Annotated in this window: 110 protein-coding genes, 2 tRNA genes and 1 riboswitch (2 of these 113 cut by a window edge); of the genes, 44 read left to right on the forward strand and 68 right to left on the reverse strand. The window is 39.6% G+C overall.

Features of this window, described 5'->3' with window-relative positions; all coding sequences use genetic code 11:
• Together aqpZ and AC1PJ9_RS04915 are read left to right on the forward strand one after the other, a co-directional pair.
• Positions 1–597: the 3' portion of an aquaporin Z gene (aqpZ, locus tag AC1PJ9_RS04910; RefSeq protein ID WP_263614767.1), read on the forward strand. Its footprint begins 93 nt before the window's first position; 597 of the gene's 690 nt are visible here — the last part of the coding sequence; the start codon falls outside the window, past its left edge; the stop codon is at positions 595–597.
• A 41-nt stretch (positions 598–638) separates the two neighbouring features.
• Positions 639–773 carry a hypothetical protein gene (locus AC1PJ9_RS04915; protein WP_206216715.1) on the forward strand — a complete coding sequence of 45 codons (135 nt, stop codon included), beginning with the start codon at positions 639–641 and terminating at the stop codon, positions 771–773.
• Between the two features lie 40 nt (positions 774–813).
• On the opposite strand, the gene AC1PJ9_RS04920 is transcribed toward AC1PJ9_RS04915, so the two are convergent.
• From AC1PJ9_RS04920 to AC1PJ9_RS04930, 3 genes are all read right to left on the reverse strand, one after another.
• The gene (locus AC1PJ9_RS04920) at positions 814–1,056 is read right to left on the reverse strand and encodes a hypothetical protein (protein ID WP_263614768.1); all 243 of its coding nucleotides are present in this window, start codon (positions 1,054–1,056) and stop codon (positions 814–816) included.
• Between the two features lie 44 nt (positions 1,057–1,100).
• Complete coding sequence (locus AC1PJ9_RS04925; RefSeq protein ID WP_263614769.1) at positions 1,101–1,700, reverse strand: LysE family translocator; 600 nt, start codon at positions 1,698–1,700, stop codon at positions 1,101–1,103.
• A gap of 94 nt (positions 1,701–1,794) precedes the next feature.
• Positions 1,795–2,877: a DNA/RNA non-specific endonuclease gene (locus tag AC1PJ9_RS04930; RefSeq protein ID WP_016803782.1), complete on the reverse strand. Its 1,083-nt coding sequence runs from the start codon at positions 2,875–2,877 to the stop codon at positions 1,795–1,797.
• A 255-nt stretch (positions 2,878–3,132) separates the two neighbouring features.
• On the opposite strand from AC1PJ9_RS04930, the gene AC1PJ9_RS04935 reads away from it, so the two are divergent.
• Positions 3,133–3,552, forward strand: coding sequence for a hypothetical protein (locus AC1PJ9_RS04935; RefSeq protein WP_311087206.1), 420 nt, complete (start codon positions 3,133–3,135; stop codon positions 3,550–3,552).
• 57 nt (positions 3,553–3,609) lie between these two features.
• On the opposite strand, the gene AC1PJ9_RS04940 is transcribed toward AC1PJ9_RS04935, so the two are convergent.
• Complete coding sequence (locus AC1PJ9_RS04940) at positions 3,610–5,487, reverse strand: potassium transporter Kup (RefSeq protein WP_311087207.1); 1,878 nt, start codon at positions 5,485–5,487, stop codon at positions 3,610–3,612.
• A 117-nt stretch (positions 5,488–5,604) separates the two neighbouring features.
• Between AC1PJ9_RS04940 and AC1PJ9_RS04945 the strand changes: the two genes are divergently transcribed.
• The 3 genes from AC1PJ9_RS04945 to elbB all read left to right on the forward strand — a co-directional run bounded on the left by AC1PJ9_RS04945 (position 5,605) and on the right by elbB (position 7,397).
• Positions 5,605–5,694, forward strand: a tRNA-Ser gene (locus AC1PJ9_RS04945).
• 137 nt (positions 5,695–5,831) lie between these two features.
• A complete protein-coding gene (locus AC1PJ9_RS04950; RefSeq protein WP_311087208.1) occupies positions 5,832–6,644 on the forward strand; it encodes a helix-turn-helix transcriptional regulator in 813 nt (270 codons plus the stop codon).
• A 90-nt stretch (positions 6,645–6,734) separates the two neighbouring features.
• Entirely contained in the window at positions 6,735–7,397 is a 663-nt protein-coding gene (gene elbB / locus AC1PJ9_RS04955; protein ID WP_311087209.1) for an isoprenoid biosynthesis glyoxalase ElbB, read from the forward strand.
• Between the two features lie 55 nt (positions 7,398–7,452).
• Here elbB and AC1PJ9_RS04960 read toward each other — a convergent pair whose 3' ends face one another.
• The 4 genes from AC1PJ9_RS04960 to AC1PJ9_RS04975 all read right to left on the reverse strand — a co-directional run bounded on the left by AC1PJ9_RS04960 (position 7,453) and on the right by AC1PJ9_RS04975 (position 10,009).
• A complete protein-coding gene (locus AC1PJ9_RS04960) occupies positions 7,453–7,794 on the reverse strand; it encodes a DHCW motif cupin fold protein (protein ID WP_311087210.1) in 342 nt (113 codons plus the stop codon).
• Between the two features lie 79 nt (positions 7,795–7,873).
• On the reverse strand, positions 7,874–8,332 hold the full coding sequence (locus tag AC1PJ9_RS04965; protein WP_311087211.1) for a hypothetical protein: 459 nt from the start codon (positions 8,330–8,332) through the stop codon (positions 7,874–7,876).
• Positions 8,326–9,282: an AbaSI family restriction endonuclease gene (locus tag AC1PJ9_RS04970; protein WP_311087212.1), complete on the reverse strand. Its 957-nt coding sequence runs from the start codon at positions 9,280–9,282 to the stop codon at positions 8,326–8,328. Before AC1PJ9_RS04970 ends, AC1PJ9_RS04965 begins: the two co-directional genes overlap by 7 nt.
• Positions 9,283–9,451: 169 nt before the next feature.
• Positions 9,452–10,009: an NAD(P)H-dependent oxidoreductase gene (locus tag AC1PJ9_RS04975; RefSeq protein WP_004705070.1), complete on the reverse strand. Its 558-nt coding sequence runs from the start codon at positions 10,007–10,009 to the stop codon at positions 9,452–9,454.
• A 116-nt stretch (positions 10,010–10,125) separates the two neighbouring features.
• On the opposite strand from AC1PJ9_RS04975, the gene AC1PJ9_RS04980 reads away from it, so the two are divergent.
• From AC1PJ9_RS04980 to AC1PJ9_RS04990, 3 genes are read left to right on the forward strand one after another with little or no spacing between them, the layout of a single operon-like run.
• Positions 10,126–10,461: a winged helix-turn-helix transcriptional regulator gene (locus AC1PJ9_RS04980; RefSeq protein WP_005300806.1), complete on the forward strand. Its 336-nt coding sequence runs from the start codon at positions 10,126–10,128 to the stop codon at positions 10,459–10,461.
• A gap of 27 nt (positions 10,462–10,488) precedes the next feature.
• Positions 10,489–10,707, forward strand: a complete 219-nt coding sequence (locus AC1PJ9_RS04985; RefSeq protein ID WP_086261306.1) for a DUF6500 family protein — start codon at positions 10,489–10,491, stop codon at positions 10,705–10,707.
• Complete coding sequence (locus AC1PJ9_RS04990; protein WP_311087213.1) at positions 10,697–11,479, forward strand: SH3 domain-containing protein; 783 nt, start codon at positions 10,697–10,699, stop codon at positions 11,477–11,479. Before AC1PJ9_RS04985 ends, AC1PJ9_RS04990 begins: the two co-directional genes overlap by 11 nt.
• 85 nt (positions 11,480–11,564) lie before the next feature.
• Here AC1PJ9_RS04990 and AC1PJ9_RS04995 read toward each other — a convergent pair whose 3' ends face one another.
• Positions 11,565–11,879, reverse strand: a complete 315-nt coding sequence (locus AC1PJ9_RS04995) for a winged helix-turn-helix transcriptional regulator (RefSeq protein WP_000654309.1) — start codon at positions 11,877–11,879, stop codon at positions 11,565–11,567.
• A 111-nt stretch (positions 11,880–11,990) separates the two neighbouring features.
• On the opposite strand from AC1PJ9_RS04995, the gene AC1PJ9_RS05000 reads away from it, so the two are divergent.
• Positions 11,991–12,407 carry a carboxymuconolactone decarboxylase family protein gene (locus AC1PJ9_RS05000; RefSeq protein ID WP_311087214.1) on the forward strand — a complete coding sequence of 139 codons (417 nt, stop codon included), beginning with the start codon at positions 11,991–11,993 and terminating at the stop codon, positions 12,405–12,407.
• 54 nt (positions 12,408–12,461) lie between these two features.
• Here AC1PJ9_RS05000 and AC1PJ9_RS05005 read toward each other — a convergent pair whose 3' ends face one another.
• Positions 12,462–13,013, reverse strand: a complete 552-nt coding sequence (locus AC1PJ9_RS05005) for a TetR/AcrR family transcriptional regulator (protein WP_311087215.1) — start codon at positions 13,011–13,013, stop codon at positions 12,462–12,464.
• Between the two features lie 774 nt (positions 13,014–13,787).
• Here AC1PJ9_RS05005 and AC1PJ9_RS05010 point away from each other — a divergent pair.
• Both AC1PJ9_RS05010 and AC1PJ9_RS05015 read left to right on the forward strand, forming a co-directional pair.
• Complete coding sequence (locus tag AC1PJ9_RS05010; protein ID WP_311087216.1) at positions 13,788–14,690, forward strand: helix-turn-helix domain-containing protein; 903 nt, start codon at positions 13,788–13,790, stop codon at positions 14,688–14,690.
• Positions 14,691–14,802: 112 nt separating this feature from the next.
• A complete protein-coding gene (locus AC1PJ9_RS05015; RefSeq protein WP_311087217.1) occupies positions 14,803–15,804 on the forward strand; it encodes an aldo/keto reductase in 1,002 nt (333 codons plus the stop codon).
• 45 nt (positions 15,805–15,849) lie between these two features.
• Here the strand turns inward: AC1PJ9_RS05015 and AC1PJ9_RS05020 are convergent, their stop codons facing one another.
• Both AC1PJ9_RS05020 and AC1PJ9_RS05025 read right to left on the reverse strand, forming a co-directional pair.
• Positions 15,850–16,245 (reverse strand): hypothetical protein, encoded by a 396-nt coding sequence (locus AC1PJ9_RS05020; protein ID WP_311087218.1) that lies wholly within the window; start codon positions 16,243–16,245, stop codon positions 15,850–15,852.
• 24 nt (positions 16,246–16,269) lie between these two features.
• The gene (locus AC1PJ9_RS05025) at positions 16,270–17,013 is read right to left on the reverse strand and encodes a hypothetical protein (protein ID WP_311087219.1); all 744 of its coding nucleotides are present in this window, start codon (positions 17,011–17,013) and stop codon (positions 16,270–16,272) included.
• Between the two features lie 230 nt (positions 17,014–17,243).
• Here AC1PJ9_RS05025 and AC1PJ9_RS05030 point away from each other — a divergent pair, with 230 nt between their 5' ends.
• Positions 17,244–18,131 carry a DMT family transporter gene (locus tag AC1PJ9_RS05030; protein WP_311087220.1) on the forward strand — a complete coding sequence of 296 codons (888 nt, stop codon included), beginning with the start codon at positions 17,244–17,246 and terminating at the stop codon, positions 18,129–18,131.
• On the opposite strand, the gene sxtR is transcribed toward AC1PJ9_RS05030, so the two are convergent.
• Positions 18,128–19,048 (reverse strand): multidrug efflux pump transcriptional activator SxtR, encoded by a 921-nt coding sequence (gene sxtR, locus AC1PJ9_RS05035; protein WP_004705049.1) that lies wholly within the window; start codon positions 19,046–19,048, stop codon positions 18,128–18,130. The two genes, AC1PJ9_RS05030 and sxtR, sit on opposite strands and share 4 nt — an antisense overlap.
• A gap of 139 nt (positions 19,049–19,187) precedes the next feature.
• Here sxtR and sxtP point away from each other — a divergent pair, with 139 nt between their 5' ends.
• From sxtP to AC1PJ9_RS05050, 3 genes are all read left to right on the forward strand, one after another.
• Positions 19,188–20,432 carry a multidrug efflux MFS transporter SxtP gene (gene sxtP / locus AC1PJ9_RS05040; protein ID WP_311087221.1) on the forward strand — a complete coding sequence of 415 codons (1,245 nt, stop codon included), beginning with the start codon at positions 19,188–19,190 and terminating at the stop codon, positions 20,430–20,432.
• A 23-nt stretch (positions 20,433–20,455) separates the two neighbouring features.
• On the forward strand, positions 20,456–20,782 hold the full coding sequence (locus AC1PJ9_RS05045) for a gamma-glutamylcyclotransferase family protein (RefSeq protein ID WP_311087222.1): 327 nt from the start codon (positions 20,456–20,458) through the stop codon (positions 20,780–20,782).
• A 111-nt stretch (positions 20,783–20,893) separates the two neighbouring features.
• Positions 20,894–20,969, forward strand: a tRNA-Thr gene (locus tag AC1PJ9_RS05050).
• Positions 20,970–21,137: 168 nt separating this feature from the next.
• Here AC1PJ9_RS05050 and AC1PJ9_RS05055 read toward each other — a convergent pair.
• The 4 genes from AC1PJ9_RS05055 to AC1PJ9_RS05070 form a co-directional block, all read right to left on the reverse strand.
• A complete protein-coding gene (locus tag AC1PJ9_RS05055; protein ID WP_311087223.1) occupies positions 21,138–22,013 on the reverse strand; it encodes a hypothetical protein in 876 nt (291 codons plus the stop codon).
• Between the two features lie 51 nt (positions 22,014–22,064).
• A complete protein-coding gene (locus AC1PJ9_RS05060) occupies positions 22,065–22,868 on the reverse strand; it encodes a hypothetical protein (protein WP_311087224.1) in 804 nt (267 codons plus the stop codon).
• Between the two features lie 67 nt (positions 22,869–22,935).
• Positions 22,936–24,141, reverse strand: coding sequence for a DUF2515 family protein (locus tag AC1PJ9_RS05065; RefSeq protein WP_311087225.1), 1,206 nt, complete (start codon positions 24,139–24,141; stop codon positions 22,936–22,938).
• Between the two features lie 38 nt (positions 24,142–24,179).
• Complete coding sequence (locus tag AC1PJ9_RS05070) at positions 24,180–24,533, reverse strand: hypothetical protein (RefSeq protein WP_311087226.1); 354 nt, start codon at positions 24,531–24,533, stop codon at positions 24,180–24,182.
• A gap of 72 nt (positions 24,534–24,605) precedes the next feature.
• Here AC1PJ9_RS05070 and AC1PJ9_RS05075 point away from each other — a divergent pair, with 72 nt between their 5' ends.
• Positions 24,606–25,253, forward strand: a complete 648-nt coding sequence (locus AC1PJ9_RS05075; protein ID WP_311087227.1) for a hypothetical protein — start codon at positions 24,606–24,608, stop codon at positions 25,251–25,253.
• A gap of 259 nt (positions 25,254–25,512) precedes the next feature.
• Positions 25,513–25,896 (forward strand): hypothetical protein, encoded by a 384-nt coding sequence (locus AC1PJ9_RS05080; RefSeq protein ID WP_311087228.1) that lies wholly within the window; start codon positions 25,513–25,515, stop codon positions 25,894–25,896.
• Between the two features lie 228 nt (positions 25,897–26,124).
• Here the strand turns inward: AC1PJ9_RS05080 and AC1PJ9_RS05085 are convergent, their stop codons facing one another.
• The 4 genes from AC1PJ9_RS05085 to AC1PJ9_RS05100 form a co-directional block, all read right to left on the reverse strand.
• A complete protein-coding gene (locus tag AC1PJ9_RS05085) occupies positions 26,125–26,550 on the reverse strand; it encodes a GFA family protein (protein WP_311087229.1) in 426 nt (141 codons plus the stop codon).
• Positions 26,551–26,558: 8 nt separating this feature from the next.
• The gene (locus tag AC1PJ9_RS05090) at positions 26,559–27,386 is read right to left on the reverse strand and encodes an SAM-dependent methyltransferase (protein WP_311087230.1); all 828 of its coding nucleotides are present in this window, start codon (positions 27,384–27,386) and stop codon (positions 26,559–26,561) included.
• A gap of 4 nt (positions 27,387–27,390) precedes the next feature.
• Entirely contained in the window at positions 27,391–28,689 is a 1,299-nt protein-coding gene (locus AC1PJ9_RS05095; RefSeq protein WP_060465166.1) for an FAD-dependent oxidoreductase, read from the reverse strand.
• Between the two features lie 440 nt (positions 28,690–29,129).
• Positions 29,130–30,002, reverse strand: coding sequence for a pirin family protein (locus AC1PJ9_RS05100; RefSeq protein WP_227062560.1), 873 nt, complete (start codon positions 30,000–30,002; stop codon positions 29,130–29,132).
• A 276-nt stretch (positions 30,003–30,278) separates the two neighbouring features.
• Between AC1PJ9_RS05100 and ycaC the strand changes: the two genes are divergently transcribed.
• Both ycaC and AC1PJ9_RS05110 read left to right on the forward strand, forming a co-directional pair.
• On the forward strand, positions 30,279–30,905 hold the full coding sequence (gene ycaC, locus AC1PJ9_RS05105; protein WP_002052204.1) for an isochorismate family cysteine hydrolase YcaC: 627 nt from the start codon (positions 30,279–30,281) through the stop codon (positions 30,903–30,905).
• A gap of 20 nt (positions 30,906–30,925) precedes the next feature.
• Positions 30,926–31,900, forward strand: a complete 975-nt coding sequence (locus AC1PJ9_RS05110) for a LysR substrate-binding domain-containing protein (RefSeq protein ID WP_025467944.1) — start codon at positions 30,926–30,928, stop codon at positions 31,898–31,900.
• 103 nt (positions 31,901–32,003) lie between these two features.
• Here the strand turns inward: AC1PJ9_RS05110 and AC1PJ9_RS05115 are convergent, their stop codons facing one another.
• A complete protein-coding gene (locus tag AC1PJ9_RS05115; protein ID WP_311087231.1) occupies positions 32,004–33,452 on the reverse strand; it encodes an NAD-dependent succinate-semialdehyde dehydrogenase in 1,449 nt (482 codons plus the stop codon).
• Positions 33,449–34,741, reverse strand: a complete 1,293-nt coding sequence (gene gabT / locus AC1PJ9_RS05120; protein ID WP_004705036.1) for a 4-aminobutyrate--2-oxoglutarate transaminase — start codon at positions 34,739–34,741, stop codon at positions 33,449–33,451. The genes AC1PJ9_RS05115 and gabT overlap by 4 nt, the downstream gene beginning before the upstream one ends.
• 156 nt (positions 34,742–34,897) lie before the next feature.
• On the opposite strand from gabT, the gene pdxR reads away from it, so the two are divergent.
• Positions 34,898–36,397 carry a MocR-like pyridoxine biosynthesis transcription factor PdxR gene (gene pdxR / locus AC1PJ9_RS05125; protein WP_311087232.1) on the forward strand — a complete coding sequence of 500 codons (1,500 nt, stop codon included), beginning with the start codon at positions 34,898–34,900 and terminating at the stop codon, positions 36,395–36,397.
• 62 nt (positions 36,398–36,459) lie between these two features.
• Here pdxR and AC1PJ9_RS05130 read toward each other — a convergent pair whose 3' ends face one another.
• A complete protein-coding gene (locus tag AC1PJ9_RS05130; RefSeq protein WP_068935232.1) occupies positions 36,460–37,902 on the reverse strand; it encodes an amino acid permease in 1,443 nt (480 codons plus the stop codon).
• A 305-nt stretch (positions 37,903–38,207) separates the two neighbouring features.
• Positions 38,208–38,756, reverse strand: coding sequence for a helix-turn-helix domain-containing protein (locus AC1PJ9_RS05135; RefSeq protein ID WP_002117406.1), 549 nt, complete (start codon positions 38,754–38,756; stop codon positions 38,208–38,210).
• 68 nt (positions 38,757–38,824) lie between these two features.
• Between AC1PJ9_RS05135 and AC1PJ9_RS05140 the strand changes: the two genes are divergently transcribed.
• Both AC1PJ9_RS05140 and AC1PJ9_RS05145 read left to right on the forward strand, forming a co-directional pair.
• Complete coding sequence (locus tag AC1PJ9_RS05140; protein ID WP_031982243.1) at positions 38,825–39,520, forward strand: AzlC family ABC transporter permease; 696 nt, start codon at positions 38,825–38,827, stop codon at positions 39,518–39,520.
• Positions 39,517–39,840: an AzlD domain-containing protein gene (locus tag AC1PJ9_RS05145; RefSeq protein ID WP_151762610.1), complete on the forward strand. Its 324-nt coding sequence runs from the start codon at positions 39,517–39,519 to the stop codon at positions 39,838–39,840. The genes AC1PJ9_RS05140 and AC1PJ9_RS05145 overlap by 4 nt, the downstream gene beginning before the upstream one ends.
• 41 nt (positions 39,841–39,881) lie before the next feature.
• On the opposite strand, the gene ssb is transcribed toward AC1PJ9_RS05145, so the two are convergent.
• The 3 genes from ssb to AC1PJ9_RS05160 all read right to left on the reverse strand — a co-directional run bounded on the left by ssb (position 39,882) and on the right by AC1PJ9_RS05160 (position 43,111).
• A complete protein-coding gene (ssb, locus tag AC1PJ9_RS05150; protein WP_002053972.1) occupies positions 39,882–40,466 on the reverse strand; it encodes a single-stranded DNA-binding protein in 585 nt (194 codons plus the stop codon).
• Positions 40,467–40,517: 51 nt separating this feature from the next.
• Positions 40,518–41,882: an MFS transporter gene (locus AC1PJ9_RS05155; protein WP_311087233.1), complete on the reverse strand. Its 1,365-nt coding sequence runs from the start codon at positions 41,880–41,882 to the stop codon at positions 40,518–40,520.
• Between the two features lie 146 nt (positions 41,883–42,028).
• Positions 42,029–43,111, reverse strand: a complete 1,083-nt coding sequence (locus tag AC1PJ9_RS05160) for a DUF475 domain-containing protein (protein WP_304391371.1) — start codon at positions 43,109–43,111, stop codon at positions 42,029–42,031.
• A gap of 263 nt (positions 43,112–43,374) precedes the next feature.
• On the opposite strand from AC1PJ9_RS05160, the gene tenA reads away from it, so the two are divergent.
• The 3 genes from tenA to AC1PJ9_RS05175 all read left to right on the forward strand — a co-directional run bounded on the left by tenA (position 43,375) and on the right by AC1PJ9_RS05175 (position 45,395).
• A complete protein-coding gene (gene tenA / locus AC1PJ9_RS05165) occupies positions 43,375–44,049 on the forward strand; it encodes a thiaminase II (protein ID WP_005066884.1) in 675 nt (224 codons plus the stop codon).
• Positions 44,050–44,113: 64 nt separating this feature from the next.
• The gene (locus AC1PJ9_RS05170; RefSeq protein WP_311087234.1) at positions 44,114–44,485 is read left to right on the forward strand and encodes a MerR family transcriptional regulator; all 372 of its coding nucleotides are present in this window, start codon (positions 44,114–44,116) and stop codon (positions 44,483–44,485) included.
• A gap of 103 nt (positions 44,486–44,588) precedes the next feature.
• Complete coding sequence (locus AC1PJ9_RS05175) at positions 44,589–45,395, forward strand: SDR family NAD(P)-dependent oxidoreductase (RefSeq protein ID WP_311087235.1); 807 nt, start codon at positions 44,589–44,591, stop codon at positions 45,393–45,395.
• A 43-nt stretch (positions 45,396–45,438) separates the two neighbouring features.
• Here the strand turns inward: AC1PJ9_RS05175 and AC1PJ9_RS05180 are convergent, their stop codons facing one another.
• The 4 genes from AC1PJ9_RS05180 to AC1PJ9_RS05195 all read right to left on the reverse strand — a co-directional run bounded on the left by AC1PJ9_RS05180 (position 45,439) and on the right by AC1PJ9_RS05195 (position 47,835).
• Complete coding sequence (locus tag AC1PJ9_RS05180; RefSeq protein ID WP_004704995.1) at positions 45,439–45,780, reverse strand: GlpM family protein; 342 nt, start codon at positions 45,778–45,780, stop codon at positions 45,439–45,441.
• A gap of 52 nt (positions 45,781–45,832) precedes the next feature.
• The gene (locus tag AC1PJ9_RS05185; protein WP_311087236.1) at positions 45,833–46,186 is read right to left on the reverse strand and encodes a DUF1304 domain-containing protein; all 354 of its coding nucleotides are present in this window, start codon (positions 46,184–46,186) and stop codon (positions 45,833–45,835) included.
• Between the two features lie 65 nt (positions 46,187–46,251).
• Entirely contained in the window at positions 46,252–47,229 is a 978-nt protein-coding gene (locus AC1PJ9_RS05190) for a zinc-binding dehydrogenase (RefSeq protein ID WP_311087237.1), read from the reverse strand.
• A gap of 3 nt (positions 47,230–47,232) precedes the next feature.
• A complete protein-coding gene (locus tag AC1PJ9_RS05195; protein WP_311087238.1) occupies positions 47,233–47,835 on the reverse strand; it encodes a TetR/AcrR family transcriptional regulator in 603 nt (200 codons plus the stop codon).
• A 293-nt stretch (positions 47,836–48,128) separates the two neighbouring features.
• On the opposite strand from AC1PJ9_RS05195, the gene uvrA reads away from it, so the two are divergent.
• Positions 48,129–50,963 carry an excinuclease ABC subunit UvrA gene (uvrA, locus tag AC1PJ9_RS05200; RefSeq protein WP_311087239.1) on the forward strand — a complete coding sequence of 945 codons (2,835 nt, stop codon included), beginning with the start codon at positions 48,129–48,131 and terminating at the stop codon, positions 50,961–50,963.
• 30 nt (positions 50,964–50,993) lie between these two features.
• Here uvrA and AC1PJ9_RS05205 read toward each other — a convergent pair whose 3' ends face one another.
• Positions 50,994–52,700: a GGDEF domain-containing protein gene (locus AC1PJ9_RS05205; protein ID WP_311087311.1), complete on the reverse strand. Its 1,707-nt coding sequence runs from the start codon at positions 52,698–52,700 to the stop codon at positions 50,994–50,996.
• A gap of 991 nt (positions 52,701–53,691) precedes the next feature.
• Here AC1PJ9_RS05205 and omp33-36 point away from each other — a divergent pair.
• Entirely contained in the window at positions 53,692–54,573 is an 882-nt protein-coding gene (gene omp33-36 / locus AC1PJ9_RS05210; protein WP_311087240.1) for a porin Omp33-36, read from the forward strand.
• A gap of 57 nt (positions 54,574–54,630) precedes the next feature.
• On the opposite strand, the gene AC1PJ9_RS05215 is transcribed toward omp33-36, so the two are convergent.
• The 4 genes from AC1PJ9_RS05215 to AC1PJ9_RS05230 form a co-directional block, all read right to left on the reverse strand.
• Positions 54,631–56,598, reverse strand: a complete 1,968-nt coding sequence (locus AC1PJ9_RS05215; protein ID WP_311087241.1) for a BCCT family transporter — start codon at positions 56,596–56,598, stop codon at positions 54,631–54,633.
• Between the two features lie 164 nt (positions 56,599–56,762).
• Positions 56,763–57,455: an ion channel gene (locus tag AC1PJ9_RS05220; RefSeq protein ID WP_263614800.1), complete on the reverse strand. Its 693-nt coding sequence runs from the start codon at positions 57,453–57,455 to the stop codon at positions 56,763–56,765.
• A gap of 168 nt (positions 57,456–57,623) precedes the next feature.
• Positions 57,624–59,339, reverse strand: a complete 1,716-nt coding sequence (locus AC1PJ9_RS05225) for a cation acetate symporter (RefSeq protein ID WP_311087242.1) — start codon at positions 59,337–59,339, stop codon at positions 57,624–57,626.
• Position 59,340: 1 nt separating this feature from the next.
• Positions 59,341–59,673, reverse strand: a complete 333-nt coding sequence (locus tag AC1PJ9_RS05230; RefSeq protein ID WP_000372818.1) for a DUF485 domain-containing protein — start codon at positions 59,671–59,673, stop codon at positions 59,341–59,343.
• Between the two features lie 183 nt (positions 59,674–59,856).
• Between AC1PJ9_RS05230 and AC1PJ9_RS05235 the strand changes: the two genes are divergently transcribed.
• On the forward strand, positions 59,857–63,354 hold the full coding sequence (locus tag AC1PJ9_RS05235) for a hybrid sensor histidine kinase/response regulator (protein WP_311087243.1): 3,498 nt from the start codon (positions 59,857–59,859) through the stop codon (positions 63,352–63,354).
• Positions 63,355–63,732: 378 nt separating this feature from the next.
• Complete coding sequence (locus AC1PJ9_RS05240) at positions 63,733–64,500, forward strand: hypothetical protein (protein WP_311087244.1); 768 nt, start codon at positions 63,733–63,735, stop codon at positions 64,498–64,500.
• A gap of 44 nt (positions 64,501–64,544) precedes the next feature.
• Here the strand turns inward: AC1PJ9_RS05240 and AC1PJ9_RS05245 are convergent, their stop codons facing one another.
• Entirely contained in the window at positions 64,545–65,195 is a 651-nt protein-coding gene (locus AC1PJ9_RS05245; protein ID WP_031955588.1) for a response regulator, read from the reverse strand.
• A gap of 375 nt (positions 65,196–65,570) precedes the next feature.
• Between AC1PJ9_RS05245 and msuE the strand changes: the two genes are divergently transcribed.
• Both msuE and sfnG read left to right on the forward strand, forming a co-directional pair.
• The gene (gene msuE, locus AC1PJ9_RS05250; RefSeq protein WP_311087245.1) at positions 65,571–66,308 is read left to right on the forward strand and encodes an FMN reductase; all 738 of its coding nucleotides are present in this window, start codon (positions 65,571–65,573) and stop codon (positions 66,306–66,308) included.
• A gap of 44 nt (positions 66,309–66,352) precedes the next feature.
• The gene (gene sfnG / locus AC1PJ9_RS05255) at positions 66,353–67,465 is read left to right on the forward strand and encodes a dimethylsulfone monooxygenase SfnG (protein WP_311087246.1); all 1,113 of its coding nucleotides are present in this window, start codon (positions 66,353–66,355) and stop codon (positions 67,463–67,465) included.
• 92 nt (positions 67,466–67,557) lie between these two features.
• On the opposite strand, the gene AC1PJ9_RS05260 is transcribed toward sfnG, so the two are convergent.
• Positions 67,558–67,971 (reverse strand): Lrp/AsnC family transcriptional regulator, encoded by a 414-nt coding sequence (locus tag AC1PJ9_RS05260; RefSeq protein ID WP_263614804.1) that lies wholly within the window; start codon positions 67,969–67,971, stop codon positions 67,558–67,560.
• A 105-nt stretch (positions 67,972–68,076) separates the two neighbouring features.
• Between AC1PJ9_RS05260 and AC1PJ9_RS05265 the strand changes: the two genes are divergently transcribed.
• Positions 68,077–68,619, forward strand: a complete 543-nt coding sequence (locus AC1PJ9_RS05265) for a cysteine hydrolase family protein (RefSeq protein ID WP_311087247.1) — start codon at positions 68,077–68,079, stop codon at positions 68,617–68,619.
• 41 nt (positions 68,620–68,660) lie between these two features.
• On the opposite strand, the gene acs is transcribed toward AC1PJ9_RS05265, so the two are convergent.
• The gene (gene acs, locus AC1PJ9_RS05270; RefSeq protein WP_311087248.1) at positions 68,661–70,610 is read right to left on the reverse strand and encodes an acetate--CoA ligase; all 1,950 of its coding nucleotides are present in this window, start codon (positions 70,608–70,610) and stop codon (positions 68,661–68,663) included.
• A 294-nt stretch (positions 70,611–70,904) separates the two neighbouring features.
• Here acs and AC1PJ9_RS05275 point away from each other — a divergent pair, with 294 nt between their 5' ends.
• Both AC1PJ9_RS05275 and AC1PJ9_RS05280 read left to right on the forward strand, forming a co-directional pair.
• Positions 70,905–71,480: a DUF805 domain-containing protein gene (locus AC1PJ9_RS05275; RefSeq protein ID WP_311069938.1), complete on the forward strand. Its 576-nt coding sequence runs from the start codon at positions 70,905–70,907 to the stop codon at positions 71,478–71,480.
• A gap of 114 nt (positions 71,481–71,594) precedes the next feature.
• Positions 71,595–72,566 (forward strand): mechanosensitive ion channel family protein, encoded by a 972-nt coding sequence (locus tag AC1PJ9_RS05280; RefSeq protein WP_311069939.1) that lies wholly within the window; start codon positions 71,595–71,597, stop codon positions 72,564–72,566.
• Here AC1PJ9_RS05280 and AC1PJ9_RS05285 read toward each other — a convergent pair.
• The 5 genes from AC1PJ9_RS05285 to prfB all read right to left on the reverse strand — a co-directional run bounded on the left by AC1PJ9_RS05285 (position 72,555) and on the right by prfB (position 77,404).
• The gene (locus tag AC1PJ9_RS05285) at positions 72,555–73,262 is read right to left on the reverse strand and encodes a 16S rRNA (uracil(1498)-N(3))-methyltransferase (protein ID WP_311087249.1); all 708 of its coding nucleotides are present in this window, start codon (positions 73,260–73,262) and stop codon (positions 72,555–72,557) included. The genes AC1PJ9_RS05280 and AC1PJ9_RS05285 overlap by 12 nt on opposite strands.
• Positions 73,259–74,551: a 3-deoxy-D-manno-octulosonic acid transferase gene (locus AC1PJ9_RS05290; RefSeq protein ID WP_311069941.1), complete on the reverse strand. Its 1,293-nt coding sequence runs from the start codon at positions 74,549–74,551 to the stop codon at positions 73,259–73,261. Before AC1PJ9_RS05290 ends, AC1PJ9_RS05285 begins: the two co-directional genes overlap by 4 nt.
• Before the next feature lie 168 nt (positions 74,552–74,719).
• On the reverse strand, positions 74,720–75,778 hold the full coding sequence (locus AC1PJ9_RS05295) for an alkene reductase (RefSeq protein ID WP_311069942.1): 1,059 nt from the start codon (positions 75,776–75,778) through the stop codon (positions 74,720–74,722).
• A 28-nt stretch (positions 75,779–75,806) separates the two neighbouring features.
• Positions 75,807–76,109 (reverse strand): ArsR/SmtB family transcription factor, encoded by a 303-nt coding sequence (locus AC1PJ9_RS05300; protein ID WP_002053977.1) that lies wholly within the window; start codon positions 76,107–76,109, stop codon positions 75,807–75,809.
• 199 nt (positions 76,110–76,308) lie between these two features.
• Positions 76,309–77,404, reverse strand: a protein-coding gene (prfB, locus tag AC1PJ9_RS05305; RefSeq protein WP_099143691.1) for a peptide chain release factor 2 whose coding sequence is annotated in 2 segments (ribosomal slippage) — positions 76,309–77,331 and positions 77,333–77,404 — 1,095 coding nt in all. Because the reading frame shifts where the segments join, the coding sequence is not laid out codon by codon here.
• 204 nt (positions 77,405–77,608) lie between these two features.
• Between prfB and AC1PJ9_RS05310 the strand changes: the two genes are divergently transcribed.
• Positions 77,609–78,466: a putative porin gene (locus tag AC1PJ9_RS05310; RefSeq protein ID WP_311069943.1), complete on the forward strand. Its 858-nt coding sequence runs from the start codon at positions 77,609–77,611 to the stop codon at positions 78,464–78,466.
• A gap of 336 nt (positions 78,467–78,802) precedes the next feature.
• Entirely contained in the window at positions 78,803–79,570 is a 768-nt protein-coding gene (locus AC1PJ9_RS05315) for a putative porin (protein WP_311087250.1), read from the forward strand.
• Positions 79,571–79,613: 43 nt separating this feature from the next.
• Here the strand turns inward: AC1PJ9_RS05315 and recJ are convergent, their stop codons facing one another.
• The 11 genes from recJ to AC1PJ9_RS05370 form a co-directional block, all read right to left on the reverse strand.
• On the reverse strand, positions 79,614–81,314 hold the full coding sequence (recJ, locus tag AC1PJ9_RS05320; RefSeq protein WP_311087251.1) for a single-stranded-DNA-specific exonuclease RecJ: 1,701 nt from the start codon (positions 81,312–81,314) through the stop codon (positions 79,614–79,616).
• Positions 81,315–81,971 carry a pyridoxamine 5'-phosphate oxidase gene (gene pdxH / locus AC1PJ9_RS05325; RefSeq protein ID WP_311087252.1) on the reverse strand — a complete coding sequence of 219 codons (657 nt, stop codon included), beginning with the start codon at positions 81,969–81,971 and terminating at the stop codon, positions 81,315–81,317.
• Positions 81,972–81,981: 10 nt separating this feature from the next.
• Positions 81,982–83,319, reverse strand: coding sequence for a phosphoglucosamine mutase (gene glmM, locus AC1PJ9_RS05330; RefSeq protein ID WP_311087253.1), 1,338 nt, complete (start codon positions 83,317–83,319; stop codon positions 81,982–81,984).
• A gap of 148 nt (positions 83,320–83,467) precedes the next feature.
• Complete coding sequence (gene guaB, locus AC1PJ9_RS05335; protein ID WP_311069946.1) at positions 83,468–84,934, reverse strand: IMP dehydrogenase; 1,467 nt, start codon at positions 84,932–84,934, stop codon at positions 83,468–83,470.
• Between the two features lie 135 nt (positions 84,935–85,069).
• Positions 85,070–85,435, reverse strand: coding sequence for a YkgJ family cysteine cluster protein (locus AC1PJ9_RS05340; RefSeq protein WP_263614815.1), 366 nt, complete (start codon positions 85,433–85,435; stop codon positions 85,070–85,072).
• 92 nt (positions 85,436–85,527) lie between these two features.
• Positions 85,528–86,325, reverse strand: a complete 798-nt coding sequence (locus AC1PJ9_RS05345; RefSeq protein ID WP_263614816.1) for an oxygen-binding di-iron domain-containing protein — start codon at positions 86,323–86,325, stop codon at positions 85,528–85,530.
• A gap of 268 nt (positions 86,326–86,593) precedes the next feature.
• A complete protein-coding gene (locus tag AC1PJ9_RS05350) occupies positions 86,594–87,169 on the reverse strand; it encodes a TMEM165/GDT1 family protein (protein ID WP_004711493.1) in 576 nt (191 codons plus the stop codon).
• 15 nt (positions 87,170–87,184) lie between these two features.
• Positions 87,185–87,381, reverse strand: a riboswitch (yybP-ykoY riboswitch).
• Between the two features lie 36 nt (positions 87,382–87,417).
• A complete protein-coding gene (locus AC1PJ9_RS05355) occupies positions 87,418–87,690 on the reverse strand; it encodes a hypothetical protein (RefSeq protein ID WP_311069948.1) in 273 nt (90 codons plus the stop codon).
• A gap of 149 nt (positions 87,691–87,839) precedes the next feature.
• Positions 87,840–89,825: a 2-oxo acid dehydrogenase subunit E2 gene (locus AC1PJ9_RS05360; protein WP_311087254.1), complete on the reverse strand. Its 1,986-nt coding sequence runs from the start codon at positions 89,823–89,825 to the stop codon at positions 87,840–87,842.
• A 2-nt stretch (positions 89,826–89,827) separates the two neighbouring features.
• Complete coding sequence (gene aceE / locus AC1PJ9_RS05365) at positions 89,828–92,545, reverse strand: pyruvate dehydrogenase (acetyl-transferring), homodimeric type (protein WP_311087255.1); 2,718 nt, start codon at positions 92,543–92,545, stop codon at positions 89,828–89,830.
• Between the two features lie 251 nt (positions 92,546–92,796).
• A complete protein-coding gene (locus AC1PJ9_RS05370; RefSeq protein ID WP_263614820.1) occupies positions 92,797–93,489 on the reverse strand; it encodes a M23 family metallopeptidase in 693 nt (230 codons plus the stop codon).
• Between the two features lie 107 nt (positions 93,490–93,596).
• Here AC1PJ9_RS05370 and AC1PJ9_RS05375 point away from each other — a divergent pair, with 107 nt between their 5' ends.
• Positions 93,597–94,037, forward strand: coding sequence for a DUF721 domain-containing protein (locus AC1PJ9_RS05375; RefSeq protein WP_263614821.1), 441 nt, complete (start codon positions 93,597–93,599; stop codon positions 94,035–94,037).
• A gap of 97 nt (positions 94,038–94,134) precedes the next feature.
• Here AC1PJ9_RS05375 and lpxC read toward each other — a convergent pair whose 3' ends face one another.
• From lpxC to gshB, 8 genes are all read right to left on the reverse strand, one after another.
• Entirely contained in the window at positions 94,135–95,037 is a 903-nt protein-coding gene (gene lpxC / locus AC1PJ9_RS05380) for a UDP-3-O-acyl-N-acetylglucosamine deacetylase (RefSeq protein WP_031982274.1), read from the reverse strand.
• Between the two features lie 110 nt (positions 95,038–95,147).
• The gene (gene ftsZ / locus AC1PJ9_RS05385; RefSeq protein ID WP_002053783.1) at positions 95,148–96,323 is read right to left on the reverse strand and encodes a cell division protein FtsZ; all 1,176 of its coding nucleotides are present in this window, start codon (positions 96,321–96,323) and stop codon (positions 95,148–95,150) included.
• 164 nt (positions 96,324–96,487) lie between these two features.
• Entirely contained in the window at positions 96,488–97,750 is a 1,263-nt protein-coding gene (gene ftsA, locus AC1PJ9_RS05390; RefSeq protein ID WP_002053865.1) for a cell division protein FtsA, read from the reverse strand.
• A 60-nt stretch (positions 97,751–97,810) separates the two neighbouring features.
• Positions 97,811–98,665 carry a cell division protein FtsQ/DivIB gene (locus tag AC1PJ9_RS05395; RefSeq protein WP_002053744.1) on the reverse strand — a complete coding sequence of 285 codons (855 nt, stop codon included), beginning with the start codon at positions 98,663–98,665 and terminating at the stop codon, positions 97,811–97,813.
• 2 nt (positions 98,666–98,667) lie between these two features.
• Complete coding sequence (locus AC1PJ9_RS05400) at positions 98,668–99,594, reverse strand: D-alanine--D-alanine ligase (protein WP_311087256.1); 927 nt, start codon at positions 99,592–99,594, stop codon at positions 98,668–98,670.
• 37 nt (positions 99,595–99,631) lie between these two features.
• Positions 99,632–101,080: a UDP-N-acetylmuramate--L-alanine ligase gene (gene murC, locus AC1PJ9_RS05405; protein WP_033855553.1), complete on the reverse strand. Its 1,449-nt coding sequence runs from the start codon at positions 101,078–101,080 to the stop codon at positions 99,632–99,634.
• 11 nt (positions 101,081–101,091) lie between these two features.
• Positions 101,092–102,189, reverse strand: a complete 1,098-nt coding sequence (gene murG, locus AC1PJ9_RS05410) for an undecaprenyldiphospho-muramoylpentapeptide beta-N-acetylglucosaminyltransferase (protein ID WP_311087257.1) — start codon at positions 102,187–102,189, stop codon at positions 101,092–101,094.
• 237 nt (positions 102,190–102,426) lie between these two features.
• Entirely contained in the window at positions 102,427–103,371 is a 945-nt protein-coding gene (gene gshB / locus AC1PJ9_RS05415) for a glutathione synthase (RefSeq protein WP_311087258.1), read from the reverse strand.
• A gap of 160 nt (positions 103,372–103,531) precedes the next feature.
• Here gshB and AC1PJ9_RS05420 point away from each other — a divergent pair, with 160 nt between their 5' ends.
• On the forward strand, positions 103,532–103,744 hold the full coding sequence (locus tag AC1PJ9_RS05420) for a DUF1737 domain-containing protein (RefSeq protein ID WP_311087259.1): 213 nt from the start codon (positions 103,532–103,534) through the stop codon (positions 103,742–103,744).
• Positions 103,745–103,969: 225 nt separating this feature from the next.
• Positions 103,970–106,159 carry a TonB-dependent receptor gene (locus AC1PJ9_RS05425; RefSeq protein WP_311087260.1) on the forward strand — a complete coding sequence of 730 codons (2,190 nt, stop codon included), beginning with the start codon at positions 103,970–103,972 and terminating at the stop codon, positions 106,157–106,159.
• Between the two features lie 71 nt (positions 106,160–106,230).
• On the opposite strand, the gene AC1PJ9_RS05430 is transcribed toward AC1PJ9_RS05425, so the two are convergent.
• Both AC1PJ9_RS05430 and pyrE read right to left on the reverse strand, forming a co-directional pair.
• Positions 106,231–108,084 (reverse strand): N,N-dimethylformamidase beta subunit family domain-containing protein, encoded by a 1,854-nt coding sequence (locus AC1PJ9_RS05430; protein WP_311087261.1) that lies wholly within the window; start codon positions 108,082–108,084, stop codon positions 106,231–106,233.
• 443 nt (positions 108,085–108,527) lie between these two features.
• On the reverse strand, positions 108,528–109,178 hold the full coding sequence (gene pyrE / locus AC1PJ9_RS05435) for an orotate phosphoribosyltransferase (protein ID WP_159137701.1): 651 nt from the start codon (positions 109,176–109,178) through the stop codon (positions 108,528–108,530).
• Positions 109,179–109,216: 38 nt separating this feature from the next.
• Here pyrE and AC1PJ9_RS05440 point away from each other — a divergent pair, with 38 nt between their 5' ends.
• Complete coding sequence (locus AC1PJ9_RS05440; RefSeq protein WP_049066069.1) at positions 109,217–110,041, forward strand: exodeoxyribonuclease III; 825 nt, start codon at positions 109,217–109,219, stop codon at positions 110,039–110,041.
• 456 nt (positions 110,042–110,497) lie between these two features.
• Positions 110,498–110,848: an arsenate reductase gene (locus AC1PJ9_RS05445; RefSeq protein WP_039245949.1), complete on the forward strand. Its 351-nt coding sequence runs from the start codon at positions 110,498–110,500 to the stop codon at positions 110,846–110,848.
• Between the two features lie 38 nt (positions 110,849–110,886).
• On the opposite strand, the gene AC1PJ9_RS05450 is transcribed toward AC1PJ9_RS05445, so the two are convergent.
• Positions 110,887–111,324, reverse strand: coding sequence for a DUF2147 domain-containing protein (locus AC1PJ9_RS05450; protein ID WP_004704906.1), 438 nt, complete (start codon positions 111,322–111,324; stop codon positions 110,887–110,889).
• A 149-nt stretch (positions 111,325–111,473) separates the two neighbouring features.
• Here AC1PJ9_RS05450 and AC1PJ9_RS05455 point away from each other — a divergent pair, with 149 nt between their 5' ends.
• Together AC1PJ9_RS05455 and AC1PJ9_RS05460 are read left to right on the forward strand one after the other, a co-directional pair.
• The gene (locus AC1PJ9_RS05455) at positions 111,474–112,385 is read left to right on the forward strand and encodes an alpha/beta hydrolase (RefSeq protein WP_311069954.1); all 912 of its coding nucleotides are present in this window, start codon (positions 111,474–111,476) and stop codon (positions 112,383–112,385) included.
• Positions 112,386–112,561: 176 nt separating this feature from the next.
• Positions 112,562–113,755, forward strand: a complete 1,194-nt coding sequence (locus AC1PJ9_RS05460) for a sensor domain-containing diguanylate cyclase (protein ID WP_263614831.1) — start codon at positions 112,562–112,564, stop codon at positions 113,753–113,755.
• Here AC1PJ9_RS05460 and dsbD read toward each other — a convergent pair whose 3' ends face one another.
• A protein-coding gene (gene dsbD, locus AC1PJ9_RS05465) for a protein-disulfide reductase DsbD (RefSeq protein ID WP_311087262.1) crosses the window boundary here: on the reverse strand, positions 113,756–115,343 show its 3' portion. Its footprint extends 224 nt past the window's final position; only the last 1,588 of its 1,812 coding nucleotides appear in the window; the start codon falls outside the window, past its right edge — the gene reads right to left on this strand; the stop codon is at positions 113,756–113,758. It lies immediately after the preceding gene.

Consider the following 115,343-nt stretch of genomic DNA (forward strand, 5'->3'; position numbering starts at 1 on the left):
GGTATTGGCTTTGCAGGTGTAGCCCTTGCCTTTGGTTTAACCGTACTCACTGGTGCTTATGCTCTCGGGCATATCTCTGGTGGACATTTTAACCCCGCGGTCAGTGTCGGTCTTTGGGTCGGCGGCCGTTTCGATATTAAAGATTTAATTCCTTATATTGTTGCACAAGTGGTTGGTGCAACTGCTGCTGCATTTGTTCTCTATATTATCGCTCAAGGTCAAGCTGGCTTTACTGGTGTGGGCGGTTTTGCTTCAAATGGTTTTGGTGATTTATCGCCAAATAAATTTGGTCTAGGTTCTGCTTTTATTATTGAAGTGGTACTTACTGCGTTCTTCTTAATCATTATTTTAGGATCAACACATGGTCGTGCACCTGCTGGTTTTGCACCTATTGCGATTGGTCTTGGATTAACGCTTATTCACTTAATCAGTATTCCAGTTACAAATACTTCGGTGAACCCTGCACGTAGTACAGGTGTTGCATTCTTTGCTCAAACTGGTGCTTTAAGTCAGTTGTGGTTGTTCTGGGTAGCGCCGATTTTAGGTGCTGTAATTGGTGCGATTATTTATAAGGTGGTTGCTGGAGATAAGGATTAACTTTTCTTAGACTCAATCTACTATCGCGGAGGGTGACATGGATGTCACCTGTTGAGCAGGGGTACATGGATGTACCCTCTGATCAACAAAGCCTTTTGTTTACTTTTGGGCTTTCAAAAGTAAAAAATGTCTATACACATTCAATAAAATTCAACGTGGTATTAAAGACTGTATGACAGCATGATCATGCTAAATATCATGTATAGCATACATAAATTATAAAAACGGATTATTCACTTCTTGTTCAGCTGGACGTTCAATTTTCTCAGGCAATTCTTCTTTTTCCAAAGCTACAACCACATCGTTTAAAAAGCTCTGTAGTGCCTTTGCCTGCTCTAACCCGACTTTGTCTTTAGTAATTTGCAAATTGCCATAAATGCTCACGCAATCGACATCATTTTCTAATGTTAAATCTTCAATTGAAGAAGACTCTGTACCCTTTTCAAATGGCTTAAACATAAGTGTGTCTCGTTGTTATATCTTCACAGTGTAATACGATCAATTTAAAAAAAATCAATCAAAATTAAAAGTGCCGATAAAATTAAAAAAGCGCCCATCAAGATATTAAAATATTTCAAACGGCTGCCCTGATTGAGCACCACTGAAAATTTATCACCGCAGAATCCCCAAAAGAACAAACATACATAACAGGTGAAAAAATAAATAACAATAAAGACTGGCAACGCCTGTGGGTTTTCAATGCTGGTAAACATGGTAATACCCGATACACAGGCTAACCATGCTTTAGGGTTCAGCCACTGTAGCAAGAACCCATCTTTAAAATTGGGAATAATCATCTGTTCTACAGGAACACTCGAAATAGAAATGTTTGCAGCAGAAAGAATAATTTTAATCCCGATATAGCAAACAAATAGCGTTCCACAAACTGCAAGAATTTTTAAGACAACTGGAAATTGAGTTAATACACTTTGCAGGCCAAATGCCATAAAAATCAAAAGCAAGGTAAAGCCAATGGTGGCACCTGAAATGTAGGGAAGTGATCTTTTTAGACCGTGATTTAAGCTGGTTGATAAAATAACGGTATTGACGGGACCTGGGGTAATGGACATGGCAAAAGAAAAAAGAAACATCGAGGCAAACATTGTTATTGTCCTTATTCGAATAAGATGAACAGACAGATCTGTATATTCATCTTATTGTATTGAATAAGAACTGCGCAATACTTCCTACAAATGCTTATTTAATGATTTGCAAGAAATAGTTCACTAAGGCTTCTACTAATTGTTTCACAATAGCTTTTCTAGTTTCTTCATCAATACTTGGAACTTTTGATTCCATAGGTTCAGAAGACGTACTTTTCTGCTTTTTAAACTGGTCTTGTAATGCGTGAATCTGATCTGTACTTAAGTCTCGTTCACACTGGCTTTCTCCGTCCCAGTGTAAATAATCTAGCTTCTGATTTGGCTTAACTTGGCTAGATGTTAACGGCAGACGATAAACATTACGTTTTTGTTGTTCGGTAAGTTGAGGAAATAGGTTAATTCCCAGCTTTTCTTCCAAATAACAAACACTCACGACTTTAACCTGCTGCGAGTTGTTATTTGGTGCGTAGTAAGCGCCAATTGCGCCTGTTTTAGGATAATAAACAGCCTTATACACTGCGCTTGGAACGAGGACACCACGACCAATCGTTTTGAGTCGTTGACCTTCAAAAATTGGTCCCGTCACGATATATGCATCTTGCTTTTGCTTAGTAACCACAGCACGTGTAGCGTCTTCAAGCTTACGCCAAACTTCCTGATTATTTTTAGGGGCCTGCGGAACCATATTACTGAGCGAGAAGCTATCGTATTGCGAGTCTTTAGTTGGCATATCACCATTTGGAGACATGTGCCCACGGTCATAGCCTGAGCCACGATAATCGCTTAACAATGAACGGTGACGCTCAGGAACACGTGTTTCTTCGTGGAAATTATCTTCACGCTTAATTTTAGTGCTTAAACGTTCAGGACTAAGATATTCAGCTGACCATAACGGCGTTTTAGACATCCCTGAGTACAAAACATTGAAGCCATTAAAGCACAGCGGATAACTGTCTTTTTTTAAGCTGTCTTTATTTAAAGCAGGTGGAATTTCGCGATAAAACTGGTTTAGACAAGTCGAGTTGGTACTTAAAGGCGAAAACCACTGTGAAATTTTTTCACCACCAAAAGCGAAGGCAAAACTTCCTGCTGCCACTCCGGCAAGTACAATTTTGCCAAAATGCTCACTTAAAGAAAAATCACCGAAGATGCCTGAACTACTTTTTTTACTAGCCATGTTTCTATCAATACCACTGTCCACACGCAGCTTAACAATCCTGCTTTTTTAAGTATATCGCTTATCTTTCAAATGGTTAAAACATGGTCATCTTTTTTGTAACTCCATTTCCCCTTACGTAACAATCTGTTGGGATTGTGAGGAACTTTCACTATTGAATTGGGTTAATTGCGTATCTTTCATTGAAAAGCCCTCATGCCTTATGACATGGTTAGCTCCACAAATTTGGATAAAAATATAAACGGAGTCCATTTAATGATCCATTCAAAGATTATTGGTATTGGCGTAATTGCTGGACTGTGCAGTATGGCAGCCCTAGCTGAACCTGCTGTTCAACCAGGTGAAACTTTAGAAAGTTTGTCTAAAGTAAAAGTCACTACAACCGTCAATGGGCAACCTGGCTCTATTAGTGATTTAGTTAAAAGTGGTCAAGTACAACCTGTTTCTGCTCCACCAACAGGCGCAGCACCTACTGGTGCACCTATTCCAGCTGATGTACCTCCTGCTCCTCCGGCAGATGTACCACCAGCGCCTCCTGCGGGCGGTGAAATGGCTGCTCCAGCGCCACAAGACCCAAATACACCACCGCCACCAGCTGACCCGAATCAGTCAGCAGACCCAATGGCAAAAGAGGGTGCATTGCCAGCAGATGCACCGATGTCACAAGCTCAATAATCAGAGCCATAAAAAAACCAAGACTTATGTCTTGGTTTTTTTATTACATCAAATTTTTTATATTTCGATTTGACTACCTAACTCCACCACACGGTTGGTTGGAATTTGGTAGAAGTCACTCACTGGACTGGTGTTACGCTGCATCGAAATAAACAGCTTTTCTCTCCATGGAGACATACCATCACCCACCGAGTGAACAATACGATCGCGGGAAATAAAGAAGCTGATATGCATTAAGTCATATTCAAGACCTAACTGCTCATAAGCTTGCATAAGCGCTTTTGGCACATTCATTTCATCTTTAAAGCCGTAGAAAATTTTAATACGGTAGAAATGTTCAGCTAAAGCTTCTGTCGTAATACGCTCTTCTGGTGCAACGAATGGCACATCTTCAATCACCACAGTCACCAAGATATTACGCTGATGCAATACTTTGTTGTGCTTAATGTTATGTAGCATGGCATGTGGCACAACGTTTGGTGTACCTGTCATAAACACGGCATCACCCGGCACCCAGTGCACGCTATTACCAATACTTTTCACAAACAAATCTAAAGCTAAAGTGTCATGTTCAAGTTTGGCAAAAGTAAGCTCACGACCACGTTTCCATGTCATTAAGATGGTGACTGCAATACCACCAATGAGTAACGGCACCCAACCACCTGACAACACTTTAAGTGAAGTTGCTGCAACTAAAACCGATTCTAAAATGAAGAATGGAATAATCAGTAACACCACTTTTGGCCAGCTCCATTTCCACGCTGAGTAGATAAAGATTGCAACCAAAATCGTGTCACAGAGCATGGTTAAAGTTACTGCTAAACCATAAGCACTTGCCAAATTTGAGCTGGTTTTGAAAATCAGAATTAAGATAATAATTGCGATTAAAAGTAACCAGTTTAAGAACGGTACATAGATCTGACCTTCTTCAGACTCAGAGGTATGTTTAATACTTAAACGTGGTAAATAACCCAATTGAATCGCTTGACGAGCAAGAGAGAATACCCCAGAAATTACGGCTTGAGAGGCAATCACTGTTGCCATAGTCGCCATAATAATCATTGGGTAAAGTGCCCACTGTGGAACCAGTAAATAGAACGGATTTTCAATTGCCGCAGGGTCACGAAGTAACAATGCACCCTGTCCTGCATAGTTTAAAACTAAGCATGGCAACACCACAAAGAACCACGCAAGACGAATCGGAACTGGTCCAAAATGTCCCATATCGGCATAAAGTGCTTCACCACCTGTCACGGTTAACACCACAGCACCCATCACAAAAAAGGTCATGACTGGATGATGGTAGATAAACTGGATTGCCCAATGCGGACTAAACATGCCGAGTACAATCGGTGTTTGAATGACACTATGAAGGCCTAAAATACCTAAAGAGATAAACCACACAAGCGTAATAGGACCAAAGAATTTACCTACAAAGGCCGTACCATGTTTTTGCACTAAAAATAGCGTGATGATAATGGCAATTGCAATCGGCATAATGAACGGGTCAAAAACATTGGTTGCAATAGACAACCCTTCGACCGCCGACAATACCGAAATTGCTGGGGTAATAATGCCGTCACCAAAGAACAGTGATGCCCCAATGAAACCAATAGCAATCATGTAGATTTTTTTATTGTCGGCAATTTTTGCTTTACGCAAATTCAATGCGAGTAAGGCCATGATACCGCCTTCGCCATTGTTGTCTGCACGCATGACAATTGCGACATACTTGATGCTGATAATCAGCATTAAGCACCAAAAAATAATGGATAAAATTCCTAATACGTTTTCAGGCTGAATTCCCAAACCATGGGCAGCATGGAAGGACTCTTTCAAGGCATAGAGCGGACTCGTTCCGATGTCTCCAAAGACCACCCCAAGAGCTGCCAAAGCCGTGGCAGGCAAGGTCGCTTTTTTGGCCGTATTTTGCATTGTGTAATTAAACCAATAGATTTTTAGCGCAATCTTATCACCTCTATTATTTTTTTTCTGTAATGCTCGTCTTAAATCTTGGCAGAACCTGATTTTTTAGTTACTATCGCACGCCTTGGTGAGGTGTCCGAGTGGCTGAAGGAGCACGCCTGGAAAGTGTGTATACGTTTGCGCGTATCGAGGGTTCGAATCCCTCTCTCACCGCCAGAATTCAAATTTAAAGAAGCTTAAACTTAATGGGTTTAGGCTTTTTTTATTGGCTCAAACATTAAAAATAGCCAAAAAAATATTGATAATTTTTATATCCATCACAACGCCTAAATTTAAGTAAATATTTAAATTCAATGCAGAATCTTATTTCTTTAGCTAAAAAAAGCCTGCTCGAGCATCGCAACTTAAACCTGCCTTTTGCGGTCTATTCAGCTTACCAAGAGCAAAAAATCACAAACGTTCCAATTTCTAAGCCATTGCTGATTATTGTTTTGAGTGGATACAAAGAACTTGGAAAAACTGAAAATATTAAGTGTGATGCTGGTTCTTTTATTTTTTTAGCCAACAGCTCCAGCATTGATATGCGTAATATTCCAGATCAAGAAGAATATTTCGCTCTTCTTATCGAGTTTGATTTTGAAGATTTTAACGATCTTACTCAAAGCTCGGGTAGTTCTCTGAACTATGTTCAAGGCCAGCTTAATTCTCTTTTAGAAAGTGCCCTACATCAGTTTATAGACTTCTCTTTAGTTGCCCCTCCTTCTGCATTTAAATTTAGAAAAAGGGAGCTTTTAGAGCTTATTTATTATTCGGGTTATACCGACATTGCTAAACTCAACATGAATACAAGCTTGAGCGAAAAAGTTCAGGCTTTTATTTCTGATCATTTATCTACAGAACTCACCGCTGAATTTATCGCTGCTCAACTTTTTATGAGTTCATCGACCCTACGAAGAAAACTGAAAAGTGAAGGAAACAGCATTCAAGACATTCGCAATAGAGTACGACTTGGCCATGGGCTGCATCTTATTCAAACCACCAATAACAGCATTGGCAATATTGCATTTGAATGTGGCTATCAATCTCAATCTCGATTTACTGAACAATTTAAAAATTTGTTTGGGATTACCCCACGTGAACTACGTAAAACTAAAATGCTCACTTAGGGCGAATTTATGGCAAATCTGCGTATAAAAAACTTTTAGAAGAAAACTTAAGATCTTTTAGACATTTAAAAAAGGTTCTTAAGCAAGCAAATGAAAAAAGTAGCAGTAATTTTATCGGGTTGTGGTTATTTAGATGGTTCTGAAATTAGAGAGTCTGTTTTAACCCTGTTAGCCTTAGATACAGCAAATATTGAATATCAAATTTTTGCACCCGATGAGCCTTTGTTTCATGTCATCGACCATGTAAGCGGTGAAATAAACCTGACTGAGCGAAGAAATGTTTTACAAGAAGCGGCAAGAATTGCCCGAGGTAAAATTTCACTACTTCATAAACTCGATGCAAATGAATTTGATGGGCTGATTTTGCCGGGTGGCTTTGGTGTCGCAAAAAATTTATCAACGTTTGCCTTTAAAGGTGCAGAAGCAAGAGTACATGGTACGGTAGCTTCAATTTTAAAAGCGTTTCATCAGAGCAAAAAACCGATTGGCGCAATTTGTATTTCGCCTGCACTCTTGGCGCTTACATTTGGAGAGTTACACCCAACTATTACGCTAGGGTCTGACCTTAACATTGCCAAGGAAATTGAAAAAACGGGTTCAATTCACCATGTTTGTCAAACCTCAGAATGTGTGGTCGATCAACAAAATTTATTTGTTACTACCCCTGCCTATATGGATGACCAAGCCCATTTAAAGGATATCTATACAGGAATTACAAGCTTGGTTGATGCCATGACAGCTTTAGCAAATTAAGATGTTAGATGAGGGATAGAAATTTCTATCCCTTATTTGATTACGTTCTTTAAATCTAATCAACGATAAGTAACTTCGCACCATTCAAGCTAAAAGACTGATGGGGTTCCGAGTTATCCCCTACTTGATAACTCATGCCTGAAGTTAAAGTAAATGTTCGCCCGTCTTTCAATCTACTTTCTAGCTCGCCTTCTAGACAAAATAATATGTGTCCTTTTTCACACCAATGGTCTGCTAAATAGTTTGCTGAGTACTCGACAAGCCTTACTCTTATTTTGTTTCCTTCTTCACCAAAAAATTGGGTTTTCCAATAAGCTTTTCCAGTTTCACCGCTATATTCAGAAACTTCTATTTCTTCCCAGTTTGTAATTTGAAATGGAAAAGGCGCGATATTCATAGTTTTTCCAAAGATGCATTATTGTATTTTCAACTTATAGACAAATTTAATTTTTGCAAACGATTTAAAAATCTATTTCTTAAGATCCACTACCTAACTCAGCAACAAGCCACTGAGATTTCGGATCTTTTTTTACAACAGTTACAAAGACAATATAGGTTCCCGCAGGATTACCAGCAAGATCTGCATGTACTGTTTTTATCTTTATGCTAAGTGAAATCATTTTATAAAATTGTTGATAGTAGTCAGGTCTATTTTTTGCTGAGTCGTAACGAACTTTTAGCACTTCTAGAACTTTTGAATCTTTATAAATTTGGGATATTTCAGCATTTCGAATATTTAAGTTCTCGCCTAACCAAACATATTTATATGCTGTAGCTGAGTCTCCATTAGAAAGTGAATTAAAAAAGGATATCGCGGCTCGACTTGCCTGTTCTTTTTCAACGTTAGTCTTTTTCTCGTATGCCTTAAGGACTGCAAATAAACTTAATCCAGCAAGAAGTAGTCCAATAGTTATAAAGATTCTAGACTTTAGCATTTGGCTTCCTTGGGAGAATACGTTTTGACTTCACATGCTACCCGTTTCCAAACCACCCCCTCGTTTAAATCCGCTTTTTGAAACTTATATAAACCCATAAAACGATACATAGCTCGACTATTCAAATTATCTTTAACTCTTGCAAAGACAATTCTTTTCTGTGGACCATTTTTCCACTCTTCTAATTTTTTAAGTGTAATAGTTTCATCTGTCGACTTTTCAGTAATCGTTAAGCCATCAGGCGATATAGTATTAATCCACTCTTTATTTTCATAAAGTCTAGGAAACCAAATTAGGGTATCTTCTTCATACGGATGAATGGCCCCTCCTCTCTGATAATTTTTATAGTTATAACCAAAGCAATTACAGACATCCTTTGTAGTTTTTAGGACCACATTATCAGCAAGGCTGATGCTTCCTAAATCAATATAAGTTTGAGGGTTATATTCTGTTTCTATATTCCATTCTTTAAACTTAAACTCTTCTACCAGCTTATTCTTTGCAATCTTTATTTCTTCTATAATTTTATCAATTTGTTGATGGATGCTCTCTAAATTTTGAGGCTCACCTTCCTGATTTTTATAAACATTCACCCGAAAAATTTTATGACCAGTAATGCTAATAATATCTTCTTCTCTCATAGCATCACTTTCGGTCTGAGAAATACTATAAATTGGTTCATCTGTCAGATTAAGAGAATATTCTATTTTGCTATTTTTTAAAAAGTGATGTCCTTCATCAACTTCAATATGAATACCAAGTTGAGGAAAATATAAATCAGTTAAAGCAATTTTCTTATTTGATAATCTAACAAACTGTTGAGTGACAAATTTTAAAGTAAAGTCGTTAAGTAAATGAATAATTCGACTAACTACATATGCTTCATAACGTTTATTTTTAGTCCGCCCTAATTGTCGAATGACATAATCCGTTAAATCTGAACTAAACATAGCTGAATTTTAATAATTTATAAGTGACGCTGTAATTTTACTCCTCTAAAGTGTATTTGTCGCTTAATTATAAAAGTAAATAGTATTTAAATCATAAGGATACATAGCATTTAAACTATTATTTATAAGGGAAGACCCAAACCCACTCATTTAGGCCTCCTCTTAAAATTTACTCAGACAACGCTAATAACTTCTGAACATACTGAACCGCATTATCCGCTATGTCTTGTTGAGTCGGCACATCGTCATCTTCTGATGGATTTGTGTCTATACCATAAAATGCATGAAGTGGTTGATAGTCTGCCCCAACATATAAAGCTGTTAGCTTAAATGGAGTAAAAATTTGCTCTAAAGAAAGGTTATATCCACCATACTCTGAATAAACTTTTTCTTGCACACCCGCAGACAAAGCCAACATAAACTTTTTATTTTTAAGCTTATCGCCTGTTGAACCATACCCCCAACCATAAGTCACAACTTCATCAATCCATTGTTTCAATAGCGGCGGACAGTTAAACCAATACACTGGGAATTGAAATACTAAATTTTCGTGTTCTTCGACTAGTGCTTGTTCTTTAGCAACGTCAATCACCCCGTCTGGATAGGCTTGATAAATTTGGTGAACCGTAAATTGGTCTGGGTGTTTTTCTAGTTCTTCTACCCATCTTTTATTTACAACAGATTGGTCTATGTGGGGATGGGTAACAATGACTAATGTCTTTTTCATTATGAAAACACTCTTATCGGAAAGTTGATAAATCGATTATAGAAGTGTGCTTTCCTAAATATAAGTACGGTAATTTATGTTATATACTATACTAAAAGATAGTGTAGATTTTAAAAATGACTGAGTGCATTCCTTCATATACACCATTAGAAGATACGGGTTTTGGCTATACCCTTTCTTTGATTAATGGCAAATATAAAATGATTATTATGTATTGGCTGTATGAAAAAAATGTCATGCGTTTTAATGAGATGCAACGCTGCATTGGCAATATTTCGTTTAGAACACTCAGCAATACACTTAAAGAATTGGAAAGAGATGGACTGATTACTCGCAAGGAATATCCTCAAATTCCGCCAAAAGTTGAGTATCGTCTTTCAGAAAAAGGGCAATCTTTAATTCCTTTATTAGATATGATGTGCCAATGGGGCGAGCAAAATAAGCCGTCTTAGTTTTATAGACTTGAAGTGATACTAATTATGAGAAATGAATTAAGAGAAATTTTTATTAAGGGATGCGATGATAAAATTGAAAAGAAGGGAGACAATGTCGGTCTATCTTTTTATGCTTTTTTTAAAAATAAGAATGATAACCCTGAGCTATTGATGGAAGCAGCGCATTGGTGGATTATGGAGCATAAGTTAGATCACTTCGAGAAGGCCATTAAGATTAAACAGATGGTTTTGAGTGAGCAGTAAAAAAATTTTTGAGGGGAAAAATTTGTCTACTCCATTAAATGAAAATAAGGGTTTTACGATTAATCCAGAACTACAAAAAAGTCTTCAAACTATCGCAGAAGCCTTAATTAGTTTTCAAAATGGTCTGATTAATTTTTTGCAAAGACCTGATGTACAAGAAGCTTTAAAAGCTATTCACAAAATTACTGTTCAATTCCATAAATATTTGAATGATCCTAGTGTTCAAAAAAATATAGTACAGTTTCAAAGAAATATTGTTTCTCTTGTAAATAGCCATAGCTTTCAAAAAGAATATTTTAATAATCAATATACAGAATCTACTAATGATTTCACGGTATTTGAAAAAAGCATAAGAGACGAAATCAACTTTTCAGAACAACTTTCTTCTTTTCCATCTGAAGAAGAAAAAACCAAGTTTTTTAATTTTTTTCTACGCTTTATATTTTTAGTTTTTATTTTTCATATCAGCAACTTAGATAAATTCACAGATTTCAGGGAAAGTTACATATTCTATATTAATAATGTTGACTCAAAAGGAGTAACTATTTCCAGAATAAATCTAAGACAAGAGCCATCTTTTGAAAGTGAACCAATTTTAGTACTCCCGAGAAATACTGTTTTAAAAGTTTATCAGGAAACCAATAATGGATGGGTAAAAGTCTCAGTAAATCAGAATAACTTAGATATAGAAGGTTATGTATCAGAAGCCTATATAAAGAAAATTAAAAGTGAATATGATTTTAACTCTATTTTCGACTTAAAAGAGGATTAATCTTTAGCAAACATAAAAGACCAATTCTCATTTAAACTCTTACCCAAATCCAACTTTAAATAATCATGCCCTACCGCAAACAAAACTATCTCGACTTAAGCCATCCGCCTATTTCTTTTAATACATCTACTAATTTTTCTAATTTTCGGCCTTCTTCAGTTAAAGAATATTCAACCTTAACAGGAACTTGTGCATAGACTTCTCTTAAAATAAAGCCTTCTTCTTCTAAAAAACGTAGCTCTAAAGTCAGCATTCTCTGAGAAATATTAGGGATTGCTCTGCGTAACTCATTAAAACGCATGGTTCTTTCTAATAAAAAAGAAATAATGAGCATGCGCCAACGGCCGCCTAACACCGTCATGGCTTCTTCGACTGTACAGCCTGAAATGTTATCTTTCATAGATGATTACTAAGTATAATAAATATACCTACATAACAAAAAAATGCCTAATTTACAACCTATACCTAATTATAAATAATGCTTCTATCTAACCCATCACGGATATTTACTGTGGAATATAAAGAAATTTCAAAGAAAACCATCGGGCATTTATATTCAGCTCATTCATCTATTAGATCTTCAGATTTAGACCCAAAACTAATTGCTTTAGCCGAGTTGCATGTATCTCAAATCAATGGTTGTGCGTATTGTTGTGCTTTTCATTCCAAGGAATTAAGAGACTTTGGCATAGCTCAAGAGGTTATTGACCAAATACCGGGGTATAAACATTCAAAAGCTTTCTCTGAAAAACAAAAAGTCGTTTTAGAGTTTGCATCCGCAATTACCTCTTTAGATGACCCGAAACAAATCGAAGCGAGTCGAAAAAGTTTGGCTCAGCATTTTAGTGAAAAAGAGATTGTAGATTTAACGGCGAGTATTTCTTTAATGGGGGCATTAAACAGACTAAGAATTACCTTAGGCGATTAAGCCCCATACAAATTTTTAAGTTTAAAAAAGGCCTAAAGCTAGGCCTTCCCCCCATCAAACCCTCTCTAAAAAATACTCAAGCAAAGCATCTCTTTCCCTTTCTTCATCTGAACTTAACAGCCCCAGAATTGTGCCATCAATCATAAATACAAATATCTCCGCTTCTGCATAGGAAACCGTTTTTTTGGTTTCCATGAGCAAGCAGAAAATTTCATTTTTAAGCCATCGCCTATATCTGAGTGCGGTTTGGTACGCATTTGGATAAAGCTTTTTAATTTCAAAAATCGCCTTAAACAACAGGTAATACGCGCTTTTTAAGTCAGCATGTAAAAGGTAAATTTGCCTGAGTTGATCAGACAAATCTGCATTTTGATAAAACTCACTCACCATACTCACTTTTTCTTGTAACTGCTCTTTTTGCGTGACCAAACACCTTTCAATAAATCTTTCTTTAGAGTGAAAGTAGTTGTAAAAGGTGCCTTTATTTATTTGAGATTCGGCAATAATTTGGTCTACCCCGACCTTATTAAAGCCATATTGTTTAAATAAATCTGTTGCTATATCAATCACGTGTAATGCCCTACGTGAAGCGTCTAAATTTTTCATGTATACCGCTTAAAATAATTTTTTGTTGTAAATAAAAGAGATAGAAATGCCGTCACTCTTAAATTGAGCGTTAAATACAGGCGTGCAAAAGCAGCACAAAAATGGTGTGCTTGCCTATCTCGGGTTTTATTGTTGCTATGATTTTTTAGTCGTAATGACCTATGGCTTAAAACCTAGAGTCGGTTAAACCGTTTTAAAGACCAGTGCGATGTAGATGTAAAGATTTTGGCGAAGGTTGCCAATGAGAGAGATGAGATAGTACGCATAACGGCGGACTCCTTGTTTTTTTAAAAAGAAATCCTACCAATCACTGCTAAATGATGGTGGCAGGACGAAAGAAGGTTAGCAGACTGGAAAACAAAGAAACCAGCACACCCGAAGGTGTCCCCCTTCCGCCCTACCGTAGAGAAAAAGGGGGCGAACGAGTTCACGACATACAAAACTAAGTTTTGCATATCGGCTTTGTTTAAAACAGGGTCTGCTAAAACCCACTGGCAATGTGGCCAGCAGGCAAAGGATAATCCGCGTGTTTTTGAGTGTCAATGTGATATTGGCTATTCATTTATAAAGATTATTTTTATTTTTCATTGGCCTAGTGATTTAAGAATATATTTTCTTAAAGTTTAGTTTGTCTGCTTATTTCATTATTAATTTACCGTTCATTTTCAAACCTGTTTAAATGAACAGATTGATCGCGCTATAAATAAAAGCTACAGTAAATAAAGTTTGAATTTTATAACTTTAAATAAATTAATAACGGATGCAGGCAAAGACATGGAAACCATACATGATTTTTATCGCCGCTTTTCTTTAACCAGAGATAGCGATTACTCGGTTCCATCAACCTCGTTTGGACATTTTAACGTGTTCCAACGCGATGCCTGCTCGTTTCTCACGCCTTATAGCCGCCGCGATTATTATAAAATTTCACTGGTTTTAGGCACAGGTGAACTTCACTACGCTAACCGCTGGATACGAGTCGACCGCCCTGCTTTACTGTTTTCAAACCCAATGGTTCCCTACGCTTGGGAAATTAATTCGCCCGAACAGGCAGGCTGGTTTTGCCTATTTACCGAAGAGTTTGTAAACCAAGAATCTAGACAAAGCTTTTTAAAAGACTCACCACTGTTTAAGGTCGACGGCGACCCGCTATATTTTTTAAACGACCAACAAGTTGAAGAAATTTCATTTATTTTCAAAAAGATGATGTCTGAAATAAATTCAGACTATATTCATAAATACAACGTTTTAAGAAACTATTTGCACCTACTTGTGCACGAAGCCATGAAAATGCAACCGACCCAACAGTTTGAAAAGCATAGTAATGCTGCAGTTCGGATTTGCCATTTATTCTTTGAGTTATTAGAGCGCCAGTTCCCGATCGACTCTCCCCATTTTCAGCTTAAACTCAAAACCGCAAATGACTATGCCTATGGTTTATCTGTACATGTGAACCATTTAAACCGAGCTGTAAAAGAAGCTACAGGTAAAACCACCTCTGACCATATTAGCTCGCGCATTACGCAAGAAGCCAAAGCGCTGCTACAACACACCAGTTGGAATATTTCCGAAATTGCCTATAGCTTAGGTTTTGAATATTCAGCGTATTTCACCAACTTCTTTAAGAAAAATACGGGATTTTCACCTAAAAAGTTCCGCGAAGACTGTGTGGCCTAAAAACAGATTGTTTGAATTTTATAATTATTGGTTTGAATGTTATACGTCAGTTTGAGCCAAAGCATTTTATAGTTTTTCTACTCAAGTGATTTTGCAAAAAAGAGTGTGAAAAATGAAATATAGAACTTTAGGACAAACAGGCGAAAAAGTATCAGCACTTGGTTTAGGTTGCATGGGAATGAGCTTTGCCTATGGTGCCTCAGACGACACACAAAGCATTGCCACTCTAGAAAAAGCATTAGACCTCGGCATTAACTTTTGGGACACCGCCGACATGTACGGCAACGGCGCAAACGAAGTTTTGCTCTCAAAAGTTTTAGAAAAACATCGCGACAAAGTGTTCTTGGCGACCAAATTTGGCTTTCGTTATAAGGAAGACAACCTTAACCCACAAAACTCTTTAGAGTCTTATATCGACGGCTCTCCAGAGTGGATTAAAGTTGCGGTCGAAAATAGCTTAAAACGCTTAAATACAGACGTGATTGATTTGTATTATGCGCATCGTATTGACCCAAGCGTGCCAGTTGAAGACACCATTGGCGCAATGGCTGACTTGGTCAAACAAGGTAAAGTGCGTTACCTAGGACTTAGTGAAGCATCGGCGGAAACCATTCGTAAAGCACATGCGATTCACCCAATTGCAGCAGTTCAACACGAATATTCATTGCTTACTCGTGAGCTGGAAGATACTCACTTTGAAACCATTCGTGAGTTAGGCATTAGCCTCGTGCCGTATTCACCGCTATCGCGTGGTTTAATCACCAATACGCTTGATGTGGGTAGCCTAGATGAAAACGATTTCCGTCGTCAGTTGCCACGCTACCAAGGCGATAACTGGAAAAATAACCAAAGCTTGGCACAAGCATTTAGTGACTTTGCCCAAAGCAAAAATGCGACAGCGGCTCAACTGGCTTTGGCTTGGATTTTGGCGCAAGGTGACGACATTATTCCAATTCCGGGTACGCGTAAAATCGAGCGCCTTGTAGAAAATGCGGGTGCTGTAGACCTTCATTTAACAGCGGCAGATTTGGCAGAAATTCAAGCGATCATTGCGAGATACCCAAACATGGGCGCACGCTATAACGCTCAGCAACTTGCTGCGGTCAATCACTAATATATAAGCCATAAAAAAGTCCGACTCAGTGTCGGACTTTTTTATTTAGTCTTTGCTATATGTGCCTTGTTGGCGTCCACCTTCCCAAATCGCGTCTAAAGATTTATCTGAAATCGTTAGGCTTTCAGGGAAAATACTTAAACCCTTTTTAAATTTAGCTTCTGGCTTTAAACCAATACAGTCACCGTTTTTCCACCATGTGCCTTCGGCATATTGGTCTAAAGCACCCACAGCAAGCATCCATTTAAACTTGCCGTCTGGCTGAAGTAAAAGTTCCGAACCAACTTCCATCACACCATGTAAATAGTAGTGCCCACTCCACGCTTCATCGGCTTTTTGAAATTTCACCTCTTTACATGTTGTATTTGCCACATCCGCATAGACCTGCGCAGACAAAATAACCGTCGAAAGAAGTAATAAACGTGCAAATATATTTTTCATTATTTAGTTCCTAGAGTTTTAAGCTTATTTTCCAGACTCAACTTTTAAATAAGTGCCATCCGCATAAACGTTATGTCCAAAGCCACAGCCCGAGTTGCCCTCGTTTTGTTTAACTTGAATGTAATTGCCTAATTTCGCATTGGTTTTAAAATCGAGCTGAATGCGGCAGTCTTCGTCTTTATAAATAGTTTGCTTGGCATTGGTCGGCATTTTGGTATCGAACTGCCCCATGTTCGGCCCATAAATTAAGCTTCTAAGTCCCATATAAACGCCCGAATAGCCAATGGCATATTGACCCTTCTCACGGCTTACCGTGATGTGATCCCACTCACCAAAACCTGAGTAACGCACATATTCACCTGACAAATCATTTGATGCTTTAGGTGTAGGCAATTGCTTAAGATTAAACTGGCTCGATTTTGATTTTTCATCGAGCATAAACCATGCTCTGGCCCAAAGTGGCTGACCCAATTTTGCGTAGGCCAAGCCCACATTATTGTTGGCAACCTCAATATCTCGGTCGGTAAATTTAACCGTGGTTTCATCTTCATTGGCTTTACAAAAGGCAGTCCAAGAGGCTTGGCTTTGGAAATTTTCGAGCGCTTTTTTATATTGTTTTTGGTCATAGTTTTTCTTACCTAAACTCGCGTATTGCTTCACTTTATTACAGCCTTGTTGTAATTCTTGTTCAAAAGAAAATTCTGCATGGGTCACTGCCAAAGCCGAAAGTGTAAGAACCGCACAACCTGAAATAATAGATTTAATCATTTTTAAAATTCTTTAATAATTAACTAATTATATAATATGAGTAAGTTTTATAAATCACAATTATTTGAAACAAAAGTCCCTTACAATGCTTTTAGTCTTAAATAAAAATTTATTAAATCAATTCAAAATAAATCATTGAAAATACCAAGCATTAATTGATTATTTTTGTTGAATATTCATCCAAAAAATATTGTAGACTTCATGCGTAAAACTTAGGAAGAATTATAAGAGTGAATAATTTAATTATCGGAACTCTATTTGCACTTTGTGCAGCAGCTTTAAATGCATCTATTGGTGTCATTAGTAAATTACTCATGCACAGTGGTTTAAACCCACAAGACATTGCCTTTTTAAAAACCATTATTGCCTTTTTCTTTTTAAGTGTTTTTTTGTTTAAAGTGCCTGTGAGCCAGAAGATTGCCTACATCAGTAGCGCGCCAAGCAAGCTCAGTGTTTTTACTCAAATTGCCATCTGTGCCTTTTTAGGGATTTTCTCTTTATTCTTTTTTGAAACCATTGCCTATAACCACGGCGCTGCCGCTAATGTTGTGGTGGTCCTCATGGCTTCGGCTGCTATTTCTGCCCTATTTTTTGGTCGATTCATATTAAAAGAAAGCATCTATATTCATTCTCTTGTTGGAACATTATTAGCAGTTGCTGGTATTAGTATCATTTCTTGGAAAGGTGAAAATAGTTTATTAATGCTGATCAATGCTTCTATTGCAGGCACGGGTTATGGCCTATTTTCGGTTTTAGTTAAAAGGTTCAAATTAAACGGCGGGCTGTTTCTTACCAAGTACTTATTGCTATTTGGCAGCGTTTATCTAGCGGTTCCTTTTTTAATAAACTTGCATAGTATTCATTTTAATACTGACATTGTTTTAGGTTTGATTGGTTTAGCTGTTCTACCGACCATACTTGGCTTTTTCTGTACCACTAAAGCGTTGTCTTATATGAGTGCCGCAAAGGTACAAGTGACCGAGCTTTCCGAGCCTATTTTTGCAGCGCTTATGGCTTGGGTTTTCATTCATGAACAGCCAACTTTGTCATTTTTATATGGTGCAATTTTCATTATTTCAGGCATCTTTTTAATGAATAAAGCGCCTAAATCAAACTAGCCAATTTCATCTATTTCATTGGCGTGGTGGCAAGCCACTTGCACCACACTGGCAAAGTTAATCGCCATTTGCGAAGGGGCATGTTTCTTATAGGCAAGTCCTAAGCCCACCGTAGGGACAGGTGCTTTTAAAGAGCGATACGCGACACCTTGTATTTGCAATTGTTTAGTCGACTCCGGCACCAAAGACACACCTAGGTTTGCAGACACCAACGATAAAATTGACACAATTTGCGGGGCATTTTGTCCAATTTTTGGTTCAAAGCCACGCTCATGACAGGCTTGTTTAATTGCATCAAAAAGCCCTGCACTAATGGATGGTGGCGAGACGATAAAATCAAGCTCTCGCAGTGTGGTTAAATCAATTTCTTGCGTTGAGTCATCTAAACTCAAAGACTCGGAAGGCAAAGCCGCAATGAGTGGTTCTGCTAATAATTCTTGAAGAATGAGACTATCTGGAATGTTGCGTGGTGAGCGAATAATTGCCACATCTAAACGGTCTTCAAGCAATAGGTCGATGAGCAACAAGGTATTGGCTTCTTCAAGCTTTAAATCTACTTTCGGATATTGCTGCTGAAAATAGCGAACGCATTTAGGAATGAGAGGGTTCAGCATTGAAGTACCTGTAAATCCTAATCGTAGTTGACCTACTTCGCCATTTGCCACTTGTTTAACAAGGTTGGCTGCATCTTCTACACGCTGCTGTACTGGCTGAATCGCATTTAAAAAGGCAAGCCCCGCTTCGGTCAGCTCCACTCCATGTGGTGAACGAATAAATAAATCTGCGCCTAATTCTTCTTCTAAGTCACGTATTTGCATACTTAAAGGCGGCTGACTCATGTTTAAACGCTGCGCAGCTCTAGTAAAGTTTTTTTCTTCTGCTACTGCTAAAAAGTAGCGTATATGTCTGAGTTCCATCACTATATATAAAACATATCATGACCTATTGTTAAATATATTAGAAAAATACCATCTAAATTGCTAATTTTAATTCATCGAATTTTCTCGATGCAGTATGCCCCAAAGCACTGCTCTTTCTTTCTGTCATGGTCATGATATGAGCTCTTCATCTACACCCAGCACTTTAGACACAGAGGCGACTTCTCTGCTTTCACGTGAGTGGATTCACAAAGGTACTAAAGCCTACAAACATGCAGGTTTCGCCTTATTCCTCGTAGGTTTTGCCAGTTTCTCACTGATTTATTGTGTACAGCCGCTGTTGCCTGCATTTAGTCAAAGTTTCCAGATTAGTCCTGCGAGTAGCTCTTTGGCACTGTCATTAACGACTGCCTTTTTAGCCATTTCGATTGTGCTATCAAGCGCGTTTTCACAAGCGATTGGTCGTCGTGGTGTAATCTTTGCATCTATGCTGTGTGCAGCAGTTCTTAATATTGTCTCAATGTTTACCCCTAACTGGCACAGTTTGCTGATGGCACGAGCGTTAGAAGGTTTGCTGCTCGGTGGTGTACCCGCGGTGACAATGGCTTGGATTGCCGAAGAAATTGCACCTGAGCACTTGGGTAAAACCATGGGGTTGTATATTGCAGGGACAGCCTTTGGCGGCATGATGGGCCGTGTCGGCATGGGTATCTTGATTGAATATTTTTCTTGGCGCACCGCTTTAGGTTTGCTGGGCGCAATCTGTTTTATTTGCTCAATTGCCTTTTTAAGCTTACTCCCTGCTTCGCGTAATTTCGTCCAGAAAAAAGGACTGAATTTAGGCTTTCATATGCAAATGTGGCGTGCTCATTTAAGCAATACTAAATTATTACGTCTCTTTGCTATTGGGTTCTTGCTCACCAGTGTTTTTGTCACCTTGTTTAACTATGCAACCTTCCGTTTAAGCGGCGCACCTTATTCACTGAGCCAAACACAAATTAGCCTTATTTTCTTGTCATATAGCTTTGGGATGGTGTCTTCATCGTTGGCAGGTAGCTTAGCCGATCGCTTTGGTAAAAAGACCATGATGATGAGTGGCTTTGCGCTCATGATTGTGGGTAGCCTCATGACCCTGCTTAGCTCCCTTTTCGGCATTATTATTGGGATTGCCTTTATTACCACGGGTTTCTTTATTACCCACTCGCTTACCAGTAGTTCAGTTGGTGCTGAAAGCAAACAAGCCAAAGCTCATGCCAGTTCGCTCTACTTACTGTTTTACTATATGGGTTCAAGTATTGTCGGCTCGGCAGGTGGTTGGTTTTGGTTACACGGCGGCTGGAGTGCGATTGTAGCTTTGACTGTTGTACTGTCACTATTGGGAATATTTTTAGTGGTTTATACCGCACATGCAAAAGCACATTAATTGATACATGAAAGGAAAATTACATGTCGAGTTTATTTGTTTATGGCACTTTAGGCCCTGGTCGCCCTAATGCGCATATACTTGAAAATATTGGCGGCCAGTGGGCAGAAGGTTGGGTAAATGGAAGCTTACGTAATGAAGGTTGGGGCGCGGATTTAGGCTATCCGGGAATTGTACTCGATGATAGTGCTAACCAAGTGCAAGGCTTTGTTTTTAGCTCGGAACATCTAGATGCAAACTGGAAATTACTGGATGACTTTGAAGGCGAAGAGTACGAAAGAGTACCTGTTCAAGTCACTTTAAATAGTGGTGAACATGTTGATTCTTTTATTTATACGCTGAAACCTTAAGTTATTTCTAGAGCTTAACCAAATGAATATTTAAAATTTGAGAGAAAAAATTTAAATGCTCATTTTTTGGCTTGTATTTTTTTTAAGAAACTGTAAAATTCACTCCACATCGCCGGCATAGCTCAGTTGGTAGAGCAACTGACTTGTAATCAGTAGGTCCACAGTTCGAATCCGTGTGCCGGCACCATCATTAAACCTCATGAATATTTGATTTATGGGGTTTTTTGTTATCTGTAGGTTTTGAATGGCAAAATTTTGTCTAAAAATAAAAAGTGCTATAGCGATATTATCTCTATAGCAATTCAAAAATGAATAAAACTTAAATTTAAAAACGATTAAGTATTTTGCTTAAGATTTATTTTACATACTGCCAAACATCAGGGTCCTGATATGACTCATCAATATGGAAACCTTCTTTTTTGGCTTTAATTTCAGCTTTACTTCTTTCCTTTTGATCTACTAATACCATTTCATCGAAAGCTCTTTTTAACTCAACTCCTGTTAATTTATATCCATTTTCAATTGAGTTTTTTGTTACGTATCTAATTGTTTGTACTGCAAATCTTAGCATATATTGTTTTTTATTATTTTCTGATTTTGTTTTATCTATACTTAACTCTATTAATATACCATTAGCATACAACCGAGTAGAAACTGTTGGTTTTTTATTAAAAAAATCACTCCACTCTTTAAGTGTTAGAGCATTATAAGAATCTATAATAAGGCCGTCTTCAATCATAGCTTTCATGTTATCTTTTGTTGAAATCCGAGCTACCCCTGGAAAAAAATACTGCTTCCATCCTGCTTTTTGTAATTGACTAAATAGCTCCTTATAGGCCATATAAGCCTGTTGTTGACTAACAAACTCTTCCTTATTTAACCCTGCAGTTACATCAATAATCTGGATACCTTCATTTTGCTGCGCATAGTCAATTCGCGTACCCATTGCCGAAAATACATTCTTAATAACAAAACTATTCTCACCTAAATCTATTTTTATATTTGCTAAATGCGGAGGTTCCCACGTAAGGTCAAAAAAAGACATCCCCGCTGGTTGCTGGTCTACACCTGTTTGCATATAAGATTTAAACTTTTTTTCACCCTCTACACCAAAATTCAATGTGTAAAGTTCAGGTTGAGAAAATACTTTTTTATTGTTTGTCTCAGTATTACATCCTTGTAAATTTAAAAGAATAAAAAATAAAAAGAAATAACTAACTATTTTTTTCATCAACTAGAAAATCCAGATTTTAGTTTCATAGATTTAAATTCAGCAATCTGATTATTTTACATACTGCCAAACATCTGGGTCCTGATATGACTCATCAATATGGAAACCTTCTTTTTTGGCTTTAATTTCAGCTTTACTTCTTTCCTTTTGATCTACTAATACCATTTCATCGAAAGCTCTTTTTAACTCAGCCCCTGTTAATCTATATCCATTTTCAAGTAAATTTTTTGTTACGTATCTAATTGATTGGATAGAAAATCTTAACATAAATTGTTCATTCTTTTCAGCATTTAAGTCTTTTTTACTAGTTTTCTCTAAATTTAGTTCAGTTAAGACACCATTTTTATATAAATTAAAATATAGTGAAGTAGAGGATTTAAAATGCTCTCTCCATTCGGCTGGAGTTAATAAATTATAGGGATCTATTACAGTATTATTTTTTTCAATTCTCTTTAAATTATCTTTTTTATCAAAACGAGCATCTGAAGGATAGAAATATTGTTTCCATCCTGCTTTTTGTAATTGACTAAATAACTCCTTATAAGCCATATAAGCTTGCTCTTCACGAACAAACTCTTCTTTATTCAACCCTGCTGTCACATCAATAATCTGGATACCTTCATTTTGCTGAGCATAGTCAATCCGCGTACCCATTGCCGAGAATGCATTCTTAATAACAAAACTATTCTCACCTAAATCTATTTTTATATTTCCTAAATGTGGAGGTTCCCACGTAAGGTCAAAAAAAGACATCCCCGCTGGTTGCTGGTCTACACCTGTTTGCATATAAGATTTAAACTTTTTTTCACCCTCTACACCAAAATTCAATGTGTAAAGTTCAGGTTGAGAAGACATTTTTTGTTCCTTTTGTTGTGCATGGCACGCTTGTAAATTTAAAAAAATAAAGATCAAAAATATATAACTAACCACCCTTTCCATCATTTGACTCTTTTCCTATTTTAATAAATAACTTATCGAATCGGCTTAGACCGTCATCCCATTTACTGGTATTCCAACCAGCAATTGTACGTAACTCTTTTTCTAAATATGATCGTCCAACATCACTTAGCATTAAACGATGATATTTTTGAGCTGCCAAATTAATCCAGCGCATACGGCTATCTTGATTTTCAACTAGGGTACCACTTGGTGGTGTACTGATTGGAGATTCAGGTAACAATTTGACCTTTTTTCCAAATTCAGTTTCATACGAATAAACATTGCCACGAACAGCATGTATTTTTTTTATTGTCCCATCATATTCACTTGAAAGAATCAATTCAGCCTTTGGAATTCCAGCCTTACGTTGAACATCTGCACCGTTTCGTACAATTGGATCATTCCATACGATTTTTTGTAAAATGTTGATCTGTTCTTGATTTGCGATTTTCAAAAGATGTTTCATTAAGGATTTACTAGCTTTCTGAAATTTAAGAGTCCTATTTTTAGTACTAACAAATATATCTTCAATTTCTGGCATAGTTTGTTCAAACGCGATATGAATCTCGTCCGTAGCTTTAAGATTATTAACTGTTGTTAAACAACTGGACCATGGAAAATTATATAAGGAGCTTTTAACTTTTTTATAAGTTGCTGTGTTCCTGCTACCTACGCAAATTTTAAAATCTTCAGGCGACTTGGCCCAAACAAAATGCCAGACACTAATATCCATATAGAGCCATAGATTACCTTTTGCAAAGGTATGAATACCTGACACACCAAAACTATCTAAATTATAATGGTCAGAACTAATCGATTTAATTAAAGCATCTGCATTTGATCCAGTTTTAGAAACAATATGATCAAATACAGCAGCAACTGTTTTTGATGCAAAAGCACCTAAACCCATCCAATAGAAACGCCCACTATAGGTTGCTGCAGTAACAGATTGATTCGAAGTAAAAGGAAACATTTCTAAATAAATGCGAGCATAGATTGCTGCAATTCGTCTAGCACGAGCTTCATAACCTGGTTCTATACGATAATTTTGATTATCTTTTTTATTAGATAATAAGGTCATTGCCATCTGTTGGTAATATTCCCATACAGTAGTGCAATCGCAGTTTACTGATTTACAACTATTTTCAATATTATTTGTTGTCCCAGACCAATCAAGAGAACCAGCCATTTTAAAATTTATCCTTTTAAATGATGAATAAGAAATAGTTATTTCACAGGGTCATTTTCGTCAGGTTCAAAATTCAACCAATTTAAATCAACATTAAGTTGTTCAGCTTCTTTGGTATTTATCCTTTTAGTTTTCCCTTTCACATCAGTTTCTGACATAAAGCTTTGATTATTAGATTGAATGTTATAACTCACATTAGTTAAAGGCTTGCCAGAAGGGAGGAATAAATTAAACTTTTCATCATACTTTTCATAAGCAGGCAAACCTTGCAGATTTACACCCACTTCTGCACCACCTTTAAAGATATGCTGTCCCGCTTTTACTTCGAACTTTGCGGGTGTAATAACCGTAATACCACTCTTATTAATAATGATTTGTGAACCACCAGCCATGATTTACCTATTATTTTATGAAAACTAATCTATAATTAAATTAATATTTTAAACTGTTTAACTTATTTACACATGACTTTTATTGTTGCTATTCAATTAAACGATAGCATTATTGTTGCATCAGATAATAAAAAAGTTAGCCAAAAAAAAGATGGAATAATTAAATTTTCACCTGAAAAAATCTTGAAAATGCATTCATGGCAAAATGGAATAATTACAGGGTCTGGTGAATATCAAGTTATAAGCCGGGCTGTTAATCTTTTTAAAAACCTACCCACTCCCTCAATAGAAGATCTGCCACATTGCTTAGTTATTTCTAGAATTATTAGAGAATCAGAAATTGGAAATGATCTCTATCAAGTAGAGAATAGTAAACTGCTATGTTCAAGCTATAATGACAATGGAGCACAACTCTATAAAATTGAAAAATTTTCGACCCAACAAGATTATTTTTCTATTCCCTTAGAATCTAATGAAATTATTATTTGGCTTGCTCACCCCAACATTGATATGATCGCAAGTAATCTACAATCATTATATGTAGGCCTTAAAGATTATTCAGTTTTTTCAAGTAAAACTGACTGGATGAATTACTACATTAAACAACTTTCTCCTATTTTTAAGATACAAAGCCAAATTGATCCCTTAATGAGCCAAAGTTTTGATATTTTCTTGCAATCAAGAAGTGAATTCCTTCTTAATCATGTGCCGAATACATGAAATTTCAAATAACATCTAATCAAAGATAATTTTTTTTAATTTTAATAAAAGCTATTATAAACCTGAGCTTCAAAATGATTTTCTTAAAAGAATTTATTTCCTTCAAAACACAAATCTTACTTTCTTAATTTTTTTAAAAAATAGATTTAAAAATAAGAAATATTAACAAGATACGATTATAATGCGCCCCCAAATAAGGTCATGATAATAAGCCCTATTTTATAAACATTCATTCATTACTACATTCAACGGGGAAAAGATGAAACTACGTTTTGTTTTGCCTACTTTATTTATAATGTTGCCTTTTACAGTACAAGCTCAAAACACGAGTTCTGCGGCTCAAGCAGAAAACATTGTAAACTCACCAGTCTGCGTACTTGAGACTCTACCTTCTGCTGACCACTATAAGTCTCTTAAACGCATTAAAGTCGCAAAAGGAATATATGGCGGCTATGAAGAAATAAAACCTAAATTAGCAAACGCAGCACGTAAATATGGTGCAGATGTAGTGATTGATTATGAGCAGAGACAAAGATTTGGTTTCTGGCCATGGCGTATTGTTCGTCCAGTACTTACAGGTATTGCGGTAAAATGGAATACACCATTTGATTGTGCTGCCTTAGGCGGAAAAGAAATTCGTTAATAAGAAATGAAAAAAGCCCAACATCCTGTTGGGCTTTTTTCGTATTTCGTTACTAGGTATACATCCTGTAATACCTCACGTCCTGATGCTTAAACTTATTATTGTTGTTTTACGTTTCGGAACTTCCTGTTCCTGATGAGTTCATCATAGGTAATTAATAGAGTTCTAAAAAGACGCCAATTTCCCGAATGTATGTACGAAAAAGCGTACGGGCTTGTCAGAATACCTCTAGCCTTCTTTTTTCTTCTCTATCATTTTTTCAAAGTGTTTAAGGTTCGGGTTTAGCATATCCCAAGCATAGGCTTGGCTTACAAAGACTTCCGCTTTAGGTTGATAAAGACTTGGGTCATCCAGCGTACCTGCACGTATTGAAATCATTTCAGGGGCAATTTCAGGTAAACCAAAAAGCTGGGATCCACACGTTGGACAAAAGGCTCTTTTAATTGCTCGGCCAGAAGAACCTAGAGTCTCAAAATATTTAAGTTCACCCATTATTTTTAATTCAGATTGGTGAAAAAAAGCGATTGGTGCATATGCCGAACCTGTTGCCTTTTGGCAATCTCGACAATGGCAATTAAAGCTATAACGTGGCTCTACTTCGCTTTGGTAGCTCACCGCTCCACATAAACACGATCCTTGATATTTGGCTGACATGGCTCACCCTATTTTTTTATTGCTGTTATTTGAATATAACGTACATACCCATTTTGATAGAGTTGTTGGCATAACTTTGCAGTCATTTGGATTTTAAAATTTGCCAACCCTCGGTTATGGCTTTGTGCTTGTTGATTTTGAATATACTGTGAAAAACCTAATAATACCTGTTCTGATAAATCTTCGATTTTAATATCTGTAAAACCTTGTTGTTCCAAGGTAGTTCTCAGTATCTCTTCAGTGAGTAAGGCATCCCAACTTACATCGGCGGCTTTAAGTAAGTAACGATGCTTTTGTTCTTGTAGCATGGTCATGTTGTGACATGAGTCGGCACGCATCAAGTAATGAAAACCTAATCGTCCTTTTGAATTTAAAACTGGCGTAACCGAATCTAGAAATGAATTTAAATGACTGTGGTAAGCCGCATCGATACAGAGCACCACATCGAAGCGTTGTTTGAATTTAAATTGTTTTAAATTTAAAAATGAACCGCAGAAAATCTGGCTTATTTCAGGAATAAGTTTTTGAATTTTATTAACACATGAAGCTTGTAGTTCAAGCGCACTAAGGCTTTTAGGATGATAGTACTGTAACCAGTGCAATAAACTTGCGCCCTGCCCACAGCCTAAATCTAAGAGATGATCTTTTGAATTTAAATTGACAGCTTGTGCCAAATGGTCAGCCAATTGGCGACAAGCTTCAGGGTAGTTTTGGGTATTTTTCCAAAAACCCAAATTTGTCCAAGCTAGCTCTCCATCATCTCCCAAGCTTGATGCATCAATGGCATATTTATGAGGAATGAGTTGAGAGAGAGCTGCTCGAACTTTTGTTTTCACAATTTTAGTAACCGAGCTCAGGGGCAACTTCAACCTGAGGTTTTAAACCTACAAATGGTAAAGGAGCACCTAAAATTTCAGCAATGTGCATTGCAGAAGTCACGGCTGATTCTAAAATTGGCAAGCCATCACATGACCATGAACCACAGTAAAATACTTTACGGTTTGGTTCTAAATGGCGTTGCTGTAGCTCTTTGTTTAGAGCAATGGTTTGCGAGTCTACAACTGCACGCGTTAAAGTCACTTTTGAAATGATTTTTTTAGGATCAATATCAGTCACTGGACGCCAAGTTTGGAATACAGGATTTTTGCCCACAAGTGATGGCTCAACAGCGTTCATCCAAACTGTAAACTGCTGACGGGTAAACTTACGGTCCATCATATAGCTCAGCACTGACCAATCCTTACGGCGTGGTGGCATCACTGTTGCGTCAGTATGAATAACTAAGTCACCTTGCTCAAAGCGGAACTGTTTAAGCAGATTCATATCATCTGCAAACTGCTCAGGGTTTAAGAACTCTTCAATCTTAGATGTTGGTGTCGCCACAATAACGCGGTCAAATGTGCCCTTATCGCCCTGCGCATTTTCAACCAGTACTTTTTCGCCTTGTTGCTCAACTTTCTTAATTGCCGAACCGCTATGGATATCAATGCCTTTAATTAAGCTGTCTACAAATGCAGGTGTACCGCCTTTCATACGCAATAGCATGTCGCCATCAGTTAAATGGCGTAAAAACTCTAGAAGGTTTTTTGCAGGCCAGTCGCCAATTGTTTTTGGGTTACATGTACAAATGGTATAGAGCACTGGCATCACTACGCCATGCCAGAATACTTCTTCTATGTCGTTCTGATTAATAAATTCAGCGAGAGTAATATCTTGATTTTTAGATTTGAAAAACTGGTGAATCGCAGTTTTTAATTGCAACATCCCTTTCACAAGACGCCAGCCATACTGCTGGATGCCTTTACGGTTATTGATAATCGGGAAATTACCAATACGGCTACGAGATGTGGTTAACCATGTTTCAGTACGATCTTCAAATAACCAGCTACAAGACATATAGGTACGAACTGGGAAAGTTTTAATACCTAAGTGTGCAGCAAGGCTGAGTGTATTTTTCCATAGATGCGGGTTCATAACACGCAATGGCGCATCAATAATCCCACCATCGAACTCAATGCTATGGCTATCCATTCCCCGGCCAGGAAGTGCTTCAAATATCGTGATTGTATGTCCTGCATCTTTCAGAATTCTTGCTGCTGCAAGTCCTGCCATTCCACTGCCAATAATTGCGATATCCAAAATGATGTCCCATTTTTCGAGAATTTTTTTGATTATCACTCATACCCTAAAAAAACACCGTATTAAAAACTACCAGATTTTTATTTTTTGCATCAATTTATATAGAAAAAATTTAAAGAACGCGTGCAAATGATTTTCATAAAATTTTACAAAAGAGGATAAGTGTATAAAAATCTATATTTTTTAAAAATTTAAAAAAATTCTTTTAAATAAAATAAGATAATTTAACTATATTTATATCATTCGTTTTACAAGAAAAACTTTTTGCGGTATCATGGGGTCATAATAATGAGAACTGAATCACACAAAACAATGCCGACACAATAACGATGTCCATCATAAAACTAGAAACTTTACAGCGAAAAAGCCCGCTATTCACACTTGATAGCGGGCTTTTTATTACTTTGTTTTTAAAGGTTCATTAAGCGCAGCTTAGCAATTTATGCTTCTTGCATGATTGAACCGAATTTTCCACGATTAAAGTCATCAATCGCTTCCATAATCTCGGCTTTGGTATTCATGACAAATGGACCATAACCTTCGATTGGCTCATTCAGTGGTTGGCCAGTCAACACTAGGAATTTAGTGTCTTCTTCAGCATTTAGACTAAACTCAACACCTTCACGAGACAAAATCGCAACAGTTTTACCTTCAAGACGGTTTGTATCATTAATCACAACCGCACCCTCTAACACCACCACAAGTGTGGTATGCCCTTCAGGCACATACAGGGTATGTTTTTGGCCTTTAGCTAATTTACCATCCCATACGTTTAATGGGCTAAAGGTCGTTGCTGCACCTTTTGCATCTGCATATTCACCTGCAATCACACGTAAATGACTACCGTGCTCGTCTAGCGCGATGTCTGGAATATCTTTGGCTTCAATCGCTTGATATTTTCCCGGGGTCATTTTTGAATGTGAAGGTAAATTTACCCACAATTGCACCATTTCAAACAGACCGCCATGCTCTGCAAATTCAGGAGAATGGAACTCTTCATGTAACACCCCTGCACCCGCAGTCATCCATTGTACGTCACCAGTTTTAATGGTTCCGCCGCCGCCACTTGAGTCTTTATGTGTTACTTCACCTTGATAGGCAATAGTCACAGTTTCAAAGCCACGGTGAGGATGTGAACCTACACCTTGTTGTTCGGTGGTTGGTGAGAAGTTATAAGGCGCTGCATAATCCAGTAACAAAAATGGGCTTAGGGTTTGGCCTAAACGGTCATAAGAGAACAGGTTATATACAGGGAAACCATCACCAACCCAATGCATGTGGTTATTTTGATATGCACCAAGAAATTTCTTCATCTGATCTCTCCTATATATGTAGGATTTTCTTGAACTGAGATTGATTTTACGCCTCAATAATTGCAGTTTATAGATCAGGATTAGCAACACATTATTTCATATATGAGACAATCTTAAAGTTTGAGGTATTCTTTAAAAGATCGTCCTATTTTTAAAATTCTTAATCCTATTTTTTAGACTTAATCACGACAACAAACTCAACTAGCATAATTTTAGGCACTAACGACCTACTTAATAATTTTTAATTATTTATTTTGATAACATGAGGATATAAAAATGGCTCAAGATTACGTACGTTTAGACAAGGATAATGCTGCGGTTCTTTTAGTTGACCACCAAGCAGGTTTACTTTCTTTAGTTCGAGATATCGATCCGGATAAATTTAAAAATAACGTTTTAGCACTTGCAGATGCAGCAAAATATTTTAACTTACCGACTATTTTAACGACCAGTTTTGAAAATGGTCCAAACGGTCCTTTAGTTCCAGAACTAAAAGAACTTTTCCCAGATGCACCATTTATTCCACGTCCTGGTCAAATCAACGCTTGGGACAATGAAGATTTTGTAAAAGCAGTCAAAGCGACAGGTAAAAAACAACTGATTATTGCTGGTGTGGTCACTGAGGTTTGTGTGGCATTCCCTGCACTATCTGCACTCGCAGAAGGCTTTGAAGTGTTTGTGATTACTGATGCTTCTGGTACTTTCAATGAATTAACACGTGATGCTGCTTGGGACCGTATGTCAAAAGCAGGTGCTCAGCTGATGACTTGGTTCGGTATGGCATGTGAGTTACACCGTGACTGGCGTAATGACGTAGAAGGCTTGGGTGCCCTCTTCTCAAATCATATTCCTGATTACCGCAACCTGATGACCAGCTATAGCTTTAATACATCGCAAAAATAAGCTGAATTGCTAAGATTAGAGTGCTTAAGCGCTCTAATCTTAAATTTAAATGGATTGATCTGACATTGATAAGCTCTTTTGATGATTTTTATTATTTCTATTTAGTCGTAAAACACGGCGGCTTTAGTGCGGCCAGTGAAGCCGAAAATATTAGTAAATCTAAGCTCAGCCGACGCATTATTGACCTTGAAAATAAATTTAATGTCAGCCTGATTCAAAGAACAACCCGCCATTTTAAAGTGACCGATTTAGGCCAAGAGTTCTACGAGGAATGCTGCAAAGTCATTGCTCAGGTTGAATGTGCAGAAAACGTTTTGTTAAAACAAAAAAGTGAGCCTCAAGGGCTAGTAAAAGTAAGCTGCCCACCTTTAATGATGCATTTTCAAATTAGAAAAATTTTAAATCAGTTTTTAAAAACCTACCCTAAAGTTGAAATATCTCTTGAGCTGACCAGCCGTCGAGTAGATATCTTGCATGATGACATCGACCTTGCGATTCGGACCAATTTTGAACCGAATGAAGACTCGAATTTAATTGTTCGTGATGTGATTAAAACCGACCACTGTCTAGTGGCTTCGCCTGAATTACTGCAAGGTCGCACCATTAAGCATTATTCCGAATTACAAGACTTTCCGAGTATTAGCTTAGGCACTCAAAAGCAAAATTACATTTGGCATTTATGCAATATTCGTAACGGCGAATCGGTTGATGTGCCTTATCAACCACGAATCAAAAGTAATGACTTGGCAGGTGTTTACTATGCCGTGATGGATGGTTTAGGTATTGCCGACCTTCCCTTTTTAACTGTTGAATCGGAAATTCGTAAAGGCACACTGGTCCATATTCTTCCTGACTGGAAGTCGAATATTGGCATGCTACAACTGGTTTATGTGTCTAGAAAAGGACAACGTCTGGTAGTCGAGAAACTCATTGAAACCCTGATTGAAGAACTCAGGCGTTTACCCGAAAGCCATGAAGGGTATTTGCCGACTTAAATAAAAAAACCGGTCATGAATGGGCATGACCGGTTTTTGTGAAACATCACATACAGCATAACTGCATGTTTTCGTTCAGAACAAAACGAACTCGCTTTGCTCCTTACTCAGATAAGTCTACGCAGAGGTATTTCATTTCGACATATTCTTCGATGCCGAATTTTGAACCTTCACGACCTAGACCTGACTGTTTTACGCCACCAAACGGAGCAACTTCGTTTGAAATCGCGCCCGTGTTAATGCCGACCATACCGTACTCAAGTGCTTCACCCACACGCCATTGACGCGCTGTGCTTTGAGTAAATAAATAAGCAGCTAAACCGAACTCGGTATCGTTTGCGATTGCCACTGCTTCATCTTCAGTTTTAAAGCGGAACAATGGGGCAAGTGGACCAAAAGTTTCTTCTTTAGATACTTTCATGTCTTGCGTTACACCTGTTAACACAGTCGGTTCAAAGAATGTACCGCCAAGTGCTGAACGCTGACCACCGATACGAACAGTTGCACCTTTCTCAGTAGCATCTGCAATATGAGACTGAACTTTTGCAATCGCATCTTCATCAATTAAAGGTCCTTGAGTTGAACCTTCTTGACGGCCATCGCCAACTTTAAGCTTAGACACAGCTTCAACCAAACGCTCTGCCAATGCATCGTAAATGCCATCTTGAACATAAATACGGTTAGCGCAGACACAGGTTTGACCGCTGTTACGATATTTACTTGCCATAATGCCCTGAACAGCTTGTTCAAGATTGGCATCGTCAAATACCACAACTGGTGCATTACCACCGAGTTCAAGTGAAAGCTTTTTAATAGTTGGCGCACATTGTTGCATCAAGATACGACCCACTTGGGTTGAACCTGTGAAGCTTAACTTACGAACAATATCGCTTTCGCATAGTGTTTTACCCACTTCAACCGCATCACCACTAATGTTAATTAAAACATCAGCTGGTAAGCCTGCCTGTAACGCCAATACTTCAAGGGCATATGCTGTTAACGGCGTTTGCTCTGCTGGTTTAACCAACATTGAACAACCCGCAGCAATGGCTGGACCTGCTTTACGCGTAATCATGGCAGCGGGGAAGTTCCACGGCGTAATTGCAGCTGTAACACCAATCGCTTGTTTAATCACGAGCAGACGTTGGTTTGGCAAGGTTGGTGTTAAGACTTCACCATCAACACGGCGGGCTTGCTCAGCAAACCAGCGAATGAATGATGCTGCATAACCAATTTCACCACGTGCTTCTGCCAATGGTTTACCTTGCTCAGCCGTTAAGATTTGAGCTAGATTTTCTTTGTGCTCAAGCATGAGGTTGTACCATGCCAATAACACATCAGCACGCGCCAAGGCAGTTTGCTTTTTCCAAGCAGCTTGCGCTTTTGCTGAACGATTAATTGCGGCTTCAACCCCTGCACGGTCATAGGTTTTTACCCATGCCAAAGTTTCACCCGTAGCAGCATCATTAACCTCGATATAATCATTTGAAGCAGGTGCGTCTAATGAAATATCAGGATGTTTTAATAAATACTGCAAATTATTTTGAATCATGCAGATTGCTCCATTGCTTTTGCACTACCTGCTTTTAGAGTTGCAAAACCTTGTTTCAAGATATCAAGACCTTGGCGGAATTGCTCAGCAGGAATGGTTAATGGATATAAGAAACGAATTACATTACCGTATTTACCACAAGTAAGAAGTAACAACCCGTTTTCCATTGCATAGTTTTGTACAACTTTTGCTTGTTCAGCCGTTTCAAGCTCTACTGCAACCATTGAACCTAATGCACGAATATCAGTTACAACGTCGCCTGTTGCTTGTTGAATATCTTTAAGCGTAGCAACTAACTCAGCGCCTAATTCATTTGCACGGTCGCATAAGTTTTCTTCTTCAATCGCGTCAATCACGGCATGCGCAGCTGCAACTGCAATCGGGCTACCTGCATAAGTACCGCCTAGACCACCCGGGTTTGGTGCATCCATGACTTCTGCACGGCCCACAACACCCGAAATAGGGAAACCGCCGCCCAAGCTTTTCGCCATCGTGATGAGGTCTGCTTTAGTCTCGTAATAGTTCATTGCGAACAATTTACCAGTACGAGCAAAACCAGATTGCACTTCGTCAGCAACAAGTAAAATGCCGTGCTTATCACAAATTGCGCGTAAACGTTTTAAGAACTCGGCTGGCACCACATTGAAACCGCCTTCGCCTTGTACTGGCTCAAGTACAATTGCTGCAACGTCATGCGGCGCAATATCTTCACTGAAAATATCTTCAACGCTTTCAATTGCCGCATCTACTGAAATGCCTTTAGCAGGTACTGGATAACGTGCGTGGAACACACCCGCTGGCATTACACCAAAATCACGTTTGTAAGGCGCAGTTTTACCTGTCATTGCCATCGTCATAAATGAACGACCGTGGAAACCGTTACCAAAAGTGATAATGCCGTGACGACCTGTATAAGAGCGAGCAATCTTCACCGCATTTTCAACTGCTTCTGCACCTGTTGTGAAAAACGCTGACTTTGCAGGACCAGCAATTGGCGCACGCTCATTAATACGTTCAGCCAAAGCCACATAGCTTTCATAAGGTGTTACTTGATAGGCAGTGTGAGTAAATTTAGTAAGTTGTTCAGTTACTGCTGCAATCACTTTAGGGTGGCGATGGCCTGTGTTTAAAACCGCGATACCACCAGCAAAGTCGATAAATTGGTTGCCTTCCTTGTCCCAAAGCGTGGCATTTTCAGCTTTTTCCGCATACCACTGACACATCACGCCTACACCACGTGGAGTTGCTTGCTGTTTACGTGCGTTAAGTGCAGAATGTTGATTATCCATTTGATTCCCTCATATTTTCATCATCAGTTGCAGCTTTGGTTTCTTGCATCCTGTGCTTAATTTTCAGGGTGCTTTACAACGACTGCCTATGCATGTAATTTCGCTCGTCTGACGCCAACTGACGAGAGCCACTTTTTAACTGTAGGAGAGAGCCAATTGCGTAGTTTACTTGGAGATCATTTGCTACAACGACTCCAACAGGACACTGAAGGGAAACTACATCAACGCCTTTTCCGTTGCCTGCGTGGTGCCATTATTGATGGAGTCATCCAGCCCAAGACTCGTCTACCTGCGTCACGCGACTTAGCCAGTGAAATTCATGTTTCTAGAAATACAGTGCTTACCGCCTACGAACAGCTACAAGCTGAAGGCTACTTAGAAGCCCGTACAGGACACGGCACATGGGTTGCCGAAAAATTACCAGAGAGTTTTTTAAATACTCAAAATAAGAAAAAAGCGGTTTCAAGCCCGAAAGTTCAAAGCTCTTATGCCCTTTCGCAGCGTGGTTCTAACTTATTAGGATATGCCGCAGCCTCGCCACATCAATGGGGTGCTTTTGTTCCGGGAGCGCCTGATGTAACCGAGTTCCCACATCATATTTTTAGTCGTATTCAAGCACGCCTAAGCCGCGAACCGGACATTAACCGCCTGATTTACAGCAATGCTGGTGGCTGTATCGAGCTTCGAAGTGCTTTGGCAGATTACTTACGTGTTGCACGTTCGGTTCAATGCGATGCAGATCAGATTATTATTACCGAAGGCATTCACCAAGCGATTGATTTGGTCTCACGTGCACTCAGTGATATTGGTGATCGAATCTGGCTTGAAGATCCAGCGTACTGGGGAATGCGTAATACCTTACGAATTAATGGCCTCGATATTCAACCCATGCCTGTCGATGCAGAAGGTATTATTCCTGAAGAAAATCCGGCAAAGCCGCCTAAGCTCATTTTTGTCACACCATCACATCAATATCCACTGGGTTCACATTTAAGCCTAGATCGACGACGCAAACTGATTGAAATTGCACGCCAGCATAATAGCTGGATTGTCGAAGATGACTATGACAGTGAGTTTCGTTTCTCAGGTCAACCGTATCCATCATTACAAGGCTTAGAAAATGATGCGCCTGTGCTGTACATGGGCACATTTAGTAAAACCATTTATCCATCTTTAAGAATTGGTTATTTGGTCGTACCTAAGCCGTTATTTTCACCATTACGCATTGTGGCAGCCGAGCTTTATCGTGGGGGCCATTTGCTTGAGCAAAAAGCCTTAGCTGAATTTATTCGTGAAGGCCATTACGAAGCGCATATTCGCCGTATGCGCCTACTTTATGGTAAACGCCGCGACTACTTGGTGAGCTTAATTCAACGCTACCTTGGCCCCGAATTTATTCATGAATATGATGAAGCGGCAGGGTTACATCTGGTTTTAAAACTGCCAAACTCTTGCGATGATGTCGCGATTGCGGCGACTGCGCTTGAACGTGGTGTTAAAGTTCGACCACTTTCACAATACTACATGCAGTCGCATGCACATGCAGAGCGTGGTTTACTGATGGGCTTTGCTTGTGTAAATGAAAAAGATATGGTGATGGCTTTTGGCGTCTTGCTTCAATGCTTACGTGAAGCAGGCGTACCTACGCTGAATTAAAGATTTTTCCATATTAATAAACAAAAAGAGCCTCACAGTGAGGCTCTTTTTTATTTAAAAATTTAAACTAACTTTTCTTCATGGCTATGAGTTAAATGAGTCGCTCTACGCTCTTTCCCCCATCCCAGTTTTTCAGACAGCAAACCGAAGAACACAATAATGCCGAACAATGCAGTGGTGTAAATCACTTCTTTAAAATAGGTGCCTTCAATCAACATAGTCAGAATTGCACCAATAATTGCAAAGATCACCACGTAAGTTAAGTAAGGGAACATCCACATTTTAAAGTCAATTTTCACGCCTTCAGCTTCTAACTTTTTACGCATACGAAGCTGAGAATAAGCAATCGTCAGGTACACATAGAGTGTTGCGGCACCCGTCGTTAGCATGAAAAAGTCATAAACATCCATACTCTTGGTTGCAGTTAAAACCACTGCAATTACAGAGAAGAAGCATGACACAATCACGCCCACCCACGGACTACTTTTACTGTTTACAGAGCCAAAGCTTTTCGGTGCATCACCACGTTTAGATAAAGAGAACAACATACGTGAACACGTATAAAGCGCTGAGTTAAAGCAGCTACATACCGAGGTTAGAACCACAAAGTTTACGATATGGCGCGCACCCGGAATACCAAGCGCAGACAAAGTCACGCTATAAGTTCCCCAAGTTGAATCTTTCAAAAGTTCATTGTTGTGAGGGATGAGACATACCGCCACAAACATTGAGCCAACATAGAATAAAATAATTCGCCAAACCACTGAGTTCGAAGCCTTACGAATTTCTTTAGATGGGTTTGCAGACTCTGCCGCTGCTACAGTCACAATTTCAGCACCAATATAGGCGAACATCACCCCAAGTAAGGCGGTAATAACGGATGAACCACCATTAGGCATAAAGCCTTGAGAGGTTAGATTACTGATACCAGATGCAGCCGGATTGCCCCAAGGCCACAAATGCATGATGGCTAAACTACCAATCACCAAGAAGATCACAATCGCAATCACTTTGATGAGTGCAAACCAGAACTCGAATTCACCATAGTTCTTTACGTTCTGCAAATTGACTGCAACCAGTGCACCAATCACAACGGTCATATAGACCCAAATCGGTATAAACGGGAACCAATTATTTAAAATTTTACCTGCCACATAAGCTTCCCAGCCCATGAGCATTGCGAGCGTACACCAATACAACCAGCCAATTGAGAAACCTGCCCAACGACCAATCGCACGGTCAGCATATGTTGAAAAAGAGCCACTGTCGGGATTTAAAACGGCCATCTCGCCTAGCATACGCATGATGAACCAAACGAGTAGTCCACCTAAAGCATAGGTTAAGAAAACCACAGGACCTGTGTTGTAGATGATACTGCCTGAGCCAACAAAGAGAGAGCCACCAATAACCCCTGCAATCGAGATCATGGTCAAGTGGCGTGATTTAAGTCCATGTTTTAAACTTTGGGAGTGATTGGCTTCAGAACCATTTTGATGAGCTGCCATATCATTTTCCTTAATATATGGAGGATATCGGCTAGACTCGGAAATCCTCCGAAGCCAAAAAATATCCCCTAAAAATTTAGCCGTTTTGCTCAATTCCTAAAACAGAAAATTCACTGAGCTTATCCGGCGCTTCCGTATGCATACTTCCAATGGCTTTAATTTGTCGTTTCGGCACTCAAGAAACGAGAGCCATTTTTGTAATAAAAGAGAGAGCCAATTGCAAAATTTATACGCAAAATTGGCCCTTTTTATAGGGGAAGCTGGTAAATGGCTTTTTGTTTTTATTTTAATGAGCTTGAAATTCTTTAATTTTGTTCAGAAATTAATAACGCCTTTGTGCCTGTTTCTAAGGCTCTAAATATATGCTTTTGATCGGCTGGATAACAAATATAGTCTCCAACACCAAGCTCAACCGCCTCATCAATTAAGCCAACCAAAGCTTTACCTTCGACCACAATAATATGTTCTACAGAACCAACTGGATGTGGTTCTGAAAGTCGGTCTTCTCCCGGCTCCACAATCAATAAATACACATCTCGGCGTGCATGGGGTGGACAGGTCGCCAACAAAATTGCTTTGTAATTGGCAATCTCAGAACTCACCGTTGGCCCATCGCCACAGCGAATGACTTGCACCTGATTGCTCGGTTCTTCCATCAACCTTGCAAATGGAATATTGAGCGCCACACAAAGTGCCCATAAGGTTTCAATACTGGGGTTACCTTGCCCTGCCTCTAATTGAGAAAGAGTCGATTTGGCAACGCCCGCACGGCGCGCAACTTCTGCCAACGAAAGCCCTGCTCTTTGGCGTTCACGCGTTAAACCTTTGGCAATAATTTCAATTGGCTGAGACATTCACCACATCCGTTCTATAAAAAAAACGATCGTTCGTTTTGACAAAACAATCAGACTTATTCATTATAATGGAAAATCGTTCGTTATATCATGCTATGTCTACATACTCTCTGATTAAAAAACTTAGTAAAGACACCACCCGCTCGATTTTCTTTGTGTGTCTAGCAACCAGTGTCGTTGGTATGTCTTTAGGTTCACTCGCTGCAAGTTATGGGTTAGCACTCTGGATCCCGCTTTGCCTATCTGTCTTTGTGCTCGCAGGAACTGCCGAATTTATTTTTATTGGTTTCTTGGCTGTAGGTGGTAGCCCAATTGCAGCGGCGATTGCAGGACTACTCGTCAATTTAAGGCACTTGCCTTTTGGTATTGCGGTCAATGAACTAATCCGAGGTAAATTCTCTCGATATTTCGGAGCTCATATCATGAATGATGAAAGCGTTTTGTTTGGTATGGCGCAGCCTGATTTTGAGACAAAAAAAGCCGCTTATTGGTTATGTGGTATAGGCATCATGCTGACTTGGCCACTCGGTGTCACTGCGGGTTATTTTATTGGAAGTGCTATTCCAGACCCAAAAACATTTGGCTTAGATGCCATTTTCCCAGCTATTTTAATTGCACTTACTTTTAATGCTTTAAAGAATAAATCTACTCGAAAAGCTGCATTTGCAGGGTCAACTTTAGCGCTGATCACCACGCCCTTTTTGGCCTCAGGGCTTCCGATTCTGATTTCGCTTTTTGGCTTGATATGGGGTAGAAAGAAATGAGTCAACAATTACTGATTATTGTAGGTATAGCCCTACTTGCACTAGGTACTTATAGTATTCGTTTTGCTGGTTTTCACTTGGGTGCCAAGTTCTCTTTTTCTGAAAAATACCAAGTTTTACTCTCAAACGGCGCAACTGTTTTACTCTGCGCGATTGCGGTGACCACTACATTTTTTGAAGGTCAACATTTCGCAGGTTTTGCGCGTATATTTGGGGTGGCACTAGCGCTGTTCTTGGTTTGGAAAAAAGTACCGCTGTTATTGGTGATTTGTTTGGCAGCCGTTGGCACGGCACTTCTACGTTTGCTAGGCATTGAGTAATAAAAAAGGCGAGATAAACTCGCCTTTTTTTGAAAATTTGATTAGAACGGTAAATCGTCGTCTAAATCAGCTGGTGCAGATGCTGGTTGTTGTGGCGCTTTAGGAGCGAAACCACCACCTTGTGGGCTATTGCCACCATTACCGAAACCACCTTGTCCACCATAACCACCGCCATTGTTTTGACCGTAGCCGCCACCTTGGTTGTTGTTTTGATAACCGCCACCTTGTTGAGGTGCGTTAAAACGTGGTTGGTTAAAATCATTACCGCCAGCGAAGCCTTGTTCACCTTGTTGACGAGCATCTAACATTTGCATCTGGTCGCCACGGATTTCTGTCGTGTAACGTTCTTGACCATTTTGGTCTGTCCACTGACGTGTACGTAATGAACCTTCGATATAAACCTTAGAACCTTTACGCAAAAATTGCTGAGCAATTTCCCCTAAACGGTTATGCAAAACAATACGGTGCCATTCTGTTTGTTCTTTACGTTCACCTGACGTTTTATCGGTCCAAACTTCACTTGTCGCGATTGAAAACTGGGTTAACGAGCCCCCATTTGGAAAAGTTTTTGTTTCAGGATCACGACCCAAAGTACCAACCAAAATAACCTTATTTACACCACGCATTAGCTGTCTTCATCCTATTCATTTCTATGTTTTACTTTATAAGAGTTATGCTTAAATGGCTACCTCTTTACCAAACAACTGCGTTAAATCACGTCGTGCAGCATCATCAAGAGACTGTTTATCGACTTTAATATAAGCAACTTGCTGGTCAGGCATCACCACAACTTCTTCAATACCACGAATTGCCAATAGCTGTGTGGTCCACTCATTCACCTGTTGCACTTGCGGCAATGGCAACACAATCGATGACAGATACCGCGGCTGAGCTAAACCAAAACTAATTAGCAGCCATATTATAGCAATCCCTGCTAAGACACTCCATCCAATCGCAGTATTATGTAACATCAATAATTGACCACCTAGCGTGCCACCAAAAAAAGCACCTAAGAACTGACTACTGGCATTTACACCCATGGCAGTAGCTTTTGACTGGATTGGAGCTGACTTTGACAACCAAGAAGGCAATAAAGCCTCCATTACATTAAAGGCAATAAAGAAAATACCTAAGCCTGCGAGCAAGACATATTTAGACTGATAACCAAATATGAGAAGCAGCAACCCCACAATAATGCCTGTAATTGCCGTTAAGAAAATGCCTCGCATTTTGCGATATTTTTCAGCGATGATAATGCTTGGAAATGCAAAAAATAAACTAATCACCAACAGTGGCAAATACACCAAGCCGTGGCTCGCCAGAGGAATATGCGCAAACTCGATAAGCTGTGAAGGCACATAAATAAACATAGCTGTCAGCAATAAATGCAATGCAAAAACCGAAACGTGTAAACGGTTTAAATCACCCATTTGAATGACTTGCTTAAGCTGCGCCATGTAGCCTTGCTGATAGTTACGATGATGGCGGGTCACTTTAGGTACAAGCAATAGCATCGAAATCGCGATTAAGCCCATAATTGTGGTCACAAAGAATAGACCAGAAATACCGACAAGACTTGTGAGCCAAGGCCCAAGGCTAAACGCGACAACAAAAGATAAACCAATACTCATGCCCATAGCAGCCATGGCTTTAGTACGCTGCTCTTCACGCGTCACATCAGCTAAAAGTGCCATGACTACTGCCGAAACCGCCCCAGCACCAGCGATGGCACGGCCAATAATCACGCCATAAATCGTGTCAGATAAACCCGCAATTGCACCACCAATAGCAAAGAGCAATAAGCCAAAGACTACAAGCGGTTTACGGCTAAAACGGTCAGCCAGCAAGCTAAATGGAATTTGTAAAATCGCCTGACTTAAACCATATACACCTACGGCCAAACCAATAAGTGCCGGAGTCGCATATTGATATGACTGCCCGACTACAGAGAAGACAGGAATAATCATGAACAAACCCAACATGCGTAGCGCAAAAATACTACTTAAAGCAAAAGTTGAGCGGCGTTCCAAAGCATTCATCATATCAATACACGTTATCAAACTAGGCAAATTATAAGCCGATTCGTTTCTAAAAATACGGGAGAGATGATTTAAAATAACGATTTCGGCTGAAAAAAATAAAGAGGCATTTAGCCTCTTTATTCTATCGAACTTTACTGAAAATTAGCTTAAGACGACTCTTGTTCGCGTTTCGCATATTGGATAGATGCAATCACTGCCCATGCAATAAATGCAACACCAATGAGGCCTGTCACGACTTCCGGTATATGTAAACCTGTACCACTTGCAATCATAATGAAAGCCAAAGCACCAATCGCATAATGGGCACCATGCTCTAAGAACACATAAGCGTCTAATGTGCCCTTTTCAACAAGATAAACCGTCATTGAACGAACGAACATCGCACCAATTGCAAGACCCAACATAATCACGACAACGTCGCTGGTAATTGCAAATGCACCAATTACACCATCAAAACTGAATGATGCATCTAACACTTCAAGGTATAAGAAACCGCCCAAACCGGCTTTAATCACACCAGAAGCAGCGCCTGAACCATCTTGCATGACTGCATTACCATCTTCATCAATTTCAGGTTCGCCGCCCAATAAATGGCTAAGAACTTGCACACCAATGTAAACCACAATGCCCCAAACACCAGCCATGGTTACAGCTAAACGCTCATGATCTTCAACATAACCAGCCATTACAATTAAAGCGATGAGTGCAATAAAAACAGACATTGCCGGTACGTTAGCCAAGTCAGATAATTTGACTTCAAGCCATCTAAACCAATGCGTTTCTTTCTCTTCGTCAAAGAAGAAGTTTAAGAAAACCAACAATAAGAATGTTCCACCGAAAGCTGAAATTTCAGCGTGGTGAGCCATTAAACGTTCAGAGTAAGTTTTCGGATCATTGAGTGCCATTTTAGCGACTTCAATAAAGCCCATATCGGCAGTCATAGAAACGATCAAGACAGGGAAAATCAAACGCATACCAAAAACGGCGATTAAAATACCGACTGTCAAAAAGATCATTTTCCAGAAATGATCCCACCCACGAAGTACCGATGCATTTACGACAGCATTGTCAAAAGATAATGAAACCTCCATTACAGCTAAAATCGCAGTAATGGTTAAAGCTTTAAGCATGGTAGACACGCCTGCTTCAGGTCCATGGGTAAAACCCCAGTAAGCGGCGAGTGCTAAACACACTACCGTAAAAAATATCGAAAATCGGAAATGCTTCATGGATCAGACCTATACCAAGAACTAAATTTAATCTTTCTTAAAAACCGCGGCTATTATATCGATAATTAACCACAAAACGATGTTGTTTTATGCCGTTATTACCTTTACTTTATCCCTATGTTTAATAAAGAAATTTATAATATTTAATTAACTTATTAATCGTATTAAATATTTTCTTGCGATATATCTACCATTATTATTTTTGTATTTTAAAATTGATTTAAAATCCGGTTCAGCTGTCTTATTTTAAATGGAATGATTTTATGCTTTTTTCTCAAGAACTCTGGCAACGTAATTTAAATTTATATCAAAAAATTCTCGACCTGCCTTTCAATCAGGAACTTGCTAACGGTACTTTAGATAAAGAAGCATTTTGTCATTATGTTATTCAAGACGCCCAATATTTAGTGGCCTACGGTCGCGTACTGGCTGTTGCGGCAGCAAAGGCATTCGAGGCTGACGATATTATGCAATTCTCAGATGCCGCTAAAATTGCAATTGTGGTTGAACGTAGTTTGCATGATGACTTCATGAAAAACTTTGGGGTAACCAAAGAAGAATTTAAAAACACCCCATTAACTTTAGCAGGCCATCATTACACTTCATTTTTAACAGCAACGGCTTGGTCTGAGAGCTACCCTGTTGTACTCGCTGCCCTTTTACCGTGCTTCTGGATTTATGCTGAAGTTGGTAAAGATATTGTAAATAAATCAATTCCTAATAACCCTTACCAAGCATGGATTGATACCTATGCAGGCGAAGAGTTTCATACCGCTGTTCGCAATGTGATTGCCACAGTAGACAAAGTTGCCGCACGCTGTGATGCAGACACATTAGAAAAAATGCATGCCGCTTACACGATGGGTGCAAAACTTGAATGGTTATTTTGGGATAGCGCATACCACCAAAGACAATGGTTAGGTTTAGACCATATTTAAAACTTCAAAAGAATCGGTCAGATGGTTCATACCTGATCGATTCTCAATAAAATGTGAGATAAATATGTATATTGGTGAATTAGCATCTTTAACTGGAGCCACTCCTAAAGCGATTCGGCATTATGAAAAATTAGGCTTGCTACCAGTTGCAAAAAGAAAAGGAAATTATCGTGTTTATGAAGAGATTGATGTCAAATCGGTTAAGATGATTCGCCTTGCACAAGCAGTAGGATTTAGCCTTTCTGAGCTTTATGACTTGTCAGCTTTAAAATATAAAAACAATCGCTTTCCAGTAGAAATTGCGCAGCAGCTTATTCAAAAAAAGAATCAACAAATTATTGAACAAAAAGAAGCATTAAATCGTTTACAAGAAGATTTAAAACAACTGGAAGATGAGATTATTGAAACTTATATTACCAGTAAAATTTCTGCTTAAAATGATGCATAAAAATCTAAAAATAGCTTTTGAATTTAGCGCTTGACTCTGCCCTTAGGGACAAGGTTTATCGTAAGGACTTCATGTATTACGGATAAATAAAATGAGCGCTCATCTTTCTACATTTAAAAATTCAACAGCATTAATTACAGGCGCATCTTCAGGAATAGGTAAAGCGTATGCTCAAAAAATTGCATCTTTAGGAATCCACCTGATTTTAACAGCGCGCTCCGAACAAAAACTAAATGATTTAGCCGATGAACTCAGAAAAAAATATAGCGTAAATGTTGAGGTGATTGTTTTAGATTTAGCTCAACCCGATTCAGCTCAGACCTTATTTAATGAAGTGCAAGCTAGAAAATTATCGGTAGAAATTTTAATTAACAACGCAGGGTTTGGGAAATGGACTAAGTTTCTAGATCAATCCATTTCTACCTATCAAGAAATGATCATGCTAAATATCAGCAGTGTAACGTCTTTGTGCTATTTATTTTTGCCACATATGCTTTCGAACAAAAAAGGCATCATGATTAATATTTCGTCGACAGGTGCCTTCCAACCTCTCCCTTATATTGCTGTTTATGGCGCAACTAAATCTTATGTTCTGCAGTTTACTGAAGCACTTGCAGGGGAATATGGCACTTCGGGTGTTAAGTTTATCGCTGTTTGCCCAGGCAATACCGAAACCAATTTTACTCAAGTCGCAAATGCCGATACCAGCGGTATGAAAAGCTCTACTGTAGATGACGTTGTCTCTGTAACAGTTAGAGCGTTAGATAAAAATAAAGCAACAGTAGTGGTGGGTTGTAGTAATTATTTAACGTCTCAATTGCCCCGCATTCTTTCCCGCAAAAAAATGATCAATTTAGTCGAAGGCATGCTCAGAACGCGTGTTCTTGAGCAATCATAAAAAATGCTTCAATTTAAAAGATTAAGGGATTTCTCTTAATCTTTTAATGTTGAAATAGCTGCCAGCCATAAATTAAACCTGCCGCAGCGACCACCCAACATAGAGTGGCCAAGCCCAGACACGACCACATCGACATGCGTGTTGCGAGCATATAAACAGCAACTAAATAAATGGCATAGGGAATAAGTGACCATAGACCAAATAGAGCCGTTTTTTGTAATGCTTCGGCTCCTTTTTGCTGATAGACAATCACATGAGCAATCAAAGCAAAGGTAGGAAAAAGTGGGACTAAACCAGCAATATAAAATGCCTTACTTTTCGATAAAATCGAAATAATGAGGACAACCCCAGCCCCCAACATACATTTTAAAAATAACGCCCACATACACTGATCCTACCTGATCATTTCCATTTCAAAACGCTGTATTGTGCGCTTTTTAAAGAAAATTAACAGCGACTAAAGCAATCAATGCAGGAACTGCCTGAATATAAATAATCTTTTTACTGGCAGTCAGCCCGCCATAAATACCTGCAATCAGTACACAGCCTAAAAAGAAATTGGCAATTGATATAGCAAACGGTGCATCAGCCAATAAAGACCAAAATAAACCCGCCGCTAAAAAGCCATTATAAAGACCTTGATTTTGCGCCATGACTTTGGTGATTTTTGCTTTTTCAGCATTATTTCCAAAGGCTTTCATGCCATAAGGTTTGTCCCACAAAAACATCTCTAGCACTAAAATATAGACATGTAATATCGCGATAAGCGCAATGAATATTTGTCCGATCATATAGTTTTCCTTTTTGTTTTAAAGATATGAAAAAAGATCAGTCTCTCGACTGATCTTTTAGTGTGTTACGGTTTTAACAATACTTTGCCTTGTCGAGCACCTTGCGTTGCTCTTTGGGCAGCTGTTTTAATCTCATCAAAACTAAATACACCTTCTACAGGTAGAATTAATTTTTTCTGAGTCGCTAGCGTTAATAACTCAACAATCAGTTCCTTTTTACGTTCTGCTGGCATTTCTTTGTTGACCACACTCGCCCAGAACCCTTTTACTGTCGCTTGTTTGAAAATCAAATCGCCCGATGAAATCTGCATGGTTTCGCCAGTCATACTACCAAACGAAACGAGTAGGCTATTTTCACTGAGTAAATTCAGCATTTCACCGCTTGCGCTGCCACCAATTGAGTCCACACCAGCAATCAGCGGTTGGTCACCGTGAAGTTGTTTAACCTGCTCTTTCCAGTTCGCCTGATCAGTTGCAACAACATGCTGAATACCTAGTGCTTGCATCTCTGCAATCGCGTCAGTACGACGGACCAGATTAATCACAGGTAAGCCACGTGCCTGTGCAATCATCGCAACTGTTTTACCTACTGCACCATTTGCCGTGTTTTGGATGAGCCATTGGCCCGGTTGAACATTAACAAAGTCCAATAGCATGAGGGCACTAATTGGCATACCAATCAGTTGCGCTGCTGTCTCATCATCAATTTCATTATTTAAAGGAATAAGGCCTTGCGCTGGTGCAATAAAGTATTCAGCCCAACTGCCATGAACAGATGCAACTGCGATACGTTGCCCTACCTGTACATGAGTAACGCCTTCGCCCAACGCATCAATAATACCAACGGCTTCACTACCGCCAATCGCAGGTAAGGTCGGCTTGTAGCCATAGCTTCCACGTACTGTCCATACATCATGATTATGAATCGGAGACATGATGGTTTTAATACGCACTTCGCCTGCTTTTGGTTCTGGCTTTGGCATATCCGCCTGCTCTAAAACGTCTACAGGTTCGCCAAAATTACCATGGATAATACTTCGCATGCTTTATTCCTCTATCGGTTTTAAGAGTTGTTGGGTCGTTTCTAAAGCTAGATGTAGATGTGCTTTGTCTTGAGACAATTTTGTGAGTAAAGCGGCACCCAACCATAACTGATACATGACTTGCGCAGTTTTCAAAGGATCAATATGTTTTGGAATTGACCCTTCTTGTTGCCCTTCTTTGAGTAGTAAAGCTAGACGCTGCGTTAATTTGTACACACCGTCATTGAGAATTTGACGCATATCTTCTGACAAGTCAGAAACCTCTGCCGCCAACTTCACAATCAGGCAATTTTCAGCCCAGCTGCCATATACGGGATCATCAATCCACGCCTGCCACAACGCCATTAAACGGGCATGCGCACTTTGTTCACTGTGCTGCCAAAGTTGTTCCATACGAACTTTATAATTGGCCATGTATTGCTCTAGCAAGGCACAACCAAATGCCTCTTTCGAAGCAAAGTAGTGATAGAACGAACCTTTGGGTACGTCACAAGCCTTTAAAATTTCTTGCAAACCAACACCAACAAACCCTTTACGTAGTACCAGCTCAAAGCTGGTATCTAAGATGTGTTGTCGGGTAGTTTCGCTTTTGTTTAATCGTTTCATGAACACATCATAAACAACTATTAGACCAGTCGTCTAGTAAAATTATGTAGCTTGTAAAAATATGCGAGAGTAGAAATGTAGAGTGAGGAATGTTAAAAATACAATCTGCTTATTTAAACAAATTTTGTCGATTGTCGTTTAACCGTCACAATTTGTCGCTTTAAATCATTTTGTACTACTTGAACAATTTTAAATCGTTATCATATAGGGTCTGTTGTTTATAAATAGCCATATCTCCCTGTGACTAATCAAACAACACCTAAATTTTCATCAATACATAATTGAGATGTTTTATGAGCCAAAGTCATATCCGTATTCGAGGCGCACGTACCCATAACTTAAAAAATGTGTCACTCGATATTCCACGCGACAAATTTGTGGTGATTACGGGGCTATCAGGTTCAGGAAAATCTTCTCTTGCCTTTGATACCTTGTACGCCGAAGGACAACGCCGTTACGTCGAATCACTTTCGGCCTATGCTCGTCAGTTTTTATCGCAAATGGAAAAGCCTGAAGTCGATTCGATTGAAGGTTTGTCACCAGCGATTGCGATTGAGCAAAAGTCTACCAGTCATAACCCACGTTCAACGGTAGGTACGATTACCGAAATTTATGACTATTTACGTTTGCTTTATGCACGTGTCGGCACGCCCTACTGCCCTGAACACGACTTACCTATGGTTGCGCAAACCGTTTCTGAAATGGTCGATGCGGTAAAGAACCTTGAGGAAGGCACAGCACTCATGTTGCTTGCCCCAGTGGTTCGTGAACGTAAAGGTGAATACAGTAACCTGTTCGAACAACTACAAGGCCAAGGTTTTGTACGGGCGCGTGTAGATGGCGAAATCATTGATATTGATACGCCACCAGAACTCGACAAAAAGAAAAAACACACCATCGAAGTTGTGGTTGACCGTTTTAAAGTGCGTGATGACTTAGGCAACCGTATTGCTGAATCATTTGAAACCGCACTGCGTTTAGGTGGCGATATTGCTGTTTTGTCATGGATGAATGGCGAACACCCAGATCGTGTTTTTTCTGCGAAGCATTCATGCCCTGAGTGTGATCGCGCAGTCGCAGAGCTTGAGCCTCGCTTATTTTCATTTAACAACCCGTTCGGTGCCTGCCCTGTTTGTGATGGTTTAGGTACCCGTAGCCACTTTAGCTCTGAAAAGCTCATTCCAAATCCTGAGTTGGCAATTAGCGAAGGTGCTATTCGTGGTTGGGATCGTCAGCGTCCATATTATTATTCGATGCTACAAAAAGTTGCCGATCATTTTGGTTTCCAACTTGATACGCCTTGGAACCAGTTAGATAAAGACACTCAAAAGAAATTCTTACAAGGTACGGGTAAAGAAAAAGTCGATTTAAGCTATATCGACGAACGTGGCCGTAAACATACTCGCGTGCAACCATTTGAAGGAATTTTGCCACACCTTGAGCGTCGCTACCGTGAAACTGAAAGTAACTATGTACGTGATGATTTAGCTCAGTACCTTTCTAATGCAGCGTGTGATGCATGTGGTGGTTCACGTCTTAATGAAATTTCACGTCATGTTCGCGTTAAAGATAAAACGATTGCCGACATTACTCGCATGTCGATTGGCGATGCAGAAAGTTATTATCAAGATTTAAACCTTGAAGGTGCTAAAGGCGAAATCGCAGATAAAATCTTTAAAGAAATCCGTGAGCGTCTACACTTCTTGGTGAGTGTTGGTCTGAACTATTTAAGTTTAGCTCGTTCTGCCGAAACCCTATCTGGTGGTGAAGCACAGCGTATCCGTTTAGCCTCGCAAATTGGTGCAGGTTTGATGGGTGTGATGTATGTACTCGATGAACCGTCTATTGGTTTGCATCAACGCGATAATGATCGTTTATTACAAACCCTTATTCGCTTACGTGATTTAGGCAACACGGTATTGGTTGTTGAACACGATGAAGATGCCATTCGTGCAGCTGACCATATTATTGATATCGGGCCGGGTGCAGGTGTACATGGTGGTGTGATTATTGCTGAAGGTACGTATGATGAATTGGCTAAACATGCCGACTCACTCACAGGACAATACCTTTCTGGCAAACTCAAAATTGAAGTGCCAAAAAAACGTACTGAATCACCACGTCCAGATGAATTTATCAAACTTTCTGGTGCAGCAGGCCATAACTTAAAAAATGTCGATTTAACCATTCCACTTGGCATTATGACTTGTGTGACGGGTGTTTCAGGTTCGGGTAAATCAACACTAATTAACCGTACTTTGCTTCCATTGGCTGCAACACAGCTCAACGGTGCAACGACTTTAACAGCAGAAAAGTTTGATTCAATTGATGGTCTACAACACCTTGATAAAGTCGTTGATATTGACCAAAGCCCAATTGGACGCACACCACGTTCTAACCCTGCAACTTACACAGGGCTATTTACACCAATTCGTGAGTTATTTGCACAAACCCCAGAGGCAAAAGCCCGTGGTTATAGTGCCGGTCGTTTCTCGTTTAACGTGAAAGGCGGACGCTGTGAAGCCTGTGAAGGCGACGGCATGATTAAAGTCGCAATGCACTTCTTACCAGACATGTATGTACCTTGCGATGCTTGTCATGGCAAACGCTATAACCGTGAAACGCTTGAAGTAGGTTATAAGGGCAAAAACATTTCTGACGTTTTAGAAATGACCGTTGAAGATGCTGCCGAGTTCTTTAGTGCAATTCCAGTCATTCACCGCCGCTTAGAGACCTTAACTCAGGTTGGCTTAGGCTATATTCGTTTAGGTCAGGCTGCTACTACACTTTCTGGTGGTGAAGCTCAACGTGTAAAACTTGCACGTGAGTTAGCGAAACGAGATACGGGTAAAACGCTTTATATCTTAGATGAACCAACAACAGGTCTGCATTTCCATGATATTGCCAAGTTACTCGACATTTTGCATGAGCTACGCAACAAGGGTAATACCATTGTAGTGATTGAACATAACCTTGATGTGATTAAAACAGCGGACTGGGTTGTTGACTTAGGCCCTGAAGGTGGTTCGGGTGGTGGTATGATCATTGCCGAAGGTACACCTGAACAAGTCGCTGAGGTCGAGATTTCCCATACGGGTCGTTTCTTAAAACCGATGTTGAAACAATAAAAAAAAGCCGGAAATCATTTTCCGGCTTTTTTATCCCTCTACAACATTTCGGCCCCGAGCTTTAGCTTTTAAAAGTGAACGGTCTGCTTTTTCTAACAGTTCCATCCAGCTTGTTGCTCCAATCGCAAAACCAATACTGACCGATACATGCAATTTTTCATGCGTATTAGATAAATTAACTTCTTCTAAAGAAATCGCAATACGAATTTTTTCAGCCAAGAGACGTGCATCTAAAAATGGTATCTGCTCTAACAAGATTAAGAACTCATCGCCACCATAACGAACGATTAAATCCGAAGCGCGTACGTTCGCTTTTAATTGATCTGCAATACGTTTAATCACTTGGTCACCAACAATATGACCATATTGATCATTCACATCTTTAAAACGATCTATATCAATAATCATTAAACAAGTTTGTGAAAATTTTTGAGGGTAGCTCTCCACAATTTTTAAGTATTCAGATAAAGCTAAACGATTGGATACACCAGTTAAAGGGTCTGTATTTGCAATATTTTTAAGTTGGAATTCAAAAGCATCTCGCTGTTTAAGCATTCTTTGTAAACGGTCAATCGCTTCAAACAGTGAAATAAACTCACCTTTTTTAGGGTTCAACTCATCTACTGGATAATCTTTGCTATGAGACAAATCAAGAATTAAGGTTCGGGCCTGAATAAGGGGCTCAAATACCCTTCTCTTTGCATAAATTAAGGTAAGTAAAGCAGCCGCTAACGATATGCTAGAAATAAGCAAAGTCAGAAAGAATTTCTTTTTTGCCAAATAATTTTCTTGAGAAGCGATAAAGACACTTTTATTAAGTAGGAAGTTTTGTAAATCGATGACTGTTGTAAATTTATCAACAATTTGGTCTGTCAGTTCAGTTCCATTTAAATGATAAGCCTCATTTTTTTGGCTTTCTTCTAAAAGTTGACCAACAATAGGCACGCCTTTATCTAAAAATTCAGTTTTAACTCTCGCATAAAGGCGATGATATTCTGGAGTCTTGGCCTGCTCAGACTGTAGCGTATCTACAAGTGCCCATAAGTACCGAGCTTGCTGTTGAGTCTGCAAAGAGCGCGCCCGATTATCATTGGGTATGGTTTCTTTAAACGTCACTGGTGCAATAACATTAGATGCGGTGCGACCAGCCTGATCACGCATATCGGTTAATACAACAATCAAAGTAAAATAGTTATTAATTTGACTGTCTTTACTTTTTAACTGCAACATGAGCTTTTGCAAAATTTCTCGGCAACTATCCCAAGCACCGAACATACCCAAAATTGCATGATCGAATTGCATAGAGGTTCGTGCCTGTTCAGGTGTTGCAGCATAGTAGTCGACGACAGCCCGCGCCTGCTTCAAATCATCTTTAAATTTAGTATCTAAAGTATTTGCTAAATCGGAATAGCCTTCTTCCTTTAAAATACGAATAGTTTCATTAATTTGCTGATCGACAGTAAGTCGGTATTCTTTTAGCTTCTTCTGATTTTTTAAAAAGTCGGTAGCGTTACTCGACATTAATTTATTTGCTGGTGCACGCTCTTTAGATACCTTATTTGCAACTTCAGCAATCGATTTTAAGCTTTTGATTTCAACCAAAGCTTGTTTAGTTTTTAAATACTCTTGATAACTGCTAACAATAAGAGGCACAGCCATAAACAGTAAGGACAGAATAATGACCAACATGAAGAAAAATAGTCGATTACTGATATGTTCTGAACGTAATCCTGACATTTCTAGCTGGTACTCCGTAAATGTCCTACCATCATCACAACTATAGAATGAAGTAATTAACTCGCATCCTAGCACTTTAATGAGCAGAAGTTCAGCAACAAAGTTTGAATAACGCAATATACGCATTCATTGTTGGTATTTCATAAAAATCTGATCGAAAGAGCAAATGATGGCTATAGCAAAACTCCATTTTACAGCTGAAGTAAATTTCGCAATCCTATAAAAAGATTCTTTTTCCTCTTGGATGCCACTCCCAGCATCCGAAACCCAGCGCTAAGCTGGGTTCTTTTTATACAAACTAAAAAGAAGAAATTTCATGTAATTTTTTTAACAAATGTTAATGTTTTCTTATAGATAAAAAAAAGCTCAACCTTGGGGAAAGCTGAGCTCGTAAAGTCTGATGTGATAACACATCGTATCTGGGAAAGCACTGCTAACTATAAAAATGTTAGATAGTGAACTTTGCAATTGAATTGTGTGACTTATCTCTAATTTTGTAAAGTTGATTAAATTGATCAGAATTAATTTTTTAATCGTTTTTTTGATTTAAAAACGTATTTTTTTTGCCTTATTCAATTATATAATAATTCAAAATAGATAGATTATTTAGATAAACTTATCAAAATAATGTTAACTATTACTCAAAATATATAAAAATTGAAACAAGAATAATGTTTGATCGATTATTTATTAATCATATCGACATTTTTATTAACGTTAAATCCGATTAATAAAATCATTTTTTCCAATTATAAATGTAATTATTTTTAAACTATTTAATGCCAAATCCTTAGGAAGCTTAAGGTTTAGCTGCTTGTTAATGTTCATTTTTTTAGCAGGTTGACATAAAACACTTCAATTGGTCTTTTTTTAACCATTTTTAACATAAGTGTCAAATTTCATTAACATTCCGTTTCATCTATTATTGACTTCATAAATTGTTACAATACAATGACCCAAGCTTTATCTCTTGTTAACGCTGGAAATGATTATGAAAAAACTTGGTTTAGCCACTGCTGTATTATTAGCCATGACCGGTGCTCATGCTTATCAATTTGAAGTTCAAGGTCAATCTGAATATGTTGACACAACTGCAAACGATAAAAACTTCACTGGTACTGCTCAAGGTACTTATTACTTCAAAAATGTTGATGCGTCTAAAGGTCCTTTAGCTGAAGCAGCTTTCTTAAACCAAGCATCTAACGTTTCTGTTGCTTATAACTATATCAAATATGATGAGAAAGACACTGTAAACGTTGAATCTCACACTTATGGTGTTAAAGGTGAAGCATACGTTCCAACTCCTTACGTACCAGTTTATGCTAGCGCATCTTACAACCACACTATCAATGATTTTAAAGATGGCGTAAGTGATGACAACGGTGACCGTTATGCATTAGAAGCTGGTGCAATGTTGTTACCTAACTTCTTAGTTGCTGTTGGTTATACAAGTGTTGCTGATCAAATTTCTTTAGATGCATTCGGTGTTAATAAATACGGAATCGCTAAAGCAGTTGGTGAATCAGTTGCTATTGATGAAAAACAAGATGCTGTAACTGCTCGTACTAAATATGTTGGAAACATTGATGGTACTAACATGGCGATTGGTTTTGAAGCATTTGCTTTATTTGCTGAAGATAATGCTTACGGTATGAAAACTGATTTATTCGTAACTCCTAAGTTAAGCGTTGGTGCATCTTTTGCTGATGTATCTGCATTTAATTCTGGTTACGATCATGTTTGGGGTGGTCACACTCAATACTTCATCACTCCTGCTTTAGCAGTTGGTGCTGACTTCGTTAAAGCAAATGCGAAAGATGGCAACCCACGTGATACACAAACTATCGGCTTAAATGCTAAATTCCGTTTCTAATTTAATTTAGAAATTGAATTTAAAAAAGGACTCAATTGAGTCCTTTTTTTATGGCTTTTAACTACGTACGATATTTAAGAAATGTAAGTGACGTTCGTACTGATCAATAATATCTTGGATCAAATCTTCCTGCGTCCAGTCCATTACATCATAGTTTTGTCCACCCTCTCTTAAAAACACCTCAGCTTGGAAATATTGACCATCTTCGGCTTCAGTACGCCCAATTAAAAAACTTGGTGGCACTGTTTCACGTGAAACAACTTTATAAATAAAATTAATTTCATGGTGATGATCGACTCGAAGTTGCATTCCATCCTCAACTTCACTAATTGAAACCTCAAGATGACGGCGTTTAAACTCATGCTGAATATTTTCAAAAGCACGTGAAACCTGCTTTTCAATATACTGCTTAACCTCTTCTTCGCTATGAGGATAGTGCATAATTAAGCCAAGACGTTGTTGCCAACTTCTAGGGTTATGAATAGCACGTGGAGTAATGCGAGCTTCCTGAATTGCTTGCATTTTCGTGACATCGAGATGTAAAGCTTTTATAAGTCCCCAGCTCATCAGCAACATGACTACAGTAAATGGCAATGCACTCATAATGATTGAAGACTGAAGCGCGGCAAGGCCACCCACCAAGAGTAAAATAATAGCCAGCACCGCCATAAGCACTGTCCAGAACAGGCGTTGCCAAGTAGGTGAATTTTCAGTTTTTGCAGTTAAGTAGTCAGTAACGAGTGCCCCTGAGTCAGCAGAGGTCACGAAGAATAAAACCACTAAAATAGTAGCCAGAATATTCATGACACCTGACCATGGCAGGTGCCCTAAGAATTCAAACAGTGCAACTGATGAGTCTTGCTGAACAGCCTGAATGAGAGTGGTTTGATGTTCATGAATAATGCTAAATAACGCAGCATTTCCTAAAAAGCCCATCCAGATAATGGTAAAGCCTGTTGGAATAAGAAGAACGCCTACAATAAACTCTCGAATGGTACGACCACGTGAAACCCTCGCGATAAACATGCCCACAAATGGTGACCATGAAATCCACCAAGCCCAATATAAAATGGTCCACCCCCCAATCCATCCATTTGGCTGATAAGCATATAAATTGAATGTCATGGTAAAAAGGTTAGAGATATATTGCCCTGTGTTTTGGATAGTGGTTTGAAGTAAATAAATACTAGGGCCAGCAATGAAGATAAATACTAATAATATTAAAGCTAAAACCAGGTTTAGTTCTGATAAGCGTTTGACCCCTTTATCTAGGCCTAAGAACACAGATAATGAGGCTAAAATACTCACAAAAATAATGAGTAAAACTTGAATATTGGTACTTTGCTCGACACCAAATAAATAATGTAAACCAGAGTTAATCTGGGTGACACCAAATCCGAGAGAAGTCGCTACACCAAATACCGTACCAATGGTCGCAAATATATCGATGCTGTCGCCCCAAGGCCCATAAATCTTTTTACCAATGAGTGGATAAAGAGCTGAACGGGTCTTTAGAGGCAAATTATGACGATAAGCAAAATAAGCTAATGCTAAACCAACCACAGCATAAATTGCCCATGCATGTAAGCCCCAGTGGAAAAAGGTCACACGTAGAGCTTGTTGTGCTGCCTCAATTGTCTGTGGCTCACCACTTGGTGGGTTGACATAGTGCATGACAGGTTCAGCAACACCGAAGAACATTAAACCAATACCCATACCGGCAGTAAACAGCATGGCAAACCATGAACCGTTACTGTATTCGGGCTGGCTATGGTCAGGGCCTAGTTTAATCCGACCTATCGAAGAACAGGCAATATAAATCAGTAGGATAAGAAAGAAAGCAACCGATAAAACATAAAACCAGCTAAATGAATCAGTGATCCACTGTTTTAACTGCTGCGTGAGAAGTTCAAAAGAACTCGGAGCGATCACAACAACTGCTAGGAATAAAGCAATAATAATGACCGTACCCAAAAAAACATTGGGATTAACATTTGCGAACCAACTCGTTTGTTTGGAAGGCATAAATCCTCCATATTATTTTAATGAAAATGACAGGCATAAAGCCAATAAAGACATTCAGGAATGAACAAAGTTATATCTTTCAATAGAGAAAGCCGATAATACTTTAAGTAAACTTAAATAATATTGCAGTTACAAAGGTGTAAATAAACTCAACACCTCCTTCTTTATTTATCAGAATTCTTTTTAGGTGCGTGTGAGATGTACTGTAAAGCGATCAAACGCGTAACAATTAATGCCAAGTACATAACGCCACAAAACATTTGTAACATCGCTAGAACACGTGCTGGTGGGCTAAGAGGCATGAGGTCAGACAGCCCTGTTGCTGACTGCAAACTAAAGCTTAAAAACAGTAAATCTAGCCAAGTTTGTATGTGATGGACATGGTTTGGATTTTGAAAGCTATTGGGAATTAATAGCTGACAAATGTTGTATAAAAATGCAAAGCCCCAAGCGATTAGTGTAAAAACAGCCGCTGCTGCAAACAGTTCGTCCCGTGTTAGATATCGGTCGGCAAACATATAACGGAATAAACCATAAGCTGCCGAAAAGTAAGCTAACGCTTCACAACTATGGGCAAAAATCTGGATTGTTAAATTGCTGTAGCCTAATAAAATAAAGACGGAAGATACAATTGCTCCACTTACAAACGTGAGGCCCAGAAAAGTGAACATGGGGGTCTGACGAATAACCTTAGCAATAATGAGTAAAGCGAGAACTCCTAATGCCCAAGTGAAGGTTCTATACGCCTCATTATCAAAAGTCAGCATGGACAGAATAAGTAAAATGAACTGCACAAACAGCAACCATGCCGAAGGCAACAATCGAAAGCCTGCCCAAAACTCGATGATAGATCGCATTTAATTATTTTCCATTTTTCTTTATGTTTTGAATTATAGAAAATCATACTGTACAAAAAATAGGATAAACAAGTTGTTCTTTATTAAGGAGCTTCTTTTGAGTAAGCCATATGACAAAAACAAAAAAAGCCCCGTAGGGCTTTTTATGAGATGTTCAATATATTTTGATTAGTGATCTGATGCGCCAGAAGCACCAATACCTGTCATTGAACGTACATATTGTGCATCGAAAGAAGCGCGTTCTTTTTTCGCACGTGCTGAGTTGTCAGTCACTGAGAAGAACCAGCAGCAAAGGAACGACAATGGCATCGCAAATAATGCAGGACCGTTAAATGGATTGATTGGTGTATCAGAGATTTTTAAAGTATCAACCCACACTGCTTTAGACAAGATGATTAGTACAACTGCTGTTACCAAGCCAACCACACCACCAATTACTGCACCACGTGTAGTCAAACCTTTCCAGAACATTGAAAGAACAAGTACTGGGAAGTTTGCACAACATGCTACAGAGAATGCCAAACCTACCATGAATGCTACGTTTTGCTTTTCAAACAAAATACCCAAAATCATGGCAAAAACTGCTAAACCAAGTGTCGCGATTTTTGACATACGAAGTTCAGAAGCTGGAGTCGTTTGACCTTTCTTAAATACGTTAGCGTATAAGTCGTGCGAAATTGCAGACGCACCTGAAAGTGTTAAACCAGCAACAACAGCAAGAATCGTTGCGAACGCTACTGCTGAAATGAAGCCCATGAACAAGTCACCGCCTAAAGCATCACTTAAATGCACAGCCGCCATGTTGTTACCACCAACCAGCTCAAGCTTTCCTGACACTGCCATTTTTGCAACATCAAGGAATTGCGGGTTGTTTGATACGAACAAGATCGCACCAAAACCAATAATGAAAGTTAAAAGGTAAAAGTAACCAATGAAACCTGTTGCTACCACAACCGACTTACGTGCTTCTTTTGCGTCTTTTACAGTGAAGAAACGCATAAGAATATGTGGAAGACCCGCTGTACCAAACATCAGTGCTAAACCAAGTGATAAAGCATCAATTGGGTTTGCAGCAAGTTTACCCGGACCCATAATTTTTGAAGCATCTTCAAAGCTTACGTTATGAACTTTACTAAACACTTCAATTGATTGGGTAAACATATTGCTGAAGCTAAATCCAACCGCTTTCATCACCATGAATGCCATGAAGGTCGCACCGCTCAGTAACATGACCGCTTTAATGATTTGTACCCATGTGGTTGCCAACATGCCACCAAAAATTACATAGGCCATCATTAATAGACCAACGATGACAACCGCAATGTTGTAGTTCAAACCAAATAGCAATTTGATGAGCTGACCTGCACCCACCATTTGCGCAATCAAGTAAAACGCGACAACAACAAGCGAGCTAAAAGCAGCTAGAGTACGAACTGGTTTTTCTTCAAGGCGGAATGACACGACATCGGAAAGGTTATATTTACCGAGGTTACGTAAACGCTCTGCTACCAAGAATAAAACGATTGGCCAACCTACCATGAATCCGAGTGAATAGAGCAAGCCATCAAAACCTGAGCTAAATACCATTGCGGAAATACCAAGGAATGACGCCGCTGACATATAGTCACCTGCAATTGCCAAACCATTTTGGAAACCACTGATTCCACCACCCGCAGTATAGAAATCTTGTGCAGATTGGGTTTGCTTTGCAGCCCATTTAGTAATGAACAGTGTGAAACCAACAAAGATGACAAACATGATAATGGCATGCCAGTTGGTTGCTTGTTGCTCTGCTTCACCTAAATCTGGGCTTGCCATAGCAACTGTTGAATATAGCGATGCTGCACCCAATAGGGCTTTCGCTTTTAATGAGTTCCATTTCATATTAGTGTAATCCTTTCTCGTGCGTGATGGCTTCAACTTCCTTCAACGCTTCTTCACTCAACTGGTCAAGGGTATTATTTGCGATATAGGAATAGACACCACAGAGTAGGAAAGATAAAACAATAATTCCTAAACCAAGCGGGATACCCCATGTCGTTACACCACCACTAAAGGAACTCATCAAAAATTCTTTGTTGTAGCCCACAAGTAGCATAAAGCCCACATACAGCACTAGCATGATGATGGTGAGCGTCCAGCTTAATGCACTTTTTTTCTTGACCATTTTTTGAAACTTTGGATTGCGTAGAATCTGTTCTACTTGGCTCTGATCCATAACCAAACTCCTTACCTAGTGCCCAACCTTGGTCACTTTTTTTTAATGTATTTTTTCATAATTAAAGTTAGCAAGATTCCAGCTTAGTCGTAACTTAGACTTTGGTCGTTAAAATTTAATCAATTTATAGCTTTGTTTCGGCATAGGTTATGATAGACACAAGGTTTCACTTATGTAGGTCATATGAACAGCTGGCTGATTATTGGGGTTCTCACTCTTTATATTGCGCTTTTATTTGTCTGTGCTTTTTTTGGTGAGAAGCATGCCAGTCGTCTCGGCACACGTGGCCGCATGTTTTTATTTAGTTTAACTTTAGGTGTCTACTGTTCTTCATGGACATTTTATGGTGCAACCGGCGCTGCCGTACGTGAAGGCGTTATCTTTTTACCTATTTATTTAGGTCCACTTTTATTTGTCTGGTTTGGTTATGATATCTGGCGGCGTTTAGGTCGAGTTCGCCAGCATCATGCGATTTCCTCGATCGCTGACTTTGTCGCAGCACGCTATGGTAAAAGTGGTGTACTCGCCTCATTAGTGACTATTCTTGCCGTTATTGCGATTATTCCCTATCTCGCCTTACAGCTCCGTGCGATTGCTTTAAGTACCTCTGTCATTATGGAGCAAAGCTCGCATATTCATACGACGACTAACAGCGTGTTATTGCTCACCAGTGTACTCGCAATTTTGGCCATGATTTTTGGTACACGGCAAATTGCAAACACGGAACAACACGGCGGACTCATGCTAGCCGTTGCATTTGAGTCGTTCGTGAAGTTATTTGCTCTACTTTGTGTGGCTTTATTTTTTATTTTTGAATCGCCAGCTAACCTCAGCCAAATGACCTCTGATGTAAATCAGACTTTTCAAGAAGTACAACTCTTTGGTGTACCCGAAACTTTCTGGATTCAAACCTTACTGGCAGGCTTAGCCATTATTTGTTTACCACGTCAGTTCCACGTGGCAGTGGTTGAACTACGCGATGAAAAACATATTCGTGGTGCCCGTAAGTGGTTCGCGGTTTATCTCATTTTAACTATTCTTGCGATTATTCCAATCGCAAGTTGGGCTTTGCATGCCGCACCAAAGTTCCTGACTGTGCCCGATGTGGCTGTACTGTCCTTGCCTTTAAGTTATAACCAAGAGTGGCTCGCTTTATTGGCTTTTTTGGGCGGGTTCTCTGCATCAACAGGTATGTTACTGGTGTCATCAGTAGCATTATCTATTATGCTCAGTAACGACCTGATTATGCCAGCCCTATGGCGTTTTAAGTTGCTGTCACGTCACGACAAACATTTACCTAAAGTTCTGAAGTTTAGCCGTCGTATCAGTATTGTTGCAGTGATGCTACTCGGCTTTTTATTCTTCCATTTTTTTAATGATATTAACCAACTTTCGGTATTTGGATTATTAGCGTTTAGTGCGGTAGCTCAATTTGCACCTGCACTGATTGGGGGGTTGTATTGGCGAGGTGGAAGCCGCCAAGGTGTTTATGCAGGACTCATCATTGGATTTTTAATGTGGAGTTATACTTTACTATTTCCAACGATTTTACGTAGCTTGCCTGAAGCCTATCAGGATGCTGCTCAAAGTATTTTGCTTTTTGGTCCTTTTGGCATTAACGCCTTACGTCCAGAGTCTCTATTTGGTTTTGAGTCATTTGCACCTTTAACTCATGGTGTCATTTGGTCACTCGGTTTAAATATTCTTTTATATATCTGGATTTCTAAGCTTTACCGTCCAAGTGTGGCCGAACAAATTCAGGCAGAAAGCTTTTTTTATTATGAAACCAAGCCTCTACCTTCACCGCATACATCTACCGATTTAACCTACCTCCCCCATGATGCAGCTCGCTTAAAAGTGGGTGATTTATTTGCCTTAGCTAAAAGAATTACGGGTGAGCAACCCACTACACAAGCGTTCGAAAACTTTTGTGAGCAAAACCACCTCACCCTTAATCCAAATAGTATTGCCAACGGCATGTGGTGGCGTTTTACCGAGCAATATCTAGCAGGTATTATCGGTGCCGCTTCTGCACGTACATTGCTGACTACAGCAATGATTAATAACGGTCTCGCTTTGGGTCAAGTCGCTAATATTTTAGACCAAGCCTCGCAGTGGCAACGTTTTAATCAAAATCTGCTCATGACCATGATTGACCACATGACCCAAGGGGTAAGTGTGGTTGATAAAAATATGTGTCTGGTCGCGTGGAACAACCAATATTTAAAACTATTTGGTTATCCAAAAGACCTTGTTTATGTGGGCTGTCCTATTGCCGACCTGATTCGTTATAACGCTGAACGTGGCGAATGTGGTCCCGGTTCAGTCGAAGAACATGTACGCAAACGTCTTCACTGGATGAAAGTCGGCAGCGCGCATGAGTTTGAACGTATCCGTAAAGATGGCCGCGTAATTCAAATGCGAGGTAATCCGATTTCAGGCGGTGGCTTTGTCACCACATTTGCCGATATTACCGCTTTCCGTGCGAACGAAGCCGTACTTGAAGCTCGTGTAAAAGATCGAACTCAACAGCTTGCTGATGCTTTATCTGAGCAACAACTTGCACGTGAGCAAGCCGATATGGCCAATATGTCCAAGAGTCGATTTATTGCTGCGGCAAGCCACGACTTATTGCAACCTATGCATGCGGCTCGTCTGTTTAGTACTGTTCTTGAGCAAAGTATTTCGACAGAAGAAGACCGCCAAACCTTACAACAACTTGACCGCGCACTCTATGGTGCCGAAAGTATGCTGTCTGCCCTGCTCGATATTGCTCGTTTAGAAGGTGGCAGTATCCAGCCAAAAAGACAGCCTTATCCTTTGCATGATTTACTCAGTGACCTTGAGTTGCAGTTTAAATCGATCGCTGCACAGCGAAACATTTCACTGAAAGTTCATGATGTATCGTTCTGGATTGATACCGACCCACAGTGGATTCGTCGTATTATTCAAAACTTTGTCAGCAATGCCTTACGCTATACCGCCAAGGGCCGAGTAGTCGTAGGTGTACTTCGTTCTACACAACAGCCGAATCATATTCGAATTGGCGTTTGGGATACCGGACCAGGTATTGCTGAAGAACAACGAATTAAGCTTTTCCAAGAATTTGAACGTTGTGGACATTTGTCACCTTGGGGTGAACAAGGTTTAGGGTTAGGGCTTGCCATCGTCCAACGTATGACGGGTTTGCTCAATTACCCAGTTCATGTTTACTCAGAGTTGGGCAAAGGCTCATGCTTTATGATTGAGGTGCCTATTGTCGAGCCACCAAAAGTTGCAACTCCGACTGTACAAGCAGTGCCTTTAAAAACTAAGGCTTACCGTATTTTATGCTTAGACAATGATGAAACTATTTTAGAAGGTATGAGTAGTTTATTAGGTCGATGGGGTTATCAGGTGTTCAAAGCTACCGAACCTGAGCAGGCTTTAGAAATTATTCAAAAAGAAAATATTCAGGTTTGGCTCATTGACCAACACTTGAATAACAACCAGCTAGGCGTTGATTTTATTAATCAAAATCGTCAAGAAGATGTTCCAGTTGCTTTAATTACAGCAGACTCTCACCCAGAATTACCGCAGCAACTCAAAGAGCTGAATATTGTTTTACTTAAAAAACCACTTAAACCTGCCTCATTAAGAGCTTGGTTATCTGGGCTTAAAATTGCCAGCACAACAGACTAATCTTGTTTCGCTCCTCAACCTTTTATAGGTTTGGGAGCGATTCTTGGCAAAAACGTTTGGCTAAATTTAAGCCAATAGGCAGAACTGCTCAAAAAGTCTACTTTTACCCAATAAATTATTGACCAAAATTTCCAAAGACTCTTTTTCTATGGCAAAGCCCACCTTTTTTGTAAGTGAACACGTGTACACCTAGTTACAATTTAATAAACTATTGTTTTTATAATTATTTATTTACTAAAAACCACCATATACGACTTTAGTCGTATTCTACTTGCTTTCTGCATGACACATAAATATTCAAAACGCATTTTATTTGTCTGAAAATTTATTTTGCCTGATCGCACCCCTGCTCATGAATTAACGCAAAGGACCACTGCCATGAATATTTCTGATAACAACCCGCAAGGGCAACTTTCATCTCAACAATTTTATCGTCAATACAGTGCCAATGCCTTACTTCCAGAATTAGATTGGCAGAGTATTTTCCCACATAGCAAGCTTAGCGAATCGCATATCAAAGCACTCAATACAATTTATCAGTGTGCAGTCCCACTCGCGCTTAATGTATTTCACGATCTAAATTTTGATGTATTTGCACCTGCTGCTTATCATCCACAAGGCTTGGGCTTATTCGACAAGTTAGCGCAACAAGAAGAGAACTTCTTAAAAGTTCTTACTGCTGAAAGTGAAAATCTTGATCACGACACACGCCATCAAATCTGGAGCATGCTACTCCGTGGTGGCGCTGTTTTAGTTTTCAAAGCTTGGCTAGGTCATGTCAAACTTGGAGAAAATCAGTTAGATATGACTCAGTTTGATGAGCTTTCTGACTTGCTCTTTATTAAGACACCTCCGCATCAACTTGCTGAACGTTTGCATGTAGATGAAAAAGCAAAACTTGACCATATCTTCTTAATGTATGGCAATGACATTTTCCTTGATCGATTCAATAGTCTGGAAACTGCTGCTCTGTTCGTTGATTTAGGTGTTTATGATGCAGCTTTCTTAAGCTTGCGTGATGACCGTGTGGCTGAATATTTAAAAAGCAAAGGCTATGTGACTCAAGAACAAATTGATGATTTGCAATGTGCGCTTAACCCACTGTACTGCGACAGCCTAACACCAAAGCAAGATTGCCTTGCCTAAGTGGAACATATAAAAAAGACCTCAATTGAGGTCTTTTTTTATTTTTAGATTTTCTTATCTTCAATATTTAATGCACTAATTGCCAATACAGCCTGAGTACGATTTTGCACACCTAATTTTCTAAAAATGGCCGTTACATGCGCTTTAATGGTGGCTTCTGAAACATCAAGCTCATAAGCGATTTGTTTATTTAACAAACCTTCTGCAACCATCATCAAAACACGGAATTGCTGAGGCGTTAAAGACTGAATACGTTCAGCCAAAGCAGTTTCATCTGCCGCTCGCGGGTCAAGATTAATATTTGATGGTAGGTTTGGTGGTAACCAGATTTCGCCATCTAGAACTTGACGAATCGCTTCGCCAATATGACTTGGATGAGCCGATTTAGGAATATAACCCATTGCACCATGTGCAATCGCACGTTGAATAATTGAAGCTTCTTCGTGTGCAGAAACCACAATAATAGGAATAGCTGGATATTGTGCTCTTACATAGACCAGAGCCGAAAAGCCTGAAGCACCCGGTAAATTTAAATCGAGTAATACCAGATCAGGTTCTGCCCCATTTTCCAAACGCTCATAAAACTCATCAACCGAAGCTGTTTCATGAATTTGTGCCTGTGGCAGGCTATAACGTACTGCTTGAATTAAAGCATGACGAAACAAAGGATGATCATCAACGATTAAAATATTCATAAGCGATTAAAGTAATCTTGAGCATAAGTATGGCCTATTGTAACCCTACTATTTAGATGAAAGATATGCTCATCTTATCCATTTTTATGCAAAATGTTGATAAATGCTGAACTTAGCCTCAATTTTTAGATGTTTTTACCTTTTAATCAAAATTAATCTGTTTTTTATATAAGCTTACTTTTTATTATAAAAAATATATCACCTATAATTATATGAAATAAAAACAGCAACTTAAACAAATTACAAAGTATAAAAATCAACTATTTAGGTTTTATATTTAAAACTGATAAGGTTGACCAATTTCGTTATTTTACAGTTTGCCGTCATTGTTGATTAATAAGTCCAATGTTGTTTTTTAGGCTTAGGAACCAAATCATGACTGGTATCGCATCATCAAAACCTTTAAATATTGTTGCCGTTTCTGGTGGATTAAATACCCCATCTAAAACCGAAAGTCTGGTTCAGGCCATTCTTGATGAGTTATCTGAAGCAATTGATATTAAAGTTCACTTTATTAAATTAAGTGAAATTGGACCATTATTAGGCGGTGCATTTTATCGCAACCAACTTCCACAGCGTGTACAAGATGACCTTGCAGCAGTTGAAGCAGCAGATGCTCTCATTGTGGGTACTCCTGTTTACCGTGCTTCTTTCACAGGTCTTTTCAAACACTTTTTCGACTTTGTTGAACAAACGGCATTGGTCGATGTGCCTGTACTTTTAGCTGCATCAGGCGGTAGTGATCGTCATGCACTCGTACTCGAACACCAACTCCGCCCATTGTTTAGCTTCTTCCAAGCGCAAACTTTACCAATTGGCGTATACGCGACAGATCGTGACTTTACCCCTGAATATACAGTGAAAAGTGAGCAATTAGCTGACCGTATTACCCTAGCAGTAGCGCGTGCATTACCAATTTTAGAATGGGCGCCAGCAAAAGGTAAACGTGCCGAGGTGATCAAATCTAAGACCCAGCAAGCGAATCAAGAGCTTGGTATTAACAAGCAAATTGAGCAAGAAGAAGTATTACCTTCAGCGGCTGTACCAGACCTTGATGCGGCAGAATCTCGTTTGCACCACAAGTCTGGCAAATCATTAACACATGTTGCCTAAGCTCAACATGGCTAAATAAAAATAACGAATGGGGAGAGCGCACCATGACGCAATTACAACAACCGATTAAATTTGCTTATTGGGTACCAAATGTAAGCGGTGGCCTTGTAGTAAGTAACATCGAACAGCGTACAGACTGGAGTTATGACTACAATGTTCGACTTGCACAGGCAGCCGAAAACAATGGTTTTGAATATGCGCTCACTCAAATTCGTTTTACGGCGGGCTATGGGGCAGAAAACCAGCATGAATCTGTGAGTTTCAGTCATGCATTACTTGCAAAAACTGAGAAACTTAAAGTGATTGCGGCAATTCTGCCCGGCCCTTGGAAACCGGCACTTGCAGCTAAACAACTCGCGACAATCGACTATTTAACTCAAGGCCGTATTGCAATTAACGTGGTGAGTGGCTGGTTCAGAGGCGAGTTTGATGCGATTGGTGAAGAGTGGCCTGAGCATGATGAACGTTATGTCCGCTCCGAAGAATTTATTCGCACGCTAAAAGGGATCTGGACCACCGACAACTATAGTTTCGATGGTAAATACTACCAGTTCCAAAACTACACGCTTAAACCGAAACCTTTGCAAAAGCCTTATATTGAAATTTTCCAAGGTGGTAGCTCACGTGCTGCACGTGATATGGCTTCTCGTGTTTCTGACTGGTATTTCACTAACGGCAATACCGTCGAAGAAATTCAAAAACAAGTTGAAGACATTCGTACCAAAGCAAAAGCCAATAACCATCAGGTTAAAATTGGTGTGAACGCTTTCATTATTGCCAGAGATACCGAAGAAGAAGCAAAAGTGGTACTGCAAGAAATTATTGATAAAGCCAACACTGAAGCTGTAAATGCCTTTGGCGATGCAACACGTGAAGCAGGTGCAGCCTCACCAGAACAAGAAGGTAACTGGGCAAAATCAACTTTTGAAGATTTAGTGCAATACAACGATGGCTTTAAAACCAATTTAATTGGTACACCTCAGCAAATTGCAGAGCGTATTGTGGCGCTTAAAAATGTAGGTGTCGATTTGGTACTTTCCGGATTTTTACACTTTATTGAAGAGGTGGAATATTTTGGAGAAAAAGTACTGCCGCTCGTTCGTCAGTTAGAACTTCAACAGGAAAAGGAGGTAGAAATCCAAGCGAAATCAGCCTAAAAAACTCCAGTTAAAACAGCGCAAGATAATAAAAACAACAAATTAAAATAAAGTTTTATTGGCTCTAAGACTCGGCTTGGAGCTTTTATTTTTTAAGGTTTCTCAACTTCTCGAACAACTGTTTCAACCGAATATCGGCACCATTTTGACAGAACCTCAATAAATTCATTTAATGCTGCAGGTTCAAAATGACTGACAATCATATAGCACGCGTTGCCCATGACTTTAAAGCATTCATCGATTTGTTCGTATTGCTTCACTAAATTTTCAATTTCTTCAAAAGCACGTTGTTCATTTAGATGCAAATGAATAAATTGTTTATACGAATAGTGAACGGCAATGGTGTAATTTTTGATAACCCCTGCATCCATTAATTGAGCAATTCGAGCACCCACAGCCTGCCCCGTCCGGTGAACACGCTGCCCGATTTCTTTATTGGTTAAGCGGGAATCTTGTTTGAGTAATGCAATAATTTTTAGATCAATCGGGTCTAATTCAATATTCATTTTTCATGGCGAAAGAAAACTAGCGTTAATGCTTTCATAGGACTATAGCCGATTTTACTGACAGAGAATAACCTTGTTTTATCTTATATCAACAAGAGTGTTCTCATGAAACAAGCACTGTTAGTTATCGATGTTCAAAATGATTATTTTAAAAATGGCAAAATGGAATTGGTTGGGCCAGATCAAGCGCTCGATAAAATAAAGCAGCTTGAACAATATTTTAACGAGAAAAATTTACCAATCATTTATGTACAACATATTAACCCACCACAAGCCAGCTTCTTCCAAGAAAATACAGATGGGGTTTTACTTCATCCTGAACTTAGTGTCGGTAGTGATTCATTAATCGTGACAAAGCATTATCCAAATAGTTTTTTAGAGACCAATTTAGAAGAACTTTTAAAAGCGCATCAAATTGAGCAACTCGTGATTACAGGCATGATGACGCACATGTGTATTGATTCAGGCACACGTGCAGCCAAAGAACTGGGCTATCAACCAATCTTGATTGCGGATGCAACGGCAACTCGTGATTTAAGTTATGCTGGAAAAACTGTAAAAGCTGAAGACGTACAAACAGCTTTTTTAACTGCGCTGAGTACTTTCGCAAATGTACAAAATACTGCTGACTTTTTAGAAAGCTATTAATAAAGCTTAATAAAAAAGCCCCAAATGGGGCTTTTTTAAAATTAGTTTTGCTTATCGGGATAAACCGTGGCGATTAACTGATCTACCACAGCAGGTTCAGCCAAGGTAGAAGTATCACCTAAACTATCCAGCTCATTTGCCGCAATTTTTCTTAAAATACGGCGCATGATTTTACCCGAACGGGTTTTTGGTAATGCTGGCGCCCAGTGCAGGGCATCTGGCGAAGCTACTGGCCCGAGTACTTTACGTACCCAGTTAATTAACTCTTTACGCAGTTCTTCCGACTCTGGAACACCCGCTTGTAAGGTCACGAAAGTACAAATACCCTGACCTTTAATATCATGTGGCATACCCACTACGGCTGCTTCTGCTACTGACTCATGCGAAACAAGAGCACTTTCAATTTCAGCCGTACCTAAACGGTGACCTGAAACGTTTAAGACATCGTCAACACGACCTGTAATCCAGTAATAACCATCTTCATCACGGCGAGCACCATCACCTGTAAAATAAGTATTTTTAAAGGTTGAGAAATACGCCTCGATAAAGCGATCAGGGTCACCCCAAATGGTACGCATCTGACCCGGCCATGAATCTTTAATTACAAGGTTACCTTCAGCCGCGCCCTCTAGCTCATTACCTTCACCATCTACAATGGCTGGTTGAATACCAAATAACGGACGCGTTGCCGAACCCGGTTTTAATGCTGTTGCACCCGGTAATGGGGCAATCAAAATACCGCCTGTTTCGGTTTGCCACCATGTATCAACAATCGGACAGCGGCCTTCACCAACAACGTTGTAGTACCAGTTCCAAGCCTCAGGGTTAATAGGTTCACCGACCGAACCGAGTAAACGCAAGCTACTACGGTTACTTTCGCGTACAAATGAATCACCCTCTCGCATCATGGCGCGAATCGCAGTTGGTGCTGTATATAAAATAGAAACTTTATGTTTATCGACCACATGACCAAGACGTGCCCATGTTGGATATTGAGGTACACCTTCGAACATTAAGGTAGTCGTACCATTTGCCAACGGCCCATAAATCAGATAACTATGCCCTGTAATCCAACCAATATCGGCTGTACACCAATACACATCGTCTTGTTTTAAATCGAAGACTTCTTTAAAAGTACTGGTTACATAAACCAGATAACCGCCTGTAGTATGCAACACCCCTTTCGGTTTACCTGTTGAGCCCGAGGTATAGAGAATAAATAAAGGGTCTTCTGCCTTCATTGGTTCTGGAGGACAGTCAGCATCCACCTCCATAATAATAAGGTGATACCACAAATCACGGCCTGACTTCATTTCGATTGGGTTTGCATTACGGTAAACCACAATTACGTTTTCAACACACTCGGTACCCGGCAATGCTAAAGCCAAATCCACATTTTCTTTAAGTGGTAACAGCTTACCGGCACGTAGGCTTGAGTCTGCGGTAATTACCAGTTTAGCTTGGCTGTCTTCAATACGACTTGCCAATGAGTCTGGTGAGAACCCACCAAAGACTACGCAGTGAACAGCACCAATTCGGGCACAAGCTAACATGGCAATTGCAGCTTCTGTCACCATTGGCATATACAGTACAACGCGGTCACCTTTACCAATGCCATATTTCTTTAAAACGTTGGCAAAGCGGCAGACTTCATCGTGTAATTCTTTATAAGAAACGATTTTATGACGAGAAGGATGGTCTCCTTCCCAAATAATTGCAGGTTTATGAGGATGTTCTTTAAGATGCCTGTCCAAACAGTTTGCTGACACGTTCAACTCACCATCGGCAAACCATTCAATCTTGAAATTGTCTTTATCAAAACTGGTATTTTTAACTTGGGTAAATGGCTTTATCCAATCGACAATTTTAGCTTGCTCTGCCCAGAATTCATCTGGGTTCTCGATAGAGTGTTGATAACGTTTAAAGTAGTCTGCTTCAACAGTACGAGCAGTTTTTTTAAATTCCTCTGGTACTGGATAGATCTCATTCATACGCAACTTCCTTGATCTTGTGCATCCCATCTCGAGACTGTGGCTATTATTTTACTGGATCTTATTTGTATGCCTTTTCAGTATGATGACTCTCTCAAAGTCAAAACAATCCGACTTTGGTCATATATTGACCACTTACTCAAACATACGAAATTGTGAACATTTTTATAAAATTAAGTTGATTTAAAACATTTGTCTATAGCTTTTACTTTTATAATTTTTTGAAGATTTGATGGTTTTGACCATCAACAAAGATTATTTTAGCTTTTAGACGCAGCACAGGAATAAAATAATATGTTTGCCGAAACACCCTCTTCACGTCCACCACAACTTCCATTTAAAGACAGCCCGTTTTCAATTCATGGTCGCTTTAACCGCATGAGTTATTTGGGTGGTTATGGCCTAATTTATTTAGTCACCCTTATAGGTTATTTCATTTTGGCTTCATTTCTTGGAAGTTTTCAGCTTTCAAGTAATCTATTTAATTTTGAGTTTTACAGTTCTCTTTCTGGCGTAAGTGCTTTAGTGGTCTGGGCTTTTTGGCTATTTTTGATTTATTTAAATATTGTTCTCGTTGTTAGACGTTTACACGATTTAAATAAAAGTGGCTGGATGGGGCTGCTGTTATTTATTCCAGTCGTACAGTTCTTTTTCATGATCTATCTACTGCTTGCCTCTGGTACAGCAGGCACTAATCAATATGGTCCAGCTCGACCTTCAACATTTATAGAAAAACTGATGGCTTGGCTTATTTTGTTAGCTATTTTAATTAGTCTCATTTCCACAGCAGGCTTTTTTTATTATTTCTCTGGGACCGATACCCTAGAAACACCAACACAAATCTTACAAAAAGGAACGCAATACTTTTAATTAAAAAACACTTTATTATTTAGTTGAACTCATTATAGTAGGCGCACATTTTATCTCCTACTATGATGGAAGCTGAAAAATAGCTTTCATGAATTTATTCAATCGAGACTTGTCGTGGCTGATGAACAAAAATCCTTAACGGATGTTGCAAAAAATACAGGCGAACTATTGCAAGAAGCGGGTACTAAAACCACTCAAACGGTTTTAGCACATACCGAGAAATATCATGATGCCTATACCACTATCGACAAAATTGTAGATAGTTTCTGGGAACGTGTACCTTATATTTGCATTGCGATTACCGTTTTTATTATTTTTTGGCTACTGACCAAATTATTTAAATTCTTTGTGCGTAAGACTTTAGAAAATCGTTCTTATACTCGCCAAAATCTGGTTCTTGTTTTAAACCGTGTCGGCAGTACAACAATTTTATTCTTTGGTTTCTTAATTGCTCTCGTCATTATGATTCCAGGGTTCACACCGGGCCAACTCATGAGTGCCTTAGGTATTGGTTCGGTCGCAATTGGTTTTGCGTTTAAAGATATTTTCCAAAACCTACTTTCAGGTATTTTAATTTTATTGAGCGAGCCATTCCGTATTGGCGATTCAATTGTTGTGAATTCGCTTGAAGGAACTGTTGAAGATATTCAGATTCGTGCAACCTTCTTACGCTCGCCAGATGGCCGTCGTATTGTTATTCCAAACGCAACTGTTTATACAAGTGCCTTAACGGTAAATACAGCCTATCAACAACGACGCTGCGAGTTTGTGGTTGGAATTGGCTATGACGACGATGAGCAAAAAGCGAAGCAAATTATTTTAGATATTCTCAATAATGACCGAAATGTATTGAGTCAGCCTGCTTTCTCAGTTAACGTGACAGCTCTAGCCGACTTCTCGGTTAACCTTACGGTACGCTGGTGGATTAACACCACTGAGACAGATATTTCATCATCTACAAGCACTATTCAAGCCGAAGTAAAACAAGCCTTCAATGCAAATGGCATTAATATTCCTTACCCAATTCAGGAGTTAAAAATGACTGCAAATCATTTGCCATTGAATGCGGATAACTCAACTAAATAAACGACCTAAAATATAAGAAATAGACGTTTCAGTTCTTAAAATACGGTTGCCTAAGCTCACAGCTTGGCAGCCGTTTTTTGTGAGTAAATCAATTTCATAGGGAATAAAGCCACCTTCGGGACCCACGATAATACTGCAAGCATGGTCAATGTTACTTGGCATACTCTGCTCAGCATAAGGATGAGCCACATAGGCAGGAGATGTTTCTGAAATTAGGGTTGGCAAAACGTCTTCAACAAAAGGTTTAAAACGTTTATACATTTGAATTTCAGGAACGATGGTGTCACCTGCTTGTTCAAGTCCAAGCGTAACGTATTGATCAATTTGTTGTAAAAATGGAGTTTGCCAATAGCTTTTATCAACGCGATAACTATGAATTAGGCTTATCTTTTCAACACCTAAAGTCACACTATCCATAATTAAACGGCGTAAAACTTTAGGTCTTGGTAAAGCCAAAATTAAATGAACTGGAAGTTTTGCCGGTACTCCTTCTTCACGAATAGGGCGTATACACGCTTCTTGCTCATCAATCGAAACAATTTCTGTGACATAACGTGCGCCATTACGAATACCAACTTTCAGATTTTGGCCAACCGTAATATCAAGATGTTCACGTAAATGTTGTAATTGGCGCTTTGAATGAATCGACCAGATTTCTGACTGAGTATCTTCAGGTTCTAGTAAAACAATATTCATGGTTTTTCGGCCAAATACCGGTTAATCACCCCAATATGTTTTTGCAAGGAACCTTGGTTACGCTGCAATACTTTATGCGCCTGTACCACTAACTGTTCAGTGGCTTCAGGTTCTGCCAGACAAGCCAACCAGATATCAACGACCTGCTGTGCATCTTGAGCAATCAGTACGCCATTTTCATCAATGAACTCATCAACAATTGTTTGAAAGTTGAAATAACGAGGTCCAACCACTGTAGGTACATTTAAAACCATAGGTTCTAAAATATTATGTCCACCACCCGGCTCATTTAAAGAACCGCCTACAAAGCACACCTGACTTAAGGCGTACCATAACCAAAGCTCCCCCATGCTATCAGCCAAGTAAACCTGCGTGCTGGCATGAATACTCTGCCCCATGCTTCTTCGATGAGTGACTAAATTTAAATTTTGGCAAACCTCAAATACTTCATCGAAGCGTTCAGGATGGCGCGGTACAACTATACATACCAACTCACGATCTGAATTTAAATGAGGTGCAAGTGCCTCCAAAATTTGTTGTTCTTCGGGTGCATGTGTGCTGGCAATCGTCACAACCTGACGATTTGCCAAATACCACTGCTGATGCAATTGGGCAGCTTGCTTAATAAAAACCTCAGGCGCATGAATATCAAACTTAATATTTCCAACAACCTGACTTTTATGCTCGTCTAAACCAAGCTCGACATAACGCTGACGGGTTGCACTATCTTGTGCTAGTACCCAGTCGATTTGCTTTAACATACCAGCAGTTAAACCTGAGACTTTGCTATAACCTTTTGCTGACTTTTCAGATAAACGAGCATTAAGTAACAAACAAGGCACATGCTGCAATTTGGCTTGATCGATTAAATTTGGCCAAAGCTCGGTTTCAACTAGTGCTAAAAGTCTCGGTTGGTATGACTCGAAAAATTGTTTTAAAAGCGGTTTTTGGTCTACAGGCAAATAAACCGCTTGGAATAAATCTAGATAGGGTTCTTTTAAAAAAAGTGACTTGGCACGAGCCTGACCTGTTTTTGTAGTATTGGTCACTAAAACTGGCTGCCCAAGTTTGAGATAGTGCTCAATGAGTGGCTGTGCAGCATTGGTTTCCCCGACTGAAACAGCATGAAACCAGATGGCTTTTACATTCTTCGGATCTTCAAACGGCCCAAATCTTTCCAGACATTCCTGATGATATAATTCCAGACTTTCTGCACGTCTTTTTATCCGCCAGCGATAAAACGGTTTTAATAAATGGAGTGCTGTGTTGTACCAAAATGGGGTCGCCAAGCGGTTTGCCTCAAATAGTCAAAATTTAAAAACTGGGGAAAATATAACATAGATAAAAAAAATGGCAGAGTTTCGATACCTAAACTCTACCATATACAAGAAAAGTCATTGACTGAACTCACAAAAGAGTAAGTTCAGCAAATAATAAATTTAAACAAAATAACGATTTTATGAAGCTTCTAAAGCAGGATAGTCCGTATAACCTTCAGCGCCTTTAGCATATAAAGTTGTTGGTTGAAGCTCATTTAATGGTAGACCTTGCTCTAAACGTTGTAACAGATCTGGGTTCGCAATATAAGCCTTACCAAAAGATACCGCATCTGCCTGACCTTCACGCAAAATACGTTTTGCTGACTCTGGTGTTAGGTTCTCATTGGCAATCCATACACCATTAAATTTTTCGCGAAGTTTAGGACCAATACTATCGGCAGCTTCATACTCACGAGAGAAAATGAAAGCTACATTACGTTGACTCAATTGTTCAACCACATAACCGAATGTTGCTAACGGGTTTTCATCACCCATATCGTGTGAATCGCCACGCGGTGCAATATGTACACCTACTCGGCCAGCGCCCCACACTTCAATAAAGGCATCAACCACTTCTAATAATAAACGAGCGCGGTTTTCAACCGGACCACCATATTCATCATCACGTTGGTTGGTATTACTTTGAAGGAACTGGTCAATTAAATAACCATTTGCAGCGTGTAACTCAACACCATCAAAACCTGCTGCTTTAGCCAGCTCTGCTGAATGTTTATACTGAGCAACAACTTCTTGAATTTCTTCAATTGAAAGCGCACGTGGTTTTACATATGGGCGCTTAGGACGTAATAAACTCACTTCACCCGCAGGTTGAATCGCACTTGGTGCAACAGGAATATCGCCATCCAAAAGTTCAGGATCTGAAATACGGCCCACATGCCAAAGTTGAACTACAATTTTTGAACCTTGCGCATGAACTGCTTCAATAATCTTGTTCCACGCTTGTGCCTGCTCTTGTGACCATAGTCCAGGAGTGTCTGCATAACCCACAGTTTTTGAACCAATAACTGTTGCCTCAGTGAGAATGAGACCAGCATTTGCACGTTGCTGATAATATTCCACCATTAAGTCGTTTGGAACACGACTTTCGCCACTACGTGCACGTGTTAATGGGGCCATTACCAGTCGATTTTTAATTTCAAAATCACCAACTGTTAAGGGAGTATTGAGTTCAGCCATGATCGCCTCGACTTACACTTTATTTGTTTTAAAGTGTTTGTTTTAAATGTTCGATATATTGCTGAATCAAAGCTTCGTTACGTGAAAAATAAGACCATTGCCCATATTTTTGGACCTGAATGAGACCGGCCTGCTGTAATACAGACAAATGATTGGACATTGTAGACTGAGCTACTTTACCCAAACGTTCAATATGACCTGCGCAAACCCCTTTTTCAAAACTACCACCACACTCTTCTACCGGTAAATAATGCGCAGGTTCTTTTAACCATTGCAGAATCTGCCGACGCAGAGGATTGGCTAGGGCTTTGCTAATTGCATCAATATCCATAGGCTCAACACGTCTTTTAAACGAACAAAGCTTCGTTCAGCATTTCGAAAACATAATATCGCATTTTTTCGATATTCATATCCATTTTTTTCGATATTCATATCGTATTTTTCCGATTAACTTCCGATCACTGAACTGCTTTGCCGTTTTAATCGCTAAAAATTTAAGAGTTTTAAAGAACTAAAAGTTCAAAAGACTCTTATAACCCCTGCTTTAAACTCGCTTCAATGAAACGATCAAGGTCACCGTCAAGAACTGCACCAGTGTTTGAGTTTTCAACACCTGTACGTAAGTCCTTAATACGAGAGTCATCAAGTACATAAGAACGAATTTGGCTACCCCAACCAATATCAGACTTCGAGTCTTCAAGTGCTTGAGCTGCTTCATTACGTTTTTGCATTTCTAGTTCATACAATTTTGCACGTAACTGTTTCCATGCATGATCACGGTTCGCATGTTGTGAACGCTGGTTTTGACACGCAACCACAATACCAGATGGAATGTGCGTCAAACGAACTGCTGAATCTGTTTTGTTAATGTGCTGACCACCTGCACCAGATGCACGGTAAGTATCAGTACGAACATCCGAAGGATTAATATCGATTTCGATATTGTCATCAACTTCCGGTGAAATAAACACCGCAGAGAATGACGTATGACGGCGGTTACCACTGTCGAATGGTGACTTACGCACTAAACGGTGTACGCCAGATTCTGTACGTAACCAGCCATATGCATATTCACCTTCAACACGAATCGTTGCAGATTTGATACCTGCTACGTCACCATCAGATACTTCCATAAGTTCTGCTTTAAAACCGTGACGTTCAATCCAGCGCATATACATACGTAATAACATTGAAGCCCAATCTTGTGCTTCTGTACCACCTGAACCTGCTTGAATCTCGACATAGCAAGGATTCGGGTCCATTGGGTTGCTAAACATACGGCGGAATTCAAGTTTTGCTAATTCTTCTTCGGCAGCGCCAAGCTCAGATTGCACATCTACCAGCAAGCTTTCATCATCAGCTTCAACAGCTAAATCGAGCATTGCTTTGGCATCTTCAAGCTGTGTAGATAAACCATCCAACACATTAATAACGTTTTCTAGTTCGCCCTTTTCTTTTGCCATTGCCTGAGCACGGTTTTGATCATTCCAGATCGCAGGGTCTTCTAACTCACGTAAAACTTCTTCTAAACGTTCTTTTTTCAGATCGTAGTCAAAGATACCCCCGTAGTGTTTGGCTACGATCAGTTAAGTCTTTCAATTGGTTTAGATAAGGATTAATTTCCACGCGAGTGTTCCCATAAAAACAGATAAACAGTCGAATATTTTATCATAGCTTGTCAGTATCGAACAAAATCAACGAGACTTATTATTTTTTATTATTAAACTGATAGTTCAAAATATAATATTATTGTTTAATTTTAAAAAATATATTAAAATTAACAACTTAAAATCTTTATAAATTTATAACACTTATTCTAAGAGTTTTATCATGAATAAATCAAATTTTTTACTTGCCCTCATTACGACCGTTTGTGCTTTCAATGCTAATGCCTATCAAACCGAAGTTGGTACTATGTATGAATTTACAGATATGGATGGTGGAGAAGTTAATAGTTTTGGAATTAATGGCAAATATTATTTTAATCCAGTTGAAACTAAAAATTATCCTTTAGCTGAAGCCGCATTTTTAAATAAAGCCTCTAATATCGGTGCTGGTTATACGTATAGTAAAGTAGAAGATGATCAAGATTATGCAAAACTTGAATATAATTCTGTAGGAGTGGCAGGAGAATACTTTATTCCAAATAGCCAATTCTACTTGTCTGGAGCCTTTAACCGTACAAAAAGAGAAGTTACTGTAAATAATTACGGTTCAGCTGATGAAAGCGGTAATGGTTACGCTCTAGAAGTTGGTTTCCTACCAATAGATGGCTTATTACTAGCCGCTGGTGTAGCTGATCTTTCTGAAAGTTTTGACCCAATTCAAGCAGCTAAATATGGTTTCCTTACTTCTTTCACTAATGCAACAACAGTCACTGGTGAAGATGATGATAAAGCCGTAACACTGCGCGCAAAATATGTTACTCAAATTGGTAATTTTTATACTAACTTTGAAGGACAAACTTACATTGGCGATGAGACAACTTACCGTTTAGGTGCAGATATTTATCTAGATCCTACTTTAAGTATTGGTGCATCTTTTGCTAACTCAACGGCAGATGATTCAGATACCATTTTTAGTGTACGTGCCCAAAAATTCTTTACTCCACAAGTAGCAGTAGGTTTGTCTTATACGACAGTTGATGATGCAGATTCTTTTGGTATTAATGGAACCTTCCGTTTCTAATGAATAAGAATTTATAATTTTTAAATATAAAAGCTCAGATAGAATTTATCTGAGCTTTTTTTCATTTCCTTTTAAGCTTTACTCGTAACATCCCCATACAAAATTGGGTACTTTTCCAGCATTTTTGAGTTTCTACACAAAATCTCCTCAATTTTAATAAAATAAAACATTATGTTTTTATATTTAAAAATTAATAATTTAAATTAAATATATTTACAAAAAAAGCACATGGTTACAGTACGGTTACTTGTGCAAGATTGACGGTAAATGATTTTGCTCTAGACTAAAAGTTGTAACAAAACATTTATAAAATCGTTTTTAGAGGGGAGAGATTCCATGAAAAAACTAGCAATTGCATCAGCTCTTTTATCTGCTCTTGCAGTAAGCGGCGCAGCAAACGCTTACCAAGCTGAAGTTGGTGGTTCTTACACTTATCTTGATCCAGATAACGGCAGCAGCGTAAGCAAATTCGGTGTTGACGGGACTTATTATTTCAACCCTGTTCAAACACGTAATTCACCACTTGCTGAAGCAGCATTCTTAAACCGTGCAAGCAACGTTAACGCACATGTTAACTATGGCGATAACAGCGGTACTAAAGATACTCAATATGGCGTAGGTGTTGAATATTATGTTCCTAACACTGACTTCTACCTTAGCGGTGATGTAGGTCGAAATGAGCGTGAAGTCGACAACACCAATATTGACAGCAAAGTAACTACTTATGCTGCTGAAGTAGGTTACTTACCAGCACCAGGTTTGTTGCTTGCTTTAGGTGTTAAAGGTTATGACGAAAAAGACGGTAAAGACGGTGCAGACCCTACCGTTCGTGCAAAATACGTAACTCAAGTTGGTCAACATGACGTAAACCTTGAAGCGTATGGCGCGTTTGGTGACCTTGACGAATATAAAGTTCGTGGCGACTACTACATCGATAAAACTTTAAGTTTAGGTGTGGACTACTACAACAATGACTTAACTGATAAAGACGAATGGGGCATTAATGCTAAAAAATTCTTAAATCAGCAAGTAAGTGTTGAAGGTCGTATTGGTTTCGGTGATAACGACAACACTTATGGTGTTCGTGCAGCATACCGCTTCTAATCTTACCTAGATTAAAAAAATCCGCTCAATTGAGCGGATTTTTTTATTGATTTAAATGCACAATTCGTAGCTGTAAGCTCACATTGCCATTAAAAACATTACGGTCTATTTCATAGACCAGATGTACATGGTCACGCATTGGATCAAACTCGAAGCGACCTGCTGCATTAAAAGCAATCGCATCGAAACTGTATTGATCTATCGCTAGTCTAAGTTTTAAATGTGTCTCTTTGAGCCAACGGAAATCGATAACTTTAAAATGTCCTTCAAATTGAGGCAGCGGAAATTTTTGTCCCCACGGCCCTAACTGCTCAATCCAGTTCAAAGTATCTAACTGCAAAGCAGAAACAGGTAGCTCGCCATCAGTCCATAATGTCGCTTGAAAGATAGATTCATCCATCGCAGCGACACAATCATTAAATACGGTTTTAAAAGCTTCAAAGTTTTCTTTACGTATTGTTAAGCCCGCCGCTGCCGCATGCCCACCAAAATGGCTCACTAACTCAGGATGTTGTTCGGCAACTTGTTCAATGGTATCTCGAATGTGGACACCATCAATTGAACGTGCTGAACCTTTAATATGAATGCCATCTTCATCGGGTGCAAACACAATCGTTGGTCGATGGAACTGCTCTTTTAAACGCCCCGCGACTATACCAATGACGCCTTGGTGCCAGTTTTCTTCAAATAGAACAAGCGCCGCAGGAATATCTTGCTGTGAAAGTTGTAGAGTATCTAAGGCCGATAAAGCTTGTTGCTTCATCTCCCCTTCAATTTGGCGGCGATCTATATTTAACTGATTTAATTGCTGAGCAATCGGATATGCAGTTTCCATAGAGTCTGCTAATAAACACTCAATCCCAATGCGCATGCTCTCCATACGCCCTGCTGCATTAATGCGTGGCCCAAGCACAAATCCTAAATCTTGTGCACGTATTGAAGTTGCTTCACGACCAGCAATATCCAGTAAGGCTAAAATTCCAACTCGACACTGATGTTGCTGAATGCGTTTTACGCCCGCATCGACCAATATACGGTTGTTATAGTCCAGAACAGCCACATCTGCATAAGTTCCCAAAGCGACTAAATCTAAATATTGGGTGACTTTGCTTGTGCTTTTGCCTTGTCTATTACGTAGACTCGCTAAATTGGCAAGCACATATAAGGCAACACCAACACCGGCAAGTGCTTTACTTGGAAACTCACAGCCTAATTGATTTGGGTTCACCACCGCCTCAGCAAGCGGGGTTTCTTTAGTCGTTAAATGATGATCGGTAATAATTACTTGCATGCCTAGGGCATGTGCGGCATCAACACCAGCGTGGCTAGAAATTCCATTATCTACCGTGATTAATAGATCGGGTTGATAAGTTTGATGGGCAAGCTCAGCAATGGCTGGAGTAAGACCATAACCATATTTAAATCGGTCTGGAACCAAATAGTCGACTTGTGCTCCCATGTCGCGAAGCACGAGCATCATTAAAGCTGTGCTGGTTGCACCATCAGCATCATAGTCCCCCACAACCACAATTTTTTTCTGTTCATCAATGGCTTGATCCATTAATGCGACAGCAGCATCCAATCCTTTGAGCTCTGGAGCAAGCAGATTCTTAAGTTTTAGCTCTAGTTCTTGTTCAGACTGCACTCCACGTCTTGCCAAAATCTCGGCAATAAACGGAGGCACGCCCTGAAACTGTTCAGGGCGTGTCAATAAAGGTCTTTGTTTAATTTGTATTTTTGTCATTTAAGGCATCAGTCGGTGCAATGTCCATTGACCGTCGATTTTTTCATAACTCAAGCGGTCATGTAAACGATTTGGTCGTCCTTGCCAGAATTCATAATAATCCGGTTGCAGACGATATCCGCCCCAAAACTCTGGCTTATCGAGTACTTCACGGCTTTGAACTTGTTTTTGCAAGTCTTGGAAACGCTGCTGTAACAACTCTCGACTTTCGATCTTTCCGCTTTGAGGCGTACTGATATGAGCTGCAATCTGGCTATCGCGTGGACGTTTATGGTAATAGTCAGTAGATTCCTGTTCAGGAATCTTCACAACATACCCACCCACACGTACCTGACGCTCTAGACTTGGCCAATAAAATAACAGCTCAGCATATGGATTTTCTGCCAAATCTGCCCCTTTCTGGCTGTCATAGTTGGTATAGAAATCATACCCTGCTTCTGTCGCACCACGTAACAATACAGTTCTGACATGCGGACGACCGTTAGCACTTGCAGTTGCCAACGACATCGCATATGGTTCGTGCAAGTTAGCAGCTAAGGCATGATTAAACCAACCTAAGAATTGCTCATGTGGATTGCTAGCTACTTGTGTCTCGTACAATTCACCTTGTTCATAGCTTAAGCGTAATTCACTTAAGTCTTTAATGACATCACTCATGCCATACACCTTATGCGACTTGTGCTTGTGAACGGACTGCATTGGCTAAATGTTCAGCCAAAGTTTTTACTTCTTGCTCGTTATCACCTTCAACCATGACACGAATAACTGGCTCAGTTCCAGACTTACGAATTAAAATACGTCCTCGTCCTTTAAGCTGTTCTTCTGCTTTATTAAACTCAGTCACTAATGCCGGAATAGAATATGGATCAAGCATTTGTTCTAAACGTATATTTACAAGCACTTGTGGGAATAATTTAAAGCCCTGAACCAATTCATGGAGCGCTTTATTCTGCTCAACCATTACCGTTAACACTTGAAGTGCTGCAATAATCGCATCACCTGTTGTGCTCTTGTCTAACGTTAAAATATGACCAGATGGCTCACCACCTGTAACCCATCCATTTTCATCTAATGCTTGTAATACATAGCGGTCACCAACTTTTGCACGAACAAAGCCAACATTTGCTTTTTCAAGTGCCACTTCAAGTGCCATATTACTCATGACAGTACCGACAATACCTACTGGCTTATTTTTCGCCTGAGTCGCTAAAATATATAAGATATGGTCACCATCAATTAAGTTACCAAACTTATCAACCATTACGACACGGTCAGCATCACCATCAAAGGCAATTCCTAAATCGGCTTCTTGTTCAACCACTGCTTTTTGTAAGCTTTCTGGATGCGTTGAACCACAGTTTTCATTAATATTTAAACCATCTGGTTCGTTGTAGAGAGCCACAACTTTGGCACCTAACTCACGGAAAACTGAAGGCCCAACGCTATAAGCTGCACCATGTGCACAATCCACAACAATTTTTAAATTATTTAAATCGAAGTGATATGGGAATGTAGATTTACAAAATTCGATGTAACGGCCATTTGCATCATTTACACGAACACTTTTACCTAAGTTCGCAGTGTCTTCAATAAATAAATCTTTTTCTAATTCTTTATTAATTTCTTCCTGCAATGAATCTGGTAATTTTTTACCTTCACTTGAGAAAAATTTAATCCCATTATCAAAATATGGGTTGTGCGATGCAGAAATAACAATACCTGCATGCGCATGTAAGGCACGGGTAAGATGTGCAATTGCCGGAGTCGGTAATGGACCAAGCAAATGAACATATACGCCAGCCGCATTTAACCCCGCCTGTAAAGCAGACTCTAAAATATAGCCAGATAAACGAGTATCTTTTCCTAATACCACAAGCGGTTTATTTTTTGGACTCGTTCGTTTTAATACCTTCCCTGCGGCAAACCCGAGTTTTAAAGCAAACTCTGGTGTAATCGGCATTTGCCCAAATTTTCCACGAATACCATCCGTTCCAAAATAACTCATAGCTTATCTCATTTTACGCCACTTCAGCCGTGGCTCATTTCATATATGGCCATTCTGCCATATCTCTTTTCATTAGATTTACTTTACACCAAAAACAAAAAGCCGTCAGTGTACTGACGGCTTTCTTGATTGATTTGGTTACCAAAATCTAACCAACACGATAGTTCGGAGCTTCTTTAGTAATCGTTACATCATGGACATGTGACTCAGACATACCCGCTGAAGTAATTTTCACAAATTTCGCATTTTGACGAAGGTCTTCAATCACTGATGAACCCGTATAACCCATAGATGAACGTAAACCACCCATCATTTGATGAACAATGTTACCCATTGGGCCTTTATATGGAACACGACCTTCAATTCCTTCTGGTACTAACTTTTCAGCGCCTGCTTTTGAGTCTTGGAAGTAACGGTCAGCAGAACCTGTTGCTCCAGCCATTGCACCTAATGAGCCCATACCACGATATGCTTTGTAGTAACGGCCTTGGAAGAATTCAACTTCACCTGGTGCTTCTTCAGTACCCGCTAGAAGTGAACCAACCATGATTGTGCTTGCGCCCGCACCGATCGCTTTTGCCATATCGCCAGAGAAACGGATACCGCCATCTGCAATTAAAGGAATTTGATCTTTCAGTGCATTAGCAACGCTGTCAATCGCAGAAATTTGCGGCATACCAATACCTGCCACAATACGTGTCGTACAGATAGAACCAGGGCCAATACCTACTTTTACAGCATCTGCGCCTGCATCTAATAATGCTAATGCAGCATCACCAGTTGCGATATTACCGCCAATCACTTGTACTTGAGGGAAGTTTTGTTTTACCCAACGTACACGTTCAATAACACCAGCAGAGTGACCGTGTGCTGTATCAACAACAATAACGTCAACACCAGCTTCAACCAACGCTTCCACACGACTTGGTGTTTCAACGCCTGTACCTACCGCAGCACCAACACGTAAACGACCAAGATCATCTTTACAACTGTTTGGATAACTCTCAGCTTTACGGAAGTCAGTTACCGTAATTAAACCTTTGAGTTCGTTGTTTTCGCCAACAACCAAAACTTTTTCAATGCGATGCTTTTGCAATAATGCTTGAATATTTTCTTTAGACTCGCCTTCACGCACAGTAACCAAACGATCTTGGCCTGTCATGATGTTACTAACAGGTTGTTCCAAGTTAGTTTCAAAACGCGTATCACGGCCTGTCACAATACCAACAACCTTGCCGTCTTTAACAACAGGTACACCGCTAATGTTATTAGCGCCGGTAATTGCAATAAGTTCACGTACTGTAGTTTCTGGGGTTACAGTGATTGGATCTTTCACCATACCCGCTTCGAATTTTTTCACACGGCGTACTTCTGCAGCTTGAGCAGCAATATCCATGTTTTTGTGCAAAATCCCGATACCACCATTTTGCGCCATTGCAATCGCCATACGTGACTCAGTCACTGTATCCATTGCAGCTGAAACTAATGGGATATTTAAATGAATGCCGCGAGTTAAACGTGTCTTTAGAGAGACATCTTTTGGGAGAACAGTAGAGTAGGCAGGAAGTAATAAGACATCATCGAAGGTTAGCGCTTCTTGAACGATGGTCAGCATAACAATCTCACTGGTAAATTCCGTGAGCTATTATAAACAAATTTCAATGCAATTTTCATATTATCTTTGCCTTTTTCAGCAATAGATATTCACCTACTCTAAATATTTCTCACTTATTATCGTGTTAGCTCATATTTAACTCACCTGATCATAGTCATGATCATTTTCTGAATCTGCTGGGCTTACTTCAATCAGAGGAATCAACTGGTGCGCCAAGCGCGCTTTGTTACACTGTTCATCAGCAATCTGTACCTCTTTACAGGTAGAACTACGCACCGCATAGATAGAACAGCCCACCTCTTTACCAATTTCACCCGTCAAAGCCTGACATCGTGGCTGAGCCTGATTAGTTCCACGCATACACGAATAAACGGGTGTCAAAGGTTCAACAAGATGTTCATCTATGAACTCGGCCTCAGCCCAGTAAAATGAAACCCGAAAATGTGCACAACATGCCCCACAGCGAAGGCACTCATCTGGAGTCGCAACTTGAGATAACATTTTTATTCAAATTCTCGTCATCAAAAATTTTTCTGTGACGCAAAATCCTAAAAAAATTTCAAATTGGACTCAAGATATTGAACTTAAATTTTTTATGTTGGACAGCTGAAAATTTGTTCAGTCATTAAATCTACACCGCATGGCAATGTTTCAATCCAGTCTAAAAACTGGTTAATCATTTCTTTGCCAATAAATGGAGTCCCATGCTGAGGCACAATCATCTCAATATCCATTTGACGAACCATGTTGACCCATAAACGGATGACTTTATTGGAACACATATAACGTTGGTGAAAAGCTTTCATTTTCAGCACATGGGCATCGAAATCTTTGAGAGGCTGACTTGCATCTTCAACAATAGAAGCCCCCATATCACCAGAAAATAAAATTTTGGCAACTGGATCATAAAACTGAAAATTACCCACCGAATGTAGAAAATGTGCCGGAACCATGACAAGCTTTGATTCACCCAATTGAATCACTTGACCACGATCTGGCAACTCAATGAGACGGTCTTCCCAATTTCCTTTCATACGCTCACTCATAAATGATGAATTTAAGTGAGGTAAAAATCGCGCCCATAATTTAGAGGCAACCACTTTAGCATCGGTATAAACCAACCAACGAGGCATTGAAGTAATAATATCTGGGTCTTGATGTGAAGCGATTACATAGTCCAGATTTTTAAGACGAGTATATTTATTAAGTTCCATCGTCAATGGAACATAGGTCAAGTCACCACCTGGATCAATAACAGCTGCCCTTTCATGATCAATAATTAAAAATTGATTGGCTTGTATGCCTTCCCCTTTCACCAAACTGGTAAAACTAATACATTTATGTACGCCATTATCAAATAGTATCTGCGATGTTGTTTTTTCAAACCCCATACAATTCCCCAAAAAAACTTTAAATATTAGATATTTTTATATCCCTACTAAAATAAAGGGATTCTAAAGCACTTGCAATGAATTGATTGATATTTCTCATAATATTTTAAAATTGATTTTACTTTTCTTATTCTATAAATGAATCATCAATAAATTGAGCAACCCTCTAGCATCTCCTTAAATAAACAGTATCGTGAAGTTTAACTACTTAAACACTCAATAAAACGCACTCTTAATGAATGCGTTTTTATATAAAGCGAAAAGTATTTTAGAAGAAATAATGTTGTACTAACGTAGAAACACCTACGATAAAGAAAATAGCTGCACCAATTTTATGAATGAGCGAGATAGATAAACGTTCAGCCAATTTATTACCAATAAATACAGCTGGTGCATTCGCGATCATCATCCCTAGTGTTGTACCCAGCATCACCCAGAAAATGCTGTCATAGCGTGCAGCTAAAGCGACAGTTGCAATTTGGGTTTTATCACCAATTTCTGCTAAGAAAAATAAAATAAAGGTTGCACCAAAAACACCAAATTTTTGCCATTTATTAATACTATCAGTCTCATCATCAAGCTTATCTGGAATAAGCATCCAGAACGCCATACCAATGAAACCAACCGCGAGTACCCAAACTAAAATTTCAGGACTGAGCACAGTCGTAATCCATTGCCCAAGCACAGCAGAAATACCATGGTTAATGAGTGTTGCTAAAAGAATCGCAATTAAAATAGGAATTGGCTTACGGAAACGCGCAGACAATAAAAGTGCCAACAATTGAGTTTTATCACCCATTTCAGCGAGGGCAACAATCGAGGTAGAAATCAGAAATTCTTGCATGTCGGTTCTCTGGCTAGCATAAATGCCTATGACCTACCCCTCCTGCTAGCCAAATATCATAAAATGATTGCAGAGTGGTAAATCAAAGGTCTTGCCAACTCAGGAACGATGAGACGTTTAAGCTATGATGACCATGTTCTGTTGAACAATTATGTTGACCATCACCTATTCACATTTGCTGTGAATAGCGGCTACTCCCCAATGAAGTATGCGTTTATTATATTCAAGTCACTCTATTTTTCAAACGTTTAAGCAATAAATTTTACCCACGCCCACACCAATAAACGCGCAAGACCTAATAACACTGCAAAATAAGCACTTATATGAATGAAACCAATATGGCTACTGCTCGTTCCAGCCTGATATTCAAAGGGCAAAATCAAAGTAGCGACAAACACCTCAAAACCCATCACCACATAAGTCATCCATTCCCACGGGAAGTGTAAAATACTGACCCATACTCCCATCAATAAAAATACAATCAACAGTAAGGGCAACATAATTTTCAGGAAACCCAACATTTACTATTTCTCCTTTACCTGATAACGAGAAATTTCTCCTCACGCTCAATAAGCCTTGCTTAGCCTGTAGATTAACCCAAAATTTAATTAAAGAGATATCAAAAACAAAACCCCGCCGAAGCGAGGTTTTAGTCAATTATTTCAAAGCATTAGATTAATAAAGTACGAATATCTTTAAGAAGCTTCGTAAGTTTATTTGTAAAGCGAGCTGCATCTGCACCATTAATTACACGGTGGTCATAAGACAATGACAACGGCAACATTAAGCGCGGATCAAAGTCTTTACCATTCCATACTGGCTGCATTGTTGCAGGTGAAATACCTAAAATTGCAACTTGTGGCCAGTTCACAAGAGGTGTAAATGCTGTGCCACCTATTGCACCTAAGCTTGAAATGGTGAAATTCGCACCTTGCAAGTCTTTCGGTGATAATTTCTTATCACGCGCTTTTTGACCTAACACACCCAATTCAACTGCAATTTGCTTAATTGATTTTTGGTCTGGGTTACGAAGTACTGGCACAGTTAAACCATCAGGTGTTGCTACTGCAATTCCCATATGGATTTCATTGCGCAAGAGCACTGATTTACCGTCATCAGATAGATGACCTGCGAACTCACGCTCTTCTTTCAACAAATGCGCAACCGCTTTGATAATGAATGCCATAATCGTCAGGCTGATACCTTCTTTTTTGAAGTTGCCTTTCAGTTCATTACGCCAATCTTCCAACTCAGTAATATCAGCCAAATCAAACTGGGTGACTTGCGGAATAAAGTTGTTCAACGACAATTGCGGAATTGATACTTGCTGCAAACGCGTCAGTACTTTTTCTTCCACGCCACCAAATGCAGTAAAGTCAGGAAGCTTTGGCAAACCCGAAACCGCTGGTGCAGCTGCAGCAACTGGCGCCGCCGCTTGCGGTGCAGTTAAACGACTCTTCACATAAGCAAAGATATCTTCTTTAACAACACGGCCATGCTCACCAGAAGTTTTAACTTGTGACAAGATCACACCAAGTTCACGAGCCAGCTTACGAACAGCAGGGCCTGCATATACTTTAGCATTTTCAGCTTCTTGCTCTTTCGTTAACTTATCAGCACCAGATGTTGATGCTACAGGCGCAGACTGAGTCGCAGCAGGAGCTGCCGCTTTAGGTGCTGCTGTCTGTGGAGCCGGTGCAGCTTCTGCTTTTGCCGCTGGAGCTGCTGCAGGTGCTTGACCTTCAGCTTCAATTGTTGCAAGCAATACGCCTTGTGAAACCTGTTGACCTGCTTGTAAGTGAATTGCTTTTACAACACCCGCAACAGTACTTGGAACTTCTACCGTTGCTTTATCAGATTCAACCACAACAAGGCTTTGGTCTACATCAACTTTATCGCCAACTTGTACTAAGATTTCAGCAACAACTGCTTTATCTACACCTAAGTCAGGAACATTGATATCAACTGGACCAGATTGAGTAGCAGCTGCCGCTACAGTTTCTTGCTTTGCAGCAACTGGTTCAGCGGCCGCAGCTGGAGCTGCTGTAGAAGCAGGAGCTTCTGCTTGTGCACTTGATGCAGACGTCGTTTTCACTTGAATAAGAACAACACCTTCTTTAACGGTATCGCCTTCTTTCACTTGAATACTTTCTACAGTACCAGCAACACTGCTTGGAACTTCTACAGTCGCCTTATCTGACTCTACAACAACAATACTTTGTTCAACATCAATTTGGTCACCCACTTTAACGAGGATTTCACCAACCAATGCTTTCTCAACGCCGATGTCAGGTACAGTCACGTCAACAGTTGCAGTTGATGTAGCGGTAGTAGGTTGAGTTGAAGCTTGAGTTTGTGGAGCAGATGTTGGAGCAGCTGGTTTTTCAGCCGCAGGCGTCGGTGTTGGCTCTGGTGCAGCTTGTGCTGCACCTTCTGCTTCGATTTCAATCAAAGCAACACCTTCAGTCACATCATCACCTTGGTTAATCAAGATGCTTTTTACTACACCTGCTGAAGTGCTAGGCACTTCAACAGTTGCTTTATCAGACTCAAGCACAACGATACTGTCGTCAACTTCAACGCGGTCGCCAACTTTTACTAAAATTTCAGCGACGTTTGCTTTATCTACACCAATATCAGGGGTCTTAATTTGCATGCTTATTTCCCCTCACCTGTTTGCGTTTCGTTGTATTCAGCAACTGGCTGAACTTCCGGATGTGCTTGTGGAGCCCATGCAACCGGACGGTCAGTATCTAACTCAAAGTTAGAAATTGCATCTTTCACTAAACGTGCATCTACTTCACCTTCGTCAGCTAGTTTTTTCAACGTAGCAACAACGATATGTGCAGCATCAACACCAAAGAAACTACGTAAGTTCGCACGTGTATCTGAACGGCCATAACCATCTGTACCCAATGCAACAAATGGACGACCATCTGGAAGGTACGCACGAATTTGTTCGCTATAAGCACGCATATGGTCTGTAGCAGAAACTACGATACCTTCTGTACCACGTAACTGCTTAGATACCCAAGATTCTTTCACTTCTTCAGCAAGTGGGTGTAGGCGGTTGTATTCTTCACATGCCATACCATCACGAGACAACTCATTGAAGCTTGTTACACTCCAAACGTTTGAATGGATTTGGTATTCATCACGTAAGATTTTCGCAGCTTTAATCACTTCACGAAGAATTACACCTGAACCAAGTAATTGAACAGTTGCTTTTTCATCTTTTTCGAACAAGTACATACCACGTTTAATGCCTTCCTCAGCACCTTCTGGCATTGCAGGATGCTCGTAGTTCTCGTTCATTACTGTTAAGTAATAGAACACACGTTCTTGGTTCACATACATACGTTTTAAACCGTCATGTACGATTACAGCTAACTCATAACCAAAACATGGGTCATAAGATACGCAGTTTGGAATCGTGTTCGCCAAGATATGTGAATGACCATCTTGGTGCTGTAAACCTTCACCGTTCAATGTTGTACGACCAGCAGTTGCACCTAACAAGAAACCTTGAGCTTGCGCATCACCAGCTGCCCATGCAATGTCACCAATACGTTGGAAACCAAACATTGAGTAGTACATGTACATTGGAATCATTGGCAAGTTATTCGTTGAATAACTTGTCGCTAACGCAGCCCATGCACTCATCGCACCAGCTTCGTTAATCCCTTCTTGAAGCATGTGACCGTCACTTGCTTCACGGTAATGCATTAACTGTTCTTGGTCTTCTGGAGTATATTTTTGACCGTGAGCGGCATAAATACCAAGCTGACGGAACATACCTTCTAAACCAAAAGTACGTGCTTCATCTGGAACGATTGGTACTACGCGGTCTTTAATTGCTTTTTCTTTAAGTAAAGCAGCAATTAAACGCACCATTACCATCGTAGTAGATTGTTCTTTACCACCTGAACCGTTTAACACTGCATCAAATACAGATAATTCAGGAATCGCTAAAGTTTCACTCTCACGACGACGCGCAGGTAGGTAACCACCTAATGCTTCACGACGCGCCTTCATGTACTTCATTTCTGGAGAGTTTTCACTTGGGCGATAGAATGGGAGCTCTTCTAACTTATCATCTGTAAATGGCAGGTTAAAACGATCACGTACATATTTTAAAGAGTCGATCTGCATTTTCTTGATTTGGTGAGTTTTGTTCACCGCTTCAATTTCTTCAGACAAACCGTAACCTTTAACAGTTTTCGCAAGAATAACTGTTGGTTGACCTTTAGCTTTCATTGCTTCTGCATATGCAGCAAAAACCTTGTACGGGTCATGACCACCACGGTTGAGATTATCGATGTCTTCATCGCTTAAATCTTTTACAAGTTCCGCAGCTTCCGGGTACTTGCCGAAGAATTTCTCACGTGTATATGCGCCACCTTTTACTTGATAGCGTTGGTACTCACCATCAACAGTTTCTTCCATTACCGCTTTTAAAGCGCCTGTGCTGTCTTTTGCAAGTAGTGGATCCCAATGACGGCCCCATACCACTTTAATGACACGCCAGCCCGCCCCACGGAATAAAGATTCTAATTCTTGAATAATTTTACCGTTACCACGTACAGGACCATCTAGACGCTGTAAGTTACAGTTAACTACCCAAATGAGGTTATCTAGCTTTTCACGACCAGCAAGTGAAATTGCACCAGTACTTTCTGGCTCATCCATTTCACCATCGCCGAGATATGCCCAGACTTTACGATCTTCTTCTTTGATCAAGCCACGGTTCATCAAATATTTTTGAATGTGTGCTTGATAAATCGACATGATTGGACCAAGACCCATTGATACCGTTGGGAATTGCCAATAGTCCGGCATTAAATATGGATGTGGATAGCTTGGTAAACCGTTACCGCCAACTTCACGGCGGAAATTACTTAACTGTTCTTCAGTTAAACGTCCTTCGAGGAATGAACGTGCATAAATACCAGGAGCACAGTGCCCTTGGTAATAAATCATATCTCCGCCAAAGTTATCGCTGTTTGCGCGGAAGAAATGGTTAAAACCTACGTCATATAATGTTGCACTTGATGCGAAACTCGCCAAGTGACCACCTAAATCATCACCTGTTTTATTCGCGCGAAGTACCATTGCTAAGGCATTCCAACGAATCAATGCACGAATACGGCGTTCCATATCTTGGTCGCCTGGCATTGCAGGTTGTTCTTCAACAGAAATTGTATTTAAGTAAGGTGTATTGAGACGTTGAATTGGAACATGCTTAGCAATTGCTTGTTGGTAAAGTTTTTCCAACAAGAATGCCGCTCGCTCAGTTCCCATATGTTGTAAAACTGAATCGAATGCATCTTGCCATTCTTGGGTTTCTTGTGCGTCGGAGTCACCGTAAAACGCCATAATTCACCTGTTCCTTGTTCTCTAATCTACTTTGTATTTTTACCACGTTTTGCCCCTCTCAAGTTATTGCCACGGGTGAATGTGAGGGGGCCCTATTATTTTCTGAATGAATAGTCATTGACCGAGCATGAGTCAAAATAACAAAAAAACGCCAATATTGGCGTTTTTTTATACGATCATTGCGTTAAGAAAGGTTTATGTTCATTTTCAGATTCACAAATTCAATAACCTTGATCTTTTAAGAAATGCAATTAAGGCAACATTGCTAAGTAAGTTGATGGATTCTTACGTTGACCATCTTTAACTACTTCATAGTGTAAATGTGGTCCAGTACAACGACCTGTACAACCCACATTAGCAATATGGTCACCAGCAGAAACCTGATCACCCACACGAACCATTAAACGTGAAGCGTGCGCATAGCGTGTTAAATAACCATTACCATGGTTAATTTCAACATATTGACCATAACCTGTACCCCAGCCTGATTTAGTTACAATACCAGGACCTGTTGCATAGATTGGTGTACCACTTGGCGCAGACATATCTAAACCACCGTGATGCTCTGCACGACCACCCATGGTACGGCCACCAAAGTTAGAAGAAACACGTACGCTATCAGGAAGAGGATGAGAAACTAGCCAAGAATAAGGATTTGAAGAAGAGGCATTGAAAGAGCTTTTAGCGGTCGTATGACCATATTTTTTTGCCAGTGAGTCATTGTTGAGCTCAACTGTTTTTGGGCGTAAAGTGACTGAAACTTTAGCACTTGCCGGAAGATCCAAATCATCAGGATGCGTATATGAACCTTGAGATAATGTTTTTGATAACTGTTCCAATCGATCTGAGTCAGTAGATTGGTTAATATTTTGATAATCTGCAAAAGCAACCGATGCTGCCGAAGCGGCAAGTGAAAACGCTAATAAAATACGACGCGTGTGCATAAAAACCTCTTGAAACTGTTCTTACTCAAGTTCCTTATGATCTCTTCCTTGATATCGGTTGAAGTGAACGCTTAAGATTAGGACAAGAAACCATTCGAGAACGATCAATGTCTAAACCCGATAACGTTTTTCAACAATCCGGAAAACACATAAAAACAGGAAACCTTACGTTTCTAACAACGCAAGTCGCGCAATGGCAAAGACTTACGAAAATAATCCAACCCTTATTGCCCCAACCGGAACAATGGCAGGTCGTGTGTTATCAAAATGGCACTTTAATTATTACTGGTGAAAATCAGGCAATGATTAGTCAACTCAGCTATTTACAGAGCCAATATATATCTAAATTATCTCAACTTGAAGGACTAAAAGACCTACAAAGAATTCAAGTTCGCCTAAGAAATAAAACTATTTCTACAGCGCCCCCATCTGAGCCTTCTAAATCCATCCCCCCGGAAACACAAGAAATGTTACGTAGTGCTGCCGACTTCGTGAGCGACCCTAAGCTTAGCCAAGCTTTACTACGTTTGGCAAGCAATAAAAAATGATGAGCTTTCTATTCCTTAATTAGAATCGTTCTTATTATGTGACTAAAATCACAATTTTCATTGTTACATTATAACGTAGCCAAATAAAGACAATGACTTATGTCACACTCACGTATGGAATTGGACAGTCTTTCTCGTCATTAAATGTTACAATTTCATAATTACTCGGATCACTTTGAACATTGCGTAATAGCTGATTATTTAAAGCATGTCCTGACTTATAACCATCAAACTTGGCAATAATTTGATGACCAAGTAAATACAAATCACCTACTGCATCTAAAATTTTATGTCGAACAAATTCGTCAGCAAATCGTAAACCTTCTTCGTTCACAACACCTGTATCATCTACACCAATGGCATTATCCAGACTTGCACCTAAAGCTAAATTATTTGCTTTGAGGTAATCTAAGTCTTTCATAAAGCCAAAAGTTCGTGCTTCACTGACCTCATACACAAATGTTTCGGTCGAAAAATCGATAGTCGCAGACTGATATTCTTTGGCAAAGGCAGGATGATCAAAATCAATGGTAAAGTTAAGTTGAAAACCATTATGCGGTCTAAAAATTGCTTTTTTATCATCAATTAAAGCCTCAACTGGCTTTAATATTCTTATAAATTTTTTCGGAGCATCTTGTTCACGCAAACCACCTTGCATGAGCAAATAAATAAATGGTCCAGCACTACCATCCATAATTGGAACTTCAGATGCTGATACTTCTACGATTAAATTATCAATACCTAAACCCGCAATCGCACTCATTACATGCTCAATTGTCCCGACCTTAATATCGCCAGTGACAAGATTTGAACACATAAATGCTTCTTGAATGAGCAATGCATTGGCAGGAATATCGACAGGTGGATCCAAATCGATACGGCGAAATACAATACCTCCATCCACGGTATGTGGAATGAAATTGATCATCACTTTTTGACCGCTATGAAGACCTATTCCACTCGCTTTTACCACACGATTGAGAGTACGTTGTTTCACCATGCTTTGTAACTTCTTTTTTAAAACCGCTATACGTTAGCATATTTAGTCATTGATCAAAAATAAAAAAAGGCAGTGTTTATACACTGCCTTTTAATAGATTGAACGCTAAATTACTTACGTTGCTGATTTTTCAAGTAATCTTGAATACTCATTGGCGAAGAACGCGGTGATGAACTTGGTGCATTATTCACATCATTTTCAGCATTTTGACGTTTATTAATTGCCGGAACATCATCTTCATCTACAGATTGTGCAGATTGAGTTGCGGTATGGCTTACTGTATTGCGCTTTCTTGGTTCTGCATCAGCTGCATTACGTGTTAAACCAGTAGCTATAACAGTCACACGTAATTCATCACGCGCATCTGGATCAAATACCGTACCGTAGAAGATTTCACCTTCATCAAGGTCAACAATTTGGTTAACCACATCAGTAATGATTTCAGTTTCGCGTAACGTGATGTCATCACCACCTGTAATGTTAATTAACACGCCTTTCGCATTAATAATATTCACATTATCAAGTAGTGGACTACGAATTGCCTGTTCAGCAGCTTGACGCGCACGGTCTTCACCACGGCCTAAACCAGCACCCATCATTGCATAACCGCGAGTACTCATTGCAGTTTTCAAATCGGCGAAGTCAAGGTTAATGTGACCACGGTTAACAACAAGGTCAAAGATACTACGTACAGCGTTTAACAATACATCGTCTGCCTTTTTATAGGCATCTTTCATTGAAATATCACCATACACGCTTAATAAACGTTGGTTAGGAATAATAATCAATGAATCAACATGTGCTTCAAGCGCTTCAATACCACGCTCAGCAGATTTTTGACGACGACGACCTTCAAAGTTAAATGGAGTTGTTACAACACCAACAGTCAAAATCCCCATTTCTTTAGCAACTTCGGCAACAACCGGAGCAGCACCAGTACCTGTACCACCACCCATACCAGCGGTTACAAATACCATGTCAGTTCCTTCAAGGTGCTGACGAATAATTTCACGGCTTTCTTCTGCGGCAACCTGACCTACTTCAGGGTTAGCACCAGCACCTAGACCACGTGTACTTTGCTCACCTAACTGAATTTTGAAAGGGGCATTCATACAATCAAGTGCTTGTTTATCTGTATTGGCACAAACGAATTTAACACCCTGAATATCAGACTGTACCATGTGCTGAACGGCATTACCGCCACCGCCACCTACACCAAATACAGTGAAACGGGCTTGACCGTTGCCATCGTTTAGTTCATCTTCTATAAATTCAAATGAGGCCATGACCTTTAGGGTTCCTAATACATTATGGCAGTCACTTCAGCCCGTATACTGCCTTGATTTTCAAAAATAACTAATTTTAAGAATGCTGTGCAATACAAACCTTGTCAAGTACAGTGGTTTTCTCTTACAACTTCCTAACAATTCTACCAATAAATCCATACATCCTAAAAAATGGCTTTAAGTTTGCTATTAAACGCATTCCAGCCATTCACCATTCGTTCCCATACCGAACGGTCATTCCCCTCTTCAGGTTCCTCAACAGCTTCTTGTAATTCGCTTTGGCTAAACATAAGCAAACCAGCTGCTGTCGCATACATTGATCGGCGTAATGCAGCTTGATGCTGATCATCAGCATACACCTGTAACGGTGGATTACCTAAATGAGCAGATACACCTAGCATACGACGCGCTAAACTCACCATACCTTCAATCTGGCAAGCATCACCTGTCAATACAACACCATGATATAGGCCATGGATTGCACCGCTTTGTTCGAGTTCTTCGCGAATTTGGCTGAAAATCTCTTCATAACGAGCAATAATAATTTCTGATAACTCAATACGACTAATCGTTTGAGGCCCATCAATGCCCTGTACCTGAATCATATGGTCAGGCTTAACAGCACTTAGATCAACACAGCCATGCAGAATTTTAATGCGTTCAGCTTCTTCAGTGGTTGTTTGCAACACAGCAGCAATATCACGTGTCACATGCTCACCACCACGTTGTAATGTACGTGCTAAAGCCAAACGGCCATCTAAATAAACTGCTAGATTGGTAATACCTGCACCAATATCAACTAGACAAACGCCATATTCTTTTTCATCTTTCAGCAAACTTGCTTCAGCCGTAGCCAAGCAAGAGACCACCATTTTCTCTACACCAATGTTCGCACCTTTCATGGCACGATCAAGGTTTTGCATAGTAGCAATCGGCATCATCATGAGTTGATAGTGGCCAGTCATGCTATGAGCGGTCATATTGATTGGGTTTTGAACCCATTCAGCAGAGTCGCCTAACTCAAACCCTAACGGGACAGCACTTGCTAAATAGTAGTCAGAAGTTACATGGCTTGCTTTTGCTAACTCTAATGCACGTACAACTTCATTGGTTGTAATCACATGTGCTGGATTAGCAACAGGTGTGCGTCCAGAAGCATAGAAACTTTGCAGCTCGGTACTCGGAATTGATACCCACGCACTATGAATGCGACATTCGGCCATATTTTCCGCTTCAGCAACGGCGTTTTTAATCGCAGCAATGACTTTATCGAGACTTACAATTTTTCCTTTGTTCATGCCTCGATTGCGAGCAGTTGCCATACCGATAACCTGAATGTTATCCGGCGCATGAATTTTTCCAATCAAAACTGAAACTTTATGCGTCCCAATGTCAATCGCAACAACTGAGGGAACAGCTTCACTCATCACTCATACCATTTCTTTGTTGTCTAATACCAGGCAAATTGCCTATTTTAAAGCCACGTATTATGGCTTTGCTTTTGCACCACCTGCAATGCTTGTGTCATCACTCGTTACAACAAACTGACCATTCACAATTTTAGGTGGGGTTGCATTCTTCCATTGAATAGATAATCCATTACGATATCGCAAATCAATGGCTGAGATTTTCGTCCACACAGGTTTTAGGTCAGATTGTGCCAAGTGACTTAAACGTTGCAATTTATTCATTGTTTGGTCTTGGTCAACAATAATTCGTAAACCAGAGTCAAACTGCATAAACCAAGTCATTCGCTCTGTTAGATATAACTCTTTTAAACGCAAATTAACAGGATGGAATAACTGATTAATTTCATTATAGCGTCGCATCATCATTTTCGACTGGCTTACCGGACCATGTAACAGCGGAAGCTCAGGATGAAGTCTCGGTTCTGCCTCACTAAATACGTCACCACCATCGCTTAATAAGCGACCTGTTCCCCAACGGGCGATCGCATGTCGAGGCATCACACGAACACGAATACCATTTGGCCAGGCACGAGATACGACAACTCGGTCTACCCATGAAATTTCTAATGCTTTATCACGAATCTGTTCTAAGTCAGACGTGAAATAATTATCTTTTACAATCGGTTGCACATATCGCATCACTTGCTGATTCTCAACCGGAGTTGTTGAACCTACCACTTCAAGTTTTGCGACAGTTGCATCAGTAATAACTTTATATAGACCGTAAATTCCGGCTGCCAAGACTAAAAAGGCAATAACCAGCAACACCCATCCGCCAGCATTGGCAAGCTTTTGCTTGCGCGTAGGCGGTTTTTCATGAATGGAGGTAATCGCCGCACGTTTACGGCGCATGGAAGCCGGAAGTTGTGCCATATTTAAGCCGTACCTTCCAATGTTTGCTCAAGAATTGCAACACACAATTCATCAAAACTATAACCCACAGCTTTAGCTGCTTTTGGCACAAGCGAGTGGCTGGTCATACCTGGTACGGTATTTACTTCTAAAAGCCAGAAATTACCTTGCTCATCCTGCATTGCATCAATACGGCCCCAACCTTCTGCACCTACGGCTTGGAAAGCACGTAAACATAAGGCTTGTAGGTTTTTCTCTTCGCTCTCACTGAGACCACAAGGAATACCATACTCGACATCATTACGTTGATATTTTGCTTCATAGTCATAGAAAGCAACATCTGCTGGTGGCTGCAAACGAATAACAGGTAAAGGCTGACCATTTAAGAATGAAATCGTAAATTCACGACCCGTAATCCATTTTTCTGCCATCACTACAGCATCGTGCTGAGTTGCTTTTTCAATTGCTGCTGCAAAATCTTCAGCTTTCTCAACCTTACTCATGCCTACACTTGAACCTTCATGTACAGGCTTGATAATGACAGGCAAACCTAATTCAGCAATGACTGAATCTAGGTCAGTTTCTTTAGTAATAATGCGATACGGTGCTGTTGGTAAGTCACTGCCTTGCCAAATTTGCTTGGTTTTGACCTTGTCCATACCAATTGCAGAACCTTGTACACCTGTTCCTGTATAAGGAATGTGTAACCACTCAAGCGCGCCTTGGATTTGACCGTCTTCACCACCACGACCATGCAATACAATAAATGCGCGGTCATAGTTTACAAGTTCAGTTACGCTACGGTCTTGCGGATCAAATGCCTCAGCCTGAACACCTGAACGTAACAAAGCGTCCAGAACTGCCTGACCACTATCTAAAGACACAGCACGCTCAGCCGATTTTCCACCAAGTAACACAGCAACTTTGCCGAATTTTGTAGCATTTGACACGTTTAAATCCTTAACCCGATAATTCAATACTTTTTGTTTATTTCACATACAAATGATGCTGTGCAAGTTCTACTGAAATTGCTCCCACGTTACCTGCACCTTGCGTTAATAACAAGTCATTTGGTTGTAACACATTTTGCATGATGTTTTGCAAATTACCGTCAACCGGATCAATCAAAATCGGCTCAACCTGACCGCGCAAACGAATACTACGCGCCAAAGTACGGCTATCTGCACCAACAATTGGTTTTTCCCCAGCCGGATAAACTTCTAGTAATAATAATTGATCGACTTGAGATAAAACTTCAATAAAGTCATCAAAACAATCACGAGTACGAGAGTAACGGTGTGGTTGGAAAAGCATTACTAAACGACGGTCAGGATGACTCTGACGAGCAGCTTTAATTGTAGCTTCCACTTCTTTCGGGTGGTGTCCATAGTCATCGACTAATTTCACATTACCTTCACCAAGCTCAAATTCACCTTGTACTTGGAAGCGACGTCCAACACCACTAAAACCTTTTAATGCACGGCTAATTGCTTCATCTGAAACACCTTCATCGGTAGCAACACCAATTGCAGCCAAAGCATTTAAAACATTATGTAAACCAGGCTGATTAATCGTTAGACGTAACGGTTCACGGCCCTTACGTAATACCGTAAAGTGCGAGCGCATGCCATCTTGCTCTACATCAATCGCACGGATGTCATTATCTTCGTTAAAACCATATGTAATAACTGGACGGCCTACACGTGGCAAAATCTCACGAACGTTTGCATCATCGCCACAAACTACCGCTAAACCATAAAACGGTAAGTTATGCAGGAATTGTACAAAGGTATCTTTTAATTTATCAAAGCTACCTTCATAAGTGTCCATATGGTCAGCATCGATGTTGGTTACAATCGCTGCCATTGGCTGTAAATAAAGGAAAGATGCATCTGATTCGTCAGCTTCAGCAACAATAAAACGGCTTTCACCAAGTGCTGCATTTACACCAGTACTGTTAAGTAAACCACCAATCACATAAGTTGGGTCAAGGTTTTCTTCAGCCAACATAGTGGTTAACAAACTCGTTGTTGTGGTTTTGCCATGTGTACCTGCTACTGCGATACCATGACGGTAACGCATAAGCTCACCGAGCATTTCTGCACGACGTACAATCGGAGTACGTTGTTCAATTGCTGCTTTAATTTCCGGATTCTCCGGATCAATTGCAGTTGAAACCACAAGCACATTGGCATTTTTAATATTTTCTGCTTCGTGTCCGATATAGACTTTAATGCCATTTTCTTCTAATTGTTGTGTAGTTTTAGAAGCTTTAATATCTGAACCGGAAATTTTATATCCTTGGTTAGCTAACACCTCAGCAATACCACACATACCTGCTCCGCCAATACCCACAAAATGAATGTGTTTGATACGGCGCATTTCAGGCACTTTAATCAATTTTTTTGCTTGGTTTGCAGCTGTTATTGGAGACATAGTAAATCCGATTACATTTTTTGAATAAGATCAACCACATGCTGAGTTGCATTTGGTTGGGCATGTTGACGCGCTTTCACTGCCATTTCTGTAAGTAATGGGCGGTTCATCAACGTGGTAAACAATTGATTTAAAACTTCTGGTGTCATGGTCGATTGCTGGCAAATTTTTGCAGCGCCGACATCGGCCAGAAATTTAGCATTTGCAGTTTGATGGTCATCTACCGCGATTGGAAGCGGTACAAAAACTGCTGCAACACCAGCGGTTGCAACCTCTGTTACTGTGAGTGCTCCAGCACGACAAATAATCAGGTCTGCTTCGCTATACGCCTTTGCCATATCTTCAATAAAAGGCAAAACCTGTACAGTTAAATTTGCTGGCGCATCTGCATACAAAGCTTGAGTCGCCTCAACTTGTTGCTGACCACACTGATGGAAAATATTCAGTGGAACTTGAAGTTGTTTTAATGCTGGAGGTAAACGTTCATTGAGTGCTTTTGCACCTAAAGAACCGCCTACAATTAAAATATTTAAGGGTTTACCCGCTTGCTCACGCTCATCGTAACGCCACTTTGGGCTTAAGATATCAGTGATCTCGCGACGTACCGGATTTCCAGTCGTTACCACTTTTTCGCTAGCAGGAAAAGTATTTGGAAATGCTTCACACACCACTTTAGCCACGCGTGATAACTGTGCATTGGTAAAACCAGCAACCGCATTTTGTTCATGAATAAGAACAGGAATACCTAATAAGCGCGCCGCCAAGCCACCAGGGCCTGCAACATAACCACCAAAGCCAGCTACCGCGTCAACTTTAAGCTGTTTCATATAGCGCATTGCGCTAAAAGTTGCTTTTAAAATTTTAAAAGGTGCAGCAACTTTACGGACTAATCCATTGCCACGAACACCTTGGATATCAATTTGATATATTGGAATATTTTGATCTTTTAATAACCGATTTTCCATACCTGTTGGCGTGGCTAACCATGAAACCTGACAACCTTGTTGTTGAAGTTGTTTGGCTACGGCGAGGGCTGGAAAAACATGTCCACCTGTACCGGCAGCCATCATCATGACATGTTTGGGTTTGCTTTGCTGTGAATCGGTCACGGTCTAATTCTTCAACTCAAAAAACAATGGAAATTGTCATCTATTTTTGTAGCCGTTTATTTTAATCCTAAAGCTTCATTAACGAAAAGCTAATTTCACTCGTTTATAACAGAAAGATGTGCTTTTTTGAAAATATGCCTACAAAGCTGTGGTGTATTTAGTATTGTTATTTTATTAATTCATATATTTTCAGGTGATTTCCAATAAATACCGCTGAAAATCACCTGAAATAAATAATTAAGCTGTACGGCCAGCTTCTAATACATCAAATAGATCATCGGCAATTGATGTACCAAATTGAGCATCAATTTCGCGAATACAGGTTGGACTAGTGACATTAATTTCAGTGACATAATTACCAATCACATCTAAGCCTACAAAAACTAAACCTTTTTCGCGTAAGAAAGGCCCGATTTTCGCTGCAATCTGCTTGTCATTTTCAGTAAGTGGTCGTGCTTGACCTAAACCACCTGCCGCCAAATTCCCGCGCACTTCACCATTTTGCGGAATACGGGCTAGACAATAAGGAATAGGCTCACCATTTACCATTAAAATACGCTTATCCCCTTCTACAATTTCAGGAATATAACGTTGTGCCATAATTGGACGAGTACCTAATTCTGTCAGCATTTCCAAGGTAGAACCAATATTTACACCATCTTGGTATAAACGGAAAATTCCCATCCCACCCATACCATCAAGCGGCTTAACGATCACATCGCCATGTTCTTTAATAAATTCACGAATCAAGCTCTGCTGTGATGTCACAAGTGTAGGCACTTGTAGCTCTGGAAATTGCGTAGCAAAGAGTTTTTCATTGCAATCGCGCAGTGATTGAGGCTTGTTAATAATCCATGAGCCTTCACGCTCAGCTTGCTCAAGCACATAAGTCGTGTAGACAAAATTCATGTTAAAAGGCGGATCTTTACGCATGAGCACAACATCATAAGCAGCAATAGACTCTTTTTTCTTTTCACCTAGCTCATAGTAATGGCTGTAATCTTCAAAGACCTCTAAAGGAGAGATTAAACCGTAAGCTTTACCTTGATCGATATATAAATCTTGCTGTAATGCATAACCTAATTCATGTCCACGACGGCTCGCCGCCCACAACATTGCCATGGTTGAATCCTTTTTAAGGTTTACGGTTTCAATCGGATCCATGACGACAAGTACACGCATGCTCAAGCTCTTCTTAAAATTTAAATTAGCATGAGTATAGCTGAGATTTTTCACTGGTTTTTCTTAATTTCGGTAAATCATTATCTGTTATTTCTTGATCGGGAATTTAAGTAAATTCAGTTAAACTATGAGCATAAAATATTATTTTTAAAGGCTAAACATGAAACTTTATCGCTATTTAACTGGCCCCGATGACTCAGCCTTTTGTGCACGAGTGACTAAAGCACTCAATCACGGTTGGGAATTACATGAAGCACCAACCATGACCTTTAACGGTACTCAAGTCATTGTGGGGCAAGCCATTTGCAAAACAATTGATGAAAATTATGATCCAGAAATGGATATTTTAGATGTTCTCAAAAACAATGCTTAACTCCCCGGGTACTTTTAGCCATAAAGTACCCTCATCAAAACCCTATTCATAAATAAAACTAATCATTTCATTCAATCGAATTTTTAATAAATAAATTATATTTTAAAAATCAATTATTAAAAAACAATCAATGTAATTTTGCAGGCAATAGTTCTTTTATTCTGAACAATTAAATGATTATAATTATCATTTATACTTTTATTTTTGTTAACTGATTTTATTTTTATGTTAAGAATTTCTATATCATCTCCCCAAATTAAGCGTCTTTTCCCGCTGAGCTTACTCAGTTTAATGATTTTGAATATTCAAGGTGCCTATGCAGAAGACTTGACTGACTCATCATCGAAAGTGGCGGCTACCATGCCCACCATAAAAATTGAGGCTATGAGTGAGCTAGACCCGATTAAAAGCTATATCGACTATGATAAAGCCAATGTCACACGTAATGGTTTAGACAAAAAAGATATTCCCCAAACCATTGATACCATTGATGTGCAGAAATATAAAATTTATGGATCAAATGACTTAAGCGTTATGTTGCAAGGCACCCCTGGCGTATCAACCAGTTACGATATGCGCGGTGATGGCATCACGATTCGCGGTTTTGGTGCTGACACAGGCGATATTTACCGTGATGGCATACGTGAAAGCGGACAAGTACGTCGTAGTACAGCAAATATCGAACGTATCGAAATCTTAAAAGGCCCCGCTTCTGTTTTATATGGCCGTAGTGCTGGTGGCGGCGTTGTGAATATGGTGAGTAAGTTCGCCAATTTTGACTCTAAAAGCTCAGTTGGCGCATATGCGGGTTCATACGATAACTACGGAACAACCGCTGACATCAACCAAGTACTTAATGACAATTTAGCAATACGTTTAACTGGTGAATATGGCGAGTCAGGTAGCTTCCGCTCAGGTATCAAAAATAAAATTGAGATGCTCTCTCCAAGCTTTACCTATAAAAATGACGATGGAACACTCACTTGGACCACACAATATACCTATGACAAATTAGGTCGAGTTCCTGACCGTGGGCCAACACGTGACAACTTGCCTGCGGGAACTTCAATTAAAATGGGATTTTCCCAAGACGCTGATTATGTTGATGATATTTTGCAAGTCGTTCGTACCGATGTGAATTATGAATATGCGCCTGATTGGAACTTCCACTGGGCGGCAAGTTACCGACAAGCAGAACAGAACTTTGACCACTTTTATTTTGGAACTTATTGTGGTTTAGATGGAAAAAACTCAAAGAATGAGACTTGTACAAAAAAAGGTTACATCGATCAAATTTACTACTGGCAACAAACCAGCAACAAGACCACAACCAATACATTTGATATTAAAGGAAAGTTCAAGACAGGCCAGCTTGAACACCAAATTATGGTCGGTACAGACTGGACGTATGAACAACGAGAACCACGTCTAGCCAATAAAACTCAAAATGGGTCGGCCATTTATGGTTACGTTAATCCAATCACTGGTGAACGAGAGTACAGTCGTGGCAATGGCCCATTAAAAATTAGTCAGCATAACTATAATGAAGGCACAACTTACGGCGTATTTATTCAAGATTTAATTGGTCTAAATGACCAACTCAAACTCATGATGGGCCTACGTTATGATTACTTTGACTTTTCAACTACCAATAAACTTAACAATGATCATCGTAATGTAAAAGACAGTAGCTTTAGCCCAAATATGGGTTTGGTATGGCAACCCGTTCCAGAGCATAGCTTTTATACGTCTTACTCTAAGAGTTTTGCACCATTTGGAGGGCAAATGGGTGTTAACCAAGTGACTGGCAGCACCGATGTCACAAAAATGGATAAAGAGCCTCAATATAACGAGCAATATGAAGTTGGGGTAAAAAGTGAATGGTTAGATAATCGGTTAAATACTCAATTTTCTGTCTTTGATATTCGTAAAAATAATATTCGCTATAAACCGAACCCTGACAGTGAACCAGAGGTATGGGCAACTGCTGGTCAACATCAATCTCGTGGTCTCGAATTTAGTTTTATTGGCCGTGTACTTGATAATGTCTTTGTTCGCGGTGGGTATGGCTATACCGATGCCAAAGTTAAAGAAGACAATCAAAACCCTGAGCGAGAAGGCAATTATTTAGCCAACACTTCTAAAAATACGGGTAATTTATTTGTTCGCTATTTACCAACTGAACAGTGGTATACCGAAGTGGGCGTGACCTATGTCGGGTCTTATTATCCAAATATTAATAATCAGGTAAAAATGGAAGGCTTTAACCGTGTCGATGCGGCGATTGGGTATAGTGCAGACCCGTGGAATGTCACACTTGCGGTGAACAATTTAAACAATAAAGAGTACTGGCGTTCAGACAGCATGCCAGGCACACCACGTAATGTGTTATTGCGTTTGAATTATCAGTTTTAAGTAAATATTAAAAAGGCATACCCCTATTTTAGAGGTATGCCTTTTGTTTTAGATACTGTTTTTGTGTCATCTTAAGGCTGGCGTAGCCCATAAAGATCAATTTTCCAAAGAACATTCTGCGTTGTAGCAACAAAGAGTACTGATTCAACGACTGCCAGACCAGCAGAATAATTACAGTGATGAATATATACCCAAGCAGTACTTTCACTAATATAGTCTGAATTTGTACGTAACAAGCGATTATCTGTAGTCGAAGCAAAAAGGATATCCCCATATGCAGTCATTGCATTTATGGTTGCATCTTGCGTAAATGCTGTCATCGCTACCCATGATGGTGCTGTTCTGGTTGCAGGCGCTCTCCACAGTGTTCCTAGATTATCGACCGCATAAAGCATCCCACCTGTGGCAGCCAATGCCTTGGTTCCGCCACTAGGTCCAGCCCCCATCGAAGTCCAAGCTTGCCCCACCTCAGAAGCAGGATACCACCAAAGTTGATTATCAGTTGTAATGCAGTAAAGGGTATCTCCAAGGGCTGCCATTGCACTGACATAATTCGCATAACTAATATCACGCCAAGGTATATCTGCGCCAAGTGGGTAACGTTGAGCAAGCCTATTCTGTGATGTGGCTATGAAAATTTTTCCATACAGTGCTGTAAGGGCACGAGAATTATACGCATAACCAATATTTTCCCAATCCCATGTTATACGTTGTTTGAGATGAGAAAATACGTTACGTGTGATCGTAGTTACAACAGAATCACTTCCCAAAACAGATAACCAATCCGTTGTCCCGGCATTAAAAACTGTGCCATTGTGAGAAAATATACTCATTGTCGCACGTCCAGGCTTGCCAGTCCATGAACGCATGTCTGCCGAAGCTAGTACAGTCGTAGTCAGAGGTGTATTTTGATCGCCTGTAACACGGGGATAGCCTTCTACTTCATCCACATAAGCTGCAGCATCAACCTCATAGGTCATAAATGCTGAAGTTGTAGTTGCCGGGGAAACACCGTTGAACACCCAATGTCCTGGAAACCGAATAGTATATGCTACTGTTGATGATGTTCCGCAATAAGCTCCATCAGCAAAACCACTAGCAAGAAATGAATTTTGTGGCCGGTTTAATGGTGGTTCTGCCCATGCTACAGTTGTATCATAAGCATTTAAGTTAGGATCATTACCAGCATATTTGTAGAAAACAACCATACGATTCCCTTGTTCTAACCTTACGGCTCGATAACAAGTATTCCCAGAGAGTACGATCACGTTCCCCCCATTGGCAATAAACTGCTCTGTCTGGTCTCTCATTGCTCGCGTCCAGTACTCATCATGTCCTGCAATGATCAAACAATCATAATTAGTGAGTAGAGTTGAGATACTATGAAGGTCCACACTCGAACAATATTCGATCGGTATCCCTTCTGTTTCAAGCCAACGAATAAGTATAGACTCAGGCCCGTTACTTGCAGGAGTACCACCTGATCGGTTAAAGGAAACTTTGCTCGCACGAGTCCCCGCCCCTCCGCTGTTGAAATCATATAAACTCTTACCGCCCGCTGGATTGTAAGCAGTTGGTGTTAAAAATGAGATTTGTAAAAGAACTTTTGAAACCGCTGCTTGAGTGGCTGGTCGAATCACAAAAGTAAGTACGTCCTGTCCCGAATAAGCTAGCCGATATAGCCCAGGAGGCCAATTCGAAGGGATATTAAACGTTACTGAAACTGGCCAACCGAATCCTTCCCATGGGTTTGTTGCAGGAAGTGATCGGGTAAAAAGAGTTGTAGAGAGTGTTGATGATACTGTAGTTGTTCCTATACGCTCTACGGTTAAACTGGTTATCCCAGGTGAATCAGTACTGAGATAAAAACTTATTGAACTTCCTGGTAAAGCGGAAGTTGCTGATGAATATCCTGAAACTGCCATATCTCCACCTCGTATCCTTATGAAATGAAAAACTGGAAAATTTTCTACATCTTTTAAAGCTTTTATATATAAATGAGCTGATTTCTAGCATTCGTCAAGATCAATAACTTAGGACAATTTTTTAAAAATAAAAATTATTAAATTTTATTATTCATCAGTAATTTATATATTTTACCAAAAAGAAAAAAAACACTTCAAATTATCAATTTTAAGTCTTAAATATTGATATATGTTTCATATGAATTTTATAATAAAAATGGACCAAAAAATAAAAAATCAAAAGGTTATTTAGTAATAAAAATCAAATTATTAGTTAATAGTTTATGTTCTTTAACAGAGAAACAAATATTTCGTAGGGTTTTTACTGCATTATTCATATTTCATTTAAGAAAAATTAATAATGAAAAAGGAAGCTTTACGCTTCCTCTTTAAATTATTAAAAATCAAATTCCATATTTCTCGCGGTAAGCTTGCATATTGGCTAAAGCTTCTTTTTCGTCTTTTCCATCTAAATAATCCATTAAGTCCTTCATGGTAATGAGGGCATGCACAGGTATTTCTAATTCTTTTTGAACTTCTTGAATTGCAGAAAGCTCACCTTGGCCACGCTCCTGACGATCTAGCGCAACCAAAACACCAGCAATGGTTGCACCCGCATTTTTCAAAATCGTTACCACTTCACGAATCGCTGTACCTGCAGTAATTACGTCATCAATAATCCAGACTTTTTTACCTTCAACCGCAGCACCTACTAAAACACCACCTTCGCCATGATCTTTCGCTTCTTTACGGTTAAAACCCCATGGCACGCTCTTGTTATGTGTTTGCGACAAAGCAACAGCAGTCGCAGCTACAAATGGAATACCTTTATAAGCTGGGCCAAAAATCACATCAACATTTTCGCATTGTGTTAATTTATCAGCATAGCCTTGTGCTAAAAGAGATAAAGCTTCACCATCGTTGAGTAGGCCTGCATTAAAAAAATAAGGACTCACGCGTCCAGATTTTAAAGTAAACTCACCAAATTTAAGCACACCGCGTGATAATGCGAGTTCGATAAATGCTTGCGGGTTAAATGACACAGGCGTTGTCATGAGGTGCTCCAAATTCACAATTGAGGTTAAATTTTCGCATGATACCAAAGGATCAGTATCCAAGTGATGTAAAAATTCTTCGAGTCGTTTCCATTAACGTAAATGGCTTACGTTCTTCAGTAACGAAAGGCTTACTTGAATGGTTAGAACAATCCGATGCCGATGTCGTATGCATGCAGGAAAGCCGCATTACCCATGAACAATGGACTGAAAAGTTTAGACCCGAAGGATGGCATACCCATCTTTTTCCAGCAGAGCGTGCAGGTTACGCAGGTACCGCAATTTATAGCCGCTTACCCTTTGTCTCTATTAAAGATGGTTTAGGGTTCGAGTTGGCCGATAGCCAAGGCCGCTTCATTTCTGCCGAATTCGATTTAGGTTTGTCACATCCCGTACATATTGCATCATTATACTTACCTTCGGGCTCAAGTGGTGAAGAAGCGCAAGCACGTAAAGATTTATTTTTAGGTGAATACGCAAAAATCTTAAAACAATGGCGTGATGAGAATAAGTCCATCATTATTTGTGGCGATTACAATATCGTTCATAAACGAATTGATATTAAAAACTGGTCGGGTAATCAGAAGTCGTCTGGCTGTTTACCGCATGAGCGTGCATGGCTTGACCATATTTATGATGAACTTGGCTATGTAGACACTTTCCGTGTTGTGAGAACAGAAGCAGAGTTGTATTCATGGTGGTCAAATCGCGGTCAAGCGCGTGCGAAAAATGTAGGTTGGCGTATTGACTATCAAGCTTGTTCACCAGACTGGAAAACACGTACAACAAATGCATGGGTCTATAAAGATCAATGGTTTAGCGACCATGCCCCTGTGATTATCGACTATAAAATTCAAGAGTAAGTGAACAAGTGTTCACTTGCATTGTCGTTTTTGCTTACAACACATGTCGTTTTTGAGTATTTTTCTTACACACGTTTAACGGCATTATAGCCCCACGGCACAGGGAAGCAGTCAGGATGACGCAAAAGGATAGGACGCCGTAGGAAGATAAAATAAACTTAGATTAAGTTTATTTGCAAGGATGTGACAATGGACGTTGAAATGAGACCCGCATGATCAGGATGATTAAATGCGGGTTTTCTCTTTTCTATCTCTTATTTTTTGCGCTAAGTTCTTTTAGTTTTCTAGATTCTTCTTATTGAGTTCATTATTACCTTGTCTTATGACAATAACATGACATTCTTTATTGTTTTAATCATTATTTTTCATTTGTTTTAAAAGTATCTGTATAAAGTAGTCCTCAAATGCATTTTGGGTTAGGCTGTGTGTTCTTTCTTTTTGACATGGTCCGATAAAATGTTAAAAATTTATGGTATTAAAAACTGTAATTCAATGAAAAAAGCATTTGATGCCTTACAAGCAAAAGGTTTGAGCTACGAATTTCACGATTATAAAAAACAAGGGATCGATGCCGATACCTTGAAAATCTGGTTAAAAGAAATTGGACAAGATACCGTTCTCAACAAGAAAGGAACCACGTGGAGAAAACTATCTGAGGATGAACAGACGCGTGCATTAAGCAGTGAAGATCATCTTATCGAAGCTTTAATTGCTCAGCCAAGCTTAATTAAACGACCAGTTCTACAGACCTCTAAAGGTTTTCTGGTAGGTTTTGATGAAACTGCTTATCAAAACTTAAATGCATAAAAAAACGAGCCAAATGGCTCGTTTTTTTATTTAAACTTTTAATTCGCACGAATCCAAGTTTGGTTGCGACCCAATGCTGAAACACCAATATAGCCACGCAATTTAAGCTTTTTGCCGCCCTCAGCCAACTCACCTTTTAATTTGTAAGTTTTGCCAGATTTCGGGTCTAAAATTGTACCGTTTTCATAACTGGTACCACCTACATTTTTTAGATTATGTACAATGGTCACACCTTTAAGCGGTTTGTTTTTGTACGGGCCTTCACATTTTGTACACGAATTTTCTTCACCTGGTGTCAAAATGTTTTGAATGGTTGCAGTTAAGGTTCCATCCTTCTGTTCCGTAAACTTTACTACGGCTTTGGGCTTATTGGTTTGGTCATCAATCGTTTTCCATACCGTTCCGTTTAGTGGGTCAGCCGCATTGGCAAATGCAGCCATACCAACAAGTCCTAAAGCTAAAGCAATCTTTTTCATTTTTGTAATATCCTTGGGTCTTTCAAGACTTCAGTATTCAAAACTCGCAACGATATTGCAATTTTTGAATGTGACTGTTTCGTGTAACCTTGTAACCTTGAAAAATAAAATTTATAGGGAAACAAGTTATTAACATAAGCGGATACTATATGAATATACCAAGCGTTTTAAAATATTATTTAACAGAAACATTTCTTAAAACAGCAATTCGCAAGCCAAGTCAGTTGAATTTACCTCCAACTGCCCTGCGTCCTATGCTTGAACAACTTTGCCGAGCATTTCCAAAACAAAAAAATGTAACTGTTCGTCCGATCCGACTTGCGGGTGTCAAAGGTGAAGAGATTAAAGCTCAGGATTCAGCAACCCAGCTTATTTTTCATATTCACGGCGGCGCTTTTTTTCTTGGCAGTGTCAAAACACATCATGCATTCATGACGGATTTAGCAGCCCGTACTCAAATGCAAATTATTCATGTGGACTATCCGCTTGCTCCCGAACATCCATATCCTGAAGCAATCGAAGCATTATATGACGTGTATCAATCGTTATTAGTTCAGGGTATCCAACCCAAAGATATTATTTTATCGGGTGACTCATGTGGGGCCAATTTAGCTTTGGCACTTTGCTTACGCTTAAAAGAACAACCTGAACTCATGCCAAGCGGTTTAATTTTATTATCACCTTTTTTAGATTTAACCCTAACCAGTGAATCTTTAAGATTTAACCAAAAACATGATGCCCTACTTTCTCTTGAAGCCCTGCAAATTGGTATTCAACATTATATTGGCAACCATATTGCAGCAGATGACCCACGTGTTTCGCCCATTTTTGATAACTTAGAAGGTTTACCGCCAACATTAGTTCAGGTCGGTTCTAAAGAAATATTATTAGACGATGCAAAACGCTTTAGAGAAAAAGCTGAAGAAGCAGGTGTCAAAGTACATTTTAAGCTTTACACAGGTATGTGGCATAACTTTCAAATGTTTAATGCGTGGTTCGATGAAGCAAAACATGCGATGGCCGATATTGCTGAATTTGCTCATGAACTTGATAAAACTTAATTAAAATAAATGAAGTGATGAGTGTGAAATACTTCTCACTTCATATTAGTTATAAAAACCTTAATCTTAAGGTTTAATGAATAAATCATGATATGTTTAGGTTATGAATCATTCCAACTCTCCCACTTTAGGATGATCTAAAAAAGACATCTCTATTTAGGAGTTCCTTTATTATTATGAAAATTCGTTTAATCACTCATCCTATAAATAAAATAAAACAGGTGGTTCTCGAATTCATCCATAACAACCATATTATTAACTGGACGCCTTTACAAAAAAGCGCACTGATGCTTGTACTCGCCTGTGCAATGAATTTCAGTTGGATTTTATGGAAAGGCTATATTTTAATAACACCCAGTATTTGGCAATGGGCAAACTTGCCTTTAGTCGAGTCACAGCTCTGGCTCAACCTATTGACCTTATTTTTATTAGCATTACTGATTATTCCGTGTTATCGCTACAAAGACCAAGACTGGGCACAAAGAATTATTCCTCTTATTAGCGTACAAGTCTTTATGCTCATGCTGTGCCATGATGGATATTTAATAGGAAGTATCAGCCCTGCCACAATGGTCGGTTATGTAGGTACGATTGGCGTAGGTTTGGTTTTATTTGAAAGAAAAATTGTTTATAGCGCCTTTATACCAGCAACAATTATTTTAGCCGTATGTACTTATTTAAGTATGAATGGCGTTATACCCTACGCTCCACTATTTAACTTCACGGCAATCCGACATGCTCAAACCAATCCTTTTTGGTTAGGAAGTATGCTGTTTTTTATTATGCCGATTTTAGTCGCCTGTTTTATTTTATTTGAAATATTGCTGACCCAATGGCGCCAACGAGAAACCTATATTCAACGCTTAAGCCAGATCGACCCATTAACCAATGTATTAAATAGACGTAGTTTAAATACCCATCTGGAAGCACTTCACGAACAACAATTCGATTATGCTTTAGTACTTCTCGACATAGATCATTTTAAAAAAATTAATGATGTATATGGACATCATCAGGGCGATCAAGTCCTGATTAAAATTGCTCAATGCTTGTCTGAGAACTTACGTAATGAAGACATTATTGGTCGATTTGGTGGAGAGGAATTTATTTTAGTACTTCCGCATACTGATATTATTCAAGCGGAAAAAATTGCAGAGCGTTGCCGACTTGCCTTACAAGAGTTATCTATTTTCAACAATCAAAATATCCAGATTCATGTAAGTGCAAGCTTTGGAATTAGCTGTTCCGCTTTTGCAAACGATCCATACCTTGTCATTCGGCAGGCAGATGAAGCGCTTTATGCGGTAAAAGCTTCAGGACGCAATCAAGTGCGCACTTTTCACCAATTACCACATATAGAGTCAATTTAACTATTTAGCCTTCGATAAACTTGCAAGCTGTTGCAACAGCTCTTGCTGACTAAATGCACCTGTTAAACGCAAAGAACGAATTTCTTGTTGATGCTCATTTAAAAACAGATAAGTCGGTGGCCCAAGAATATTCCACTGCTTGAGTAGAGCTTCATGTGAATGATCATAATGACTCAAATCAAGCTTAATGAGATAGTACGGCGCAAGAGCTGACTGAACTTCTGGTGCTTTTAAAATACGATGCTCAATAGGCTGGCAAGCCACACACCAATCTGCATAGACATCAACCACAATAGCCCGATCAGTAGGGGCTGCTGCTAAAATTTTTTGAAAGTCCGCAGCTGTTTTCGCAACGTGCCATTCAGCCATGTGCTCGGAACTTTGCAAACTGCGATTTTGTATGTGTTGATACTGATTATAGGCAACAAACGGAGTAACCAATAAAAGTAGGAGTGCATAGAGCCACTGTAACTGCCCTTTTTTCCAAAAGAACTGATAAAGTGCGTAGGCAATAAAAGCCAGCCCTAGCAATAAACTAAGCACTTGCATGCCCCAATCTGGCAATAAAGGGCGAATAAAATAAAGACTTAATCCCAACATCAGAAAAGCAAAAATCACTTTAATCTGATGCATCCAGTCGCCTGCTTTAGGTAAAAATCTTGCACCTAAAACACTCGCGATGAGTAAAGGAATTCCCATTCCAAAGCCTAGACAAAATAAAAGCAAAGCACCTTGCCATTGGTTTTGAGTTTGAGAAATAAATAATAAAGTTCCAGCCAAAGGTGCGGTCATACAAGGACCAACCAAGAGCGCAGAAACCACGCCCATAACACCCGCACCAACCAAAGTACCGCCTTGTTGCATAGACTGAATACGATCAAGTCGATTTAACCATGTTTGCGGTAAACGAAGCTCAAACAATCCAAACAGGTTCAATGCAAAAACTACAAACAGTAAACTAAACGCGATAAGCGTAGCAGGCTGTTGTAGCCAACGTTGGAAATTTAGCCCTGCTGAAGAAGCGATTAAACCTAGACCCGCATAAACCAATGCCATACTACATACAAAGGTAAGCGCAATCGTCCACGCTTTTAAGCCTTTATGCTCTCGAATAATCAGTGACGTTAGAATCGGGAGCATAGGTAAAGAGCATGGCGTGAATGCGAGCAGCATGCCTAAGCCTAAAAATAATAAAACACCATACCAAAGCGAGTGTTCAATTAATTTCGCCGACCAAATCTGGTCTTCTGCAATTTGTGGAGTAGTCGCATCTGCTTTAGTTTCTGAACTTGTCTGATTAGTTAGAGTTTCTTGAGACGATGCTTGTGTATTTGCCAAATCTAATAAGCGTTTCGGTGCTGCCCCTGCTTGGTTTTGCACACCAACCAATCCATCTGCATCGGTTTGAAACTCGATGGTTTGGGGTGGATAACAAATACGGTCTTTGGCACAGCCCTGCCAAGTGACACTATAGTGCTCTGAAGGCTTGGTTTTAATCTGGAAATTGATTTGATGATAATAAACCTGACTTTGCCCATAGTTCTCATCATATTGAGAAACTGCCTTAGGCAAATTCAAAGTTAAAGGT

Source organism: Acinetobacter sp. 70_2, from assembly GCF_056736115.1.

Excerpts from the sequence above, each read along its gene's own strand:
- AC1PJ9_RS04915 (WP_206216715.1), top strand. The coding sequence starts at position 639 with ATGTCACCTGTTGAGCAGGGGTACATGGATGTACCCTCTGATCAACAA.
- AC1PJ9_RS04920 (WP_263614768.1), bottom strand. The coding sequence starts at position 1,056 with ATGTTTAAGCCATTTGAAAAGGGTACAGAGTCTTCTTCAATTGAAGAT.
- AC1PJ9_RS04925 (WP_263614769.1), bottom strand. The coding sequence starts at position 1,700 with ATGTTTGCCTCGATGTTTCTTTTTTCTTTTGCCATGTCCATTACCCCA.
- AC1PJ9_RS04930 (WP_016803782.1), bottom strand. The coding sequence starts at position 2,877 with ATGGCTAGTAAAAAAAGTAGTTCAGGCATCTTCGGTGATTTTTCTTTA.
- AC1PJ9_RS04935 (WP_311087206.1), top strand. The coding sequence starts at position 3,133 with ATGATCCATTCAAAGATTATTGGTATTGGCGTAATTGCTGGACTGTGC.
- AC1PJ9_RS04940 (WP_311087207.1), bottom strand. The coding sequence starts at position 5,487 with ATGCAAAATACGGCCAAAAAAGCGACCTTGCCTGCCACGGCTTTGGCA.
- AC1PJ9_RS04950 (WP_311087208.1), top strand. The coding sequence starts at position 5,832 with ATGCAGAATCTTATTTCTTTAGCTAAAAAAAGCCTGCTCGAGCATCGC.
- elbB (WP_311087209.1), top strand. The coding sequence starts at position 6,735 with ATGAAAAAAGTAGCAGTAATTTTATCGGGTTGTGGTTATTTAGATGGT.
- AC1PJ9_RS04960 (WP_311087210.1), bottom strand. The coding sequence starts at position 7,794 with ATGAATATCGCGCCTTTTCCATTTCAAATTACAAACTGGGAAGAAATA.
- AC1PJ9_RS04965 (WP_311087211.1), bottom strand. The coding sequence starts at position 8,332 with ATGCTAAAGTCTAGAATCTTTATAACTATTGGACTACTTCTTGCTGGA.
- AC1PJ9_RS04970 (WP_311087212.1), bottom strand. The coding sequence starts at position 9,282 with ATGTTTAGTTCAGATTTAACGGATTATGTCATTCGACAATTAGGGCGG.
- AC1PJ9_RS04975 (WP_004705070.1), bottom strand. The coding sequence starts at position 10,009 with ATGAAAAAGACATTAGTCATTGTTACCCATCCCCACATAGACCAATCT.
- AC1PJ9_RS04980 (WP_005300806.1), top strand. The coding sequence starts at position 10,126 with ATGACTGAGTGCATTCCTTCATATACACCATTAGAAGATACGGGTTTT.
- AC1PJ9_RS04985 (WP_086261306.1), top strand. The coding sequence starts at position 10,489 with ATGAGAAATGAATTAAGAGAAATTTTTATTAAGGGATGCGATGATAAA.
- AC1PJ9_RS04995 (WP_000654309.1), bottom strand. The coding sequence starts at position 11,879 with ATGAAAGATAACATTTCAGGCTGTACAGTCGAAGAAGCCATGACGGTG.
- AC1PJ9_RS05005 (WP_311087215.1), bottom strand. The coding sequence starts at position 13,013 with ATGAAAAATTTAGACGCTTCACGTAGGGCATTACACGTGATTGATATA.
- AC1PJ9_RS05010 (WP_311087216.1), top strand. The coding sequence starts at position 13,788 with ATGGAAACCATACATGATTTTTATCGCCGCTTTTCTTTAACCAGAGAT.
- AC1PJ9_RS05015 (WP_311087217.1), top strand. The coding sequence starts at position 14,803 with ATGAAATATAGAACTTTAGGACAAACAGGCGAAAAAGTATCAGCACTT.
- AC1PJ9_RS05020 (WP_311087218.1), bottom strand. The coding sequence starts at position 16,245 with ATGAAAAATATATTTGCACGTTTATTACTTCTTTCGACGGTTATTTTG.
- AC1PJ9_RS05025 (WP_311087219.1), bottom strand. The coding sequence starts at position 17,013 with ATGATTAAATCTATTATTTCAGGTTGTGCGGTTCTTACACTTTCGGCT.
- sxtR (WP_004705049.1), bottom strand. The coding sequence starts at position 19,048 with ATGGAACTCAGACATATACGCTACTTTTTAGCAGTAGCAGAAGAAAAA.
- sxtP (WP_311087221.1), top strand. The coding sequence starts at position 19,188 with ATGAGCTCTTCATCTACACCCAGCACTTTAGACACAGAGGCGACTTCT.
- AC1PJ9_RS05045 (WP_311087222.1), top strand. The coding sequence starts at position 20,456 with ATGTCGAGTTTATTTGTTTATGGCACTTTAGGCCCTGGTCGCCCTAAT.
- AC1PJ9_RS05055 (WP_311087223.1), bottom strand. The coding sequence starts at position 22,013 with ATGAAAAAAATAGTTAGTTATTTCTTTTTATTTTTTATTCTTTTAAAT.
- AC1PJ9_RS05060 (WP_311087224.1), bottom strand. The coding sequence starts at position 22,868 with ATGTCTTCTCAACCTGAACTTTACACATTGAATTTTGGTGTAGAGGGT.
- AC1PJ9_RS05065 (WP_311087225.1), bottom strand. The coding sequence starts at position 24,141 with ATGGCTGGTTCTCTTGATTGGTCTGGGACAACAAATAATATTGAAAAT.
- AC1PJ9_RS05070 (WP_311087226.1), bottom strand. The coding sequence starts at position 24,533 with ATGGCTGGTGGTTCACAAATCATTATTAATAAGAGTGGTATTACGGTT.
- AC1PJ9_RS05075 (WP_311087227.1), top strand. The coding sequence starts at position 24,606 with ATGACTTTTATTGTTGCTATTCAATTAAACGATAGCATTATTGTTGCA.
- AC1PJ9_RS05080 (WP_311087228.1), top strand. The coding sequence starts at position 25,513 with ATGAAACTACGTTTTGTTTTGCCTACTTTATTTATAATGTTGCCTTTT.
- AC1PJ9_RS05085 (WP_311087229.1), bottom strand. The coding sequence starts at position 26,550 with ATGTCAGCCAAATATCAAGGATCGTGTTTATGTGGAGCGGTGAGCTAC.
- AC1PJ9_RS05100 (WP_227062560.1), bottom strand. The coding sequence starts at position 30,002 with ATGAAGAAATTTCTTGGTGCATATCAAAATAACCACATGCATTGGGTT.
- ycaC (WP_002052204.1), top strand. The coding sequence starts at position 30,279 with ATGGCTCAAGATTACGTACGTTTAGACAAGGATAATGCTGCGGTTCTT.
- AC1PJ9_RS05115 (WP_311087231.1), bottom strand. The coding sequence starts at position 33,452 with ATGATTCAAAATAATTTGCAGTATTTATTAAAACATCCTGATATTTCA.
- gabT (WP_004705036.1), bottom strand. The coding sequence starts at position 34,741 with ATGGATAATCAACATTCTGCACTTAACGCACGTAAACAGCAAGCAACT.
- AC1PJ9_RS05130 (WP_068935232.1), bottom strand. The coding sequence starts at position 37,902 with ATGGCAGCTCATCAAAATGGTTCTGAAGCCAATCACTCCCAAAGTTTA.
- AC1PJ9_RS05135 (WP_002117406.1), bottom strand. The coding sequence starts at position 38,756 with ATGTCTCAGCCAATTGAAATTATTGCCAAAGGTTTAACGCGTGAACGC.
- AC1PJ9_RS05140 (WP_031982243.1), top strand. The coding sequence starts at position 38,825 with ATGGAAAATCGTTCGTTATATCATGCTATGTCTACATACTCTCTGATT.
- AC1PJ9_RS05145 (WP_151762610.1), top strand. The coding sequence starts at position 39,517 with ATGAGTCAACAATTACTGATTATTGTAGGTATAGCCCTACTTGCACTA.
- ssb (WP_002053972.1), bottom strand. The coding sequence starts at position 40,466 with ATGCGTGGTGTAAATAAGGTTATTTTGGTTGGTACTTTGGGTCGTGAT.
- AC1PJ9_RS05155 (WP_311087233.1), bottom strand. The coding sequence starts at position 41,882 with ATGATGAATGCTTTGGAACGCCGCTCAACTTTTGCTTTAAGTAGTATT.
- AC1PJ9_RS05160 (WP_304391371.1), bottom strand. The coding sequence starts at position 43,111 with ATGAAGCATTTCCGATTTTCGATATTTTTTACGGTAGTGTGTTTAGCA.
- tenA (WP_005066884.1), top strand. The coding sequence starts at position 43,375 with ATGCTTTTTTCTCAAGAACTCTGGCAACGTAATTTAAATTTATATCAA.
- AC1PJ9_RS05170 (WP_311087234.1), top strand. The coding sequence starts at position 44,114 with ATGTATATTGGTGAATTAGCATCTTTAACTGGAGCCACTCCTAAAGCG.
- AC1PJ9_RS05175 (WP_311087235.1), top strand. The coding sequence starts at position 44,589 with ATGAGCGCTCATCTTTCTACATTTAAAAATTCAACAGCATTAATTACA.
- AC1PJ9_RS05180 (WP_004704995.1), bottom strand. The coding sequence starts at position 45,780 with ATGTGGGCGTTATTTTTAAAATGTATGTTGGGGGCTGGGGTTGTCCTC.
- AC1PJ9_RS05185 (WP_311087236.1), bottom strand. The coding sequence starts at position 46,186 with ATGATCGGACAAATATTCATTGCGCTTATCGCGATATTACATGTCTAT.
- AC1PJ9_RS05190 (WP_311087237.1), bottom strand. The coding sequence starts at position 47,229 with ATGCGAAGTATTATCCATGGTAATTTTGGCGAACCTGTAGACGTTTTA.
- AC1PJ9_RS05195 (WP_311087238.1), bottom strand. The coding sequence starts at position 47,835 with ATGAAACGATTAAACAAAAGCGAAACTACCCGACAACACATCTTAGAT.
- uvrA (WP_311087239.1), top strand. The coding sequence starts at position 48,129 with ATGAGCCAAAGTCATATCCGTATTCGAGGCGCACGTACCCATAACTTA.
- AC1PJ9_RS05205 (WP_311087311.1), bottom strand. The coding sequence starts at position 52,700 with ATGTCAGGATTACGTTCAGAACATATCAGTAATCGACTATTTTTCTTC.
- omp33-36 (WP_311087240.1), top strand. The coding sequence starts at position 53,692 with ATGAAAAAACTTGGTTTAGCCACTGCTGTATTATTAGCCATGACCGGT.
- AC1PJ9_RS05215 (WP_311087241.1), bottom strand. The coding sequence starts at position 56,598 with ATGCCTTCCAAACAAACGAGTTGGTTCGCAAATGTTAATCCCAATGTT.
- AC1PJ9_RS05220 (WP_263614800.1), bottom strand. The coding sequence starts at position 57,455 with ATGCGATCTATCATCGAGTTTTGGGCAGGCTTTCGATTGTTGCCTTCG.
- AC1PJ9_RS05225 (WP_311087242.1), bottom strand. The coding sequence starts at position 59,339 with ATGAAATGGAACTCATTAAAAGCGAAAGCCCTATTGGGTGCAGCATCG.
- AC1PJ9_RS05230 (WP_000372818.1), bottom strand. The coding sequence starts at position 59,673 with ATGGATCAGAGCCAAGTAGAACAGATTCTACGCAATCCAAAGTTTCAA.
- AC1PJ9_RS05235 (WP_311087243.1), top strand. The coding sequence starts at position 59,857 with ATGAACAGCTGGCTGATTATTGGGGTTCTCACTCTTTATATTGCGCTT.
- AC1PJ9_RS05240 (WP_311087244.1), top strand. The coding sequence starts at position 63,733 with ATGAATATTTCTGATAACAACCCGCAAGGGCAACTTTCATCTCAACAA.
- AC1PJ9_RS05245 (WP_031955588.1), bottom strand. The coding sequence starts at position 65,195 with ATGAATATTTTAATCGTTGATGATCATCCTTTGTTTCGTCATGCTTTA.
- msuE (WP_311087245.1), top strand. The coding sequence starts at position 65,571 with ATGACTGGTATCGCATCATCAAAACCTTTAAATATTGTTGCCGTTTCT.
- sfnG (WP_311087246.1), top strand. The coding sequence starts at position 66,353 with ATGACGCAATTACAACAACCGATTAAATTTGCTTATTGGGTACCAAAT.
- AC1PJ9_RS05260 (WP_263614804.1), bottom strand. The coding sequence starts at position 67,971 with ATGAATATTGAATTAGACCCGATTGATCTAAAAATTATTGCATTACTC.
- AC1PJ9_RS05265 (WP_311087247.1), top strand. The coding sequence starts at position 68,077 with ATGAAACAAGCACTGTTAGTTATCGATGTTCAAAATGATTATTTTAAA.
- acs (WP_311087248.1), bottom strand. The coding sequence starts at position 70,610 with ATGAATGAGATCTATCCAGTACCAGAGGAATTTAAAAAAACTGCTCGT.
- AC1PJ9_RS05275 (WP_311069938.1), top strand. The coding sequence starts at position 70,905 with ATGTTTGCCGAAACACCCTCTTCACGTCCACCACAACTTCCATTTAAA.
- AC1PJ9_RS05285 (WP_311087249.1), bottom strand. The coding sequence starts at position 73,262 with ATGAATATTGTTTTACTAGAACCTGAAGATACTCAGTCAGAAATCTGG.
- AC1PJ9_RS05295 (WP_311069942.1), bottom strand. The coding sequence starts at position 75,778 with ATGGCTGAACTCAATACTCCCTTAACAGTTGGTGATTTTGAAATTAAA.
- AC1PJ9_RS05300 (WP_002053977.1), bottom strand. The coding sequence starts at position 76,109 with ATGGATATTGATGCAATTAGCAAAGCCCTAGCCAATCCTCTGCGTCGG.
- AC1PJ9_RS05310 (WP_311069943.1), top strand. The coding sequence starts at position 77,609 with ATGAATAAATCAAATTTTTTACTTGCCCTCATTACGACCGTTTGTGCT.
- AC1PJ9_RS05315 (WP_311087250.1), top strand. The coding sequence starts at position 78,803 with ATGAAAAAACTAGCAATTGCATCAGCTCTTTTATCTGCTCTTGCAGTA.
- recJ (WP_311087251.1), bottom strand. The coding sequence starts at position 81,314 with ATGACAAAAATACAAATTAAACAAAGACCTTTATTGACACGCCCTGAA.
- pdxH (WP_311087252.1), bottom strand. The coding sequence starts at position 81,971 with ATGAGTGATGTCATTAAAGACTTAAGTGAATTACGCTTAAGCTATGAA.
- glmM (WP_311087253.1), bottom strand. The coding sequence starts at position 83,319 with ATGAGTTATTTTGGAACGGATGGTATTCGTGGAAAATTTGGGCAAATG.
- guaB (WP_311069946.1), bottom strand. The coding sequence starts at position 84,934 with ATGCTGACCATCGTTCAAGAAGCGCTAACCTTCGATGATGTCTTATTA.
- AC1PJ9_RS05340 (WP_263614815.1), bottom strand. The coding sequence starts at position 85,435 with ATGTTATCTCAAGTTGCGACTCCAGATGAGTGCCTTCGCTGTGGGGCA.
- AC1PJ9_RS05345 (WP_263614816.1), bottom strand. The coding sequence starts at position 86,325 with ATGGGGTTTGAAAAAACAACATCGCAGATACTATTTGATAATGGCGTA.
- AC1PJ9_RS05350 (WP_004711493.1), bottom strand. The coding sequence starts at position 87,169 with ATGCAAGAATTTCTGATTTCTACCTCGATTGTTGCCCTCGCTGAAATG.
- AC1PJ9_RS05355 (WP_311069948.1), bottom strand. The coding sequence starts at position 87,690 with ATGTTGGGTTTCCTGAAAATTATGTTGCCCTTACTGTTGATTGTATTT.
- AC1PJ9_RS05360 (WP_311087254.1), bottom strand. The coding sequence starts at position 89,825 with ATGCAAATTAAGACCCCTGATATTGGTGTAGATAAAGCAAACGTCGCT.
- aceE (WP_311087255.1), bottom strand. The coding sequence starts at position 92,545 with ATGGCGTTTTACGGTGACTCCGACGCACAAGAAACCCAAGAATGGCAA.
- AC1PJ9_RS05370 (WP_263614820.1), bottom strand. The coding sequence starts at position 93,489 with ATGCACACGCGTCGTATTTTATTAGCGTTTTCACTTGCCGCTTCGGCA.
- AC1PJ9_RS05375 (WP_263614821.1), top strand. The coding sequence starts at position 93,597 with ATGTCTAAACCCGATAACGTTTTTCAACAATCCGGAAAACACATAAAA.
- lpxC (WP_031982274.1), bottom strand. The coding sequence starts at position 95,037 with ATGGTGAAACAACGTACTCTCAATCGTGTGGTAAAAGCGAGTGGAATA.
- ftsZ (WP_002053783.1), bottom strand. The coding sequence starts at position 96,323 with ATGGCCTCATTTGAATTTATAGAAGATGAACTAAACGATGGCAACGGT.
- ftsA (WP_002053865.1), bottom strand. The coding sequence starts at position 97,750 with ATGAGTGAAGCTGTTCCCTCAGTTGTTGCGATTGACATTGGGACGCAT.
- AC1PJ9_RS05395 (WP_002053744.1), bottom strand. The coding sequence starts at position 98,665 with ATGGCACAACTTCCGGCTTCCATGCGCCGTAAACGTGCGGCGATTACC.
- murC (WP_033855553.1), bottom strand. The coding sequence starts at position 101,080 with ATGTCTCCAATAACAGCTGCAAACCAAGCAAAAAAATTGATTAAAGTG.
- gshB (WP_311087258.1), bottom strand. The coding sequence starts at position 103,371 with ATGCGTGTACTTGTCGTCATGGATCCGATTGAAACCGTAAACCTTAAA.
- AC1PJ9_RS05420 (WP_311087259.1), top strand. The coding sequence starts at position 103,532 with ATGAAACTTTATCGCTATTTAACTGGCCCCGATGACTCAGCCTTTTGT.
- AC1PJ9_RS05425 (WP_311087260.1), top strand. The coding sequence starts at position 103,970 with ATGTTAAGAATTTCTATATCATCTCCCCAAATTAAGCGTCTTTTCCCG.
- AC1PJ9_RS05430 (WP_311087261.1), bottom strand. The coding sequence starts at position 108,084 with ATGGCAGTTTCAGGATATTCATCAGCAACTTCCGCTTTACCAGGAAGT.
- pyrE (WP_159137701.1), bottom strand. The coding sequence starts at position 109,178 with ATGACAACGCCTGTGTCATTTAACCCGCAAGCATTTATCGAACTCGCA.
- AC1PJ9_RS05440 (WP_049066069.1), top strand. The coding sequence starts at position 109,217 with ATGATACCAAAGGATCAGTATCCAAGTGATGTAAAAATTCTTCGAGTC.
- AC1PJ9_RS05445 (WP_039245949.1), top strand. The coding sequence starts at position 110,498 with ATGTTAAAAATTTATGGTATTAAAAACTGTAATTCAATGAAAAAAGCA.
- AC1PJ9_RS05450 (WP_004704906.1), bottom strand. The coding sequence starts at position 111,324 with ATGAAAAAGATTGCTTTAGCTTTAGGACTTGTTGGTATGGCTGCATTT.
- AC1PJ9_RS05455 (WP_311069954.1), top strand. The coding sequence starts at position 111,474 with ATGAATATACCAAGCGTTTTAAAATATTATTTAACAGAAACATTTCTT.
- AC1PJ9_RS05460 (WP_263614831.1), top strand. The coding sequence starts at position 112,562 with ATGAAAATTCGTTTAATCACTCATCCTATAAATAAAATAAAACAGGTG.